We start from the raw sequence: 80,980 nt of genomic DNA, 5'->3' as shown, positions 1-80,980 counted from the left end.
GTTACATTCCGAACCCGGAAGCTAAGCCTCACAGCGCCGATGGTACTGCAGGGGGGACCCTGTGGGAGAGTAGGACGCCGCCGAACTATTATTAATAGAGCTGGTCCCTGAACTTCGGTTCAGGGACCAGCTCTTTTTTGTTTTGCGACACTTGCCGTTCACGTTCCGCAGCCAGCATCTGAGTCATGAGGACAGTTGGCATGTTGCGAGCCGCAGGCGTCGGTGCCGGTGACGAGGTCATCGTGCCGGCGTACGGAAACGTCGAGATCGCCGAAGCCGTGGTCCTGGCAGGCGCCGTGCCCGTATTCGCGGACATAGATCGGGCGACCTACTGCCTCGATCCAGATGCGGTGGCCGCCGCCGTGACCTCCCGTACGGCCGCTGTGGCCGTCGTGCACCGCTTCGGGCACCCGGCTGACGTCAGGCGGCTCCGGGACATCGGGACGCGGCACGGCATTCTCGTACTGGAGCAGGGAGAGTCGGACGCACCGTACGACGAGCGTGCGCAGCGGCGGGCTCATGCGGCCTACCTCAGTGGCCGCCTCGGCGGTGTGATCACGCCGGACGGCGTCGAGGGGCACAGCTATCAGCAGTACGTCGTGCGGGTGCCCGGAAACGGGCGGCCGGACCGGGACGCGTTCGCGCGTGCCGTGCGGGCCAAGGGAATTGACTGCCGGGTGCCCGTGAAGACGCCCGCTCACCGCACGCCCAAGTTCTGGCGGGACGTCTATCTGCCGGAGACCGAGCGTGCCGCGGACGACACCCTGGCGCTGCCGGTCGACGCGTCGATGTCGCGGCGTGAGCTGCAGCGTGTGGTGTCCGCCTGCAACGCGCTCGGCGGGCTTCTCCAGCCGGCATTCTGAGAGGCGCGTTCGCTAAGGCGCCTCCTTGGTGTGGGACTTGAAGAACTCCCACATCAGGTCTGTCGCGTCGAGCCCCGCGGTGGGGTCGGACATGCTGCCGCCCGCGCCGCCCGGCCAGGAGTGGCCCATGTCGGGCAGCCGGTAAACGACCACTTCCGAGCCGTCGCGACACTTGGCTGTTGTCCTTTTGATTTTCTTCTTGAGTTTCTCGGGTTGGCTCGTCTTGCAGGACAGGCGCTTCTGCCAGGCCGTGATGCCTTCGTCCATCCCGGTGTAGTGCTCGTCGAGGCCGCCGATGAAAGTGATCACGGAGACAGGGGTTCTCGGCATGTACGAGGCCGCTGATCGTGGCCGCGGCCGCGCCGTCGGACGGATAGGGGTGCATGGCGATGACCAGCGGGAGTTTTTCCGAGCGGGTGTAGCCGGGTGGGGCGTGGACCGTGTAGATACGCTTCTTGCCTTTCCAGGTGAGCGTGACCTTCTGATCGCCCGGGCGCGGGGTCTCCGCTGCCGGCGGCTGCTTGGAGGGCTTCTGGTCCGTCGTCGGACCCGCAGGCTGCGATCGGCAGGAGCAGGGCGGCCAGCGCCATGGGTAAGGAGTTCCGCATGGATGTACCACGTCGGGTCGGCATGGCCGCAGAGTGGCAGTGGCGGTGCGGGCGGTCCAGAGGAACGGCCGGTTCGAGGCACCTTCGATTTCAGGTATGATCTATTCCGTTGCCAAGCGGGAAACCGCGAAGCGCAACAGGCCCCTATAGCTCAGTCGGTAGAGCGTCTCCATGGTAAGGAGAAGGTCTGCGGTTCGATTCCGCATGGGGGCTCAGCGAGCAAGACGGGAAAGTCCCCGCCCAGTTGGGCGGGGACTTTTTTGTATCCCGGGGGGCCCAAGGCCCCCCGGCGCGAGATCGTCAGTCCTTCTGGATGTCCGGGACGCGCATCGCCAGGATCGCCATGTCGTCCGACGGGGCGTCCGTCGCGAACCGCTCGACCGCGCGCATGATGCGGGCCGCGACCGCGCCCGCGGTGAGGCCCGTGCACGTGGTGAGCACGTCTGCGAGGCCGTCGTCGCCGAGCATGCGGGTGCCTTCGCGGCGCTCGGTGACTCCGTCCGTCACGCAGAGCAGGACGTCGCCCGGGTCGAGGGTCACCGTCTGCTCGTAGAGCTCCAGGTCGTCCATGACGCCGAGGAGCGGTTGCGGCTCCGCGTACGGCTCGACCGTTCCGTCCTGGCGCAGGCGGAGCGGGAGGGGGTGGCCGGCGCAGACGATCTTCAGGACGGCCGAGCCGTCCTCCTGCGGCCACAACTCCCCGTAGAGGAGGGTGAGGAAGCGGCTGCGTGCGCCCTCGTCGAGGATCGCGGCGTTCAGGCGCTCCAGGACCGCGGGGCCACCGAAGCCCTCGCGGGCGAGGAGGCGCAGGGCGTGGCGGGCCAGGCCGGTGACCGCGGCGGCCTCCGGGCCCGTGCCGCAGACGTCGCCGATCGCGAAGCCGTACGCGCCGTCGCGGATGGGGAAGAGGTCGTAGAAGTCGCCGCCGACCTCGTTCCCCTCGCCGGCCGCGCGGTAGATGACGTCGACCTCGACGCCGGGGATCTGCGGCAGTCCCGGCGGCAGCAAGCTGCGCTGGAGGGACTGGCTGATGGCCATGCGCTCCGAGTACAGGCGGGCGTTGTCCAGGGCGAGGGCTGCTCGGCGGGAGAGATCTTCGGCCAGTTCCAGGATCTCTTGGCGGAAGTGTTCGTCGGAGGGCTTGCCCAGAGTCAGCATGCCGATGACGCGGTTACGGGCGACCAGGGGCAGGACGACCGTCTCGCCGCCCACCGCCGACGCAGTGGAGAGCGTCGTGCCGATGCCCGAGCCCAGGCTCATGGGCTCGCCGAGGCCCAGGCTGCGCATGGAAGTGCGCAGGGCGGCCTGGTGGGCGGCCTCCGAGGGAGCGGCCCAGACGCGGGCTCCGGGGGTCGGCACGGGGTCGGGAGGGGCGATCTTGGAGAGGAGCGCCTTCAGGCCGTCGATGCGCTCCTCGTCCTCATGGAGGACGTACGAGAGATAGGGCTCGGACGACTGGTCGGCGATCGTGTAGACCGCGCACCAGGTGGCGAGCGTCGGGACCGTCATCTGGGCCATGAGCGCCAGAGTCTGGTCGCGGTCCAGGGTGCCGGCGAGGAGGTCCGACGCCTCGACGAGGAAGGACAGCGAGCCGCGGCGCAGGCGCTCCAGCTCGCCGAGGCGCGCGGACTCGACGGCGAGGGCGATGCGGTCGGCCGCGAACTGGAGGCGCAGGGCTTCCTCGTTGGAGTACCGGTCGGGGGCCTCGGCGGCGACGCCCAGGGAGCCCGTGAGGCGGCCTTCGACCTTCAGCGGGACCGTGACCACCGAGCGCATGCCCGTGCCGCTGAGGAGCGGTACGGCGCCGGGGACGACCGTGAGGTCCTCGTGGACGGCCGGCATGCGGGCGGAGCCGTAGCGACCGGGGCCGGCCTCCACGGGGACGCGCGCGAAGCGCTGGCGGGCCGAGGGAAGGCCTGTGGAGGCGCGTACCTCCAGCTCCGTCTCGTCGTCCGTGGCGAGGAGCAGGAAGGCGGCGTCGCCGTCGAGCATGTCGCGTGCGCGTTCGACCGTGCGCTGGAGCAGACCGTCGAGGTCGTCCGGCGCGGGGGAGCCGATGAAGACCTCGAAGGGGTCGGCGGTGTGCGACTCGGTGAGCGCCCCTGGCTCGGGAGCGGGGCCGCGCAGCGGGGTCTGCAGGACGGCGCGCTCGTCGTCGCGCACGAGCAGGCAGACCGTGGAGGGTTCGCCGTCGGCGTCGCGCACCCGCAGGTGCGAGGCGTAGACGGGGGTCACGCGGCCGTCGGAGCCGCGGATGCCGTAACTCCCCTCCCAGCGGGAGAGTTGGAGCGCTTCGACGATGCCGGTGCTGGTGCCCGGGGTGTGCGGCCAGGCGGCGAAGTCGGTGAGCGGTTTGCCGGTGACCTGTTCGGCGACGTACCCGAAGAGTTCTTCGGCGTCTTCGTTCCAGGCGGAGATCGCGCCCACGCGGTCGATCTGGACGACGGCCACGCGGACTCTGCCGTCGGTGAGCGGGAGCAGCTCGGCGGGGAGGGCGGGGCCGGCGGCGCGGGTGCCCACCGAGCGGTCGGGGAGGTCGAGTTGGAACCAGACCTGCTTCTGCGTGGGGGTGTAGTCGACGCCCCAGCGGGTGGCGAGCGCCGCGCACAGCTGGAGGCCGCGGCCGCCCTCGCGGTCCGGGTTGCCCATGTTCACGGCGGCCTGCTGGAGCGGGATCTCGCGTTCCGGATAGTGGTCGGACACCTCGATGCGTACGGCGTCCTCGCTGCGCAGGCAGAGGACGTCGGCGGCGGTTCCGGCGTGCACCACGGCATTGGTGACGAGCTCGCTGGTGAGGACGACGGCGTCGTCGACGATGTCCGTGAACCCCCAGCCCTGGAGGGTGTCGCGGACAAAGGAGCGGGCCGTCGCGACGGAACGCCCGACGGGGTCGAAAGTCGCAGCCGCGCGCGCGGTGATCACAGAACTCCTCGTACGAGTATCGACGCCCAAGTCTCCCACCATGGTGCGGCCGCCCCTCCGATGCCCGCTTGTACGTGTGCCACCGCCCAGGCCGGGCAGGACCGGGGTGGTTGGACAGCCGGATGCCAGGTTACTTACCTTCGCCGTCCATGCTGATGCCGGTCGTCAGTGTTTCCGCCCGGAGGGTGTGCGGACGGTGTGCGAAGCTGCCGAACTGTTATGGCCTGGTTCAGCCATGGTGAAACACTGGGCAAGCTTCTTGGAGAGAGCCCAGGTAACCCGAGCAGTACGGTCGACCCTTGCGGGAGGGACACAGTGGAGTCTGGCGCAGCGACGCGGGGCACTAAAACGCGTGCGAAAGACGGACAGTCCCAGAGCAAACAGCGCAAACCGCGCCACGGGGCGACCACGTCAGTGGACACGGCGGCCCTGAACAGGTTGCTCGCGGCGCTTGCGGCCATGCGGGACGGAAACTTCCGCAAGCGGCTCACCGTGTCCGGTGACGACGTCATGTCGGAGATCGCTGCCGTCTTCAACGAGGTGGCCGACCGCAATCTGCACCTGACCGGTGAGATTTCCCGGGTCCGGCGGATGGTCGGACGTGAGGGCAAACTCACGGAGCGCCTGGAGACCGGCGCGAGCGAGGGCTCGTGGGCGGCGGCGATCGACGCGTCGAACGCGCTGGTCGATGACCTCGTGCGCCCCGTGTCCGAGGTCGGGCGGGTGCTCTCCGCGGTCGCCGAGGGCGACCTGGAGCAGCGGATGGAGCTGCGGGCGCAGGCCGACGAGGGGAGCGGTCACCCACTGCGCGGGGAGTTCCTGAAGGTCGGCCGTACGGTCAACAACCTCGTCGACCAGCTCTCGACGTTCACCGACGAGGTCACGCGAGTGGCCAGCGAGGTGGGTACCGAGGGCAAGCTGGGCGGTCAGGCGCGGGTACGCGGTATGTCCGGTTCGTGGAAGGATCTCACGGATTCGGTGAACACCATGGCGTACCGGCTCACCGCGCAGGTGCGTGACATTGCTCTCGTCACGACGGCGGTCGCCAAGGGCGACTTGTCGCGGAAGGTGACGGTTCACGTCGCCGGCGAGATGCTCGAGCTGAAGAACACCGTCAACACGATGGTGGACCAGCTCTCGTCCTTCTCCTCCGAGGTGACCCGCGTCGCGCGCGAGGTGGGCACGGAAGGCGAGCTCGGTGGCCAGGCGCAGGTCCCGGGTGTGGCGGGTGTGTGGAAGGACCTCACCGATTCGGTGAATCTTATGGCCGGCAATCTCACCGCCCAGGTGCGTGGGATCGCCCAGGTCACGACGGCCGTCGCGAACGGCGATCTGTCCCAGAAGGTGACGGTGAGCGCACGCGGCGAGGTCGCCCAACTCGCCGAGACCATCAACCAGATGACCGAGACGCTGCGTACGTTCGCGGACGAGGTCACCCGCGTCGCGAACGAGGTCGGCGCCGAGGGGCAGCTGGGCGGTCAGGCGAACGTGCCCGGCGCGGCGGGGACGTGGAAGGACCTCACCGACTCGGTGAACACGGTCTTCCGGAACCTCACCACGCAGGTGCGGGACATCGCGACGGTGACGACGGCGGTCGCCAACGGTGATCTCTCGCAGAAGGTCACGGTCGATGTCGCGGGCGAGATGCTCGAACTGAAGAACACCGTGAACACGATGGTGGACCAGCTCTCCGCCTTCGGTGCCGAAGTGACGCGCGTGGCGCGCGAGATCGGTGTCGAGGGTGAGCTGGGCGGCCAGGCGCAGGTGCAGGGCGCGGCCGGCACGTGGAAGGACCTGACGGACTCGGTCAACACCGCCTTCCGTAACCTCACGGGCCAGGTCCGCAACATCGCGCAGGTCACGACGGCGGTCGCGAACGGCGACCTGTCGCAGAAGGTCACGGTCGACGTCTCCGGCGAGATGCTTCAACTGAAGAACACCGTCAACACGATGGTGGACCAGCTGTCGTCCTTCGCCGATCAGGTCACGCGGATGGCACGCGATGTGGGTACGGAGGGCCGCCTCGGCGGCCAGGCCCGCGTGGACGGTGTCAGCGGCACCTGGAAGGAACTCACCGACTCCGTCAACTTCATGGCGGGGAACCTGACGTCGCAGGTACGTCAGATCGCCCAGGTCACCACCGCGGTGGCCCGCGGCGACCTCTCCCAGAAGATCGACGTGGACGCCCGCGGCGAGATCCTGGAGCTGAAGAACACCATCAACACGATGGTCGACCAGCTCTCCGCCTTCGCCGACCAGGTGACCCGGGTGGCCCGCGAGGTGGGTACGGAGGGCCGCCTCGGCGGGCAGGCGCAGGTGCCCGGCGTGGCCGGTGTGTGGCGCGACCTGACCGACTCCGTGAACGGCATGGCCGGCAACCTCACCGCGCAGGTGCGCAACATCGCGCAGGTGGCGACCGCGGTGGCCCGCGGTGACCTGTCGCAGAAGATCGACGTGGACGCGCGCGGCGAGATCCTGGAGCTGAAGAACACCCTCAACACGATGGTGGACCAGCTCTCCGCGTTCGCCGAGCAGGTGACGCGGGTGGCCCGTGAGGTGGGCACCGACGGCATCCTGGGCGGCCAGGCCGAGGTGCAGGGTGTCTCCGGCACCTGGAAGGACCTCACGCAGTCCGTGAACGGCATGGCGAACAACCTGACCCTTCAGGTCCGCAACATCGCCGAGGTCACCACGGCGGTCGCCATGGGTGACCTCTCCAAGAAGATCACCGTCGACGCGAAGGGCGAGATCCTCGAGCTCGTCACCACCGTGAACACGATGGTCGACCAGCTGTCCAACTTCGCCGAGCAGGTGAACCGCGTGGCCCGTGAGGTGGGCACCGAGGGCAACCTGGGTGGTCAGGCGCGGGTGCCGGGCGTCACCGGCACCTGGAAGGACCTCAGCGACAACGTCAACCTGATGGCGAACAACCTGACCGGTCAGGTGCGCAACATCTCCCAGGTCGCCGCGGCGGTCGCCAACGGAGACCTGACGAAGAAGGTCACCGTCGAGGCGCGTGGCGAGGTCGCGCAGCTCGCCGACACCGTCAACACGATGGTGAAGACGCTGAGTTCGTTCGCGGACGAGGTGACCCGGGTGGCCCGCGAGGTGGGCACCGACGGCATCCTCGGCGGTCAGGCCCGGGTGCCCGGAGTGTCGGGCACGTGGAAGGACCTGACGGAGTCCGTGAACGGCATGGCCTCCAACCTCACCGGCCAGGTCCGCAACATCGCGATGGTCACCACCGCGATCGCCAAGGGCGACCTGACCAAGAAGATCGACATCGACGCCCGGGGCGAGATCCTCGAACTCAAGACCACCATCAACACCATGGTCGACCAGCTGTCGTCCTTCGCCGAGCAGGTCACGCGCGTGGCCCGCGAGGTGGGCACGGAAGGCCAGTTGGGCGGTCAGGCGCGGGTGCGGGACGTCGACGGCACGTGGCGTGACCTCACCGAGTCCGTGAACGAGATGGCCGGAAACCTGACGCGTCAGGTGCGTGCCATCGCCGAGGTCGCCACCGCGGTGACGCGCGGCGACCTGAACCTGAAGATCGACGTGGACGCCGCGGGCGAGATCCAGGTCCTCCAGGACAACATCAACTCGATGATCGCCAACCTCCGCGACACCACCCTCGCCAACAAGGAACAGGACTGGCTCAAGGGCAACCTCGCCCGTATCTCCGGTCTGATGCAGGGCCGCCGGGACCTGGCGGACGTCGCCTCGCTGATCATGAGCGAGCTGACGCCGGTGGTCTCCGCGCAGCACGGCGCGTTCTTCCTGGCGCTGCCCACGGAGGACGCCCCGGAGCCGGGCGCCGAGCAGGGCGACGCGTACGAGCTGCGCATGATGGGCAGCTACGGCTACTCCATGGGCTCCATGCCGACGTCCTTCCGGCCCGGCGAGACACTGATCGGTACGGCGGCGCAGGAGCGGCGCACGATCCTCGTGGAGAACGCGCCGTCCGGCTATCTGCGGATCGCGTCCGGGCTCGGTGAGGCGCCGCCCGCACAGGTGATCGTCCTTCCGGTGCTCTTCGAGGGGACCGTTCTCGGCGTGATCGAGCTGGCGGCCTTCCAGCCGTTCACGCAGATCCAGAAGGACTTCCTCAGCCAGATCGCCGAGATGATCGCGACGAGCGTCAACACGATCAGCGTCAACACGAAGACCGAGGTACTGCTCAAGCAGTCGCAGGAGCTCACCGAGCAACTGCGCGAGCGCTCGGCGGAGTTGGAGAACCGGCAGAAGGCCCTGCAGGACTCCAACGCCGAACTGGAGGAGAAGGCCGAGCTGCTCGCCCAGCAGAACCGCGACATCGAGGTCAAGAACACCGAGATCGAAGAGGCCAGGCAGGTCCTCGAGGAGCGCGCCGAACAGCTCGCGGTCTCCATGCGGTACAAGTCCGAGTTCCTCGCGAACATGTCGCACGAGCTGCGTACGCCGCTCAACTCCCTGCTGATTCTGGCCAAGTTGCTCGCCGACAACGCCGACGCGAACCTCACCCCCAAGCAGGTGGAATTCGCCGAGACGATCCACGGCGCGGGCTCGGACCTGCTGCAGCTCATCAACGACATCCTCGACCTGTCGAAGGTCGAGGCGGGCAAGATGGACGTCTCCCCGACCCGCATCGCCCTGGTGCAACTCGTGGACTACGTAGAGGCCACCTTCCGACCGCTGACCGCGGAGAAGGGGCTCGACTTCTCCGTACGGGTCTCTCCGGAGCTGCCCGCCACGTTGCACACGGACGAGCAGCGCCTCCTCCAGGTGCTGCGCAACCTCCTGTCCAACGCGGTGAAGTTCACCGACTCCGGAGCGGTCGAGCTGGTGATCCGGCACGCGAACGCCGATGTGCCCAACGCCATCCGCGAACAGCTCCTGGAGGCGGGTTCGCTGCGCGACGCGGACGCGGATCTGATCGCGTTCTCGGTGAGCGACACCGGCATCGGTATCGCGGGCAGCAAGATGCGGGTGATCTTCGAGGCGTTCAAGCAGGCCGACGGGACGACGAGCAGGAAGTACGGCGGCACGGGCCTCGGGCTCTCCATCAGCCGGGAGATCGCGCGCCTCCTCGGCGGCGAGATCCACGCGGCGAGCGAACCGGGCCGCGGCTCGACGTTCACGCTCTATTTGCCGCTGCACCCGAGCGAACTGCCGCCCCAGGGTTACTCGCAGCTGTCACCCCTGCCGGGCACGGTCGCGAGGCCCGCCCTGGAGGAGGGCGCGTCCACGGCCGAGCAGCCCGCGCCGAGCGAGAGTGTCACACCGCCGCGGCTGGACGCGGTGCCGGATTCCGGCACGCTCTTCAGGCGCCGGCGTCGTGCCGCGCACGCCTCTTCGGAGCAGCCGCCGGTGCTGCCGGGGCAGGGTGTCGCCGAGCAGCAGGAGCAGCGCTCGCAGGAGCAGTGGCCGACCGCGGGGCAGCAGGAGGCGGCCGAGGCGCGGCCGGGCCACCAGTTCGGCGGCGAGAAGGTGCTCATCGTCGACGACGACATCCGCAACGTGTTCGCGCTCACCAGCGTCCTGGAGCAGCACGGGCTGTCCGTGCTGTACGCGGAGAACGGCCGTGAGGGCATCGAGGTCCTGGAACAGCACGACGACGTGACGGTCGTCCTGATGGACATCATGATGCCGGAGATGGACGGGTACGCGACGACGACGGCGATCCGCAGGATGCCGCAGTTCGCCGGGCTGCCGATCATCGCGCTCACCGCGAAGGCGATGAAGGGCGACCGGGAGAAGGCCATCGACTCCGGGGCGTCCGATTACGTTACGAAGCCGGTCGACCCGGATCATCTGCTCTCGGTGATGGAGCAGTGGATGCGCGGGGAGTGACCGAGAAGAGGCTTCATTACGCGGAGTTGCTGACAGAGTGTGTCCGAGGCCGTGTAGAAGCGCGGTATTCGGGGAACCTTCTGGTCTCCCACTGCGTTTCTGCTACGTGCACAGTGACATCGCGGTGACAGGGTGTGGCGACAGGCGGGGTGCGGCTACGATGACCGGCACAAGGACGGACGGCGTAAGGGAGTCGTCCCCTGGGGCGGCGCCCGGTGTACCGCCGGGGCGAGGAGGGCGGGCCATGGTGCAGAAGGCCAAGATCCTCCTGGTCGATGACCGGCCGGAGAATCTGCTGGCGCTGGAGGCCATCCTCTCTGCGCTCGATCAGACCCTGGTACGGGCATCGTCCGGGGAGGAAGCGCTCAAAGCACTACTCACGGACGACTTCGCGGTCATTCTGCTGGACGTCCAGATGCCAGGCATGGACGGTTTCGAAACCGCCGCGCACATCAAGCGGCGAGAACGGACCCGGGACATCCCGATCATCTTCCTCACCGCCATCAACCACGGCCCGCACCACACGTTCCGCGGGTACGCGGCCGGTGCGGTGGACTACATCTCCAAGCCGTTCGATCCGTGGGTGCTGCGCGCGAAGGTCTCGGTGTTCGTCGAGCTGTACATGAAGAACTGCCAACTGCGGGAGCAGGCAGCCCTGCTGCGGCTCCAGCTGGAAGGCGGCGGCAAGTCCGCGGCGGGTGACGCGAAGGAGCCCGCGGGGCTGCTCGCCGAGCTTTCCGCGCGCCTGGCGGCCGTCGAGGAACAGGCCGAGGCGCTCTCGAAGCAGCTCGACGACGACTCGGCGGATGCCGCAGCGGTCGCCACCGCGGCCCATCTCGAACGCAAACTCACCGGCCTTCGGCGGGCTCTTGACGCCCTGGAGCCGGGCACCGGAAGCGGTGCGCCTTCGGTGTCGTCGCAGAGTTGATCCGACGCGGAGGCGGTGAACATCCGTCAGTTCACCGCCGCCGCAAGGGCGACACAAACGGGTGAAGCAGTAGGCACACGTGTCCGCAGTGGCCTGCACCGGTAACCTCAGACCCATGGCCTCACGTCCGTCCGCAGCCAAGAAGACGCCCGCGAAGAAGGCGGCCGCGCCCACAAAGGCTCCGGCGAAGAAGGCCGTCGCCAAGAAGCCGCCCGCCAAGAAGGCTCCGGCGAAGAAGGCGCCCGCCAGAAAAGCCGTGGCGAAGAAGCCCGTGCCCAAGCCGGCGCCCAGCCCCACGGGCGGCGTGTACCGCCTCGCGCGCGCCCTGTGGCTCGGTCTCGCGCACAGCGTGGGCGCGCTGTTCCGCGGCATAGGGCGCGGCGCGAAGGGCCTCGATCCGGCGCACCGCAAGGACGGCGTCGCACTGCTGCTGCTCGGCATCGCGCTGATCGTCGCCGCGGGGACCTGGTCGAATCTGCGCGGTCCCGTCGGGGACCTCGTCGAGATGCTGGTGACCGGCGCGTTCGGCCGCCTCGACCTGCTCCTTCCGATACTGCTCGCGGTCATCGGCGTACGCCTCATCCGGCACCCCGAGAAGCCCGAGGCGAACGGCCGCATCGTAATCGGCCTCTCCGCTCTCGTGATCGGCGTGCTCGGACAGGTGCACATCGCCTGTGGTTCGCCCGCCCGCGCGGACGGCATGGCGGCCATAAGGGACGCCGGCGGACTCATCGGCTGGGCCATGTCGACCCCGCTGATCTTCACCATGGGCGAGGTCCTCGCCGTACCGCTGCTCGTGCTGCTCACCGTCTTCGGGCTGCTCGTGGTCACGGCGACGCCCGTCAACGCCATCCCGCAGCGGCTGCGACTGCTCGGCGTCAAGCTCGGCGTCGTCCAGCCGGAACCCGAAGCGGTGCAAGGTGACTACGAGGACGACGAGCGCTACGAGGAGCAGTGGCGCGAGGCGCTGCCCGCTCGCTCACGCAGGCGCGCCGAGGCCCCTGAGGCGTACTCCCCGGACCAGGCGGAGGAGGAGGCGCTCACCCGGCGCCGCCGGCCCCGCAGGGCGTCCGCACAGCCCTCTCTGGACCGTCCGATGGACGCGGTGGATGTCGCGGCCGCCGCGGCCGCCGCGCTGGACGGGGCCGTCCTGCACGGCATGCCGCCCTCGCCGCTGGTCGCCGACCTGACGCAGGGCGTCTCCGGGGAGCGCGACGAGAAGCCCGAGCCGCCCGAGAAGCCCGCGGAGAGCTCCGCGCCGGTGCCGACCGCGCGCGCCACGGACAGTCCGCCGCCCGGCGTGCGGCGGAAGAAGCCCGGCGAGTCCGACGACTCCGGGGTGCCGGACCTGACCAAGTCCGCCCCGGAGAGGCAGCGGGACCTGCCGCCGCGGGCCGAGCAGCTGCAGCTGGCCGGCGACATCACGTACTCGCTGCCCGCGCTCGACCTGCTGGAGCGCGGCGGCCCCGGCAAGACCCGCAGCGCCGCGAACGACGCGGTCGTCGCCTCGCTCAGCAATGTCTTCAGCGAGTTCAAGGTGGACGCGGACGTCACCGGATTCACGCGCGGCCCCACTGTCACGCGGTACGAGATCGAGCTCGGCCCGGCCGTGAAGGTCGAGAAGATCACGGCGCTTGCCAAGAACATCGCGTACGCGGTCGCCAGCCCCGACGTCCGCATCATCAGCCCCATCCCCGGCAAGTCCGCGGTCGGCATCGAGATCCCGAACACCGACCGCGAGATGGTCAACGTGGGCGACGTGCTGCGTCTGGCGGACGCGGCCGAGGACGACCACCCCATGCTGGTGGCGCTCGGCAAGGACGTCGAGGGCGGCTACGTCATGGCCAATATGGCGAAGATGCCGCACATCCTGGTCGCCGGAGCCACCGGCTCCGGTAAGTCCTCGTGCATCAACTGTCTGATCACGTCGATCATGATGCGGGCGACCCCCGAGGACGTACGGATGGTCCTCGTCGACCCCAAGCGCGTCGAGCTCACCGCGTACGAGGGCATCCCGCACCTGATCACGCCGATCATCACCAACCCCAAGCGGGCCGCCGAGGCGCTCCAGTGGGTCGTACGCGAGATGGACCTGCGCTACGACGACCTGGCGGCCTTCGGCTACCGGCACATCGACGACTTCAACCAAGCCGTCCGCGAGGGCAAGCTCAAGACGCCCGAGGGCAGTGAGCGAGAGCTCAGCCCCTACCCGTACCTCCTAGTGATCGTCGACGAGCTCGCCGACCTGATGATGGTCGCCCCGCGCGACGTCGAGGACTCGATCGTGCGCATCACGCAGCTCGCCCGAGCGGCGGGCATCCATCTGGTGCTCGCCACGCAGCGGCCGTCCGTGGATGTCGTGACCGGTCTGATCAAGGCGAATGTGCCCTCGCGGCTCGCCTTCGCGACCTCGTCGCTCGCCGACAGCCGCGTCATCCTCGACCAGCCGGGTGCCGAGAAGCTGATCGGCAAGGGTGACGGGCTCTTCCTGCCGATGGGCGCGAACAAGCCCACCCGTATGCAGGGCGCTTTCGTCACCGAGGACGAGATCCACGCGGTCGTCCAGCACTGCAAGGACCAGATGGCGCCCGTCTTCCGTGAGGACGTCACCGTCTCCACCAAGCAGAAGAAGGAGATCGACGAGGACATCGGCGACGACCTCGATCTGCTCTGCCAGGCCGCTGAGCTGGTCGTTTCCACTCAGTTCGGGTCCACGTCGATGCTCCAGCGCAAGCTGCGCGTCGGGTTCGCGAAGGCCGGACGGCTCATGGACCTCATGGAGTCGCGCGGCATCGTGGGGCCCAGCGAAGGCTCAAAGGCTCGTGACGTTCTTGTGAAACCCGATGAGCTGGATGGCGTGCTGGCCGTGATCCGCGGGGAGGCTCACCCATAAGGGAGCGGAAGGCAACCGTTTCTCTTCGGCGTACGTCAAGTTGAGGGGAGGGAAAGCACCATGCCCCGCCATCAGGATGTCCCGCCATTCCGATGGCGTACAAAGTCCGTCGCCCAGTTGCCCCACCCTTCGCGAACCCCCCTAGACTGAACATCCGGCAGGTGGCTACACGCTCGAAAGGCGCCCCCGTGTCCATCGGCAACTCCCCTGAAGACGACCGCCCTTCAGACCACCGACCCACTGACGACCTGCCCGAGGAAGACCGTCCGGCAGCCGAGAGCCCGGCTGACGACCGGCCCTCCATCGGGCGCACGCTGCAGCAGGCACGCATCGACGCGGGCCTGACCGTCGACGAGATCAGTACGTCCACTCGGGTGCGTATTCCGATCGTGCACGCGATCGAACAGGACGACTTCTCCCGATGTGGCGGAGATGTGTACGCCCGCGGACACATCCGCACCCTCGCACGCGCCGTAGGGGTCGATCCCGCCCTCCTGCTGGCCCAGTACGACGAGGCGCACGGCGGTCACCCGCCGGCGCCCACCCCCGCGGCGCCGCTCTTCGAGGCCGAGCGGATCAGGTCCGACCCGCGTCGGCCCAACTGGACCGCGGCCATGGTCGCCGCGATCGTCGCCGTCGTCGGCTTCGTCGGCTTCACCGCGTTCAACGGCGGCAGCGAAGAGGACGGATCGAAGTCGCAGGTCGCCGAGGGCGCCACGCCGGCCACCAGCAAGCCCGCCACCAAGCCCGCGCCGAACAAGCCCGCCGACCCCAAGCCGGACCCGTCGGACAGCGCGATCGCCGGCGCCCCCCAGGACAAGGTCACGGTCAAGGTCAACGCCGCCGACGGCCGCAGCTGGATCTCGGCCAAGGATCACAACGGCCGGACGCTCTTCGACGGCGTCCTGGAGCAGGGCAAGTCGAAGACCTTCCAGGACAAGCAGAAGATCGACCTGGTCCTCGGCGACGCGGGCGCGATCCATCTGTTCGTGAACGGCAAGACGATCGACAACGAATTCGAGCCCGGCCAGGTCGAGCGGCTCACGTACACCAAGGGCGACCCCGAGGTCGGCTGAGCCCGGTGACGGCGGCCCGGACCCTCGCGGCGGGGGCCCGGGCAGGGACGAAGTAGTCTTGAGAGCATGCCCGAACGCCGTACCGTCGCCCTTGTCACTCTTGGCTGCGCCCGTAACGAGGTGGACTCGGAGGAGCTCGCAGGCCGCTTGGAGGCGGACGGCTGGCAGCTCGTCGAGGCCGCCGAAGACGCGGATGTCGCCGTGGTCAACACCTGTGGGTTCGTCGAAGCCGCCAAGAAGGACTCCGTCGACGCCCTTCTCGAAGCCAATGACCTCAAGGGCCATGGCAAGACCCAGGCCGTGGTCGCGGTCGGCTGCATGGCCGAGCGCTACGGCAAGGAGCTCGCCGACGCCCTCCCCGAAGCCGACGGTGTCCTCGGCTTCGACGACTACTCCGACATCTCCACCCGCCTGAACACCATCCTGAGCGGCGGCAGTGTCGAGGCCCACACCCCGCGTGACCGGCGCAAGCTCCTTCCGATCAGCCCCGCGGAGCGGCAGGAGGCGGGCTCGGACGTGGCGCTGCCCGGCCACGCGCCCATGGACCTGCCCGAAGGCGTCGCGCCCGCCTCGGGGCCGCGTGCCCCGCTGCGTCGGCGCCTCGGCACCAACCCCGTCGCCTCGGTGAAGCTGGCCTCCGGCTGCGACCGGCGCTGCTCGTTCTGCGCCATCCCCTCGTTCCGCGGGTCCTTCATCTCGCGGCGCCCCTCCGACGTGCTCGGCGAGACGCGCTGGCTGGCCGAGCAGGGCGTCAAGGAGGTCATGCTCGTCTCCGAGAACAACACGTCGTACGGCAAGGACCTCGGTGACATTCGTCTCCTGGAGACGCTGCTGCCCGAGCTGGCCGCCGTCGACGGGATCGAGCGGGTGCGCGTCAGCTACCTCCAGCCCGCCGAGATGCGCCCCGGGCTCATCGACGTACTGACCTCCACGGAGAAGGTCGCCCCCTACTTCGACCTGTCCTTCCAGCACTCCGCTCCCGGCGTGTTGCGGGCGATGCGGCGCTTCGGGGACACCGACCGGTTCCTGGAGCTTCTGGACACCATCCGTACGAAGGCGCCGCAGGCCGGCGTGCGATCCAACTTCATCGTGGGCTTCCCCGGCGAGTCCGAGGCCGACGTGGACGAGCTCGAGCGGTTCCTCACGGGTGCGCGGCTGGACGCCATCGGCGTCTTCGGGTACTCCGACGAGGAGGGCACCGAAGCGGCGACGTACGAGCACAAGCTGGACCAGGACGTCGTCGACGAGCGGCTCGCGCGTATCTCGCGGCTCGCCGAGGAACTGACCTCACAGCGCGCCGACGACCGTCTCGGTGAGACCGTCGAGGTGCTCGTGGAGTCCGTGGACGAGGAGGACGGCGCGATCGGCCGGGCGGCTCACCAGGCGCCCGAGACGGACGGCCAGATCCGCTTCGCGGGGGCCACGGGTGGGGAGGACCTGCAGGTCGGTCGTATGGTCGTGGCAAAGGTGGTCGGCACGGAAGGCGTGGACCTGGTGGCTGAGTACAGCGAAATTCTGGGGGACTCGCCCCGGATCCCGGCCGAGGAGGCACGCAGATGACCGGAGTCCCGGCATCCGCGGCGGGCGGCTCCGGCGCGCAGGGCGCCAAGCCGGTGCGCGGCGGAAAGTTGGGCGCTGCGGCCGTCAATCAGGCCAGCGTGTGGAACGTCGCCAACTTGTTGACGGTGATCCGGCTGCTGCTCGTGCCCGGCTTCGTGATGCTCCTGCTCGCCGACGGCGGGTACGACCCCGCCTGGCGTGCGTGGGCCTGGGCGGCGTTCGCCGTCGCCATGATCACGGACCTGTTCGACGGGCACCTCGCACGTACGTACAACCTGGTCACGGACTTCGGGAAGATCGCCGACCCCATCGCCGACAAGGCGATCATGGGCGCCGCGCTGATCTGTCTCTCGTATCTCGGTGATCTGCCGTGGTGGGTGACGGGCGTCATTCTCGGGCGTGAGCTCGGGATCACGCTGCTGCGCTTCTGGGTGATCCGCTTCGGCGTCATCCCGGCCAGTCGCGGCGGCAAGATGAAGACCCTCTGGCAGGGCGTGGCGGCGGGCATGTACGTCCTGGCGCTGACCGGCCCGCTCGCCACGCTGCGGTTCTGGGTGATGGCGGTCGCCGTCGTCCTGACCGTCCTGACCGGCCTCGACTACGTGCGGCAGGCGATCCTGCTGCGGCGCCACGGCATCGCGGAAGCGCAGGCGGCGTCGCTGGCCTCCGCCGCGGCGGCAGAGGCGGCAGCGGCGGCTGCCGAGGCTTCGGCCCCCACTTCCGGTGAAGGGACCCGGGAGTCGGCTCCGTGATGTCGCTCGGTCCGGCCGCGCAGGTGCTGCGGCTGCTTCAGGCGCGTGGCGAGACGCTCGCCGTCGCCGAATCGCTCACCGGGGGCCTCGTGGCCGCCGAGGTGACGGCGGTGCCGGGGGCCTCGCGGGTCTTCCGGGGGTCCGTGACGGCGTACGCGACCGAGCTGAAGCACGAGGTGCTCGGCGTCGACGGCACTCTGTTGGCGGAGCGCGGTGCCGTGGACGCCGAGGTGGCGCTGCAGATGGCGGCGGGTGTGCGCAAGGTCATGGGCGCGGACTGGGGGATCGCGACCACGGGCGTCGCGGGGCCGGAGCCGCAGGACGGGCAGGCGGTCGGGACGGTCTTCGTGGCGGTCGCGGGTCCGGTTTCCCTGGACGCGGGGCCCGGGAGCGCCGTCGGCGGCGCTGATTCCGCTCTTCGCTCTGAGGGGAAAGTGGCCGCTCTGCGGTTGAACGGTGGGCGTTCGGACATCCGTATGGAGAGTGTACGGAGCGTGCTCACGCTGCTGGTCGAGCGGCTGTCCGGCGAACGTGCCGGGAACGGGCGGGCACAGGATACGGAACAGAACGGGGGGACTTGATGTTTGCAGCCCTGAGTGAACACGACATCGCTCCCCGCACGGCCGCCGCGCGAGGCGGTACGGTGGGGCGTGAAGGATGCGGCTACGCGGTCCGAGGAGGGAGCCACCGATGATTCTGCTCCGTCGCCTGCTGGGTGACGTGCTGCGTCGGCAGCGCCAGCGCCAGGGCCGTACTCTGCGCGAAGTCTCCTCGTCCGCCCGAGTCTCGCTCGGCTATCTTTCCGAGGTGGAGCGGGGGCAGAAGGAGGCATCCTCCGAGCTGCTTTCCGCGATCTGCGACGCGCTTGACGTACGGATGTCCGAGCTCATGCGCGAGGTGAGCGATGAGCTCTCCCTCGCCGAACTGGCTGCGTCGGCAGCGGCTACGGAACCGGTGCGCGCACCGGTTCGCCCGATGCTCAATTCCGTCTCGGTGAGCGGTGTGCCGCCGGAACGGGTGACGATCAAGGCGCCTGCGGAGGCGGTGGACGTCGTCGCCGCGTGATGCCGCGTTGACTGCGCACGCTGTTTGAGCGCTCATATTTGTACGAAGCCCCGGCCGGGCAATGGCCGGGGCTTTCGTGCGTTCCGGGGTCTGGGTGGGCCGTGGGGGCGGTGACGGGCTGTGTGGGCGGGGATGTTCGGTGACGCTGCGCGCACTCTGTGCGATGTCCCTATTGGCCTACTTGTGCCATGGTTGGTGGGGGTTTTCGCTTACGCGTTCCCATGATCTTTGGAGGTTGGATGTACGTCGTGAAGAGCCCTCTGTCCGAGGCGGATCTGAAGACGGTCTCGGAGGCCCTGCAAGGGGCGCTCGTGGACCTGGTCGATCTCTCCCTGGTGGCCAAGCAGATCCACTGGAACGTGGTGGGCACGCGCTTCCGCTCCGTCCATCTGCAGCTCGACGAGGTCGTGGACACGGCCCGGACGCACTCCGACACCGTGGCGGAGCGGGCGTCCACGCTCGGTGTCTCGCCCGACGGCCGCGCGTCGACCGTGTCGCGGAGCAGCGGCATCGGCGACGTCGCCGCCGGCTGGGTCAAGGACGCGGACGCGGTGGGCACGCTCGTGGACGCGCTCGGCGCGGTGATCACGCGGATGCGGGAGCGGGTCGAGGCGACCGGCGAGGCGGATCCGGTGAGCCAGGACATCTTCATCGGGATCACGGCCGACCTGGAGAAGCATCACTGGATGTTCCAGGCGGAGAACGGCTGATCGCGAAGAGCGACTGAACGACTGATCGCGATGAGCGACTGAGCGACTGAATGAGGCGGATGCGCCGGGCCGCTGGGCTGGTCCGCGGGGCGCTGGGCGGCTGGTTGCTGAGGTCGAGGGCGGCTTGGCGCTGAGGTCGTGCGCGGCGGGTCCCTGATCTCTCGAGATCAGGTCGATCTGGGCGGCGGCTTGCTCGTGCCTCGTGTGCCCTTCGGTGCGCCCTCCCGGCTGACGGGGCGGGCGTCTAGCGTCGGGCGTCAGGTCCAGGATTCCTCGGGTGTCCGGACGTTGTTGTCGGGTGCCGGGTCCAGGATTCGGGTGTCGGGCCTCGTGCGGAGGTGGTGACCGTGGCATGGAGAGTCGTGCGGTGGGCGCCGGCTCTGGTGCTCGGGGCGCTCTGGTGGTGGGGTGTGCTGCGGCTGGCCCTCGTCCCTGAGGCGGGAGTCCTGGAGGGGGCCGTCGCGGCCGGTGGGTGGGGGCTGAGTCTGCTGCCGGTGCATTGTGTGCCGCAGTCCCGGGCCGTGGGGGCGTCCCGGGCTGCTGCTCGGGCCGCTCGGGCTGCCCGGGCGGCAGCTCAGGACGCCTCGCAGGCATCCCCGTCCAGGGAGCGCGGCCGGGGAGCGGGTGGTGGTGTGCCGGGGTGGTTCGGGAAACGTACGGCTGGGGGCGTTGCCCGGTCCGCCGGTGACGCTGTCACCAAGGCATGGCGACGCCACCGTTCGGGCGGAGGATCTGGCCCGTCGTGAAAGCGGACGCGTCGGACGCCAGGTGCAGGACGGCGTGTGCGATGTCCTCCGGCTCGCCCACGCGGCCCAAGGGGGACATGCGGATCATGAGCCCCTCGGTGTGGGCCTGGGCGGCGGCGTCGTGGCGGTCGGTCATGGGGGTGCGGATCCAGCCGGGAGCCACCGCGTTGACGCGGATGCCATGCTTGCCCACCTCGGTGGCGAGGGTCTTCGTGAGCTGGACGACGGCTGCCTTCGCCGCTCCGTAGCAGAGGAGGCCCGGGCCGCCGGTGTCCACGGCGCCCGAGGCCATGGTGATGATGCTGCCGGAGTGGCGGGGGCGGGGGTGTTGGGGGTGGCGGGCGCGGTCGGGATTGTTCGCGTGTGTGGGGTCGGCCGTGTTTGCGGCGATCATCGTGCGGGCCGCGGCCTGGCAGGCGTACAGAACGCCCTTGAAGTTGATGTTCAGGACCCGGTCGAGGTCCTCGTCCCGGGTCTCCAGGACCGGGCTGTTGTGCATGATCCCGGCGATGGCGGCCATCACGTCCAGGCGGCCGGTGGACGCCGTGGCTGCCGCGACGGCCTGATCGACCTGGGCTCTGTCCGCCACGTCCACGGAGTGGGTGTGCGCGGTGCCGCCGGCGGCCTTGATGAGCGTGGCCGTCTCGTGGAGTCCCTGGGTGTCGCGGTCGGCGCAGTGGACGGTGGCGCCCGCTTCCGCGAGGAGTACGGCCGACGCCCGGCCGATGCCGCTTGCCGCGCCGGTGACGAATGCGGTGCGTCCGCTGAGGTCGTACGCCGTGAGGGGCATGACGGGACGGTACGGCTAGATCTGACGGGGCGTCAACTGGTGGGTGGAGTCTCAACTCGTGGGTGGAGTCGGCTTGGTGGCAGTTGCTCGGGGTTGGTGATGTTCGGCTGATGGGGATGGGGGTGGTGGGGATAGCGGGGGGGCGGGGTTCAGGGTGTCGGGCCCTGTTGGCAGGACGGGCACCAGTACGTGGGACGGCTGCGGGAGCCGTCGCCCTGCTCTCCCAGGCGGATGGGGGTGCCGCAGCGCAGGCAGGGGCGGGGCGCTCGGCCGTATACGTAAAGGCGCTGGCCCGCGCGGTCGTGGCCCGTGGTGGTGCGCGACGGGCGGTTGCGGTTGGCTTCCAGGAGCTTCTTGGCGAGGGCGGGGATGCGGGAAGCCGTCTCGGCGGAAAGCTCCCCTACGGGAAGCCAGGGTGTGACGCCCAGGAGGAAGCCCATCTCGCTCTTGTAGACGTTGCCGATGCCCGCGAGATTGCGCTGGTCGAGCAGGGCCTCGCCGAGGGCGCGCTCGGGCGCCGCGAGGAGGTTGGCGAGGGCCTGCTCGGGGTCCCAGTCGGGGCCCAGAAGATCGGGACCGAGGTGGCCCACGGCCTTGTCCTCGTCGGAGGTGCGGAGGAGTTCGAGCACGGGGAGGCGATACCCGACGGCTGTGCGCTCGGCGTTGCCCAGGATCGCCCTGATCTGGTGGCCGGGGCCGCCTCTCCAGCGCTCACCGGGGGCGTACACCTTCCAGGAGCCGTCCATGCGGAGGTGGGAGTGCAGGGTGAGTCCGCCCTCGAAGCGGGTGATGAGGTGCTTGCCGCGTGGGGTGACGTCCAGGACTGTGCGCCCGGTGAGGTCGACGGTCGCGAGCTTCGGGACGCGGAGGTCGGAGCGCGTGACGGTGTGCCCGGCGAGGGCGGTGTGCAGGCGCCGGGCTGCCTGGTAAACGGTGTCACCTTCGGGCATGAGATCCAGGGTTGCATGTCGGGGGCGGGGTGGGGGAGCGCTGGGGGCCAGGCGGGGGTGGGGCGGTGCGAGGGTCCGGCTGGGTGGGGCAGCGCGAAGGATGAGGTGGAAGGGCCTGGGGCGTGGGTTGTGGGGCGTGGGGTGCGGGGTGGTGGGGCGTGGGGGCGTGGGGGGCCTGGAGTGACGTGCTGTGCCCTTGAGGGGCGGGAGGTGGTGGGGCGGCGTGGCCGTGTGGGGGTGCTGTGGCGTGGATGAGCGGGGGGCGTGGGCGGGTTGTTGTGTCGCTGTGGTGGCGGTACGCGCGACGGGGGTGGCTGCTGCCTTTTCCCGGTGGGCTTGCGTTCGTTGTGGGGTGGCTGGTGGGCGTATTGGGGTCGCTTCCGCTGCGGGTGGCTGGTGCCACGGTGGCGCTGCTTCCCCCCAGTGGGTGGCCGTTGGCCGGGGTGGGGTTGTGTTCGTCGCGGGTGGTTGTTGGCCCCGGTGGGGTTGCTCCCCCAGCGGGTGGCTGGTGCCACGGCGGCGTTGCTTCCCCAGTGGGTGGTCATCGGCTCGGTGGGGATGCGTCCGCAGCGAGTGGCCGTTGGCCGTAGCGGGGATGCGTTCGCCCCACTCGCTGGCGAACGTATCCCCAGCGAGTGGCCGGCGCCTCGGCGGCGTTGCGTCCCCGGCGGCGGATGACTGTGTTGCCGCGGTGCCTTTACGCGCGCAGGCGTAGGCCCCGTGGGGTGGCGTGGAAGCCTGCTCCTTCCAGGAGGGGGGCGAAGGGGGAGGTCAGGGAGGAGCCGCCGTTGATGCGCTCGACCGTGACGGTGCCGAGTGAGCCCGCGCGGGCCGCCGTGGCGAGAGCTTCGGCTGCCGCGTGCAGTCGGGCGTCCTCGGTGGCCGGGGCGTCGTCCTGCGGGGTCGCGGGCCAAGCAAGCAGGGTCTTGCCGCCGCGCTCCATGTAGAGAGTCAGTTCGCCGTCGACGAGCACCACCAGGGAGCCCGCCTTGCGTCCCGGCTTGTGCCCCGCGTCGGTGGGTGGGTCGGGCCAGGGGAGCGCGGCCCCATAGGCATTGGCCGGGTCGGCGGCCGCCAGGACGAGGGCCTGGGTGTCCGAAGGGCGCGCGGAGTAGTTCATGGCGTCGGGCGAACTGTCCGTGCGGTCACGGGCGTTCGCCGCCGCACGCAGCCGGTCCACCGCGCCGTCCATGGCGAACTGGGCGGCGCCGAGCCCCTCGACCACATAGCCGCGCCGTGCCTGACCGCTGTCCTCGAAGGCGGACAGGACGCGATACGTCGCGGAGAAGCCGCCCTCCACTCCCTCGGCCGCGACCGCACCACGGGTCACCACGCCGTGCCGGTCCAGGAGGGTGCGGGCCAGGGCGTGGGCCCGCAGGGTGGGGTCGGGTTCGTGGGCGGGAAGCAGCGACCAGCGGCCCGCCACGGTCGGCGGACCCGTACGCGACGACGTGGGGCGGGCGGCGCCCGTCAACGAGCCGTAGCGTCCGCGCGGCATGGTGCGCTTGGCGCGGTGTGCGGTGGAGCCCGCGGTGCGGCCCGAGCCGAGGAGCGAGCGCATCGGGGTCAGCGTGTCGTTCGTGAGGCGTCCGGACCAGGCCAGGTCCCAGATCACGTCCGCCAGTTGGAGCTCGGAGGCCTCGGGGTGGGTCGTGGCCCGGATCTGGTCGACGATCTGCCGGAAGAAGAGGCCGTACCCCCCGGAGAGCGTGTCGAGGACCGACTGGTGCAGCGCGGTGAGCTCCAGTGGATGGGCCGGCGGTAGAAGCAGGGGCGCGGCGTCGGCCAGATACAGAGAGACCCAGCCGTCCTTGCCGGGAAGGGATCCGGCCCCGGCCCACACCACCTCTCCCGCGGCGGTGAGTTCGTCGAGCATCGCCGGTGCGTACCCGGAGACGCGCGAGGGCAGGACGAGCTTCTCCAGTGCGGACGCGGGCACGGTCGCGCCCTGCAACTGCTCGATGGCGCGCACAAGGCCGTCCACGCCCCGCAGTCCGTGACCGCTCAAGTGCTGCCACTGGGGCAGGAACTGGGCGAGCGCGGCGGGCGGCACCGGCTCGAGCTCGTGCCGGAGGGCCGCGAGGGAGCGGCGGCGCAGGCGGCGCAGGACGGCCGCGTCGCACCACTCCTGACCGATGCCCGCCGGGTGGAACTCTCCTTGTACGACACGTTGGTTGGCGGCGAGGCGCTGCAGCGCACCCTCGGTCACGGCGACGCCGAGGCCGAAGCGGGCAGCCGCAGTCGCCGAGGTGAACGGGCCGTGCGTGCGCGCGTACCGCGCGACGAGGTCGCCGAGGGGGTCCTTGACGGGTTCGGTGAACGCCTCCGGGACGCCGACCGGCAGCGCGGTGCCCAACGCGTCGCGCAGCCGGCCCGCGTCCTCGATCGCCGCCCAGTGGTCGGCTCCGGCGATGCGGACGCTGATCGCGCGGCGGGCGGAGGCCAGCTCCTGCGCCCACTCCGGCTCGGCGCCGCGCTCGGCAAGCTCGGCGGCGGTGAGCGGCCCGAGGAGGCGCAGCAGGTCGGCGACGCCCTCGGCATCCTTGACGCGTCGGTCCTCCGTACGCCACTGGAGCTCCTGCTCCAGCTCCGCGAGAACATCCGCGTCAAGCAGCTCGCGCAGCTCGGCTTGGCCCAGGAGCTCCGAGAGGAGCCGGGAGTCGAGGGAGAGTGCCGCCGCGCGCCGCTCGGCGAGCGGCGAGTCGCCCTCGTACAAGAACTGCGCCACATAGCCGAACAGGAGCGAGCGGGCGAAGGGGGAGGGCTCGGGGGTGGTGACCTCGACGAGCCGGACCTTGCGGGACTCGATGTCGCCCATCAGCTCCGTGAGACCGGGGACGTCGAAGACGTCCTGGAGGCACTCTCTGACCGCTTCCAGGACGATGGGGAACGAGCCGAACTCGCTGGCCACCTGCAGCAGTTGTGCCGCGCGCTGGCGCTGCTGCCACAGAGGCGTGCGCTTTCCGGGGCTGCGGCGCGGCAGCAGCAGCGCGCGGGCGGCGCACTCGCGGAAGCGCGAGGCGAAGAGAGCCGAGCCGCCCACCTGGTCGGTGACGATCTGATTGACCTCGCCCTTGTCGAAGGCGACGTCCCCGGCTCCTACGGGCGGCTGATCGCTGTCGTAGCCAAGGGGTTGGTCGGTGGGTTCCTGGTCGAGCAGGTCCAGGCTCATCAGGTCGGCGTCCGGCAGCCGCAGCACGATGCCGTCGTCGGCGTGCATGACCTGGGCGTCCATCCCGTACCGCTCGGTCAGCCGGGAGGCGAGGGCGAGGGCCCAGGGCGCGTGCACCTGCGCGCCGAACGGCGAATGCACCACCACCCGCCAGTCGCCCAGCTCGTCGCGGAACCGCTCCACCACGATCGTGCGGTCGTCCGGGATGTGGCCGCAGGCCTCACGCTGCTCGGCGAGGTACGTCAGGACGTTGTCGGCGGCCCAGTCGTCGAGGCCCGCGGCCAGCAGACGCACGCGCGCGTCGTCGCGCGGCAGGGAGCCGACCTCCCGGAGGAAGGCACCCAGCGCACGGCCCAGTTCGAGCGGGCGGCCCAGCTGGTCGCCCTTCCAGAAGGGGAGACGGCCCGGGACGCCGGGAGCGGGGGAGACGAGTACGCGGTCGCGGGTGATGTCCTCGATGCGCCAGGAGCTCGTGCCGAGCGTGAAGACGTCGCCCACCCGGGACTCGTAGACCATCTCCTCGTCGAGCTCTCCGACGCGGCCCCCGCCCTTCTTGGGGTCGGCGCCGGCCAGGAAGACCCCGAAGAGGCCGCGGTCGGGAATCGTGCCCCCGGAGGTGACCGCGAGACGCTGCGCCCCGGGGCGGCCGGTGACGGTCCCGGCGACGCGGTCCCAGACGACGCGGGGTCGCAGCTCCGCGAAGGCGTCCGACGGATAGCGGCCCGCGAGCATGTCCAGGACGGCCGTGAAGGCCGACTCAGGGAGCGAGGCGAAGGAGGCGGCCCGACGGACCAGCGCAAGCAGGTCGTCGACCTGCCAGGTGTCGAGGGAGACCGTCGCGACGAGCTGCTGGGCGAGAACGTCCAGGGGGTTGGCCGGGATGCGCAGCGACTCGATGGAGCCCGTCCGCATCCGCTCGGTGACCACGGCGGCCTGGACCAGGTCCCCTCGGTACTTGGGGAAGACGACGCCGGTGGAGACCGCCCCCACCTGGTGCCCCGCCCGGCCGACGCGCTGCAGGCCGGAGGCCACGGAGGGCGGCGACTCGACCTGGATCACCAGGTCGACCGCTCCCATGTCGATGCCGAGCTCCAGGCTGGACGTGGCGACGACGGCCGGCAGACGGCCGGCCTTCAGGTCCTCCTCGACGAGCGCGCGCTGCTCCTTGGAGACCGAGCCGTGGTGGGCCCGGGCGAGGAGCGGAGGGGCGCCCTTGGCCGCCCCCGACTCGGCCATCAGCTCGGCGGGGGAGTGGTCTTCGGGCAGGGGCTCTCCCGTCGCGCGTTCGTACGCGATCTCGTTCAGCCTGTTGCACAGGCGCTCCGCGAGGCGGCGGGAGTTGGCGAAGACGATGGTGGAGCGGTGCGCCTGGACGAGGTCGGTGATGCGCTCCTCGACGTGCGGCCAGATGGAGGGCCGCTCCGCGCCCTGGTCGGAGTCGGCGACCGGAGAACCGCCCAGCTCCGCGAGGTCCTCGACCGGCACCACCACGGACAGGTCGAACTCCTTGCCGGACGGCGGCTGGACGATCTCCACCCTGCGCTGCGGCGACAGATAGCGCGCCACCTCGTCCACCGGACGGACGGTCGCCGACAGGCCGATGCGCCGGGCGGGCCGGGGCAGCAGCTCGTCAAGACGCTCCAGGGAGAGGGCGAGATGGGCGCCGCGCTTGGTGCCCGCGACAGCGTGCACCTCGTCCAGAATCACCGTCTCGATGCCCGCAAGCGCGTCCCGAGCGGCGGAGGTGAGCATCAGGAAGAGCGACTCGGGGGTGGTGATCAGGATGTCCGGCGGGCGCGTGGCCAGGGAGCGGCGCTCGGCGGGCGGGGTGTCGCCCGAACGGATGCCGACCCGGACCTCGGGCTCGGGGAGCCCGAGGCGCACGGACTCCTGGCGGATGCCGGTCAAGGGACTACGCAGGTTGCGCTCCACGTCGACCGCGAGGGCCTTCAGCGGTGACACGTACAAGACGCGGCAGCGCTTCTTGGGGTCGGCGGGCGGCGGCGTCGAGGCCAGTTGGTCCAGGGCGGCGAGGAACGCGGCCAGGGTCTTGCCCGAGCCGGTGGGCGCGACGACCAGCACGTCCGAGCCCTCGCCGATGGCTTTCCACGCCCCGGCCTGCGCGGACGTGGGCGCGGAGAAGGCCCCCGTGAACCAGCTGCGGGTCGCGGGGGAGAACCCATCAAGGGCGCCGGGGGCACTGGATGCGGACCTGACCATGACCCCATCGTGCACCCCGCCACTGACAACGGCGCCGACCTGCGGAAAAGGGTTTGCGTGGCTGTCGCAGAATGGGGGGTATGGCGGGTTCGGCGGAGCAGGCGCGGCACTGGCGCTACGCGGAGCTGCCCGGGGTCGACCTGCTGCGTGCCCACTACATCGACAAGACGTTCGTGCGACACACCCACGAGCACTACGTGATCGCCGCGATCGCCGAGGGCGTCGACGTCTTCCACCACGGCGGCGCCGACCAGCACGCGGGCCCGGGGACCCTGGCCCTGATCAACCCCGACACGCCGCACACGGGCCGGGCCGGTGCGCCCGAGGGGTGGCGGTACGCGGCGGTCTACCCGTCGCCGGACCTGGTCGCCGCCATCGCCGCGGAGACCTCCGCCATTCGAGGGACCCCCGGCTTCGTCCGTCCGGTGCTCGAGGACCCGTACGCCGTGACGCTCGTCCACCGTGTGCTGCGAGCCGCCGAGGAGGGCAACGCGCTCGCCGCCGACACGCTGCTGAGGGTGGCCGTCACCCGGCTGCTGCGGCACAACGGCGGGCCCGTCCCCCAGCGTCCCGCGCGCACGGCGGGAGCCAGGGTCGCGGCACGCGCGCGTGCCGTCCTGGAGGAGCGGTTGGCCGATCCGCCGAGCCTGGAGCGGCTCGCCGCCGATCTGGGGGTCGGTCCATTCGCCCTGCTGCGGGCCTTCCGCGACGTGTACGGGATGCCTCCTCACGCGTGGCTCACCGACGCGCGTGTGCGCGCCGCACGGCGTCTCCTGGACGCGGGCACGTCACCGGCCGAAGCGGCCGTCGCCGTGGGGTTCACCGACCAGTCGCACCTGCATCGGCACTTCACACGCACGGTCGGGGTGCCGCCCGGGGCGTACCAGCGCGAGCGCAGGAACGTAGGCGAGCGCAAGAACGAAGGCGAGCGCAAGAACGTACAAGACGGGGGATCCGCCCTGCTCGTACCGTCCGGCGTGTGGCAGAACAGACGACACCCGCAGACATAGGCGCAGGCCTTTCAGCTGACATGACAGCCGACCGACCACCGGAGAAACCCGATTCGGCGGTGGTCCGTGACGCCCTCGGCGTCGGGGTCGCCGTCGGACTCTCCGGCTTCGCCTTTGGGGTGACATCGGCGGGCAGCGGCCTCACCGTGCTGCAGACCTGCGTGCTCAGCCTGCTGGTCTTCACCGGCGCCTCGCAGTTCGCGTTGGTCGGGGCGCTCGCGGGCGGCGGGAACCCCTTCACGGCCGCGGCGGGCGCCTTCTTCCTCGGCGTACGCAACGCGTTCTACGGGCTGCGGCTCTCGCAGTTGCTCGCCCTCCCGCGCGCGGTGCGTCCGTTCGCCGCCCACTGGGTCATCGACGAGACCGCCGCCGTGTCCCTCGCGCAGCCGACCAGGCGCGCCGCCCGCATCGGCTTCACCGTCACCGGACTCAGCCTCTACGTGCTGTGGAACCTCACCACGCTCCTCGGAGCGCTCGGTGCCGAGGCCATCGGTGACACCGACGTGTGGGGGCTCGACGCCGCGGGACCGGCGGTCTTCCTGGCGCTGCTCGCGCCGATGCTGCGTACGACCACGGAGCGGGCGGTCGCGGCGGTCGCGGTCGTCCTGGGGCTCGGTCTGCTGCCCGTGCTGCCCGCGGGGGTGCCGGTCCTGGTGGCCGCGCTCGCCGTGCCGGCGGTGCTCCACGTAGAGGGCCGGAAAGCCACGTCCGCGGCCGCCTCCAAGCCTGCCTCCAAGTCCGTCTCCAAGAACGACGCTCGCCCCGACGACCGCCAGGTACGCCACGACGACACCCGGAAGGAAGACCGTTGAACATCTGGATCGCGATCGGCGTGACCTTCGTCGGCTGTTACCTCGTGAAGCTCGTGGGCCTGCTTGTGCCCGCGGGCGCCCTGGAACGCCCGCTCGTCAAGCGCATGGCCGCCCTGCTGCCCGTGGCGCTCCTGGCCGCGCTCACGGCCCAGCAGGCCTTCGCCGACGGGCGGGTCCTGGAGCTCGACGCCAGGGCACTGGGGCTCGCGGCGGCGGCCGTGGCGCTGCTGATGCGGGCGCCTTTCCTGGTCGTCATCGGGGCTGCCGTGGTCGTCACCGCGGGGGCGCGGGCGCTCATGGGCTGACCGCGTAATGTGACGCGTCACCACCGCGGCACCGCCCCCGGAGAGGAGACCCCGTGGCGCTGTCCTCCGAGGCGAGATCACTCGCGGCGCGCTGCGAGCCCCGGGTCAATGAACTGGCCCGCAGGATGGCCCGCGAGTCGTTCGAGGAGCTCCCCGGTTACGCGGAGCTGCCCGACGACGTGAAGGACCTGGAGATAGCCGCGACCGCACGCCACGGAGTGCGTCTCTTCCTGCGGCGCGTCACCGACCGGCCCGGCAGCCACCGCCTCTTCCGCGAGCGGGCCGCCCAGCGTGCGGAAGAGGGCATGCCGCTGCACCTCTTGCTGCGTACGCACGCCCTGGGGGTGTACGTCCTGTGGCAGGCGCTGCGCGACGAGGCCCGTCCCGGAGAGGAGGCGGCCCTGGTCGAGCTCGTGGACGTACTCCTGCAGTCGCACCCGTCCATCGTCGGGACCGTGGCGGAGACCTACCTGGACGAGCGTTCCGCGCTGGAGGCCGAGCAGCGCGCCCAGCGCAGCTCCCTGATCCGGGGTCTGCTCGACGGAATGGTGCCTCCCGGCCACGCGCTGCTCGGCCAACTGAACCTTGCGGGGCCCCTGCTCGTCCTGGCGGTCGGTTTCGACGGGACGCCGACCGAGGGGCCCGTTGCGGTACGTCGGCGCCTGCGACGTGTGCAGACCACCCTGGACCACGCCTTCGAGGTGGAGGTGCTCGCCTTCCTTGAGGCCGATGGCGGACGGGTCGTCGTGCCCCAGGAGTGCCGGCCTCCCGAGGACCTGCCGCGCCGGCTCAGCAAGGCCTGCGGTCTCCCCGTACGCGTGGCCGCCGTGGACGCCGCCGGGCCCGAGGCGGTGACCGACGCGGCGCGTACCGCGACCGAGATACTGCGCGTCACGCGCGCGTGCGGCCTGGCTCCGGGACTGCACCGCATGGAGGACGTACTCCTCGAGTACCACCTCTCCCGACGCAACGAGAGCAGCCACCTCATCTCCGCACTGCTCGACCCGGTGGCCGACCGGCCCGAGCTGCTGCAGACGCTGCGCACCCATCTGGGCCATCAGCAGGAGCGCAGGGCGACCGCCGCCGCCCTCGGCCTGCACCCCAACACCGTCGACAACCGCCTCGCGAAGATCGGCGAGCGCACCGGCCTCGACCTGTCGGCACCGCGCGGCACGGCGCTCGCCATCGCGGCGCTGCTGCTGAGGGAGGCCGAGGAGGCCCCGTCAGACGATGGCCCGTCCATACGCCCGTAGGGTGCGCAGCGCCTCGATGGTGACGATCGGGCGGGCTTCGAGGGTGCCGGCCTGTGCCCACTGCCGCCATCGGATCGGCCAGCCGCCGTCCTCCTGCTGCTCCCGCTCAAGGTGGTCCAGAGAGCGTGCCATCTCCTCTTCGGTGAACCACGCGCGCGCGAGCGACTCGGGATTCCTGGCGTAGTCGTGCGCGAAGTGGTGCTCACCCGGTGCGTAGCCCGGTGCCACGGGGTACGCGTCCAAACGCTCGGGGTCGAGCGCCACGAGCTGCTGCTCCCGCGCGATCCTGCCGAGCCGGTTGGCTGCGGCCTGCGCGCGCGGGCGGTCGGGTGCCCCGTCGAGGAAGGCGACGGCGGCCTGGATCTCGTACGGATGGGACTTCTCCAGGGACTCCACGGCGGCCCAGCAGAAGTCGGTGGCCCTGAACAGCCAGGCGTGCCAGACATCGTTGCGGTGCAACAGGCCCACCACGGGGCCGGTGGCGAGGAGTTCGCTCGGCGGGTCGTCCGGCACGGGCACGAACGGCGCCGAGGGATAAGCGCGTTGGCTGGGACGGATCGCCGGGAGGGCACCGTCCGACGTCGACACCGACGTCAGATAGCGGCACACGCGCTCCACCCGCTGCCCGCCGCAGCGTCCGATCGAGTCCAGGACGCGCAGCGCGTGCCCGGTGTGCAGGGGCTGGCTGACGGGGCCGCGCAAGTCCGGTTCGAGCGCGTATCCGTACCCGCAGTCACCGGTGGCGTACGCGGCGAGCGCGGTCTCGACCGCGTCGGCCGACGGACCGGCACCGCCGCCCGTGCCGCTCAGGAAGTGGTACGCGAACCGCCGCTGCTCGAGGACACGCGCGGTGAGCCAGACGAAGTGCTCGGCGCGTGCGACCGGCGAGGACGCGGCGTGCGGGGATGCTCCGGTTTCGGCCATGCACAGACCGTAGGCCGGAAAGCGCCTTCGGCGATCCCCCTGCGTCCGGCTGCACTCTCAAGGGAGCGATACTGAGGGCATGCGGTTGACGATTTTCTGGGAGCGGATGGCGGACCACTTCGGACAGGGGTACGCCGACTCGTTCGCCCGCGATCACGTCATGGCCGAGCTCGGCGGACGCACGGTGCATCAGGCACTGGACGCGGGCTGGGACGCCAAGGACGTCTGGCGCGCCGTGTGCTCGGCCATGGACGTACCGTCCGAAAAGCGCTGACGTCGGGATACTTCCCCGTTCTTCCGCGTCCCCTCGAGAGAGCCGGGGGCGCGAAGATGCGGGGGCGGCGGCTGAATGTCGTCGGCGTGGGCGAGACTGACCCCGTGGCATCGACAGACGAGACCGCGCAGGTCACTCAGGACGTAGCTCCACTCGGCACGACGCCGCCCGCACAGCCCCCGAACGGGGCGGAGACCGGGCGGGCCGCCGGCATGCCGCGCTGGCTGCCGCGCGCCATGGTGCTCGCCCTCGCGCTCATCGCCTGTTTCCAGCTGGGCAGTTGGGCCTTCCATCAGCTGACCGGGCTGTTGATCAACATCCTGATCGCGTTCTTCCTCGCGCTCGCGGTGGAGCCGGCGGTGAGCTGGATGGCCGCGCGCGGGCTGCGCAGGGGCTTCGCCACCTTCCTGGTCTTCCTCGGTGTCCTGATCGCGAGCGCGGGCTTCATCACGCTCATGGGGTCGATGCTCGCGGGCCAGATCGTGGACATGGTCGAGGACTTCCCCGAGTACCTCGACGACGTCATCAGCTGGATCAACCAGACGTTCCACACGGAGCTCTCCCGGGTCGAGATCCAGGACAGCCTGGTCCACTCGGACTGGCTGCAGAAGTACGTGCAGAACAGCGCCAGCGGCGTCCTGGACGTGTCGGCGCAGGTCCTCGGGGGCCTCTTCCAGCTCCTGACGGTCCTGCTGTTCTCGTTCTACTTCGCGGCCGACGGCCCCCGGCTGCGGCGTGCCCTCTGTTCGGTGCTGCCGCCCGCCCGCCAGGCCGAGGTGCTCCGCGCCTGGGAGATCGCGGTCGACAAAACCGGCGGCTATCTCTACTCACGCGGTCTGATGGCGCTGATCTCCGGAGTCGCGCACTACGTCCTGCTGCAGGCCCTGGGCGTGCCGTACGCGCCCGTGCTCGCCGTGTGGGTCGGCCTGGTCTCGCAGTTCATCCCGACCATCGGCACGTATCTGGCGGGCGCGCTGCCGATGTTGATCGCCTTCACGGTCGACCCCTGGTACGCGCTGTGGGTGCTGATCTTCGTCGTGGTCTACCAGCAGTTCGAGAACTACGTCCTGCAGCCCAAGCTCACCGCCAAGAGCGTGGACATCCACCCGGCCGTCGCCTTCGGGTCGGTCATCGCGGGCACGGCACTCCTGGGCGCGGTCGGCGCCCTGATCTCCATCCCGGCGATCGCGACCCTGCAGGCCTTCCTGGGCGCGTACGTGAAGCGGTACGACGTCACGGACGACCCGCGCGTCCACGGACACCGGCGCAAGGGCGGAGCGTCCCTCCTCACGCGCATGCGGCGCGCGCTGCGTGGGCCGAACCATCCGGGCGGGAGATCGGAGGCCGAGATCGCCGCCGAGGAGGCTTCGGGAGCCAGCCCCGACCCCGCTTCGGGGCCTGGCCGGGAGCCGGGCCCGGGCGAGCGTCGGTAGCTCCGGGAACCGCCCGGGTGCCGGGGTCCGCCCGGCGGACGGAGCCCTTCCGTACTCTCGGTGGGACCCGCGTGGTGCGCTTGACACCAAAATCGAACATCCATTCTTATAGGTTGCCTGGCGGCGTTTTCCCGGGGTTTTCACGGGGGGATCCCTGGGGCTCCGGCGGATTCCGGCGGGGCGATCGCCTCGAGTTATCCACAGGCCGGACGGGCGTCGGGGCGGATTGTCAGTGGCAGGCGCTAGCGTCATTGACGTGAAGCGATCGACACAAGCAAATCGGGTGGAACCCATGGCAGGAACCGACCGCGAGAAGGCGCTCGAAGCCGCGCTCGCACAGATTGAACGGCAATTCGGCAAGGGCGCAGTGATGCGCATGGGCGAGCGGCCGAACGACCCCATCGAGGTCATCCCCACGGGATCGACCGCGCTCGACGTCGCGCTCGGCGTCGGCGGCATCCCGCGCGGCCGTGTGGTGGAGGTGTACGGACCGGAGTCCTCCGGTAAGACGACGCTGACGCTGCACGCCGTGGCGAACGCACAGCGCGCGGGCGGCGCCGTCGCCTTCGTGGACGCCGAGCACGCACTCGACCCCGAGTACGCGAAGAAGCTGGGCGTCGACATCGACAACCTGATCCTGTCCCAGCCGGACAACGGCGAGCAGGCTCTGGAGATCGTCGACATGCTGGTCCGCTCCGGCGCGCTCGACCTCATCGTCATCGACTCCGTCGCGGCCCTGGTGCCGCGCGCGGAGATCGAGGGCGAGATGGGCGACTCCCACGTGGGTCTGCAGGCCCGTCTGATGAGCCAGGCGCTCCGGAAGATCACCAGCGCGCTCAACCAGTCCAAGACGACCGCGATCTTCATCAACCAGCTCCGCGAGAAGATCGGCGTGATGTTCGGCTCGCCGGAGACCACGACCGGTGGCCGCGCGCTGAAGTTCTACGCCTCGGTGCGGCTCGACATCCGCCGGATCGAGACCCTGAAGGACGGCACGGACGCGGTCGGCAACCGTACCCGCGTCAAGGTCGTCAAGAACAAGGTCGCGCCGCCCTTCAAGCAGGCCGAGTTCGACATCCTCTACGGCCAGGGCATCAGCCGCGAGGGCGGCCTGATCGACATGGGCGTGGAGAACGGCTTCGTCCGCAAGGCGGGCGCCTGGTACACGTACGAGGGCGACCAGCTCGGCCAGGGCAAGGAGAACGCCCGCAACTTCCTCAAGGACAACCCCGACCTCGCCAACGAGATCGAGCGGAAGATCAAGGAGAAGCTGGGCGTCGGCGTGAAGCCGAAGGACGACGAGCCGAAGGCCGAGGAGCCCGGCAAGGACGCCGCGGGCGCGACGGCCGAGGACGCGGCCAAGACGGTGCCCGCGCCGGCGACCAAGGCCACCAAGCCCAAGGCCGCCGCGGCCAAGAGCTGATCCATGACGCGGCGCACGGACTGGGCGGACCAGATCACTCCCGAGTACCACACCGACCCCGCGGGCCGAGGCCTCGCGGACGGTGTGGATCGGGATGGCGCCGACCAGGAGGGTGACGACACCGGCGCCCGCGGGGGCGGCGGCCGGCGAGGTCGCCGACGGCGTGGCGGCTTCGGCGAAGGCCGAGGTGGTGCACAGGACAGCGGCCCCCCTTCCTCGTCGAGGGCCGAGAAGGGGGAGCCGCCGCCGACGGATCCGGCCGAGAAGGCGCGGGCGATCTGTCTGCGGCTGCTCACCGGGACGCCGCGCACGCGCAAACAGCTGGCGGACGCGCTGCACAAGCGGGAGATCCCGGATGACGTGGCCGATGAGGTGCTGACCCGCTTCGAAGAGGTCGGCCTGATCAACGACGGTGCCTTCGCGGGCGCGTGGGTGGAATCCCGGCACCACGGCCGGGGTCTGGCCCGACGGGCGCTCGCGCAGGAGCTGCGTACGAAGGGCGTGGACGCCACGCTGATCGAGGAAGCCGTCGGGCAGCTCGACTCGGAGCAGGAGGAGGCGACCGCACGCGAGTTGGTCGCCCGCAAGCTCCGCGCCACCCGGGGCCTCGACCGTGACAAGCGACTGCGCCGCCTTGCGGGCATGCTCGCCCGCAAGGGCTACTCGCAAGGCCTGGCGCTCCGGATCGTCCGGCAGGCCATCGAGGAAGAGGGCGAGGACGCGGGGGACTTGGGGTACGACGGGGACTGAGCCGACCAGGGCCCTCACGGGGGTGGGGCCCAGGTCAGGGCCGGGCAGCGCGGTGCGACACCGTGGCCCGGCCCTTTCGCGTTCCGTGGCGGGCTCTTCGTGGGGCTGCCGCACGTTCTGGAGCCCCCGTAACGCCCACGTCAACTGCCCTTGCGTACGTGCAGGGTGGGGTTAACCCCCCACCGAAGACGCCGGTCCACCGCACTGCAAAGGAACCTGTGCACAGACGACTGTGTACGCATGGCAAAGGAAACCGGCACGACCGGCGGCGCCCCGGAGGAGCTGAACGACCTCAGCGTCCTCAAGGCACTCGCGCAGCCCCGACGCCAGCAGATGCTGCAGCACCTCACCGTGCACGGCCCGGCCACTTCGGCGACGCTCGCCAGGGCCCTCGGCCTCAACACCGGCGCCACCAGCTACCACCTGCGTGAGCTCGCCCGCTACGGCTTCGTCGAGGAGACCGCCGGTACGGGTCACGGCCGCGAACGCTGGTGGCGCGCGATCCCGGGCGACCGGCGCTTTTTGCCCCGCAGCAAGCAGAACGCCGAGACGCGGCTCGTCATGGACGAGCTGAACCATCTCTCCTACGCCGCCGACCTGGAGCTCTTCGAGCAGGTGCAGCGAGAGGCCTGTGACACCGAAGGCGCCGGACTCGGTGAGTGGGCCGACGCGTTTCCGTACTCGCGCGGCACGATCCGGCTGACGCTTCCCGAACTGCGCGAGTTCTTCGAGGAGTACATCGCCCTGCTCAACCGGTACAAACGCACCGACGCCGAGACCCCGGCCGACGCCCGCACCGTCCTCACACGGCTCCTGGCCTTTCCGGCGCCCGCACCCACCGACGCGCCGCCCGCGCCCGCGCCGCCCGCGCCCGCGCCTGCCCGTTCCGCCCGCTCCTCCGTCCCCACTTCCTCCGTCCCCACTTCCTCCGCTCCCTCTTCCTCCAGCCCTTCTTCCTCCCCCTCCGAGCCCGAGGCGACATCATGATGCTGCGCTACGCACTGCAGACGGTCCGAGACCGCAAGGGTGGATTCCTCGGCGCCTTCCTGGCACTGATGTGCGCCGCCGCGCTCATCACGGCCTGCGGCACCCTCCTGGAGACAGGCCTGCGCGGCACCATCCACACCGAGCGCTACGCCGCGGCCCCCGTGGTCGTCTCCGCGGACCAGAACGTCCACCAGACCACGGTCAAGCACAAGAAGGGCAAGACCAAGGTCAAGCACAAGGCCAAGCCGATCGCCGAGCGGGCCTGGCTGTCGGACGGCATCGCGGACAGGCTCAAGGGAGTACGGGGAGTCGGCAAAGTCGTCCCCGAACTCACCTTCCTCGCCACGCCGTTGACTGCCACAGCCGGTGACCTCACCGACAAGCCCGCGTACGGCCACGCCTGGGAGTCGGCAGCGCTGACCCCCTTCCGTCTCGTCGACGGAAAGGCCCCGCGCGCCGCCGGGGACCTCGTCGTCGACAGCGGCCTCGCCGGGCGCGCCCGGCTCAAGACCGGTGACCGCCTCACCGTCCAGTCGACACAAGCCCCGCGCGCCTACCGCATCACCGGTGTGGCCGCCCCCTCCGAAGGCGCCCTCGCTCACCAGACGTCGCTCTTCTTCTCCTCCAAGGAGGCCGAGCGGCTCGCCGCGCACCCCGGGAAGATCACCACCCTCGGCGTCATGCCGGCCGACGGCACCGGGACGAGGGAACTCAAGGAGGCGGTCGCAGACGCCCTCGCCGGTACGCAAGCGCAGGTGAGCACCGGCGACGACCGCGGCCCCGTGGAGTTCCTCGACGCGGCGGGCGCTCGCATCAAGCTGGTCAGCATGGGCGGTGCGATGGGCGGGACCTCCCTCCTCGTCGCTGTCCTGGTGGTCGTCGGCACCTTTGCCCTCTCCGTGCAGCAGCGCCACCGCGAACTCGCCCTGCTCCGCGCCATCGCCGCCACCCCGAAGCAGATCCGGGGGCTCCTCGGCCGAGAGGCCCTGATCGTCGGGGCGGCCGCGGGCGTCATCGGATCGCTCGCCGGGATCCCGCTCGGCGGCTGGCTGCACGGCAGGTTCGTGGACATGGGAGCCGTCCCCGCCACCTTGGAGCGGACCGTCAGCGTCTTCCCGCTCCTCGCCGCCGTGGCGGCGACGCTGCTCGGGGCCTGGGCCGCCGCCCGCCTCTCGGCCCGCCGCATCGCCCGTATCCGCCCGGCCGAAGCCCTCGCCGAAGCACGTGTCGAGCGCGCCCGGCCGCCGTGGAGCCGCATAGTCGCGGGTGCCCTCGTCCTCGCCGCGGGCGCCGTGCTGGTCGCCGTGCTCAGCGTGCTGCGCACCGAGCCCGCCTCGACTCCCGTGACGTTCCTGACCGTGGTGGTCCTCTCCACCGCCGTCGCGCTGCTCGGTCCGCTCCTGGTCAGGGCCGGGGCTGCCGTGCTCCGCGGGCCGTTGCGGCTCACCGGCCCCGGCGCCCGCCTCGCGCACGCCAACCTTCGCGGCAACGCGGCCCGGATGGCGGCGGCCGTCACCCCGCTCGCCCTCCTCACCGGCATGACCTGCACCGTCCTGTTCGTCCAGCCCACCCTCGGCGACGCGGCCCGTGCGCAGGCCCGCGAGGGCATCCGCGCCGACTGGGTCCTGGCGGCGCAAGGGCCGGGCGTCCCCGCCGAGGTCGCGCGGAAGCTGCGTACGACCGAGGGCGTCGACGCCGCCACCGAGGTCGTACGCACCACCGTGCGCGTAGGGCTCGACAAGTACCCGGCGCAGGGCGTCAGCACGGCCGGTCTCACCCGTACCTGGGACCCGGACGTGACCGCCGGATCCCTGCGCGGCTTCGGCGCGGGCAGCGTCGCCGTCAGCGAACTGGCCGCCGACCAGCTCGGCCTGCGGCCCGGCAGCAGCCTGAAGCTCACGCTCGGCGACGGCACGAAGACCAGGCTCAAGGTCAGCGCCGTGTACGCGCGCGGGCTCGGGTTCGGCGATCTGACCATGGCCCACGACCTGGTCGCCCGCCACGTCGACAACCCGCTCGCCGCCACGGTCCTGATCAAGAGCGACCGTACACAGGAACAACTCGCGGCAGGCGTCGCGAAGTTCCCGGGTGTGCGAGTTCTCGCCCCGGCCGCCGTCGACAACCTTCAGGCCGAGCGGCAGCAGGAGAACGCCGAGGTGAACTACCTGGCGATGGGCCTCATCCTGGCCTTCACCGCGATCGCCGTCGTCAACACCCTCGCCATGTCGGTCTCCGAGCGCATCCGCGAGTTCGCGATGCTGCGACTGGTGGGTGCGAGCCGCCGCCAGGTCCTGCGCATGCTGCGCACCGAGGCGCTGTCCGTCCTGCTCATCGGCACGGCCCTGGGAAGCGGCATCGCGCTCGCCGTCCTGACCGCTTTCAGCATCGGCATGACCGGCAGCGCCGCGCCCTCCATCGCCCCCTTGGTGTACGTCTCCGTGGTGGCCGTCGCGGCTCTGCTCGCCCTCACCGCGACCGCACTCCCGGGCCGCGCCGCTCTCCGGCCCCGCCCCGTCACGGTGGCGACGGCCAAGGAGTAGGCGGGGGGCCGCCAAGAAGCAGTGAGTAAGTGGTGAGACGCCATAGTGGGCGCCCCTTACCGGACCTGGTGAGGGGCGCCCACGCGCGTGCTCAGCCCGCGACCGGAAGCCCGGCGGCCTTCCACGCCTGGAACCCGCCGATGAGGTCGGTCGCGTGGCGCAGCCCCAACTGCCGCAGGGAGACGGCCGCGAGGCTCGACGCGTAGCCCTCGTTGCAGATCACGACGACCCGCAGGTCGTGGCCCGTGGCCTCTGCGGCACGGTGGCTGCCCTGCGGGTCCAGGCGCCACTCCAGTTCGTTGCGCTCGACGACGAGGGCCCCGGGGATCAAGCCGTCGCGCTCGCGCAGGGCGGCGTACCGGATGTCGACCAGGAGTCCTCCCGCGGCCGCGGTGTCCCGCGCCTCCTCCGCAGTGACCCGGTCGAGGTCGAGACGCACGCGCTCCAGCAGTGTGTCGATCCCGACGGGAGATTCGCCGGTGACGGGGTGCGGGTCGGTGACGGGGTACGCGTCGGTGCCCGGACGTTCACCGGTGGGGTGCTCGCTCACTGCCAGTCCTCCGGGCGTTCCACGGACTCCAGGCGCAGGACCGCCCCCGTGCGGCTGTAGCGGCGGATGCGCGGCAGCGGCGGATAGTAGGCATGCACGGAGATGGCGTGCTCGCCCGTGGACTCGTTCAGCACCTCGTGCACGTGGTTCTGGCCGAATGCCCTGCCCTTGCCGGCCGTCAACTCCCGCTCACGATCGACCCCTTCGGACAGCTCCAGGGTCTTCCAGCCGTCGGTGGGCAGCCGGGCCGCGAGCGCGTTCTCCTTGAGGGTGCCGGCAGCCGTGAAGAAGGCACCCACCGACTCCGCGTGGTCATGCCATCCGGTGCCGGTGCCGGGCGGCCAGCCGATCAGCCAGGCCTCGCTGCCGCCGGGCCCTTCGAGACGCACCCAGGTACGCCCCTCGGGGTCCAGCGGAAGTGACGCGATGAGCTCGGCATCGGCGGCGCTCCTGCGTACGAACTCGAGGAGCTCGGCGGCGGTGGGCGGGGACGCGGACCCCGCCGTGGAGGCATGGGCGGCAGACGCACGAGGGGTGGATACAGGGGCAGGAGCAGAGACAGAAGCAGACACGGGGACCGTCCTGGAGGTTCGCGGAAGCGCGCGCCAAGAAGAGGGCGCGCAGAGAAGGAAGCGGCGAATTCAGCAGGACGGACGACACACGCAGCCCGCATAGCGGACGAGGTCCATATGGACCCTCCGCCACAGGCGCACATCGGTGTCGGTCACGTTTCGGAGTAGACCATGACGCTACGTGCCGGTCAACTCCTTCTCACTGTGTGGTCGGGCGCCCCGCAGGTGTCCCGCTCGCCGCCTTCTCCGTGGCGTCCGCGCTGTCCGCACGCCGCTTCGGGGACGCTCCGCCCAGGGCCGTCTCGGCCGCCGTGTAGAGCTCGGCGGGGCGCACTCCGGTGAGTGCCGTGACCAGATGACCGTCGGGGCGGATGAGGAGCACCGAGTGCGCGGGGGCTCCGGGGTAACTCTCCGCGACCAGCAGTTCCGCCGGGTGCGGCAGCGCCGTGACGGCGGCCGCGAGCCGGGGCATGATCCCGGCCGTCATCCAGTGCCGCCGCTCCCACACCACCGTGCCGGGCGCGACAAGGACGACGAGGAACTGGTTCGCGCCGAGCCGGTCGCGCAACTGCACGAAGGACCCGTCGGGAGCCGTCACCGGCACATCGGCCACGGGTGACCCCGGTTCCGTGCCCACGGCCACCTCGGACTCGGAAGGCGGAGGTGCCAGCGGAGAGTCCGCGTACGACGCGGGTGCGCCGAGGGGCCCGCGTCCCACGTGCCCGTCGGTGAGGAGCGTGTCGTGCCCGCGTGCTGACCCCGGAACGTACGCGCGCAGGCCTTTGCCGCCCCGCAGTATCGGCAGCGCCTGGTCGGCGGCTCGCAGGCGTGCGGCGACACCGGCCCGCCGCTCGGCCTGATAGCTGTTGAGCAGGGCGTCGTGCGACCCGTGGTGCCAGGCCAACGCCAGCTTCCAGGCGAGGTTGTCCGCGTCCCGCAGTCCTTCGTCGAGCCCTTGCGTACCGAGCGCGCCGAGCAGGTGCGCGGCGTCGCCCGCGAGGAAGGCACGGCCGACTCGCCACCGGCGGGCCAGTCGGTGGTGGACGGTGTGCACACCGGTGTCCAGCAGTTCGTAGGGCGGGGTGGAGCCGCCGCACCAGCCCGCGAGGGTCTCGCGGATACGCACCACGAGCGCGTCCGGCGTCACGAGCTCACCGCGCGGCGGCAGCAGCCAGTCGAGCCGCCACACTCCGCCGGCGAGCGGACGCCCCGTCACCTCGGCGCCTCCGTGCCGCCACGGAGGCATCCGGTGCAACAACGCCTGGCCGGGCCCGGGAAGTTCCGTGCGCAGCGCGGCCACGGCGTGTCGCTCGACGGCCGTACGCCCCGGGAAGCGGACGTCGAGGAGCTTGCGCACGGTGGACCGTGGCCCGTCGCAGCCCACCAGATAACTGCCGCGCCACCATGTGTCCTTGGGGCCACGGGTGTGGGCGGTCAGCCCGTCCGCGTCCTGTTCCAGGGAGTCGAGCTTGCTCTCCACCGCCACCTTGACGAGGCGTTCCTCGGCGATGGCCGCGCGCAGGGCGCCGGTCAGGGCGTGCTGGGGCACATGGAGGGGGGCCGGTACCTCATCACTGAACGTGAGCTCCCGCATCAGCTGCTTGCGGCGCAGGGAACGCCAGCCGTCCCACCGCGCGCCCGACTCCTGGCCACCGAACGAGTGACCGGTGAGCCGCTCCATGAGGGCCGCGGTGTCATCCCGCAGGATGACGGTCCGCGCGGGCCGCTGCTCGTCCTTGCCGGGGCCTTCGTCGAGCACGACGGTGGGTACGGAGTGACGCGCGAGAGCCAGGGCGAGCGTGAGCCCCACGGGGCCCGCGCCGACGACGATCACCGGGTCCACGGTGCGCACCCTCCCGCCGCAAGGGCCCGGGAGCGCTGGACGTACGTACAGGAACTGGCAGTTGGAGCCCGGTGCACGATCACAGAACGTATGCAACCCATTGCCGGTGCTTGCGTCAAGTGACGACGTCGGGAGGAGGCGCCGTAAATACAGGAGGCAGCGGCCTCATGGCCGCTGCCTCCTGTGCAGTGTGTCTGTCGTGCTGGTGGCTGGTGGGGTCGAGTCAGCCTGCGCCTGCGCTGTTGTCCCCGTAACCATGGTCCGGCGCCCGGACCGTCTTGGGGCCGATCGTCTCCAGGTTCTCGAGCGCCTCGGGGCCCACCACGGCCCCCGTGCTCTTCTTGGAGCGGCGCATGCGGCGCTCCAGCCAGGAAGCCAGGCTGGTGAGCAGCAGGTTCAGCACGATGAAGATCACCGCGACCACGATGAAGCTGGGGATGACGCTGCCGTAGAACGACGCCGCCGTCTTCCGGGCGTTGAGCAGCTCGGTGAAGTTGAGCATCGCCCCGCCGAGCGCGGTGTCCTTCACGATGACGACGAGCTGGCTGACCAGCGCCGGTAGCATCGCGGTCACGGACTGCGGAAGCAGCACGCTCGTCATCGTCTGGCCCTTGCGCAGGCCGATCGCCTTGGCGGCCTCCGTCTGGCCCCTGGGCAGCGACAGGATGCCCGCGCGCACGATCTCGGCGAGCACGGAGGCGTTGTAGAGCACCAGACCGGTGACCACCGCGTACATCGGGCGTGCTTCGGTGCTGATGCCGGTGGACACCGCGTAGAACTGGTTGGCGAAGACCATCAGGATCAGGACCGGGATCGCCCGGAAGAACTCGACGACGGCACCGGCGGGAATCCTGACCCACCTGTGGTCGGAGAGCCGTGCGATACCGAAGAGCGCGCCCAGTGGAAGGGCGATCAGCATGGAGAGGCCGGCGGCCTTCAGCGTGTTCGCGAGGCCCGGCAGCAGGTACGTCGTCCATGACTCGGAGTCAGCGAGCCAAGGCTCCCATTTGGCCCATTCCAGCTGCCCCTTGTCGGACATCATGCCCCAGGCCCACCAGAGGCCCAGAAGCATGAGGACGAGGAAGAGCAGGGAGAGAAGGACATTGCGCCGTTTGGCGCGCGGCCCGGGTGCGTCGTAGAGGACGGAGGTCATCGCTTCACCGCCAGACGCTTGCCGAGCCACCCGAGTATCAGGCCCGTCGGCAGGGTCAGCACCACGAATCCAAGCGCGAAAATCGCGGCGATGAGGAACAACTGCGCCTCATTCTCGATCATTTCCTTCATCAGCAGAGCCGCCTCCGCCACGCCGATGGCCGCCGCGACCGTGGTGTTCTTCGTCAGGGCGATCAATACGTTGGTGAGGGGGCCGATCACGGAGCGGAAGGCCTGCGGCAGCACGATGAGGCCGAGGACCTGGCTGAAGCTCAGGCCGAGGGCACGTGCCGCTTCCGCCTGACCGAGCGGCACGGTGTTGATTCCGGACCGCACCGCCTCGCACACGAAAGCTGCCGTGTAGGCGCCGAGGCCCAGAACCGCAAGACGGAAGCCCAGGAGGTCGAAGTCGTTGGCCGCGCCCAGGGTGATGCCGAAGACGTCGGCGAGCCCGAGCGAGCTGAACACGATGATGACGGTCAGCGGGATGTTCCGCACGATGTTGACGTATGCGGTGCCGAACCAGCGCATGACCGGAACCGGGCTGACGCGCATGGCGGCCAGCAAAGTGCCCCAGACCATGGAACCGATGCCTGCGAAGACGGTGAGCTTCACCGTCATCCAGAAGGCCTCGAGCAAGTCGTAGTCTTCAAGAAAGTCGAACACGATCTCCCGCGCTCTCGCATGTGGTGATGGCGAGGTACGCCGCCGCGCTCCGGCGGCGGCGTACCGGCGTCTGCCCTGTCAGTGGACCGGCTTCAGAAGCCGCCCCCGCGGGGTCACTTGACGATGTCGCCGATCTTCGGGGCGGGCTCGTTCTTGTAGTTGGCCGGGCCGAAGTTCTTCTTCACGGCCTCGTCCCAGGACTTGTCCTCGACCATCTTGGTCAGGGCGGCGTCGATCTTCTTCTGGAGGGCGGAGTCGCCCTTCTTGAGGCCGATGCCGTAGTTCTCGTTGGTCAGCTTCAGGCCGGCGAGCTTGTACTTGCCCTTGTACTGCTCCTGCGCGGCGTAACCGGCGAGGATCGAGTCGTCCGTGGTCAGCGCGTCGACGGCGCCGCTGCCAAGTCCGTCGATGCACTCGGAGTAGGTGCCGTACTCACGCAGCTGGGCCTTCGGCGCGATCTCCTTCTTGACGTTCTGCGCCGAGGTGGAGCCGGTGACCGAGCAGAGCTTCTTGCCGTTGAGGTCCGTACCCTTGGTGATCTTGTCATCGGACCGGACCAGGAGGTCCTGGTGGGCAAGGAGGTACGGTCCCGCGAAGTCGACCTTCTTCTTGCGCTCGTCGTTGATGGAGTACGACGCCGCGATGAACTTCACGTCACCACGCTGCAGTGCGGTCTCGCGGTCCGCGCTGGGGGTTTCCTTCCACTCGATGTCTCCGGCCTCGTAGCCGAGCTCCTTGGCGACGTAGGTCGCGACATCGACGTCGAATCCCGTGTAGCCGTCCGGCGTCTTCAGGCCGATGCCCGGCTGGTCGAACTTGATGCCGATGGCGATCTTCTTGCCGCCGCCGGAACCCTTGTCGTCCTTGTCGTCCGAGCCGCCGCAAGCCGTGGCGGTGACGGAGAGCGCGAGTACGGCGGCAGCAGCCGCGGTGACCTTGCGAGCCTTCATGGTGAACATCCTTTGTTTCGGCAGAAGAGTGGTGAGACGCACGGGGAGCTGTGCGTCAGTGGTGAAGAATCTTCGACAGGAAGTCCTTGGCCCGGTCGCTGCGCGGGTTGCTGAAGAACTGGTCCGGCACGGCCTCTTCGACGATGCGGCCGTCCGCCATGAAGACGACGCGGTTGGCCGCGGAGCGGGCGAAGCCCATCTCGTGGGTGACGACGACCATGGTCATGCCGTCACGCGCGAGCTGCTGCATGACTTCCAGGACCTCGTTGATCATCTCGGGGTCGAGCGCCGACGTGGGCTCGTCGAAGAGCATGACCTTGGGGTCCATCGCCAACGCGCGGGCGATCGCCACACGTTGCTGCTGGCCGCCGGAGAGCTGCGCGGGGTACTTGTCGGCCTGGGTGGCGACACCCACACGGTCCAGGAGGCCGCGCGCCTTCGTCTCGGCTTCCGCCTTCGACGTCTTGCGCACCTTGATCTGGCCCAGCATCACGTTCTCGAGCACGGTCTTGTGCGCGAAAAGGTTGAAGGACTGGAAGACCATTCCCACGTCCGCACGGAGCTTGGCGAGTTCCTTGCCCTCCTGGGGCAGCGGCTTGCCGTCGATCGAGATGTCTCCCGACTCGACCGTCTCCAGGCGGTTGATGGCGCGGCACAGTGTCGACTTGCCCGACCCGGAGGGGCCGATCACGACGACGACCTCACCGCGGGTGATGGTCAGGTCGATGTCCTGGAGGACGTGCAGAGCGCCGAAGTGCTTGTTGACGTTCTTCAGCACGACCAGGTCGTCCGCCCCGGGCGGTATGGCGTCCTTGGTCACCGAAACTTCGGTCACGGGTTGTTGCTCCATCCTCCTCGGTTGGGAGGACAGTAATAACCCGGTGCGACCAGCGTCATTACATCTGAGGGGAAATTGAGCATAACGATCCGGCCGCAACCGGACACTCCGCGTGAAGGGGACGCCGCGCGTGCGTACCGGCTACATAACGGAACGTGCCCGTGACCCGAACGCACTTGACGCGGTCCTTATCCATCGGCGTGGATGCCTTGGTGCCTGTGCACGCGCGCGTACCGGCCATCGGCGAGCGCGGACCGAACGACCGATGAACCGGAGGGGGCCTGTATGAGACTGCTCCTCGTCGAGGACGACGATCATGTGGCCGCCGCCCTGTCCGCGGTCCTGGCCAGGCACGGCTTCGACGTCGTGCACGCCCGCAGCGGCGAGGAAGCGCTGCAAGCCCTGCTGCCCGGCGAAACGGCACCCTTCGGAGTCGTTCTCCTCGACCTGGGGCTGCCCGATCAGGACGGCTACGAGGTGTGCGGAAAGATCCGGAAGCGCGGATCGACGCCCGTGATCATGGTGACGGCGCGTGCCGACGTGCGCTCGCGGATCCACGGCCTGAACCTCGGGGCCGATGACTACGTGGTGAAGCCGTACGACACCGGGGAGCTCATCGCCCGCATCCACGCGGTCATCCGCCGGCCCCCGTCCGGCGCCGCCGCGGGCCCCGCGGACAGCGAACTGCGCCTCGGTTCCGTACGCATCGAACTCCCCACCCGGCAGGTCAGTGTGGACGGTTCGACGGTCCAGCTGACCCGCAAGGAGTTCGATCTGCTCGCGCTCCTCGCGCAGCGGCCCGGCGTGGTGTTCCGCCGGGAACAGATCATCAGCGAGGTGTGGCGCACCAGCTGGGAGGGAACGGGACGCACGCTCGAGGTGCATGTCGCCTCCCTGCGCTCCAAGTTGCACATGCCGGCCCTGATCGAGACCGTCCGGGGCGTGGGCTATCGGCTCGTGGCCCCGGCCGCGTAGCGAGTAGCGAGGTCAGGTGCGCTCTCGCCTCCTCCCGCTGCTCATCGTCCTCATGGCGGGTGTGCTGCTCGCGCTCGGCTTCCCGCTCGCGGTGAGCGTGGCGGCGGCGCAGCAGCAGAAGGTGGTCATCGACCGGATCGACGACACGGCGCGGTTCGCGTCACTCGCGCAGTTCGTCACGAAACGTCCCACGGGCTCGCGTCTGCGGGACAAGGACGAACGGCGCGAAACCCTCCAGACCGAACTTGACTACTACCACGAGGTCTACGGGATCAAGGCGGGCGTCTTCTTCCGGGACGGTGAGCCCATGGCTCACGCCCCCGGGGACTGGTTCCTGCCCCCCAGGGGCGCCGAGGTGCGCGAGGCCTTCAAAGAGGCCCTCAGGTCCCGTGGGAGCCACGATCCGCGCCAGGTCTGGCCCTGGCAGCGCGGCCGGCTCGTCGTCGCCTCCCCGGTGATCAGGGACGGGGACGTCATCGCTGTCGTCGTCACCGACTCGCCCACCGGACGCATGCGTTCGCAGACCCTGCAGGGATGGCTGCTCATCGGTGCCGGCGAGCTGGCGGCGATGCTTCTCGCGGTCGGTGCCGCACTGCGCCTCACCGGCTGGGTGCTGCGCCCGGTACGGGTCCTGGACGCGACCACGCACGACATCGCCACGGGCCGGCTGAAGTCGAGGGTGGCGGCCGCGGGCGGACCGCCGGAACTGAGGCGCCTCGCCCGGTCGTTCAACGAGATGGCCGACAACGTCCAGGACGTGCTCGAGCAGCAGCGGGCCTTCGTCGCCGACGCCTCGCACCAACTGCGCAACCCGCTCTCCGCGCTGCTGCTCCGCATCGAACTGCTCGCCCTCGAACTGCCCGAGGGGAACGAGGAGATCGCCTCCGTGCGCACCGAGGGCAAACGCCTCGCCCAGGTGCTCGACGACCTCTTGGGCCTCGCCCTGGCCGAGCACGCCGATGCCGATCTGCAGCTCACCGACATCGGGGAGCTCGCGGCCGAACGGGTCGGTGCCTGGCGGCCGCTCGCCGAGGAGCGCGGGGTGCGGCTGACGGGCAACTGCCCGGCGACCACCGGCTGGGCCGACCCGGTCGCCCTGTCCAGCGCCCTGGACGCGGTGATCGACAACGCCCTCAAGTTCACGCCCGAGGGCGAGGAGGTGCGGGTGGAGGTCTCCTGGAGCGGTGAGCGGACGACCATCGTGATCACGGACGGCGGCCCCGGCCTCACGGAGGACGAGCTCGCGCGCATCGGCGACCGGTTCTGGCGCAGCAATCGCCATCAGAACGTCAAGGGGTCCGGCCTCGGCCTGTCCATCTCGCGCGCCCTGCTCACCGCGGGCGGCGGCTTCATCACGTACGAGCAGCACGAGCCGCACGGACTGCGGGTGACCGTCGGGGTGCCGCGCGGCGAACCCGGGCACCAAGCCTGACGGCGACGGCGAGCGACGGCAACGGCTACGGCTTGACCGACCGGTAGTAGCGGCGCGCACCCTCGTGCAGGGCCAGGGGGTCCGTGTAGAGCGCCGTCCGCAGGTCCACCAGCTGGGCCGCGTGCACCTTGCCGCCGATGTGGTCGCGGCTGTCGATCACCGTGCGGGTCAGCCCCTCGGTCAGCTTCGGGTCCGCCCGGTCGGTCGTCACCAGGAGGTTCGCCACGGCCAGGGTGGGTACGGCGTCGTTCTGCTGGGCGGCCGGGTAGGCGTCGGCGGGCATCACCGCGGCCCGGTAGTAGCGGGAGGCCCCGCCCTGTTCGTGCAGGGCCTCGACGAGGGTGCCGAGCTCGACGAGGCGGATGTCGAACTCCTCGGAGAGCACCCGCACCGTGGTGGTCGGCAGCCCGCCCGACCAGAAGAAGGCGTCGATGTCGCCCTTCTTGAGGAGGTCGGGCGCCTTGTCGATGCCGGCGTGCACCGCCGTGAGGTCCTTCTCGGGATCGAGGCCGGCGGCCTTGAGCACCCGGTCCGCTATCAGCCGCACACCCGAGCGCGGCTGCCCCACGGCCACCTTCTTGCCCCGCAGATCCTGCGCCTTGTCGATGTCCGACGAGCGCCGGACGACGAGCTGCACGTAGTCGTCGTACAGCCGCGCACACCCCCGGAGCCCGTCCGCGCCCGCACGCCCCTCCAGGCGGTACTTCTCCACGGCGTCGGCGGCCGCGATGGTGAAGTCGGCCTTCCCCGTGGCCACCCGCTCGACGTTCTGCTGCGACCCCTCGCTGTTGAGGAGCTCCACGTCCACCTTGGGCATGTCATGGGAGACCGCGGTCCTCAGGAGCTTGCCGTACCGCTCGTACACCGCGTTCTTCACGCCTGTGCTGAACGTCATCCGGCCCCCCGGAGAGTCGTCGCCCACCGGGACGAGCCACCACATCAGGAGTCCGAAGACCACGAGGGCGGCCGCCGCACCCTGGAGTGCGCGCCGCCTGCTGAGGTGGGGGAGTGCCGTGAGCATGCGCGCGATCCTGCCAGGCCACTCGCCACCATGGCCAGGGCCGAGCTCCCGGCGGGGACACTCCTGCGACCGCCTACCCTTGTCACATGAGCAGCGGCGACCGGGGACAGGCAGTGGGCGTTAAAGGAACGTACGAGGTACGCACTTACGGGTGCCAGATGAACGTCCACGATTCGGAGCGCCTCTCCGGTCTCCTGGAGGGGGCCGGATACGAACGCGCGCCCGAGGGCTCGGACGGCGACGCCGATGTGGTCGTCTTCAACACGTGTGCCGTGCGGGAGAACGCCGACAACCGTCTGTACGGGAACCTCGGCCGCCTGGCGCCGATGAAGACCAAGCGGCCCGGCATGCAGATCGCCGTCGGCGGCTGCCTGGCCCAGAAGGACCGCGACACCATCGTCAAGAAGGCCCCTTGGGTCGACGTGGTCTTCGGTACGCACAACATCGGCAAGCTGCCGGTCCTCCTGGAGCGGGCCCGCGTCCAGGAAGAGGCACAGGTCGAGATCGCCGAATCCCTGGAGGCGTTCCCCTCGACGCTGCCCACGCGCCGCGAGAGCGCGTACGCGGCATGGGTCTCCATCTCCGTGGGCTGCAACAACACCTGCACGTTCTGCATCGTGCCCGCCCTGCGCGGCAAGGAGAAGGACCGCAGGACCGGTGACATCCTCGCCGAGATCGAGGCGCTCGTCGCCGAGGGCGTCTCCGAGATCACGCTGCTCGGCCAGAACGTGAACGCGTACGGCTCGGACATCGGTGACCGCGAGGCCTTCAGCAAGCTCCTGCGGGCCTGCGGGAAGATCGAGGGCCTGGAGCGCGTGCGCTTCACGTCCCCGCACCCGCGCGACTTCACCGACGACGTGATCGCCGCGATGGCCGAGACGCCGAACGTGATGCCGCAGCTGCACATGCCGCTCCAGTCGGGCTCGGACCCGATCCTGAAGGCGATGCGCCGCTCGTACCGCCAGGACCGCTTCCTCGGCATCATCGAGAAGGTCCGCGCCGCCATGCCCGAGGCCGCGATCACCACCGACATCATCGTCGGCTTCCCCGGGGAGACCGAGGAGGACTTCGAGCAGACGATGCACGTGGTCCGCGAGGCCCGCTTCGCCAACGCCTTCACCTTCCAGTACTCCAAGCGCCCCGGTACGCCCGCGGCCACCATGGAGGGGCAGATCCCCAAGGAGGTCGTGCAGGCGCGCTACATGCGTCTGTCCGCCCTCCAGGAGGAGATCGCCTGGGACGAGAACAAGAAGCAGGTCGGCAGGACCCTCGACCTGATGGTGGCCGAGGGCGAGGGCCGCAAGGACGGCTCCACCCACCGCCTCTCCGGGCGCGCCCCGGACAACCGCCTCGTCCACTTCACCAAGCCGGACACCCAGGTCCGCCCCGGTGATGTCGTGACGGTCGAGATCACGTACGCGGCGCCGCACCACCTGCTCGCCGAGGGCCCCGTCCTGAACGTGCGCCCCACGCGCGCGGGCGACGCCTGGGAGAAGCGCAACGCCGAGGCGGCCGCGAAGCCCGCGGGCGTGATGCTCGGGCTGCCGAAGATCGGCGCCCCCGAGCCGCTGCCGGTTGCCTCCGGCAGCGGATGCGGCTGCGACTGACCTGGACGAGCGCGTACGGGGAGAGCGGCGGACAACGGGGGATGGGCCGATGGCGCGCTGGGCGCTGATGATGGAGAACCCTCCGGGGCCGGGGGCTTGGCATCTGTTCGAGCTGATGGCCACGGTGGACGGCACGCGTGAGGAAGCAGTGCAGCGGTTCGCGGAGTTCGTCCGCCTGTACCGCCCCAAGCACCCGCGCCATCCCGTACGGATGCGGCGCTACCGCACGGCCGACGGCTGGATGGTGATCGGCGACGGCTCGTCCGGCGGCTCCTTCCCGTACCGCTTCTCGGTCTCCGAGCTGGAGTGGGACTCCGGACCGATCTCCTACTAGCGCGCCGGCGGGCGTTACGCTGCGGATCATGCTTGTCGCCGCAGCCGTCTGCCCCTGCCCGCCCCTGCTCGTCCCCGAGGTGGCCGCGGGTGCCGCCCCCGAACTGGACGCCGCGCGCGCCGCGTGCACGGACGCCATCGGGGTGCTCGCGGCCGCCCGCGCCGACCGGCTCGTCGTGGTCGGCCCCGCCGGGGAGAGCGGGCGTGGCCCGCATCCGCAGGGTGCGCGTGGGTCCTTCCGTGGCTTCGGTGTGGACCTTGACGTACGCCTCGGGCCCTCCGCCGACAAGGTGACGGAGCACGTCCTTCCGCCGTCGCTCGCCGTGGCCGCCTGGCTGCTCGACCGTACGGAGTGGTCCGCCGCCCCGCTGGAAGGTCTCGGGGTGGGGGAATCTCTGGAGGCCGAGGGGTGTATTCGAGCCGGCAGGGACATCGCAGCGGGGGCCGACCGCGTGGCGCTCCTGGTGATGGGCGACGCCAGCGCGTGCCGCACGCTGAAGGCACCGGGGTATCTCGACGAGCGGGCGGCCGGCTTCGACGCGGAGGTCGCTCGTGCGCTGGGTGCCGCGGACGTCGAGGCGCTCAGGACGCTGGACGAGGAATTGGCGCGTGAACTGAAGGCGGCGGGGCGGGCGCCGTGGCAGGTGCTCGCGGGCGCGGCCGAGGGTGCGGGCCTGAGCGGCGAGCTGCTCTACGAGGACGCTCCGTACGGCGTCGGGTATCTGGTGGCCGCCTGGTCGTAGCGGCCCGCGCGGTCCGAGCCGCACGCGGACCGAGGAGCCGTCCCAGAACCTTGAGCGTCCCCGAACCTTGAGCCGTCCCGAAACCCTGCCGTGCCCGCGGCCGAGGGCGACCGACGCACGGCGACGGCCGCGAAGCTGGTGGCGCTCCACGGCCGTCCGCCGGACTCGTTCAGCGGGTGACCTGGCCGGCGTACTCAGTCGGCGATCCGGCGCCGTGACGCGTCCGGTGAGCCGACGAGTGATTCAGCCGGTGGTTCAGGGAGCCGGAGGAGGCGTGGGAGGGGTGGGCCCGCCACCCGCGTCCTTGCCCTCGTCGGGCGTCCCGGCGAGGCGGTCCACGGCGTCCTTCGCCTTGCCCGTCCCCGTCTGGATCTTGTCGCTGTACTTGCCCTTGGTCTTGGCGTCGACCACCTTCGCGGCCTTGTCGAGACCTTGGTCGATCTTGTCCCCGTGCTGCTGGGCGAGGCCCGCGACCTTGTCCTTCGCCGGGGCGAGCTTGCTCTTCAGGTTCTGCAGGAAGCCCATCGGTCACCTTCCCTCGCCGGGGGAGTCACTTGCGGGCGCCTTCGTCGGCTTCGTCGTTGTCGGCCGCCTTCTCGGCGGACTGCTGCTTCGGGATGTCCACGTTCTCCCCGGAGGCTGACTCCGCGTCGTCCGATTCGTCCCCGGCCTTGCTCTCGGACTCCGACTCGGTCTTGGCCTCGGCCGCCACTTCTGCCTTCGCCTCGGTCTTCTCGCCGGACTTCGCGTCGTCCGCGGCAGCGGTCTTGGGCTCGTCCGCGACGGCAGCCTCGGCCTTGGCCTCCTTCTTGTCGGCCTCGGGCTCGGTGGACGCCCCGGCCGCTTCCGCCTCGGCCTTGGGGGTGCCCGCAGCCGCCTCGGCTGTGGACGCCTCTTCCGTGTCCTTGGACTTCCTACGGAACCGTGCAAAAACGCCCATATCTACTCCATACGGTACTCGTGTGGGCGAAATCCCGCGCCGCCCGGTGCGCCCTGTTGCGCCTCCCGGGTCGCCGATCCTCAAAACCGGCGGCCGGAACCTCGCAACAGGCAACGACCCCGGACGTGTGGCGTCACGTAGCTCGTTCGGGAAGTCGCCGCGGGGTTTGCGAGACTGGGGCGGTGAGTAGAGCAGCTCCCGCACCGCGGGTCATCGCCGTCGTCGGGCCGACCGCGGCAGGAAAGTCCGATCTGGGCGTTTTCCTGGCCCAGCGTCTCGGCGGCGAAGTCGTCAACGCAGACTCCATGCAGCTCTACAGAGGGATGGACATCGGAACCGCCAAGCTGACGCTCGAAGAGCGCGACGGAGTGCCGCACCACCTCCTCGACATCTGGGACGTCACGGAGGCCGCGAGCGTCGCCGAGTACCAGAAGCTGGCGCGCGCCGAGATCGACCGCCTCCTTGCCGACGGGCGCTGGCCGATCCTGGTCGGCGGCTCCGGGCTCTACGTCAGGGGCGCCGTCGACCACCTGGAGTTCCCCGGCACCGACCCCGAGGTCCGGGCCCGCCTGGAGGACGAGCTCGCCCTCCACGGCCCCGGCGCGCTCCATGCCCGCCTCGCCGCCGCCGACCCGGGAGCGGGCCAGGCCATCCTGCCCAGCAACGGCCGCCGGATCGTCCGTGCCCTCGAGGTCATCGAGATCACCGGCAAACCCTTCACCGCCAACCTCCCCGGCCACGACTCCGTCTACGACACCGTCCAGATCGGCGTCGACGTCGGCCGTCCCGAACTCGACGAACGCATCGCCACGCGCGTGGACCGCATGTGGGACGCGGGTCTCGTCGACGAGGTGCGGTCCCTGGAGGCCGAGGGGCTGCGCGAGGGGCGTACGGCGTCGCGTGCGCTCGGGTACCAGCAGGTGCTCGCGGCGCTCGCGGGGGAGTGCACCGATGACGAGGCGCGCGCGGAGACCGTGCGCGCGACCAAGCGTTTCGCGCGCCGCCAGGACTCGTGGTTCCGCCGCGATCCCCGGGTGCACTGGCTCAGTGGTGCCATGACCGATCGAGGGGAACTCCCTGGACGGGCAATGGCGTTGGTCGAACGAGCGGTCACAGCCTGATCACGTGATGGCATCGGGACGCTCCGGCGGTCATCCGGGCCCCTGGCGCCGTGCCATCATCGACCATCGATCGACCAGTGGAGTCCGAAGCGGGAGGGCGGATGGCGATGGAGGCCGGCCCTCGTGACACCGCGCATGGCGGCGGCGAGCTGACCCCGGACGGCCCTGACGAGGTGCCGGGCGGCGTGACCGACGACGGTCCCGTGGCGGACGCGATGGCCGCGGCGGAAGTCGAGGTCGAACTGCGACCGCAGCGCCGACTCCGCATCTGGCAGCTCGCGCCGATCGTCGTACTCGCAGCCGCCGGATCGCTGATGTTCGCCTTCCCGCTGGCCTTCGAGTTCGGGGACGGCGGCGCCGTCGTCGCCATGCTCGGACTCCTCATCAGCAGCTGTGCCGCGGGCTGGGGCATGATGGCCGCCCGCCGCGTGGGGCACACCTGGCCCGGGCTGCCGGAGCGCGGTTCCGGACGCCGCCCGGACTGGCGGATCGTCTCCGCGTACGCCCTGGTCTTCCTCGCCGTCGCCGTCCTCGCCGTGTGGCGGGTCGCGCGCCTTCGCTGACGGCGTCGCACCAGGTCAGAGCCCTGACGGGCACCTTGACGACTGACTGTCCTCGGTACCCCGTACGATCGAGGAATGAGCACGCGGATCGCCTTCCTCAAGGGGCACGGGACCGAGAACGACTTCGTGATCATCCCGGACCCCGACAACGCCGTCGCGCTGCCCCCGGCCGCTGTCGCCGCCCTGTGCGACCGCCGTGCGGGCATCGGGGGCGACGGTCTGCTGCACGTCGTGCGTTCCGCGGCACACCCCGAGGCGCGCCACCTGGCCGCCGAGGCCGAATGGTTCATGGACTACCGCAACGGCGACGGTTCGATCGCCGAGATGTGCGGCAACGGCGTGCGCGTGTTCGCCCGCTATCTGCAGCGCGCCGGTCTGGTGGGCGAGGGTGATCTTGCCGTCGCGACCCGGGGCGGCGTGAAGACCGTTCACATCGCGAAGGCCGCGGCCGGCGGGGACGTCACCGTGGGCATGGGCAAGGCGTCCTTCCCCGAAGGGGATGTCACCGTCTCCGTGGCCGACCGGCACTGGCCCGCGCGCAACGTGAACATGGGCAACCCGCACGCGGTCGCCTTCGTCGACGACCTGGCCCACGCGGGCAGCCTGTACGACGCGCCACCATTCAGCCCCGCCTCGGCCTTCCCGCAGGGGGTGAACGTCGAGTTCGTCGTCGACCGCGGCCCGCGCCACGTCGCCATGCGGGTGCACGAGCGCGGTGCGGGCGAGACCCGTTCGTGCGGCACGGGCGCGTGTGCCGTGGCCGTCGCGGCGGCGCGCAGGGACGGGGCTGACCCCGTGACGACCGGTTCGCCGGTCACGTACACCGTCGATCTGCCCGGTGGGAGCCTGGTGATCACCGAGCGGCCCGACGGCGAGATCGAGATGACGGGCCCCGCGGTGATCGTCGCCGAAGGCGTGATCGACGCGGAATGGCTCGAAACTGTAAACCCGTGAACTGTCGCTCGAATGGGTGATCCGTTTCACGCTCGGCGAGAGGCGGTCAGCGGCGCGTGATGGGCTCGGTAGCATCAAGCACCGGCCCGGACGGAGCACGCCGTCGTCCGCTCACCGCCGGTCGGAGCAGCCGGAGGTGCCCATGAGTGCGGAGGCTACAAACCCTGCGATGTCTGGCCCCGTGACGCCCGGAGCCCAGCGCAGGCGCGGTCGTCCGCGGCTTGACCTGCGCAGGCTCGGCCGAGCGGCCCTGCTCGGGCCCGCCACGCGGGACCGGTTGCCGGACGCGATCGGCCATGTGGCGGAAGCCCACCGCGCCCACTACCCGGACGCGGACCTGGAGCCCCTGCGGCGCGCGTGGGTCCTCGCGGAGTCCTCCCACCGCGGCCAGATGCGCAAGAGTGGTGAGCCGTACATCACACATCCGCTCGCGGTGACCCTGATCCTCGCCCAACTGGGTGCCGAGACCACCACCTTGACCGCGTCCCTGCTCCACGACACCGTCGAGGACACCGATGTGACGCTCGATCAGGTGCGCACGGAATTCGGCGACGACGTCTGCTATCTGGTCGACGGCGTCACGAAGCTGGAGAAGGTCGACTACGGGGCGGCGGCCGAGCCCGAGACCTTCCGCAAGATGCTCGTGGCCACCGGCAACGACGTACGCGTCATGTCGATCAAACTGGCCGACCGCCTGCACAACATGCGCACGCTCGGTGTCATGCGCCCCGAGAAACAGGCACGGATCGCCAAGGTGACGCGGGACGTGCTCATCCCCCTCGCCGAACGTCTCGGCGTACAGGCGCTCAAGACCGAGCTGGAGGACCTCGTCTTCGCGATTCTCCACCCGGAGGAGTACGCCGAGGTCGAAGAGCTGATCGCGGCCAACGCGGCCGACGGCGGTGACCCGCTGGAAGGGACGGCGGACAATGTCCGCGCGGTGCTGCGCGAGGCGGGCATCACGGCCGAAGTCCTCATCAGGCCCCGGCACTACGTCTCGGTCCACCGGGTGCACCGCAAACGCGGCGAGATGCGCGCGGCCGACTTCGGACGGCTCCTGGTGTTGGTGAACGAGGACGCGGACTGTTACGGCGTGCTCGGCGAGCTGCACACCTGCTTCACGCCGGTGGTCTCGGAGTTCAAGGACTTCATCGCCGTACCGAAGTTCAACCTCTACCAATCGCTGCACACGGCCGTGGCCCGCCCGGACGGAACGGTCGCCGAAGTGCTCATCCGTACGCACCAGATGCACAAGGTCGCCGAAGCAGGCGTCGTCGCGCTGCGCAATCCCTACGCCCCTCCTTCGGAGGAGCAGTCCGACGCCGCCACCGAGGCCCCCTCAGAGGTCGCTGTGGAGGGTGAGCGCGCCGACCCGACCCGGCCCGGCTGGCTCTCCCGCCTGCTCGACTGGCAGGAAGCGGCCCCCGACCCCGACACGTTCTGGTCCACCCTTCGCGAAGACCTCGCCCAGGACCGGGAGATCGCCGTCTTCCGCCCCGACGGCGGCACCCTCGGTCTGCCCGCGGGCGCGAGCTGCGTGGACGCCGCCTACGCCCAGTACGGCGAGGACGCCCACGCCTGCATCGGCGCCCGCGTCAACGGACGCCTCGCGACGCTGAGCACGGTCCTGCGGGACGGTGACACGGTCCAGCTGCTCATGGGGCAGGACGCGGCGTCCGGGCCCTCCCGGGAGTGGCTCGACCACGCCCGCACACCCGGCGCGCGCATCGCCATCCGGCGCTGGCTGACGACCCACCCCACGCCCGCCCCACCCGCCGCGTCGGCCCCGGAGAAGACGACCCCCGCGCCCCCGCCGCAGGCCGCCGACTTCCCGCGCCCCGCGGCGGCGAACGCCGTGGTGGACAGGGAGGGCGCGACCGTACGCCTCGCCGGGTGCTGTACGCCGGTGCCGCCCGACGAGGTGACCGCCTTCGCCGTACGCGGCGGGGTCGTCACCGTGCACCGCGTCGAGTGTCCGGCCGTCGCGCGCATGAAGGAAGTGGGGCGTGCGGAGGTCGGCGTGCGCTGGGGAGACAGCGCGGAGTGCCGGGTCACCTTGATCGCCGAGTCGTTCGGGCGGGCGCATCTGCTGGCCGACCTCACCGAAGCCATCGCCCTGGAGGGCGTCGAGGTCATGTCGGCGACCGTCGAGCCGCCGACACAGCAGCGCGTGCGCCACACGTACACGCTGCAACTGCCGGACGCGGCGCACCTTCCGGGACTGATGCGCGCGATGCGGGCCGTGCCCGGTGTGTACGACGTCAGCCGCGCCCAGCACCCGGCGGCAGCGAACTCCTAGGAGTCGCCCCGCGTGACGGCGTCGCCTCAGCCGCCTACTGGCGACCCGTTCGAGTGGTGTGACGCGCGCCGACACCGGTGTGGAAGGTTCGCGCTGATAGCGGTAGTTCATGCTGCTCACCCCCCGGGTCAAGGCCTCGCGGCCGAAGACTCTCCGCATCGCGACCGCGCTCCTGGCCGCGGTCACCTCCGCCACCCTGCTCGCCGCGAGCGCGCCGTCACCGGCCACACCGCTCGGCATCGGCGACCGCCTCTTCCCGCACCTGGGCAACCCCGGGTACGACGTCCTGGCGTACGACATCGCCTTCACCTACCGCGGCGACAACAAGAAGCCGCTCGACGCCGTCACGGTGATCGACGCCCGCGTGAGCGAACCGCTGGAGCGGGTCAACCTGGACTTCGCCCACGGCAAGGTCCGCTCCGCCGAGGTCAACGGCGCACCCGCCCGTTTCGAGACCACCGGTGAGGACCTGGTCGTCACGCCGGCCCGGCCGCTGGGTCAGGGCGAGCGGATGCGGGTCACGGTCCGGCACACCAGCGACCCCGCGCCCACGAAGAACCAGGACGGCGGCTGGGTGCCCACCGCCGACGGGCTCGCCATGGCCAATCAGGCCGACGCCGGGCACCGCGTGTTCCCGTGCAACGACCACCCCGCCGACAAGGCACACTTCACGTTCCGTGTGACCACCCCGAAGGGGCTCACCGCCGTCGCCAACGGCCTGCCTGTCGCCACGGCGCACACGGGGCCCATCACGACCCGGGTCTTCCGCACCCACCACCCCATGGCGACCGAACTGGCGCAGGTGTCCATCGGCCGCTCCACCGTGGTCCACCGCTCCGGGCCGCACGGCCTCCCCGTACGCGATGTGGTGCCCACCAAGGACCGCAAGGCGATGGAGCGCTGGCTGAAGAAGACGCCGGACCAGATCCGCTGGATGGAGGAGAAGGTCGGCCGCTACCCCTTCGAGGCGTACGGCGTACTGATGGCGCAGGCGCGGACCGGCTTCGAACTCGAGACGCAGACCCTCTCCCTCTTCGAGAGCGACCTGTTCAAGCGGCCCGAGTACCCCGAGTGGTACGTGGACTCGATCATGGTGCACGAGCTGGCGCACCAGTGGTTCGGCGACAGCGTGAGCCCGCGATCCTGGTCCGATCTCTGGCTCAACGAAGGGCACGCCACCTGGTACGAGGCCCTCTTCGCCGAGGAGAAGTCGAAGAAGCCCCTCCAGAAGCGGATGCGTGAGGCCTACCGGCAGTCGGACAGCTGGCGCGCGGCGGGCGGACCGCCGGCCGCGCCGAAGGGCCCCGCGCCGGGCCAGAAGATCAGCATCTTCCGGCCGGTGGTGTACGACGGCAGCGCGCTGGTGCTCTACGCGCTGCGGCAGGAGATCGGCCAGGACGACTTCGACCGCCTGGAGCGCGATTTCGTGCGCACCTACCGGGACGGGAACGCGACGACCGCTGACTTCGTGCGGCTCGCCTCGTCGACCGCGGGCCGTGATCTTAGCGGCTTCTTCGACGCCTGGCTGTACGGCGCGAAGACACCGCCGATGCCGGGCCACCCGGACTGGCGTAAGGCGGCTCCGACAGGGAAATAACCCGGGTGACGAGACGGGCCGTTCCGTGCAACCATCTTCAGGTCGGCGCCGCTGCGGCTCCGGGAAAACCCTTCGGGGGGATCTCAGGGACCGCGTCGGCCGGCCCGGGGAATCTCGGGGCGGCCCCGAGCGTTGACCCCTATGAAGAATCCCATCGACGTAAGGATCCAATGACCTCCTCTTCTTCCCCTTCCCAGGACGCGCAGAGCCTCGCGCAGAACTACACCGAAGGTCTTCGGGCCGATGCCCTGATGGAAGAGGACGTCGCCTGGAGCCACGGACACGACGGAGAGCGGGACGGCGAACAGTTCGACCGCTCCGAGCGCGCGGCTCTGCGCCGCGTCGCCGGCCTCTCCACCGAGCTCGAGGACGTCACCGAGGTCGAGTACCGACAGCTCCGTCTGGAGCGAGTGGTGCTCGTCGGAGTGTGGACCTCGGGCACAGTGCAGGACGCGGAGAACTCGGTCGCCGAGCTGGCCGCTCTCGCCGAGACGGCGGGCGCGCTCGTGCTCGACGGCGTCATCCAGCGCCGCGACAAGCCCGACCCGGCGACGTACATCGGATCCGGCAAGGCCCAGGAGCTGCGTGACATCGTCCTCGAGACCGGGGCCGACACCGTCGTGTGTGACGGTGAACTGAGCCCTGGCCAGCTGATTCACCTGGAAGACGTCGTCAAGGTCAAGGTGGTCGACAGGACCGCCCTGATCCTCGACATCTTCGCCCAGCACGCCAAGTCCCGAGAGGGCAAGGCGCAGGTCGCCCTTGCCCAGATGCAGTACATGCTCCCGCGCCTCCGTGGCTGGGGTCAGTCGCTCTCCCGTCAGATGGGCGGCGGCGGATCCAGTGGTGGCGGTGGCATGGCGACACGTGGTCCCGGTGAGACCAAGATCGAGACGGACCGGCGTCGGATCCGCGAGAAGATGGCGAAGATGCGCCGGGAGATCGCGGACATGAAGACGGGCCGCGAGATCAAGCGCCAGGAGCGCAAGCGCAACAAGGTGCCGTCGGTCGCGATCGCCGGTTACACGAACGCGGGCAAGTCCTCCCTGCTCAACCGCCTCACGGGCGCGGGCGTCCTGGTGGAGAACTCCCTGTTCGCCACCCTCGACCCGACCGTGCGCCGGGCCGAGACGCCGAGCGGCCGGATCTACACCCTGGCCGACACCGTCGGGTTCGTACGGCATCTGCCGCACCACCTCGTCGAGGCGTTCCGCTCCACGATGGAGGAGGTCGGCGAGTCCGACCTGATCCTGCACGTGGTGGACGGTTCGCACCCGGTGCCGGAGGAACAGCTGGCCGCCGTGCGTGAGGTGATCCGTGACGTGGGCGCGACGGACGTGCCCGAGATCGTGATCGTCAACAAGGCGGACGCGGCCGATCCACTGGTCCTCCAGCGGCTCCTGCGCAACGAGAAGCACGCGATCGCGGTCTCCGCGCGCACGGGCGCTGGCATCGAAGAGCTGCTGGCGCTGATCGACACCGAGCTGCCCCGGCCCGAGGTCGAGATCGAGGCCCTCGTGCCGTACACCCAGGGTCAGCTCATCTCGCGGGCGCACGCCGAGGGCGAGGTGCTCTCCGAGGAGCACACCGCCGACGGCACGCTGCTCAAGGCGAAGGTGCACGCGGAACTGGCGGCGGATCTCGCGCCGTACGTCCCGGTCGCCGGCTGAACGCAGGCCCGGACAGGCGCGGTTCGCGCCGTTCGGTCCGCATGACGAAGGCCCGCCCCCTTTCGCATGGGGCGGGCCTTCGCCGTGTCAGGTACGAGGTGCGGCGGTCGCCCGCCGTACGGCTACTTGGAGCCGTACTTCTCGCTCATCATGTCGTAGACCTGCTCGGCGCCCTTGCCGAGCTGCGGTCCGGCCAGCCAAGTGTTCTCGGCCGGGCCGATCGAGGTGTTCGAGACCAGCTGCGTCTTGCCGCCCACCATCCGGAACCACCCGCCGCCGGACGAACCGCCGGTCATGGTGCAGCCGATGCGGTACATGGTCGGCTGGGCGGAGGTCAGCGAGAGACGGCCCGGCTTGTCGATGCACTTGTGCATGATCTGGCCGTTGTACGGCGGAGCGGCGGGGTAACCCCAGGCGCCCATCGAGCTCACGCTCTGGGCCGACGGCACCGAGAAGTCCACCGCGAGGGCGTTGCCGACGGTCTCCTCGAGGGACTTCGAGCCCTGCTCCGGCTTCACGTGCATCACGGCGTAGTCGTACGGTGCGCCGGCGCCGCCCGAAGAGGCGCCCTGGTCGATCCACTCGGCGGAGGTCGAGACCCAGTCGGCCCAGTACTGGCCGTAGGGGGCGACTTCCTGCGGGGCCGCGTTGCTCAGCTCCGCCTCGGACTTGCCGAGGTCGTTGTAGGCAGGCACGAAGGTGATGTTGCGGTACCAGCCACCGGCGGAACCGGCGTGCACGCAATGGCCCGCGGTCCACACGAGGTTGGACTTGCCCGGGTTGCGCGGGTCCTTCACGACCGTGCCGGAGCAGACCATCGAGCCCTCGGGGGAGTCGAAGAAGATCTTGCCGACCGGTGCGGCGTTCTTGTGGTACGGGGTCTTCTCGGGCTTGGCCTGGACCGGCGACGGCTCGGGGTCGGTCGCGCCCTGGTCGGAAGGTGCGTCCTTCGCGGCGATCGTCTTCTTCGGGTCCTTGGCCTTCTTCATCCGCTCGGGCTTCCAGAGGCCCTCGATGACGGGATTGACGAAGTCCTTGGACTCGCGGAGCCAGTCGTCCTTGTCCCAGTTCTTCCAGGCCCCGTCCTTCCACTTGTCCGGGTCGATGCCGTGGTCCTTCAGCTTGTCGGCGATGTCGCCGGGCAGCTTGGCATCGGAGCCCGTGTCGGTGTCGGAACCCTTGTCGGCGCCCTGCGCGGTGTCGGAACCCGCCTTGTCGCCGGCCTTGTTGTCGCTGGGACCGCAGGCCGTGGCGGTGAGTGCCAGAGTCGCGGCGAGCCCGGTCGCGGCGAGTGCGAGACGTCGCCCGCGACTGCGCGCGAAGGGCGCACGAATGGAACGCATGCTGTGGTAACCCCCGAATTGAACGCGTGATTGCTGCAATTGCCATGTACTTGTCATGTGTGGGCGAGGGTGCTCCGGGAGCTCCCCGCCGACGCGACACCTCACTATGCCTGTGTGATTGAGGACGAATGACGGCGGGGTCGTGAAGGTTTGCGGCGACCCCGCCGTCGTGCGTCAAGCGGCCCTGCGTGGTGGCTACTTGTCGGCGTACTTCTTGCTCACCGCGTCGTAGATGCCCTTGGCTCCCTTGCCGAGCCGCGGACCCGCCAGCCAGCCGGCCGTCACCGGGCCGATGGAGGTGTTGGACACCAGGGCGGGCTTGCCGTCCGAGCCCTCGGCGACCCAGCCGCCGCCGGACGAACCACCGGTCATCGTGCAGCCGATGCGGTACATCGTGGGGTCGGGCTTGCTGATCGAGAGGCGGCCCGGCTTGTCGGCGCACTGGAACGCCTTCTGGCCGTCGAACGGCGGAGCCGCCGGGTAGCCGGTCGCCGTCATGTCGGCGATCTGCGGCACGGCCGGGGCGTTGAAGTCCACCGGGAGCGCCGAACCGACCTGCTCCTCGAGCGACTGACCCTCGCTGCCCTTCTCGGGCGTGACGTGGATGACCGCGTAGTCGTACGGCGCGCCCGTGCCGCCCGTCGGGCCACCCTTCTCGATCCACTGGTCGGAGGTCTGTGCCCAGTCGCCCCACCAGACGCCGTGCGGAGCGACCTCTTCCTTGGGGGCGTTCTGCAGCTCGGCGGCCGACTTGCCGCTGTTGTTGTACGAGGGCACGAAGGCGATGTTGCGGTACCAGCCGCCCTTGGCGCCGGCGTGCACGCAGTGACCCGCGGTCCACACCATGTTGGACTTGCCCGGGTGCGCCGGGTCCTCGACGACGGTGGCCGAGCAGACCATCGAGCCTTCGGGGCCGTCGAAGAACAGCTTGCCCGAGGCCGGAGCGGCGGCGTCGTACGGCGTCTTCAGGGCCGCCGCCTCCACCGGCTCGGGCGTCGGGTCGGTCACGCCCTGGTCGCCGGAGATGTCGTTGTCGTCGACACCGCGGTCGGGGTTCTTGTCCGCGTCACGCATGCGGTCCGAGTCCCACAGACCTTCGATGATCGGGTTGACGTAGTCACCGGCCTCGCGGAGCCAGTCGTCCTTGTCCCAGTTCTTCCAGGCCCCGTCCCGCCACTTGTCCAGGTCGATGCCGTGGTCCTTGAGCCGGTCCTGGAGGTCCTGCGGGATCTTGACCTTGCCGTTGCCGTTGCCGTCGTCGTTGCCGCCGTCGGCGGCCTGGGAGGCGGCCGGATCGTCGCCCGCGTTGTCCTCGCTCGGACCACAGGCCGTCGCGGTCAGGACGAGTGCCGCGCCGATGGCGACAGCGGCCGCCACGGGGGAGGTCCTGCCGCGCGCGCTCTTCCCACGACGAGCGGTATTGAGCGGGCGTATGGGTCGCATAGTAGAGATTCCCCCTGGGCTTCGAGATCGTTCACATGCCGGACACCGCGTGCGGCGCGGAGCGCCGAGCACCGTACTCGCGTGACGCTGCGCACCCCTGCCGCGGATGAACGGCCCCCCACACTATGCCGGTGCCGTAGGGGACAGCCGACGGAACGGCAACGGTTCCGTCACGGCAAGGATCTTCCGAAGACCCGTGCTTCTCCGCAGTCCCCGTCGTTGGTACGTACGGGGGAGTGGCGGCCTGCGTTCATCCCCCTGCCAACTCGTCGGAGCGCTCGCCCAGATCGAGTGGGAAGCGCCCATTCCCAGCGGGAGGACCAACAGTCGTGGCCGTGACCGAGCCGGCGCCCTCGGCGGTTGCCGCGGGACCCTCCGCTCCCGTCGCCTCCGTGGGGCACTCCGCAGCACACGAGGGGATCCTGCGACGCCAGTCGGCGCGCGAGTCGGCCGCGCGTACGTACGCGCGCGCCCTGCCGATCGTGCCGGTACGGGCACGCGGCCTGACGATCGAGGGCGCCGACGGACAGCGCTACCTCGACTGCCTCTCGGGCGCGGGGACCCTGGCCCTCGGGCACAACCACCCGGTCGTGCTCGAGGCGATCAGAAAGGTCCTCGACTCGGGGGCGCCGCTGCACGTGCTCGATCTGGCCACGCCGGTCAAGGACGCCTTCACCACCGAGCTGTTCCACACGCTGCCCCGCGAACTCGCCGACCGCGCGCGGATCCAGTTCTGCGGCCCCGCCGGCACGGACGCGGTGGAAGCCGCGCTCAAACTCGTGCGGACGGCGACCGGGCGCGACGGCATGCTCGCGTTCACCGGCGCCTATCACGGGATGACGGCAGGGGCGCTCTCCGCATCCGGCGGCGCACCGGACGTACGCGTGGCCCGCCTCCCCTATCCGCAGGACTACCGCTGCCCGTTCGGCATCGGCGGTGCGGACGGCGCCGAACTCGCCGCCCGCTGGACCGAGAACCTCCTCGACGACACCAAGTCAGGGGTGCCCCGCCCGGCCGGGATGATCCTCGAACCGGTGCAGGGCGAGGGCGGTGTGAACCCCGCCCCCGACGGCTGGATGCGCCGGATGCGCGAGATCACCGAGGCACGCTCCATCCCGCTCATCGCGGACGAGGTCCAGACCGGCGTCGGGCGCACCGGCACCTTCTGGGCCGTCGAGCACAGCGGTGTGGTTCCGGACGTGATGGTGCTGTCCAAGGCCATCGGCGGCAGCCTGCCCCTGGCCGTGGTCATCTACCGCGACGACCTCGACGTCTGGCAACCGGGGGCCCACGCGGGAACCTTCCGCGGTAACCAGCTCGCCATGGCGGCGGGCGCGGCCACCCTCGCGTACGTCCGTGAGAACGGCCTCGCGGAACGCGCGGGCGCCCTGGGCACCCGCATGCTCACCCAGTTGCGGTCGCTCGCCACCGAACACCCCTGTATCGGCGACGTACGCGGCCGAGGTCTGATGATCGGCGTCGAACTCGTGGACCCCGCCGGCGCCAGTGGCACGGGCCAGGGCGCTCCTAGTGGCGTACGCCCGTCCGCTCCGAGTGACACAGGCGCCCCGGGCGGTGCCCTGAGCCGCGCCCCGCGACCGCTTCCCCCCGCGCCCGAACTCGCCGCCGCGGTGCAACGCGAATGTCTGCGCCGCGGCCTCATCGTCGAGCTGGGCGGACGGCACTCCAGTGTCGTACGCCTCCTTCCTCCTCTCACCATCACCGACGAGCAGGCGGCCGCGATCCTCGACCGCCTCTCCGACGCGATCTCCGCGGCGGCGCGTCCGCACCACGGATAGCCACACCGGACCCGGGCCGTCCCGCGGACGGCCAAGAGACATCAGCACAGCTCCAGCCCGTCGCCCCGGAGCCCGAACGACTTCACAAGGAAGCTCTCTTGAACGCCACCCCCGCATCCGAAGGTCCACCCCACCCCCACGTGCCAGGCGCGTGCGGCAAGCAATCCTCGCTGGTGGCGGAGCCCGGTACGGTCCCCAGGCAGCAGGGAGGCCTGCAGACGGAGCAGTTGCGAGGCGCGACCGCCGATCTCCTGGAGCACCCCGATCCGCACACCGCCGCGCAAGTGGCGGCCATCGAGAACCTCCTGCGCTGCTGGGTACGCGAGAACGACTTCCCCGCCCCCGAGCACGGCGTACTGCGTGTCCCGCTCAAGGCCAGCGGCACCGCGCTCCTCGTCCCCGTGTACTACTGGTCGGCCACCGGCTGGCACCGCTTCGGCCTCCCCTACCTGGAAGACGGCCCCCAGAGCGCACCCCCGGCCGATGCCGTCACCGTGGCCGCCCTGCTGGGCCGCGAAACGGGCCAAGGCAGCGGAGCGCTTGCCCCGGACGGCGAGCCCGGCCACGCCGACTCCGGCAGTGCCGACTCCGACCACACTGACTCCGGCCGCACCGACTCCAGCAGCGCCCCGGACCCAGGTGCGGTCATCGGCCCCGCAGACCTCGCCGGTGGCGGCGGGGACGACGGTGAGCGGGTCGAGGGCGGGGATCTCGTCGGCCGCGTCGCCGACTCCGTGCGGCGCACCGCCACGTTCATCGCCGACCGCCGGAACAACCCCGGCGACGAGCCCGACCTCTTCCTCGCCGCCGAACAGTCCCTGCTGCTCGGCCACCCCCTGCACCCCACCCCGAAGAGCCGCGAGGGACTCTCCGACACCGAATCCCGGCTCTACTCACCGGAGTTGCGCGGCGGCTTCGCCCTGCACTGGCTCGCCGTCGACCCGTCGGTGCTCGCCGCGGACTCGGCCTGGACCGAGCGTGGCCGCACCCTCCCGGCCGAGCAGCTCACCGCCCGCCTCGCCGGCCCGGACCTGCCGCTGCCGGAAGGCCACGCCGCTCTGCCCCTGCACCCGTGGCAGATGCGTGAGCTCAGGCACCGCCCCACGACCGCCGCCCTCCTGGAAGCCGGCCTCCTCCAGGACCTCGGCCCGCACGGCGCACCCTGGTACCCGACCTCCTCCGTGCGCACCCTCTACCGCCCGGGCGCCCCGGCCATGCTGAAGCTCTCGCTCGGCCTGCGCATCACCAACTCCCGTCGTGAGAATCTCCGCAAGGAACTCCACCGGGGCGTCGAGGTCCACCGACTGCTGCGCAGCGGCCTCGCCGAGCAGTGGCAGGCGGTCCACCCGGGCTTCGACGTGGTCCGCGACCCGGCCTGGCTCGCCGTGACCGGCCCCGACGGCGCCCCCGTGACCGGGCTCGACCTGATGATCCGGCACAACCCCTTCGGCCCCGGCGACGACGCCACCTGCATCGCGGGGCTCGTCTCGCCCAGGCCGTCACCGCACTCCACGGGCCACGACCGTCCCCCGATGCGCTCCCGGCTCGGCGAGATCGTTACCCGCCTCGCCGGACGGACGGGCCGCCCCCGGGGAGCCGTCGCCACGGAGTGGTTCCTGCGCTATCTGCAGAACGTCGTGCGCCCCGTGCTCTGGCTGGACAGCGAGGCGGGCGTCGCCCTGGAGGCCCACCAGCAGAACACCCTGCTGCTGCTCGACTCCGACGGCTGGCCCGTGGGCGGTCGCTACCGCGACAACCAGGGCTACTACTACCGCGAGTCCCGACGCGCCGAACTCGACCGCAGGCTCCCCGGCATCGGCGAGCACAGCGACACCTTCGTGTCCGACGAGGTGGCGGACGAGCGCTTCGCCTACTACCTCGGCATCAACAACGTCTTGGGCCTCATCGGAGCCCTCGGCTCCCAACGCCTCGCCGACGAGCGCCTGTTGCTCGCCGCTTTCCGCCGTTTCCTCGCCGACGTCGTCTCCGGCCCGGCCGCGCTGAGTACGCCGCTGCCTGCCCTGCTCCTCGATTCACCCGTCCTGCGGTGCAAGGCCAACCTGCTGACCCGTCTCCGCGGTCTCGACGAGCTCGTGGGCCCCGTCGACACCCAGTCCGTCTACGTCACCATCGCCAACCCCCTTCATTCCTGAGGAACATGACCCGTCTTTCCTGAGAGGAGCGACGCCGTGCCTCCGCCTCCCCCCGATGCGAGCACCGACGCCGGTACCGAGTCCGTGGCCGAACCCGTCACCGAGTCCTGTGCCGCCGACAGGGCAGACGTCCAGGACACCTTGGACCTGCGCCTCCCGGACGAACTCATCGCACTGTTCGGCGCGGGCGGCGCGAGCGTCGCGGCCGAAGCGCCGAACGCGTACGCCGGACGCATCGGGGCCGACGTGCGCACGGCGGCCCGTGCCCAGGCTCCGACGGTCGCCTCGTCAGCCGACGACCTGCTCGGCAACATCGCCGACTGGGGCCCCGCGACCACCTCGGCCGGTGTCTTCCAACTGGTCCCCGTGCGTGTCGAACGCGATCTCCCCCTGATCAGCCGGTGGATGAACGACCCCGCCGTGGCGGCCTTCTGGGAGCTGGCCGGCCCCGAAGCCGTCACGGAGACGCATCTGACCGGCCAGATCGACGGTGACGGACGCAGCGTCCCCTGTCTCGGCGTCCTCGACGGCACACCGATGAGCTACTGGGAGGTCTACCGCGCGGACCTCGACGCCCTGGCCAGGCACTATCCGGCCCGTCCGCACGACACCGGTCTTCACCTCCTCATCGGCGGCGTCGCCGACCGTGGCCGAGGACTCGGCACCTCGCTGCTGAGAGCCGTCGCCGACCTCGTGCTCGACCACCGCGCCTCCTGCGCACGTGTCATCGCAGAACCCGACCTTCGCAACACCCCCTCCGTGTCCGCATTCCTGAGCGCCGGTTTCCGCTACGCCGCCGAAGTAGACCTCCCCGACAAGCGGGCGGCGCTCATGGTCCGTGACCGGGCCTTGCGCGCAGTGCTCTGACCCGCTCACTGCCGGTGCACCGCTCGACCTGATCCGGTTCCCTCCCTGAGGAGTCCCCGTGCCGAATCCGTCCGTCCCTCCGACACCCCGAGAGCCGTCCGCTCTCTACGACCCGCCCGAGCTGACCGCGGACAGGTGGGCGACGGCCGGGCGCCGCCTCCTCGCCAAGATGGTCGGTGAGTTCGCCTACGAGGAGATCATCGAGCCGGTCCCCGACGGCCCGCGAAACCCCGTCCCCGCCGCACCGGGAGTCCTGGACAGCTACAGCCTCCGGCTCGACCGTGACGACGGCGCAGAGGGTGAGAACGGCACCGGCCACGACGCCTCCGCCGCAGGCGAGCCAGGTGCAGCCCGGCGACAGACAGCGCCCCGCCTCCTCTTCCGCGCCCGCCGAGGCTCGTACGGCAGCTGGCACGTCGACCCGGCCAGCCTCGCCCTGACCGAGGGCGACGGAGCGCCGCGCCCCTTCAGCGACCCCCTCCGCTTCCTCACCAGGGCCCGCCGCACCCTGGGAATCGACGGCGCCACCCTCGGCCACCTCATCCGCGAGCTCACCGTCACACTCACCGCCGACGTCCGGCTCGATCAGACCGCCCTCACCGCGGCGCAGCTCGCCGACCTCGGCTACGCCGAACTCGAAGGGCATCAGACCGGACACCCCTGGCTCGTCCTGAACAAGGGCCGCATCGGTTTCTCCGCCGGTGACGCCGCCCGGTGGGCGCCCGAGGCCCGCCTCAGCGCGCAGCTCCCGTGGATCGCGGTCCGTTCCGACCTCGCCGCCTACCGGGGCGTCGCGGGGCTGGACACGGCGGAAAAGCTCTACACGCGCGAACTGGCCCCTGCCACACGGGAGTTCTTCGCGAACGTCCTCACGGCACGTGGGCTCGATCCGCACGCCTATCTGTACCTGCCGGTGCATCCGTGGCAGTGGGACGACGTCGTGCTGCCCCTCTTCGCCCCCTCCGTGGCCGAGGGCGCGATCGTGCCGCTGCCCACCGACGGTGATCTGCGACTGCCCCAGCAGTCCATCCGTACGTTCCTGAATCTGTCCCGTCCCGACCGGCACACCGTCAAGCTGCCGCTGTCGGTCCTGAACACCCTGGTGTGGCGCGGGCTCCCGACCGAGCGCACGCTCGCCGCCCCCGCCGTCACCGCATGGATGCACGCCCTGCGCGACGCCGACCCCTTCCTGCGCGACGAATGCCGGGTGATCCTGCTCGGCGAGGTCGCTTCGGTGACCGTCGAGCATCCCTTGTACGACGGCCTTCCTGAGGTCCCCTACCAATACAAGGAACTGCTCGGCGCGATCTGGCGCGAACCGGTCACCCGGTATCTCGCCCCCGGCGAGCGCGCCCGCACGCTCGCCTCCTTGTTGCACACAGATCCGGACGGCAAAGCCTTCGTCGCCGAGCTGGTCGAGCGCTCCGGGCTCGCCCCCGAGGCCTGGCTGCAGCACCTCTTCGGTGCTCTGCTGCCTCCGCTGCTGCAGTTCCTCTACCGGTACGGCACCGTGTTCTCCCCTCACGGGGAGAACGCCATCGTCGTCTTCGACGACAAGGACGTCCCCGTCCGTCTCGCGGTGAAGGACTTCGTCGACGACATAAATGTCAGCGCCGAGTCCGTTCCCGAACACGCGTCGATGCCGGACGACGTCCGCGAGGTACTGCTCACCGAACGCCCCGACTTCCTCACGCAGTTCATCCATGCAGGGCTCTTCGTGGGTGTCTTCCGCTACCTCGCCCCGCTCTTCGACGAACAGCTGGGCACCCCGGAGTCGACCTTCTGGTCCCTTGTCCGCGCCGAGATCCTCCGCCACCAGGCGCGAGCACCCCAGCTCAAGGAGCGGTACGAGATGTTCGACCTGCTTACGCCGCGCATCGAGCGCCTGTGCCTCAACCGCAACCGACTGCACCTTGACGGGTACCGGGACCGTCCCGAGCGACCACACGCCGCCGTGCACGGGAGCGTCCCGAACCCTCTGCATCAGCCTTGATCGAAGGATTGTCAGTGGAGACCCGTAGGGTGGTCGCGCTATGACAAAGCCCTCCCTTCCCGAGCTCCTGCACGCCGCTGTCACCGCCGTCGGCGGCACCGAGCGCCCCGGCCAGGTGACGATGGCCGAGACCGTCGCCGAGGCGATCGACGACGGTTCCCATCTGCTGATCCAGGCAGGCACCGGCACGGGCAAGTCCCTCGGCTACCTGGTGCCCGCGCTCGCCCACGGTGAGCGCGTGGTGGTCGCGACCGCCACCCTCGCGCTGCAGCGCCAGCTCGTGGAGCGTGATCTGCCGCGGACGGTGGACGCCTTGCATCCGCTGCTGCGCCGCCGCCCCCAGTTCGCCATGCTCAAGGGCCGCTCGAACTACCTGTGTCTGCACCGCCTCCACGAAGGCGTGCCGCAGGAAGAGGAGGAGGGGCCGGGCCTCTTCGACCAGTTCGAGGCCGCTGCCCCCACCAGCAAGCTCGGCCAGGACCTGCTGCGGATGCGCGACTGGGCGGACGAGACAGAGACCGGCGACCGGGACGACCTGACTCCCGGCGTCTCCGACCGCGCCTGGTCCCAGGTCTCGGTCTCCTCCAGGGAGTGCCTGGGCGCGTCGAAGTGTGCGTACGGAGCGGAATGCTTCGCCGAGGCGGCACGGGAACGGGCCAAGCTCTCCGAGGTCGTCGTCACCAACCACGCGCTCCTCGCGATCGACGCCATCGAGGGCGCCCCCGTCCTGCCTCAGCACGAAGTGCTGATCGTGGACGAGGCGCACGAACTGGTCTCCCGGGTGACCGGCGTCGCCACCGGTGAGCTCACCCCGGGCCAGGTCAACCGAGCCGTGCGCAGAGCCGCCAAGCTCGTCAACGAAAAGGCGGCAGATCAGCTCCAGACCGCGTCCGAGGGCTTCGAGCGCGTGATGGAGCTCGCTCTCCCCGGCCGTCTGGAGGAGGTCCCGGAGGACCTTGGATACGCGCTGATGGCTCTGCGCGACGCCGCCCGTACGGTCATCTCGGCCCTCGGCTCGACGCGCGACAAATCGGTCCAGGACGAGGACGCCGTACGCAAACAGGCGCTCGCCTCCGTCGAGACGATCCACGACGTCGCGGAGCGCATCACGAACGGCTCCGAGTGGGACGTCGTCTGGTACGAACGGCACGACCGCTTCGGAGCCTCGCTGCGCGTGGCTCCGATGTCCGTGTCGGGCCTGCTCCGCGAGAAGCTCTTCAGCGATCGCTCGGTCGTCCTCACGTCCGCCACCCTCAAGCTCGGCGGCGACTTCAACGGCGTGGGAGCCTCCCTGGGGCTCGCCCCCGAGGGCATCGAGTCCGAGGACGCCCCGGCCTGGAAGGGCCTCGACGTCGGTTCGCCGTTCGACTACCGCAAGCAGGGAATCCTGTACGTCGCCAAGCACCTGGCCCGGCCGAGCCGTGAAGGCACGCGCAGCGACATGATCGACGAGCTGGCCGAACTGATCGAGGCGGCAGGCGGCCGTACGCTCGGCCTGTTCTCCTCCATGCGCGCCGCTCAGAACGCCGCGGAAGAGCTCCGCGACCGTCTCGACATGCCCATCCTGCTGCAGGGCGAGGAGACGCTGGGCGAGCTGATCAAGAACTTCGCGGCGGACACGCGGACCTGTCTGTTCGGGACGCTTTCCCTGTGGCAGGGCGTCGATGTGCCGGGCGCCAGCTGCCAGTTGGTGGTCATGGACAAGATCCCCTTCCCGCGCCCCGACGACCCCCTGATGAGCGCTCGCCAGAAGGCGGTGGACGACGGGGGTGGCAACGGCTTCATGGCCATCGCCGCGACCCACGCGGCGCTGCTGATGGCGCAGGGCGCGGGCCGGCTGGTGCGGGCCTCCGCGGACCGTGGGGTGGTCGCCGTCCTTGACCCCCGGCTCGCGACCGCGCGCTACGGCAGCTATCTGAGGGCTTCGCTCCCCGACTTCTGGTACACGACGGACCGCAATCAGGCCCGCCGCTCCTTGGCCGCGATCGATGCGGCAGCCAAGGCGGACCCCGAGCCGAACCCCGAGCCTGACCTCACGGTCAATCCGCAGACGGACGACGAGGACGAGGCCGCCGAGGCATAGGAAACGGCCCGGGGCTGATGCCCCGGGCCGACTCCCAGGTCTGGAGGGGCGGGCCGCGGACGCCCGGGACTGGAGGAACGGCCGCGGACGCAGCAGGGCCCCGGAACCGGCGCAGTTGGTTCCGGGGCCCGGTCAGGGGCGGAGGCTCACACTCGCCGCAGCACCGCCACCACCTTGCCGAGGATGGTGGCCTCGTCACCGGGGATGGGCTGGTACGCGGAGTTATGAGGCAACAGCCACACGTGACCGTCCTCGCGCTTGAACCGCTTCACCGTGGCTTCACCGTCGAGCATGGCGGCGACGATGTCGCCGTTCTCCGCGACCGGCTGGCGGCGCACCGTCACCCAGTCCCCGTCACAGATGGCGGCCTCGATCATCGAGTCACCGACGACCTTGAGGACGAAGAGCTCACCGTCACCGACGAGCTGCCGGGGGAGCGGGAAGACATCCTCCACCGACTCCTCGGCGAGGATCGGGCCACCGGCCGCGATACGGCCCACCAGCGGGACGTACGAAGCGGCGGGCTTGCCTGCGGTGTCCGTGGGCTGGCTGCTCGGCTGGTCCGAGCCACGCACCTCGTACGCCCGGGGGCGGTGCGGGTCGCGGCGCAGGAAGCCCTTGCGCTCCAGGGCCATCAATTGGTGCGCGACCGACGAGGTGCTGGAGAGGCCTACCGCCTGCCCGATCTCCCGCATGGACGGCGGGTACCCCCGCCGCTGCACCGAGTCCCTGATGACCTCGATGACACGGCGCTGCCGGTCGGTGAGCCCTGAGCTGTCTGCGCGGATACCAGGAGGTCGGCCCGGTAGGGAGCGGGTGGGCTTGGGGCCCTCCTGGTTCGTGGCTGCGTCATTCATGGCATGCACCGGCTCGAGTCGGCTCTGGCGGTCCTGGGCAGTGATGGTGGCGCTGTCTGCGGTGGTGGTCACGTCGGTAGGCCCCTCTCGAGATGTTCTCCCTAGTTAGCCAACGGTAGTTGCTTTCGAAAGGTTGCGCCAAACACACGTTCGAGTGAAAAATCGCAGATCGCCTGTTCTGATCATGCGTCTGGGTGTATGGCTAACGTTCGAGCCGACTGGCATTTCGGTTCATTACGGTACGCTTCACCGCCAGGGCCGCCGCCCCCTCAGTGGGGCTCCCATACTGCCACTCGGCACCCGGTCAACCCCGCACCGCCCCCTTCTCGTGCGCTGCGCGAGGCGGGCCCGCGCCCTTCCCGGCGAACCGTGGGTGCGCGACACGCGATGGGGCCGGATTTACGGCCAAACCCCAGATCTAGTGGTTGGATTGCAACCACGGCCCAGAAGTTGTGGTCCCCGGTCTTTTCAGGCCGTGGGCATCGCCTATGCTTGGGGCTGCTTCGAGGGCCCCACGGGCCTGCTGAGGCCTATGAGTCGTGTCGTGAAGGAGGGTTGGGAGTTCCATGCACTGCCCCTTCTGCAGGCACCCCGACAGTCGCGTGGTCGACAGTCGCACCACCGATGACGGCACGTCGATCCGCAGGCGCCGTCAGTGCCCTGACTGCTCCCGTCGTTTCACGACCGTGGAGACGTGTTCGCTGATGGTGGTCAAGCGCAGCGGCGTGACCGAACCGTTCAGCCGTACGAAGGTGATCAACGGCGTACGCAAGGCGTGCCAGGGGCGGCCGGTGACCGAGGACGCGCTCGCGCAGCTCGGCCAGCGGGTCGAAGAGGCGGTGCGGGCCACCGGGAGTGCCGAACTGACCACGCACGACGTCGGTCTGGCCATACTCGGTCCGCTGCAGGAGCTTGACCTCGTGGCCTACCTGCGCTTCGCGTCCGTGTACCGGGCGTTCGACTCGCTCGACGACTTCGAGGCTGCCGTCGGGGAGCTGAGGGACCAGCGGGAGAAGCGGCTCGACGAAGAGCCGCGGGGCGCCGGCGGGGAGCCCGGCGCTAATGAATGCGGGCCCGGAGGGACTGTCGAAGTCCCGGTGCCCGCCACTGCCGCCGACTGACCGGCTGAACGGCCGACGGCGGCACACACAGACCTGTTGCGGAAGCCCTCGCGGTTTTCGCGGCACCGGACAACACCGTGTCACGGGAACATCGTGGCACTTCAGGGCGTTTTAGCCTGATACAGGGAGGCGGCATGACCGAGACGACGAGCGGCCCGGCACGAGGTTCCCGAGCCAAGGGATCCAAGGCCAGCAAGGGTCTGCGTATCGAGCGCATCCATACGACGCCCGGCGTGCATCCGTACGACGAGGTGGTCTGGGAGCGCCGAGACGTCGTCATGACCAACTGGCGCGACGGCTCGATCAACTTCGAGCAGCGTGGCGTCGAGTTCCCCGACTTCTGGTCGGTGAACGCGGTCAACATCGTCACCAGCAAGTACTTCCGCGGGGCCGTTGGCACCCCGCAGCGCGAGACCGGCCTCAAGCAGCTGATCGACCGCATCGTGAAGACGTACCGGAAGGCCGGCGAGGACTACAGCTACTTCGCCTCGCCCGCCGACGCCGAGATCTTCGAGCACGAGCTGGCGTACGCCCTCCTGCACCAGATCTTCAGCTTCAACTCGCCGGTCTGGTTCAACGTCGGGACGCCCCAGCCGCAGCAGGTCTCCGCCTGCTTCATCCTGGCCGTCGACGACTCCATGGACTCGATCCTCGACTGGTACAAGGAAGAGGGGATGATCTTCAAGGGCGGCTCCGGAGCCGGCCTGAACCTCTCCCGCATCCGCTCCTCCAAGGAACTGCTCTCCTCCGGCGGCAACGCCTCGGGGCCGGTCTCCTTCATGCGCGGTGCCGACGCGTCCGCAGGAACGATCAAGTCGGGTGGCGCCACGCGCCGCGCGGCCAAGATGGTCATCCTCGACGTCGACCACCCCGACATCGAGGGCTTCATCGAGACCAAGGTGAAGGAAGAGGAGAAGATCCGCGCCCTTCGTGACGCGGGCTTCGACATGGACCTGGGCGGCGACGACATCACGTCCGTCCAGTACCAGAACGCCAACAACTCGGTCCGCGTGAACGACACGTTCATGAAGGCGGTCGAGGAGGGCGGCAAGTTCGGCCTCACGTCCCGCATGACGGGCGACGTCATCGAGGAGGTCGACGCCAAGTCGCTCTTCCGCAAGATGGCCGAGGCCGCCTGGGCCTGCGCCGACCCCGGCATCCAGTACGACGACACCATCAACGCCTGGCACACCTGCCCGGAGTCCGGCCGGATCAACGGCTCGAACCCGTGCAGCGAGTACATGCACCTGGACAACACGTCCTGCAACCTCGCCTCGCTGAACCTGATGAAGTTCCTCAAGGACGACGGCCTGGGCAACCAGTCCTTCGACTCCGAGCGCTTCTCCAAGGTCGTCGAGCTGGTCATCACCGCGATGGACATCTCCATCTGCTTCGCGGACTTCCCGACGCAGAAGATCGGTGAGAACACTCGCGCGTTCCGCCAGCTCGGCATCGGCTACGCCAACCTCGGCGCCCTCCTGATGGCCACCGGCCACGCCTACGACTCCGACGGCGGCCGCTCCCTGGCCGGCGCCATCACCTCCCTGATGACGGGTACGTCGTACAAGCGCTCCGCCGAGCTCGCCGCGGTCGTCGGCCCCTACGACGGCTACGCCAAGAACGCCACGCCGCACAAGCGCGTCATGAAGCAGCACGCCGACGCCAACGCCTCGGCCGTCCGCGTGGACGACCTGGACTCGCCGATCTGGGCCGCCGCCACGGAGGCCTGGCAGGACGTGATCCGCCTCGGCGAGAAGAACGGTTTCCGTAACTCCCAGGCGTCCGTCATCGCGCCGACCGGCACCATCGGTCTCGCGATGTCCTGCGACACCACGGGCCTGGAGCCCGACCTCGCCCTGGTGAAGTTCAAGAAGCTCGTCGGCGGCGGCTCGATGCAGATCGTCAACGGCACCGTGCCGCAGGCCCTGCGTCGCCTGGGTTACCAGGAGGAGCAGATCGAGGCGGTCGTCGCCCACATCGCCGACCACGGCAATGTGATCGACGCCCCCGGCCTGAAGCCCGAGCACTACGAGGTCTTCGACTGCGCGATGGGCGAGCGTTCCATCTCCGCGATGGGCCACGTCCGGATGATGGCGGCCATCCAGCCGTGGATCTCCGGAGCGCTCTCCAAGACGGTCAACCTGCCGGAGACGGCGACCGTCGAGGACGTCGAAGAGGTCTACTACGAGGCCTGGAAGATGGGCGTCAAGGCGCTCGCCATCTACCGCGACAACTGCAAGGTCGGCCAGCCCCTCTCCGCCAAGAAGAAGGAGCAGGAGAAGGCCGAGGTCACCGAGAAGGCCGAGGACACGATCCGTGCCGCGGTCGAGAAGGTGGTCGAGTACCGCCCCGTCCGCAAGCGCCTTCCCAAGGGCCGCCCGGGGATCACCACCTCCTTCACCGTGGGTGGCGCCGAGGGCTACATGACCGCCAACTCCTACCCGGACGACGGTCTCGGTGAGGTCTTCCTGAAGATGTCCAAGCAGGGCTCGACCCTCGCGGGCATGATGGACGCCTTCTCGATCGCCGTCTCCGTGGGCCTGCAGTACGGCGTTCCGCTGGAGACGTACGTCTCGAAGTTCACGAACATGCGCTTCGAGCCGGCCGGCATGACGGACGACCCGGACGTGCGGATGGCGCAGTCGATCGTCGACTACATCTTCCGCCGCCTGGCGCTGGACTTCCTGCCCTTCGAGACCCGCTCCGCGCTCGGCATCCACTCGGCCGAGGAGCGTCAGCGTCACCTGGAGACGGGTTCGTACGAGCCGTCGATGGACGAGTCGGACGTCGACGTCGAGGGTCTGGCCCAGTCCGCCCCGCGTCAGCCCGAGGCCCTGAAGGCGGTCGCCGAACCGAAGGCCGAGACCGAGGCTCCGCAGCAGGCGCACACCAGCGCCGAGCTCGTCGAGATGCAGCTCGGCATTCAGGCCGACGCGCCGCTGTGCTTCTCCTGCGGCACGAAGATGCAGCGGGCCGGCTCCTGCTACATCTGCGAGGGCTGCGGCTCGACCAGCGGTTGCAGCTGACCCGGCCGGGAGCTCCCGGTGCTGTCGGCCGGGAGTGAAGCCTGATCGTCCAGGGCGGTGATGCCGAGAAATCGGCGTCACCGCCCTTGGCGTTCCTCGCTCCGGGGGCCGTGCTCAGATCTCGGTGCCCATCACCGCGGCGAAGGACGTCGGGTCCGCGTCGAACCCGCGGACCATCTCGCGGAAGGACCACGCGCCCGACTCGTCCCGGTTGAACTCGGCGATCGTCGCCGCCGTGTACGCGGAGACAGCGGAGAGGTCACTCAGCGCGAGATCGGTGTGCCCTTCGCGGATGCGCACCCCGGTGTTCGGGATGTCGCCGAACACCTTCCGCGCCTCGCCTGGCTGTATGGCGACGCCGACCACCACGCGCGCGTAGGCAGCCGCGAGCCGGTCGAGCTCCAGGGTCATGACCTCGTCGAAGCCGAAACCCTGGCCCGTCTTGCTGTCCCTGTTGAGGGTGATCGTCCCGTCGGGGGCGCGGCTGTCGAAGTGCACCAGGTACACCGGGCTGTCGTACGGAGCGTGCGCGGCGTAGGTCGCCGCGATGATGTCGAGATCATGTGCGGGCGCACCGACCGGGCTCGGGTCCCATTTGAGCCCCACCTCGACCTTCTTGATCCCCTTGCTGACACTGCTCACTAAAGCTCCCCCTCTTCGTCGTCCCGGCTGCCGCTTCCGCACCACACCTGTCCGGACGGCATGTCTGACAGACACGCTACGGCGTATGACTGACATCACTGAAGTTTCCTGATCGATAAGGCTGTTGGGGCTGACGCGGACATTCCATGCTGCTGAGGCATCCCCATGGGGGACGAGGGCGACGCACGGCAAGACGTGCGACAAGGAGAGTGGCGGTTCGGGATCGCCCAGGAGGCGAACGGCGCACGGGTGTTGCGGACCGAGCACGCAGACGGCTGGTTCTCCAAAGGTGCGGCGCGCCCTGGTCGGTGAGCGCCTGACGGTGACGCGACCGGACGGCACATCGGACGAACGCGACGTATCCGCCGAGGAGTTGGGGGATGTTCTCGACCGTGAGTTCGGTATTGAACTGACCGCCGATGATCGCGCCGGGCTGATCCGGGCGCACTACGCCGGAGCGTGACCCGGGCCACGCTCCGCGCCGTACGATGGCGCGGTGCTGGTCAAGTGGATTCGCTGCACCGTGGTGGACCGACGGGGGTTCGAGCGGGGTCAGCGGAAGTGGGCGGGGCTTCTGGGGGAGCCGGGGTTCCGGGGACAGGGCGGGGGGTGGAGTCGGGAGCGGCCGGGCGTGGCGCACGTCTTCGGCTTCTGGGAGAGCCGGGCCTTCTACGACTCCTTCATGGCGCGCTCCCATGACCGGCTCGCCGCCACGCAGTCGGGCACCTTCAAGGACATCCAGAGCAAGCTCTTCGATCACCGTTTCGACGTGAAGACGGGCTTCGAGCCGCGCTTCACGGACGCGGACGTGGTGCGGGTGGCGCACTGCCGGGTGCGCGAGGCGCGCGTGGAGCACTTCGCGCTCATGCAGGAGAAGGTCTGGAATCCGGCGATGGCGGGATCACCCGGGATGGTGCGCGGGCTCTTCGGGGAGGCGCCCGGGCACGAGTTCCTGGTGCTCTCCATGTGGCTTTCGGCCGCCGAGCACGGCAAGTACCGCAGGGAGCGCGTGGAGCGCCTCTTGCTGCGGGCGCAGACGGAGGCCGATGTCGCGGCGCTGGCCGGTGACATCGTGGAGCTGGAGCCGTCCTGGACGGTCTGACGCCGCGCACGCGGTGACCTGCGGTGTCGCTGCCGGGAGCCGCGGCGCCGACGGCGACCGCATACGCCGGATGGAGCCCCGACGGCCGACCGGTTGAGCCGCGGGGGAGGGGCCGATCTAGGGTTTCCGTATGGCACGTCCGCAGCGCATCTTCCTTGTCCGGCACGGCGAGTCGGCCGGAAACGCCGACGACACCGTGTACGAACGCGAACCCGATCACGCGCTGGCGCTCACCGAGAAGGGCTGGCGCCAGGCGGAGGAGACGGGTGAGCAGCTACGGGAGGTCGTCGGCCGGGAGCGGGTGAGCGTGTACGTCTCGCCCTACCGCCGTACCCACGAGACCTTCCGGGCCCTGCGGCTCGACCCCGAGCTGGTGAGAATCCGCGAGGAACCGCGACTTCGGGAGCAGGACTGGGGAAACTGGCAGGACAGGGACGACGTCCGACTGCAGAAGGCCTACCGCGACGCGTACGGGCACTTCTTCTACCGCTTCGCCCAGGGTGAGTCGGGTGCCGACGTGTACGACAGGGTGGGCGCGTTCCTGGAGAGCCTCTACCGGAGCTTCGAGGCCTCGGACCATCCGCCGAACGTCCTTCTTGTCACCCATGGCCTGACCATGCGGCTTTTCTGCATGCGCTGGTTCCACTGGTCGGTGGCGGAGTTCGAGTCGCTGTCCAACCCCGGGAACGGCGAGATGAGGACGCTGGTGCTCGGCGACGACGGCAAGTACACAATGGACCGGCCGTTCGAACGCTGGCGCGAACCCGAACCCTACGGCGTCACCGGATAGAGTGGCAGGGCGATGACCGCTGACTCCTCTCCCGACCGGCGCCTGGCCCGCGCTCTGGCCAGCCTGCGCGGACTGGCGGTGGGGGACGCGCTGGGCTCACAGTTCTTCGTGCCCGCGAACTACCCCCTGCTGAAGCGCCGCGAGGCGCCCCCAGGCCCCTGGCAGTGGACCGACGACACCGAGATGGCCTGTTCCGTGCTCGCGGTCCTGATCCGGCACGACCGGATCGACCAGGACGCCCTGGCCCTGTCCTTCGCCGAGCACCACGACTTCGACCGCGGCTACGGCCCTGCCGTGAACCGGCTGCTCAGGCAGGTCCGGGAGGGCGGTGACTGGCGGGAGCTGGCCTCCGCGCTGTTCAAGGGACAGGGCTCCTGGGGCAACGGGGCGGCCATGCGGATCGCCCCGCTCGGCGCCTGGTACGCGGACGATCCGGAGCAGGCGACCCACCAGGCGGAGATCTCCGCCTACCCCACGCACCAGCACCGTGAGGCGGTCGTGGGAGCCATGGCGGTGGCCGCCGCCACGGCGCTCGCGGCCGATCCCGCGGGGCTGCCCGCGCCCAAGGCGTTGCTCGACGGCGTGATCGACCTCGTGCCCCGCAGCGCCGTGGGAGCGGGGCTCCGCCGCGCGCGGGACATGCTCGACTACGGGGACGCGGCGACGGTCGCCGCGGTCCTCGGCTGCGGCCGCCGCACGACGGCCCATGACACGGTGCCGTTCGCGCTGTGGTCGGCCGCCCGTGGCCTGGGCGCCTACGAGCAGGCCATCTGGTCCACCGCCCAGGTGGGCGGCGACATGGACACGACCTGCGCCATCGTGGGCGGAGTGGTCGGCGCCGGTGAGGGCGGAGCGCCCTCCGACGCGTGGCTGGAGCGGACCGAGGTGCTGCCTGGCTGGGTGCCGCTCACGGCGGGCTGACTTCGGCGCTCACAGCGGGCCGACCCAGGGATTCCGGCGAGCTGACCCGGTGGTTCCGGGGTGACTGTCACGGTCATGCCACAGCATGGCCGGTGTGGGGGCCGCCGTCGGCAGCCCGGCTACTCTTTCCGGCAGGCCGCGAGTTGATCATGGCTTGCGCCTCAACGAGATGCCGGTCGCCCGGCGGCCCCGCCACGCCTGCGTGCCGTCTGCCGC

64 protein-coding genes, 1 tRNA gene and 1 rRNA gene (1 of these 66 cut by a window edge) are annotated in these 80,980 nt (G+C 70.2%); 45 read left to right on the top strand and 21 right to left on the bottom strand.

Going from position 1 to position 80,980, the window contains the following annotated elements:
• Both rrf and ACWGIH_RS14110 read left to right on the top strand, forming a co-directional pair.
• Window positions 1-86, top strand: a 5S ribosomal RNA gene (gene rrf / locus ACWGIH_RS14115); the annotation flags it as partial.
• A 114-nt stretch (window positions 87-200) separates the two neighbouring features.
• On the top strand, window positions 201-863 hold the full coding sequence (locus ACWGIH_RS14110; RefSeq protein WP_453443482.1) for a DegT/DnrJ/EryC1/StrS family aminotransferase: 663 nt from the start codon (window positions 201-203) through the stop codon (window positions 861-863).
• 12 nt (window positions 864-875) lie between these two features.
• Here the strand turns inward: ACWGIH_RS14110 and ACWGIH_RS14105 are convergent, their stop codons facing one another.
• The gene (locus ACWGIH_RS14105; protein WP_453443481.1) at window positions 876-1,172 is read right to left on the bottom strand and encodes a hypothetical protein; all 297 of its coding nucleotides are present in this window, start codon (window positions 1,170-1,172) and stop codon (window positions 876-878) included.
• Window positions 1,173-1,611: 439 nt separating this feature from the next.
• Here ACWGIH_RS14105 and ACWGIH_RS14100 point away from each other — a divergent pair.
• Window positions 1,612-1,684, top strand: a tRNA-Thr gene (locus ACWGIH_RS14100).
• 87 nt (window positions 1,685-1,771) lie between these two features.
• On the opposite strand, the gene ACWGIH_RS14095 is transcribed toward ACWGIH_RS14100, so the two are convergent.
• Complete coding sequence (locus ACWGIH_RS14095; protein WP_453443479.1) at window positions 1,772-4,435, bottom strand: SpoIIE family protein phosphatase; 2,664 nt, start codon at window positions 4,433-4,435, stop codon at window positions 1,772-1,774.
• A 273-nt stretch (window positions 4,436-4,708) separates the two neighbouring features.
• Between ACWGIH_RS14095 and ACWGIH_RS14090 the strand changes: the two genes are divergently transcribed.
• From ACWGIH_RS14090 to ACWGIH_RS14050, 9 genes are all read left to right on the top strand, one after another.
• On the top strand, window positions 4,709-10,225 hold the full coding sequence (locus ACWGIH_RS14090; RefSeq protein ID WP_453443477.1) for a HAMP domain-containing protein: 5,517 nt from the start codon (window positions 4,709-4,711) through the stop codon (window positions 10,223-10,225).
• 244 nt (window positions 10,226-10,469) lie between these two features.
• On the top strand, window positions 10,470-11,153 hold the full coding sequence (locus ACWGIH_RS14085; protein ID WP_160507566.1) for a response regulator: 684 nt from the start codon (window positions 10,470-10,472) through the stop codon (window positions 11,151-11,153).
• A gap of 115 nt (window positions 11,154-11,268) precedes the next feature.
• Window positions 11,269-14,046, top strand: coding sequence for a DNA translocase FtsK (locus tag ACWGIH_RS14080; protein ID WP_453443475.1), 2,778 nt, complete (start codon window positions 11,269-11,271; stop codon window positions 14,044-14,046).
• Between the two features lie 188 nt (window positions 14,047-14,234).
• On the top strand, window positions 14,235-15,122 hold the full coding sequence (locus ACWGIH_RS14075; RefSeq protein ID WP_453443473.1) for a helix-turn-helix domain-containing protein: 888 nt from the start codon (window positions 14,235-14,237) through the stop codon (window positions 15,120-15,122).
• 66 nt (window positions 15,123-15,188) lie between these two features.
• Window positions 15,189-16,682 (top strand): 30S ribosomal protein S12 methylthiotransferase RimO, encoded by a 1,494-nt coding sequence (gene rimO, locus ACWGIH_RS14070; RefSeq protein ID WP_453443472.1) that lies wholly within the window; start codon window positions 15,189-15,191, stop codon window positions 16,680-16,682.
• A complete protein-coding gene (gene pgsA / locus ACWGIH_RS14065; protein ID WP_453443470.1) occupies window positions 16,679-17,434 on the top strand; it encodes a CDP-diacylglycerol--glycerol-3-phosphate 3-phosphatidyltransferase in 756 nt (251 codons plus the stop codon). The genes rimO and pgsA overlap by 4 nt, the downstream gene beginning before the upstream one ends.
• Window positions 17,434-18,015, top strand: coding sequence for a CinA family protein (locus tag ACWGIH_RS14060; RefSeq protein WP_453443468.1), 582 nt, complete (start codon window positions 17,434-17,436; stop codon window positions 18,013-18,015). Before pgsA ends, ACWGIH_RS14060 begins: the two co-directional genes overlap by 1 nt.
• Before the next feature lie 109 nt (window positions 18,016-18,124).
• Entirely contained in the window at window positions 18,125-18,499 is a 375-nt protein-coding gene (locus tag ACWGIH_RS14055; RefSeq protein WP_160507571.1) for a helix-turn-helix domain-containing protein, read from the top strand.
• A 239-nt stretch (window positions 18,500-18,738) separates the two neighbouring features.
• Window positions 18,739-19,209 carry a Dps family protein gene (locus tag ACWGIH_RS14050; RefSeq protein WP_453443466.1) on the top strand — a complete coding sequence of 157 codons (471 nt, stop codon included), beginning with the start codon at window positions 18,739-18,741 and terminating at the stop codon, window positions 19,207-19,209.
• Window positions 19,210-19,902: 693 nt separating this feature from the next.
• Here ACWGIH_RS14050 and ACWGIH_RS14045 read toward each other — a convergent pair.
• The 3 genes from ACWGIH_RS14045 to ACWGIH_RS14035 all read right to left on the bottom strand — a co-directional run bounded on the left by ACWGIH_RS14045 (window position 19,903) and on the right by ACWGIH_RS14035 (window position 27,087).
• Window positions 19,903-20,745, bottom strand: a complete 843-nt coding sequence (locus ACWGIH_RS14045; protein ID WP_453443464.1) for an SDR family NAD(P)-dependent oxidoreductase — start codon at window positions 20,743-20,745, stop codon at window positions 19,903-19,905.
• 149 nt (window positions 20,746-20,894) lie between these two features.
• Window positions 20,895-21,695, bottom strand: coding sequence for an Fpg/Nei family DNA glycosylase (locus ACWGIH_RS14040; protein WP_453443463.1), 801 nt, complete (start codon window positions 21,693-21,695; stop codon window positions 20,895-20,897).
• 697 nt (window positions 21,696-22,392) lie between these two features.
• Window positions 22,393-27,087, bottom strand: a complete 4,695-nt coding sequence (locus ACWGIH_RS14035) for an ATP-dependent helicase (RefSeq protein WP_453443461.1) — start codon at window positions 27,085-27,087, stop codon at window positions 22,393-22,395.
• Between the two features lie 80 nt (window positions 27,088-27,167).
• On the opposite strand from ACWGIH_RS14035, the gene ACWGIH_RS14030 reads away from it, so the two are divergent.
• From ACWGIH_RS14030 to ACWGIH_RS14015, 4 genes are read left to right on the top strand one after another with little or no spacing between them, the layout of a single operon-like run.
• A complete protein-coding gene (locus ACWGIH_RS14030; protein ID WP_453443460.1) occupies window positions 27,168-28,097 on the top strand; it encodes an AraC family transcriptional regulator in 930 nt (309 codons plus the stop codon).
• 20 nt (window positions 28,098-28,117) lie between these two features.
• Window positions 28,118-28,909: an AzlC family ABC transporter permease gene (locus ACWGIH_RS14025; protein WP_453443459.1), complete on the top strand. Its 792-nt coding sequence runs from the start codon at window positions 28,118-28,120 to the stop codon at window positions 28,907-28,909.
• Entirely contained in the window at window positions 28,906-29,214 is a 309-nt protein-coding gene (locus ACWGIH_RS14020) for an AzlD domain-containing protein (RefSeq protein ID WP_453443457.1), read from the top strand. The genes ACWGIH_RS14025 and ACWGIH_RS14020 overlap by 4 nt, the downstream gene beginning before the upstream one ends.
• Before the next feature lie 53 nt (window positions 29,215-29,267).
• Complete coding sequence (locus ACWGIH_RS14015; protein WP_453443456.1) at window positions 29,268-30,467, top strand: PucR family transcriptional regulator; 1,200 nt, start codon at window positions 29,268-29,270, stop codon at window positions 30,465-30,467.
• On the opposite strand, the gene ACWGIH_RS14010 is transcribed toward ACWGIH_RS14015, so the two are convergent.
• The gene (locus ACWGIH_RS14010) at window positions 30,438-31,391 is read right to left on the bottom strand and encodes a hypothetical protein (protein ID WP_453443455.1); all 954 of its coding nucleotides are present in this window, start codon (window positions 31,389-31,391) and stop codon (window positions 30,438-30,440) included. The genes ACWGIH_RS14015 and ACWGIH_RS14010 overlap by 30 nt on opposite strands.
• A 79-nt stretch (window positions 31,392-31,470) precedes the next feature.
• On the opposite strand from ACWGIH_RS14010, the gene ACWGIH_RS14005 reads away from it, so the two are divergent.
• From ACWGIH_RS14005 to ACWGIH_RS13980, 6 genes are all read left to right on the top strand, one after another.
• The gene (locus ACWGIH_RS14005; RefSeq protein ID WP_453443453.1) at window positions 31,471-31,665 is read left to right on the top strand and encodes a DUF3046 domain-containing protein; all 195 of its coding nucleotides are present in this window, start codon (window positions 31,471-31,473) and stop codon (window positions 31,663-31,665) included.
• A gap of 104 nt (window positions 31,666-31,769) precedes the next feature.
• On the top strand, window positions 31,770-33,098 hold the full coding sequence (locus ACWGIH_RS14000; protein WP_453443451.1) for an AI-2E family transporter: 1,329 nt from the start codon (window positions 31,770-31,772) through the stop codon (window positions 33,096-33,098).
• Between the two features lie 292 nt (window positions 33,099-33,390).
• Window positions 33,391-34,521, top strand: a complete 1,131-nt coding sequence (gene recA / locus ACWGIH_RS13995; protein WP_453443449.1) for a recombinase RecA — start codon at window positions 33,391-33,393, stop codon at window positions 34,519-34,521.
• Between the two features lie 3 nt (window positions 34,522-34,524).
• On the top strand, window positions 34,525-35,271 hold the full coding sequence (gene recX, locus ACWGIH_RS13990; protein ID WP_453443448.1) for a recombination regulator RecX: 747 nt from the start codon (window positions 34,525-34,527) through the stop codon (window positions 35,269-35,271).
• A 240-nt stretch (window positions 35,272-35,511) separates the two neighbouring features.
• Window positions 35,512-36,258: an ArsR/SmtB family transcription factor gene (locus ACWGIH_RS13985; RefSeq protein WP_453443446.1), complete on the top strand. Its 747-nt coding sequence runs from the start codon at window positions 35,512-35,514 to the stop codon at window positions 36,256-36,258.
• On the top strand, window positions 36,255-38,798 hold the full coding sequence (locus ACWGIH_RS13980) for an FtsX-like permease family protein (RefSeq protein ID WP_453443444.1): 2,544 nt from the start codon (window positions 36,255-36,257) through the stop codon (window positions 38,796-38,798). The genes ACWGIH_RS13985 and ACWGIH_RS13980 overlap by 4 nt, the downstream gene beginning before the upstream one ends.
• Before the next feature lie 91 nt (window positions 38,799-38,889).
• Here ACWGIH_RS13980 and ACWGIH_RS13975 read toward each other — a convergent pair whose 3' ends face one another.
• The 8 genes from ACWGIH_RS13975 to ACWGIH_RS13940 form a co-directional block, all read right to left on the bottom strand.
• Window positions 38,890-39,258: a rhodanese-like domain-containing protein gene (locus ACWGIH_RS13975; RefSeq protein WP_453443491.1), complete on the bottom strand. Its 369-nt coding sequence runs from the start codon at window positions 39,256-39,258 to the stop codon at window positions 38,890-38,892.
• 86 nt (window positions 39,259-39,344) lie between these two features.
• Window positions 39,345-39,920, bottom strand: coding sequence for a cysteine dioxygenase (locus ACWGIH_RS13970; RefSeq protein ID WP_453443443.1), 576 nt, complete (start codon window positions 39,918-39,920; stop codon window positions 39,345-39,347).
• A gap of 69 nt (window positions 39,921-39,989) precedes the next feature.
• Window positions 39,990-40,061 (bottom strand): putative leader peptide, encoded by a 72-nt coding sequence (locus tag ACWGIH_RS13965; protein WP_309544753.1) that lies wholly within the window; start codon window positions 40,059-40,061, stop codon window positions 39,990-39,992.
• A 58-nt stretch (window positions 40,062-40,119) separates the two neighbouring features.
• Window positions 40,120-41,763: an FAD-dependent monooxygenase gene (locus ACWGIH_RS13960; RefSeq protein WP_453443441.1), complete on the bottom strand. Its 1,644-nt coding sequence runs from the start codon at window positions 41,761-41,763 to the stop codon at window positions 40,120-40,122.
• 223 nt (window positions 41,764-41,986) lie between these two features.
• Entirely contained in the window at window positions 41,987-42,916 is a 930-nt protein-coding gene (locus ACWGIH_RS13955; protein WP_453443439.1) for an amino acid ABC transporter permease, read from the bottom strand.
• Entirely contained in the window at window positions 42,913-43,581 is a 669-nt protein-coding gene (locus ACWGIH_RS13950) for an amino acid ABC transporter permease (protein WP_453443438.1), read from the bottom strand. Before ACWGIH_RS13950 ends, ACWGIH_RS13955 begins: the two co-directional genes overlap by 4 nt.
• 113 nt (window positions 43,582-43,694) lie before the next feature.
• On the bottom strand, window positions 43,695-44,531 hold the full coding sequence (locus tag ACWGIH_RS13945) for a glutamate ABC transporter substrate-binding protein (RefSeq protein ID WP_453443436.1): 837 nt from the start codon (window positions 44,529-44,531) through the stop codon (window positions 43,695-43,697).
• A 55-nt stretch (window positions 44,532-44,586) separates the two neighbouring features.
• The gene (locus ACWGIH_RS13940; protein ID WP_453443434.1) at window positions 44,587-45,366 is read right to left on the bottom strand and encodes an amino acid ABC transporter ATP-binding protein; all 780 of its coding nucleotides are present in this window, start codon (window positions 45,364-45,366) and stop codon (window positions 44,587-44,589) included.
• Between the two features lie 288 nt (window positions 45,367-45,654).
• On the opposite strand from ACWGIH_RS13940, the gene ACWGIH_RS13935 reads away from it, so the two are divergent.
• Both ACWGIH_RS13935 and ACWGIH_RS13930 read left to right on the top strand, forming a co-directional pair.
• A complete protein-coding gene (locus tag ACWGIH_RS13935; RefSeq protein WP_351173498.1) occupies window positions 45,655-46,344 on the top strand; it encodes a response regulator transcription factor in 690 nt (229 codons plus the stop codon).
• Window positions 46,345-46,360: 16 nt separating this feature from the next.
• Window positions 46,361-47,776 (top strand): ATP-binding protein, encoded by a 1,416-nt coding sequence (locus tag ACWGIH_RS13930; RefSeq protein ID WP_453443432.1) that lies wholly within the window; start codon window positions 46,361-46,363, stop codon window positions 47,774-47,776.
• A 25-nt stretch (window positions 47,777-47,801) separates the two neighbouring features.
• Here the strand turns inward: ACWGIH_RS13930 and ACWGIH_RS13925 are convergent, their stop codons facing one another.
• A complete protein-coding gene (locus ACWGIH_RS13925; RefSeq protein ID WP_453443430.1) occupies window positions 47,802-48,797 on the bottom strand; it encodes a TAXI family TRAP transporter solute-binding subunit in 996 nt (331 codons plus the stop codon).
• Window positions 48,798-48,883: 86 nt separating this feature from the next.
• Between ACWGIH_RS13925 and miaB the strand changes: the two genes are divergently transcribed.
• The 3 genes from miaB to ACWGIH_RS13910 are packed head-to-tail and all read left to right on the top strand — an operon-like array spanning window position 48,884 to window position 51,480.
• Entirely contained in the window at window positions 48,884-50,404 is a 1,521-nt protein-coding gene (gene miaB, locus ACWGIH_RS13920; protein WP_453443428.1) for a tRNA (N6-isopentenyl adenosine(37)-C2)-methylthiotransferase MiaB, read from the top strand.
• A gap of 49 nt (window positions 50,405-50,453) precedes the next feature.
• Window positions 50,454-50,738 carry a hypothetical protein gene (locus tag ACWGIH_RS13915; protein WP_453443426.1) on the top strand — a complete coding sequence of 95 codons (285 nt, stop codon included), beginning with the start codon at window positions 50,454-50,456 and terminating at the stop codon, window positions 50,736-50,738.
• A 28-nt stretch (window positions 50,739-50,766) separates the two neighbouring features.
• Window positions 50,767-51,480: a class III extradiol dioxygenase subunit B-like domain-containing protein gene (locus ACWGIH_RS13910; RefSeq protein ID WP_453443425.1), complete on the top strand. Its 714-nt coding sequence runs from the start codon at window positions 50,767-50,769 to the stop codon at window positions 51,478-51,480.
• A gap of 255 nt (window positions 51,481-51,735) precedes the next feature.
• On the opposite strand, the gene ACWGIH_RS13905 is transcribed toward ACWGIH_RS13910, so the two are convergent.
• Together ACWGIH_RS13905 and ACWGIH_RS13900 are read right to left on the bottom strand one after the other, a co-directional pair.
• Window positions 51,736-52,005: an antitoxin gene (locus ACWGIH_RS13905; protein WP_453443424.1), complete on the bottom strand. Its 270-nt coding sequence runs from the start codon at window positions 52,003-52,005 to the stop codon at window positions 51,736-51,738.
• A gap of 25 nt (window positions 52,006-52,030) precedes the next feature.
• Complete coding sequence (locus ACWGIH_RS13900) at window positions 52,031-52,420, bottom strand: hypothetical protein (protein ID WP_453443422.1); 390 nt, start codon at window positions 52,418-52,420, stop codon at window positions 52,031-52,033.
• Window positions 52,421-52,602: 182 nt separating this feature from the next.
• On the opposite strand from ACWGIH_RS13900, the gene miaA reads away from it, so the two are divergent.
• From miaA to hflX, 6 genes are all read left to right on the top strand, one after another.
• Window positions 52,603-53,541, top strand: coding sequence for a tRNA (adenosine(37)-N6)-dimethylallyltransferase MiaA (miaA, locus tag ACWGIH_RS13895; RefSeq protein WP_453443420.1), 939 nt, complete (start codon window positions 52,603-52,605; stop codon window positions 53,539-53,541).
• A gap of 101 nt (window positions 53,542-53,642) precedes the next feature.
• Window positions 53,643-54,104, top strand: coding sequence for a hypothetical protein (locus ACWGIH_RS13890; protein WP_453443418.1), 462 nt, complete (start codon window positions 53,643-53,645; stop codon window positions 54,102-54,104).
• Window positions 54,105-54,179: 75 nt separating this feature from the next.
• Entirely contained in the window at window positions 54,180-55,058 is an 879-nt protein-coding gene (gene dapF, locus ACWGIH_RS13885; protein WP_453443417.1) for a diaminopimelate epimerase, read from the top strand.
• Window positions 55,059-55,200: 142 nt separating this feature from the next.
• Window positions 55,201-57,357 carry a RelA/SpoT family protein gene (locus ACWGIH_RS13880; RefSeq protein ID WP_453443416.1) on the top strand — a complete coding sequence of 719 codons (2,157 nt, stop codon included), beginning with the start codon at window positions 55,201-55,203 and terminating at the stop codon, window positions 57,355-57,357.
• 109 nt (window positions 57,358-57,466) lie between these two features.
• Window positions 57,467-58,954, top strand: coding sequence for a M1 family metallopeptidase (locus ACWGIH_RS13875; protein ID WP_453443415.1), 1,488 nt, complete (start codon window positions 57,467-57,469; stop codon window positions 58,952-58,954).
• Between the two features lie 170 nt (window positions 58,955-59,124).
• On the top strand, window positions 59,125-60,624 hold the full coding sequence (gene hflX, locus ACWGIH_RS13870; protein WP_453443413.1) for a GTPase HflX: 1,500 nt from the start codon (window positions 59,125-59,127) through the stop codon (window positions 60,622-60,624).
• Window positions 60,625-60,746: 122 nt separating this feature from the next.
• On the opposite strand, the gene ACWGIH_RS13865 is transcribed toward hflX, so the two are convergent.
• Both ACWGIH_RS13865 and ACWGIH_RS13860 read right to left on the bottom strand, forming a co-directional pair.
• Window positions 60,747-61,967, bottom strand: a complete 1,221-nt coding sequence (locus ACWGIH_RS13865) for a trypsin-like serine peptidase (protein WP_453443412.1) — start codon at window positions 61,965-61,967, stop codon at window positions 60,747-60,749.
• Between the two features lie 195 nt (window positions 61,968-62,162).
• The gene (locus ACWGIH_RS13860; RefSeq protein WP_453443411.1) at window positions 62,163-63,410 is read right to left on the bottom strand and encodes a trypsin-like serine peptidase; all 1,248 of its coding nucleotides are present in this window, start codon (window positions 63,408-63,410) and stop codon (window positions 62,163-62,165) included.
• A gap of 329 nt (window positions 63,411-63,739) precedes the next feature.
• On the opposite strand from ACWGIH_RS13860, the gene ACWGIH_RS13855 reads away from it, so the two are divergent.
• The 5 genes from ACWGIH_RS13855 to ACWGIH_RS13835 all read left to right on the top strand — a co-directional run bounded on the left by ACWGIH_RS13855 (window position 63,740) and on the right by ACWGIH_RS13835 (window position 72,305).
• Window positions 63,740-65,209, top strand: coding sequence for a diaminobutyrate--2-oxoglutarate transaminase family protein (locus ACWGIH_RS13855; RefSeq protein WP_453443409.1), 1,470 nt, complete (start codon window positions 63,740-63,742; stop codon window positions 65,207-65,209).
• 98 nt (window positions 65,210-65,307) lie between these two features.
• Window positions 65,308-67,362, top strand: coding sequence for an IucA/IucC family protein (locus ACWGIH_RS13850; protein ID WP_453443408.1), 2,055 nt, complete (start codon window positions 65,308-65,310; stop codon window positions 67,360-67,362).
• A 36-nt stretch (window positions 67,363-67,398) separates the two neighbouring features.
• Window positions 67,399-68,229 carry a GNAT family N-acetyltransferase gene (locus ACWGIH_RS13845; RefSeq protein ID WP_453443406.1) on the top strand — a complete coding sequence of 277 codons (831 nt, stop codon included), beginning with the start codon at window positions 67,399-67,401 and terminating at the stop codon, window positions 68,227-68,229.
• Between the two features lie 58 nt (window positions 68,230-68,287).
• Entirely contained in the window at window positions 68,288-70,222 is a 1,935-nt protein-coding gene (locus tag ACWGIH_RS13840; protein ID WP_453443404.1) for an IucA/IucC family protein, read from the top strand.
• Window positions 70,223-70,262: 40 nt separating this feature from the next.
• Window positions 70,263-72,305: an ATP-dependent DNA helicase gene (locus ACWGIH_RS13835; protein ID WP_453443402.1), complete on the top strand. Its 2,043-nt coding sequence runs from the start codon at window positions 70,263-70,265 to the stop codon at window positions 72,303-72,305.
• Between the two features lie 146 nt (window positions 72,306-72,451).
• Here the strand turns inward: ACWGIH_RS13835 and lexA are convergent, their stop codons facing one another.
• Window positions 72,452-73,234, bottom strand: coding sequence for a transcriptional repressor LexA (lexA, locus tag ACWGIH_RS13830; protein ID WP_363209982.1), 783 nt, complete (start codon window positions 73,232-73,234; stop codon window positions 72,452-72,454).
• Window positions 73,235-73,728: 494 nt separating this feature from the next.
• Between lexA and nrdR the strand changes: the two genes are divergently transcribed.
• Both nrdR and ACWGIH_RS13820 read left to right on the top strand, forming a co-directional pair.
• Window positions 73,729-74,283: a transcriptional regulator NrdR gene (gene nrdR / locus ACWGIH_RS13825; protein ID WP_453443401.1), complete on the top strand. Its 555-nt coding sequence runs from the start codon at window positions 73,729-73,731 to the stop codon at window positions 74,281-74,283.
• Window positions 74,284-74,417: 134 nt separating this feature from the next.
• Complete coding sequence (locus tag ACWGIH_RS13820; RefSeq protein WP_453443400.1) at window positions 74,418-77,309, top strand: vitamin B12-dependent ribonucleotide reductase; 2,892 nt, start codon at window positions 74,418-74,420, stop codon at window positions 77,307-77,309.
• Window positions 77,310-77,423: 114 nt separating this feature from the next.
• Here ACWGIH_RS13820 and ACWGIH_RS13815 read toward each other — a convergent pair whose 3' ends face one another.
• Window positions 77,424-77,951, bottom strand: coding sequence for a TerD family protein (locus tag ACWGIH_RS13815; RefSeq protein ID WP_453443398.1), 528 nt, complete (start codon window positions 77,949-77,951; stop codon window positions 77,424-77,426).
• 289 nt (window positions 77,952-78,240) lie between these two features.
• Between ACWGIH_RS13815 and ACWGIH_RS13810 the strand changes: the two genes are divergently transcribed.
• The 5 genes from ACWGIH_RS13810 to ACWGIH_RS13790 all read left to right on the top strand — a co-directional run.
• Window positions 78,241-78,414 (top strand): hypothetical protein, encoded by a 174-nt coding sequence (locus tag ACWGIH_RS13810; RefSeq protein ID WP_453443396.1) that lies wholly within the window; start codon window positions 78,241-78,243, stop codon window positions 78,412-78,414.
• 33 nt (window positions 78,415-78,447) lie between these two features.
• Window positions 78,448-79,053 carry a YdbC family protein gene (locus ACWGIH_RS13805; protein ID WP_453443395.1) on the top strand — a complete coding sequence of 202 codons (606 nt, stop codon included), beginning with the start codon at window positions 78,448-78,450 and terminating at the stop codon, window positions 79,051-79,053.
• A gap of 130 nt (window positions 79,054-79,183) precedes the next feature.
• A complete protein-coding gene (locus tag ACWGIH_RS13800; protein WP_453443393.1) occupies window positions 79,184-79,843 on the top strand; it encodes a histidine phosphatase family protein in 660 nt (219 codons plus the stop codon).
• 12 nt (window positions 79,844-79,855) lie between these two features.
• Window positions 79,856-80,764: an ADP-ribosylglycohydrolase family protein gene (locus ACWGIH_RS13795; protein ID WP_453443392.1), complete on the top strand. Its 909-nt coding sequence runs from the start codon at window positions 79,856-79,858 to the stop codon at window positions 80,762-80,764.
• A 169-nt stretch (window positions 80,765-80,933) separates the two neighbouring features.
• Window positions 80,934-80,980, top strand: partial view of a DUF4153 domain-containing protein gene (locus ACWGIH_RS13790; protein WP_453443489.1) — the 5' portion only. The gene runs 1,732 nt beyond the window's last position; the window shows 47 of its 1,779 coding nt (coding positions 1-47); its start codon is at window positions 80,934-80,936; its stop codon lies off the right edge, out of view.

The sequence above is a fragment of the Streptomyces sp. NPDC054872 genome, assembly GCF_053610705.1.
This window is presented reverse-complemented; position numbering and strand designations above follow the sequence as displayed.

Bases quoted from the DNA above. Each gene is read 5' to 3' on its own strand.
- ACWGIH_RS13865 (WP_453443412.1), bottom strand. From the start codon at position 61,967: ATGCGTTCCATTCGTGCGCCCTTCGCGCGCAGTCGCGGGCGACGTCTC.
- recX (WP_453443448.1), top strand. From the start codon at position 34,525: ATGACGCGGCGCACGGACTGGGCGGACCAGATCACTCCCGAGTACCAC.
- ACWGIH_RS13980 (WP_453443444.1), top strand. From the start codon at position 36,255: ATGATGCTGCGCTACGCACTGCAGACGGTCCGAGACCGCAAGGGTGGA.
- ACWGIH_RS13985 (WP_453443446.1), top strand. From the start codon at position 35,512: ATGGCAAAGGAAACCGGCACGACCGGCGGCGCCCCGGAGGAGCTGAAC.
- ACWGIH_RS14060 (WP_453443468.1), top strand. From the start codon at position 17,434: ATGTCGCTCGGTCCGGCCGCGCAGGTGCTGCGGCTGCTTCAGGCGCGT.
- ACWGIH_RS14095 (WP_453443479.1), bottom strand. From the start codon at position 4,435: ATGGTGGGAGACTTGGGCGTCGATACTCGTACGAGGAGTTCTGTGATC.
- recA (WP_453443449.1), top strand. From the start codon at position 33,391: ATGGCAGGAACCGACCGCGAGAAGGCGCTCGAAGCCGCGCTCGCACAG.
- ACWGIH_RS14050 (WP_453443466.1), top strand. From the start codon at position 18,739: ATGTACGTCGTGAAGAGCCCTCTGTCCGAGGCGGATCTGAAGACGGTC.
- ACWGIH_RS14025 (WP_453443459.1), top strand. From the start codon at position 28,118: ATGACAGCCGACCGACCACCGGAGAAACCCGATTCGGCGGTGGTCCGT.
- hflX (WP_453443413.1), top strand. From the start codon at position 59,125: ATGACCTCCTCTTCTTCCCCTTCCCAGGACGCGCAGAGCCTCGCGCAG.
- ACWGIH_RS14030 (WP_453443460.1), top strand. From the start codon at position 27,168: ATGGCGGGTTCGGCGGAGCAGGCGCGGCACTGGCGCTACGCGGAGCTG.
- ACWGIH_RS13905 (WP_453443424.1), bottom strand. From the start codon at position 52,005: ATGGGCTTCCTGCAGAACCTGAAGAGCAAGCTCGCCCCGGCGAAGGAC.
- nrdR (WP_453443401.1), top strand. From the start codon at position 73,729: ATGCACTGCCCCTTCTGCAGGCACCCCGACAGTCGCGTGGTCGACAGT.
- ACWGIH_RS13880 (WP_453443416.1), top strand. From the start codon at position 55,201: ATGAGTGCGGAGGCTACAAACCCTGCGATGTCTGGCCCCGTGACGCCC.
- ACWGIH_RS13945 (WP_453443436.1), bottom strand. From the start codon at position 44,531: ATGAAGGCTCGCAAGGTCACCGCGGCTGCTGCCGCCGTACTCGCGCTC.
- ACWGIH_RS13910 (WP_453443425.1), top strand. From the start codon at position 50,767: ATGCTTGTCGCCGCAGCCGTCTGCCCCTGCCCGCCCCTGCTCGTCCCC.
- ACWGIH_RS13935 (WP_351173498.1), top strand. From the start codon at position 45,655: ATGAGACTGCTCCTCGTCGAGGACGACGATCATGTGGCCGCCGCCCTG.
- ACWGIH_RS13890 (WP_453443418.1), top strand. From the start codon at position 53,643: ATGGCGATGGAGGCCGGCCCTCGTGACACCGCGCATGGCGGCGGCGAG.
- ACWGIH_RS13820 (WP_453443400.1), top strand. From the start codon at position 74,418: ATGACCGAGACGACGAGCGGCCCGGCACGAGGTTCCCGAGCCAAGGGA.
- miaB (WP_453443428.1), top strand. From the start codon at position 48,884: ATGAGCAGCGGCGACCGGGGACAGGCAGTGGGCGTTAAAGGAACGTAC.
- ACWGIH_RS14110 (WP_453443482.1), top strand. From the start codon at position 201: ATGTTGCGAGCCGCAGGCGTCGGTGCCGGTGACGAGGTCATCGTGCCG.
- ACWGIH_RS14005 (WP_453443453.1), top strand. From the start codon at position 31,471: ATGCGGTTGACGATTTTCTGGGAGCGGATGGCGGACCACTTCGGACAG.
- ACWGIH_RS14010 (WP_453443455.1), bottom strand. From the start codon at position 31,391: ATGGCCGAAACCGGAGCATCCCCGCACGCCGCGTCCTCGCCGGTCGCA.
- ACWGIH_RS13835 (WP_453443402.1), top strand. From the start codon at position 70,263: ATGACAAAGCCCTCCCTTCCCGAGCTCCTGCACGCCGCTGTCACCGCC.
- ACWGIH_RS14035 (WP_453443461.1), bottom strand. From the start codon at position 27,087: ATGGTCAGGTCCGCATCCAGTGCCCCCGGCGCCCTTGATGGGTTCTCC.
- ACWGIH_RS14055 (WP_160507571.1), top strand. From the start codon at position 18,125: ATGATTCTGCTCCGTCGCCTGCTGGGTGACGTGCTGCGTCGGCAGCGC.
- ACWGIH_RS13875 (WP_453443415.1), top strand. From the start codon at position 57,467: ATGCTGCTCACCCCCCGGGTCAAGGCCTCGCGGCCGAAGACTCTCCGC.
- ACWGIH_RS13900 (WP_453443422.1), bottom strand. From the start codon at position 52,420: ATGGGCGTTTTTGCACGGTTCCGTAGGAAGTCCAAGGACACGGAAGAG.
- ACWGIH_RS14045 (WP_453443464.1), bottom strand. From the start codon at position 20,745: ATGCCCCTCACGGCGTACGACCTCAGCGGACGCACCGCATTCGTCACC.
- ACWGIH_RS14085 (WP_160507566.1), top strand. From the start codon at position 10,470: ATGGTGCAGAAGGCCAAGATCCTCCTGGTCGATGACCGGCCGGAGAAT.
- ACWGIH_RS13925 (WP_453443430.1), bottom strand. From the start codon at position 48,797: ATGCTCACGGCACTCCCCCACCTCAGCAGGCGGCGCGCACTCCAGGGT.
- ACWGIH_RS13955 (WP_453443439.1), bottom strand. From the start codon at position 42,916: ATGACCTCCGTCCTCTACGACGCACCCGGGCCGCGCGCCAAACGGCGC.
- rimO (WP_453443472.1), top strand. From the start codon at position 15,189: ATGCCCGAACGCCGTACCGTCGCCCTTGTCACTCTTGGCTGCGCCCGT.
- ACWGIH_RS13795 (WP_453443392.1), top strand. From the start codon at position 79,856: ATGACCGCTGACTCCTCTCCCGACCGGCGCCTGGCCCGCGCTCTGGCC.
- ACWGIH_RS14080 (WP_453443475.1), top strand. From the start codon at position 11,269: ATGGCCTCACGTCCGTCCGCAGCCAAGAAGACGCCCGCGAAGAAGGCG.
- ACWGIH_RS13860 (WP_453443411.1), bottom strand. From the start codon at position 63,410: ATGCGACCCATACGCCCGCTCAATACCGCTCGTCGTGGGAAGAGCGCG.
- ACWGIH_RS13800 (WP_453443393.1), top strand. From the start codon at position 79,184: ATGGCACGTCCGCAGCGCATCTTCCTTGTCCGGCACGGCGAGTCGGCC.
- ACWGIH_RS14040 (WP_453443463.1), bottom strand. From the start codon at position 21,695: ATGCCCGAAGGTGACACCGTTTACCAGGCAGCCCGGCGCCTGCACACC.
- ACWGIH_RS13915 (WP_453443426.1), top strand. From the start codon at position 50,454: ATGGCGCGCTGGGCGCTGATGATGGAGAACCCTCCGGGGCCGGGGGCT.
- dapF (WP_453443417.1), top strand. From the start codon at position 54,180: ATGAGCACGCGGATCGCCTTCCTCAAGGGGCACGGGACCGAGAACGAC.
- pgsA (WP_453443470.1), top strand. From the start codon at position 16,679: ATGACCGGAGTCCCGGCATCCGCGGCGGGCGGCTCCGGCGCGCAGGGC.